The 115,343-nt window shown below is 52.3% G+C and carries 103 protein-coding genes and 1 pseudogene (1 of these 104 running past the window's edge); 42 read left to right on the forward strand and 62 right to left on the reverse strand.

What is annotated here, in order from left to right; genetic code table 11:
* Positions 1-232 precede the first annotated feature (232 nt).
* The 14 genes from BN3911_RS02705 (at position 233) to BN3911_RS02770 (ending at position 14,548) form a co-directional block, all read left to right on the forward strand.
* On the forward strand, positions 233-1,594 hold the full coding sequence (locus BN3911_RS02705; protein WP_066861081.1) for a cation:proton antiporter: 1,362 nt from the start codon (positions 233-235) through the stop codon (positions 1,592-1,594).
* 248 nt (positions 1,595-1,842) lie between these two features.
* The gene (locus tag BN3911_RS02710) at positions 1,843-2,382 is read left to right on the forward strand and encodes a stage V sporulation T C-terminal domain-containing protein (protein WP_066861084.1); all 540 of its coding nucleotides are present in this window, start codon (positions 1,843-1,845) and stop codon (positions 2,380-2,382) included.
* A gap of 246 nt (positions 2,383-2,628) precedes the next feature.
* Positions 2,629-3,123, forward strand: a complete 495-nt coding sequence (locus BN3911_RS02715) for a ribosome maturation factor RimP (protein WP_242871065.1) — start codon at positions 2,629-2,631, stop codon at positions 3,121-3,123.
* A 139-nt stretch (positions 3,124-3,262) separates the two neighbouring features.
* Positions 3,263-4,345, forward strand: a complete 1,083-nt coding sequence (gene nusA / locus BN3911_RS02720; protein WP_066861087.1) for a transcription termination factor NusA — start codon at positions 3,263-3,265, stop codon at positions 4,343-4,345.
* 46 nt (positions 4,346-4,391) lie between these two features.
* Entirely contained in the window at positions 4,392-4,694 is a 303-nt protein-coding gene (gene rnpM, locus BN3911_RS02725) for an RNase P modulator RnpM (protein WP_066861090.1), read from the forward strand.
* Positions 4,684-5,016, forward strand: coding sequence for a L7Ae/L30e/S12e/Gadd45 family ribosomal protein (locus BN3911_RS02730; RefSeq protein ID WP_187127672.1), 333 nt, complete (start codon positions 4,684-4,686; stop codon positions 5,014-5,016). The genes rnpM and BN3911_RS02730 overlap by 11 nt, the downstream gene beginning before the upstream one ends.
* Positions 5,013-7,421 (forward strand): translation initiation factor IF-2, encoded by a 2,409-nt coding sequence (gene infB / locus BN3911_RS02735; protein WP_066861095.1) that lies wholly within the window; start codon positions 5,013-5,015, stop codon positions 7,419-7,421. The genes BN3911_RS02730 and infB overlap by 4 nt, the downstream gene beginning before the upstream one ends.
* A 28-nt stretch (positions 7,422-7,449) precedes the next feature.
* Positions 7,450-7,854: a 30S ribosome-binding factor RbfA gene (rbfA, locus tag BN3911_RS02740; protein ID WP_066861097.1), complete on the forward strand. Its 405-nt coding sequence runs from the start codon at positions 7,450-7,452 to the stop codon at positions 7,852-7,854.
* Entirely contained in the window at positions 7,848-8,810 is a 963-nt protein-coding gene (locus BN3911_RS02745) for a DHH family phosphoesterase (protein ID WP_066861100.1), read from the forward strand. Before rbfA ends, BN3911_RS02745 begins: the two co-directional genes overlap by 7 nt.
* A 96-nt stretch (positions 8,811-8,906) precedes the next feature.
* The gene (locus BN3911_RS02750; protein WP_082942039.1) at positions 8,907-9,746 is read left to right on the forward strand and encodes a SagB/ThcOx family dehydrogenase; all 840 of its coding nucleotides are present in this window, start codon (positions 8,907-8,909) and stop codon (positions 9,744-9,746) included.
* 53 nt (positions 9,747-9,799) lie between these two features.
* Positions 9,800-10,720 (forward strand): tRNA pseudouridine(55) synthase TruB, encoded by a 921-nt coding sequence (gene truB, locus BN3911_RS02755; RefSeq protein WP_066861105.1) that lies wholly within the window; start codon positions 9,800-9,802, stop codon positions 10,718-10,720.
* On the forward strand, positions 10,717-11,670 hold the full coding sequence (ribF, locus tag BN3911_RS02760; protein WP_066861108.1) for a riboflavin biosynthesis protein RibF: 954 nt from the start codon (positions 10,717-10,719) through the stop codon (positions 11,668-11,670). The genes truB and ribF overlap by 4 nt, the downstream gene beginning before the upstream one ends.
* Before the next feature lie 130 nt (positions 11,671-11,800).
* Entirely contained in the window at positions 11,801-12,064 is a 264-nt protein-coding gene (gene rpsO, locus BN3911_RS02765) for a 30S ribosomal protein S15 (RefSeq protein ID WP_074039110.1), read from the forward strand.
* 288 nt (positions 12,065-12,352) lie between these two features.
* The gene (locus tag BN3911_RS02770; protein WP_066861111.1) at positions 12,353-14,548 is read left to right on the forward strand and encodes a polyribonucleotide nucleotidyltransferase; all 2,196 of its coding nucleotides are present in this window, start codon (positions 12,353-12,355) and stop codon (positions 14,546-14,548) included.
* A 176-nt stretch (positions 14,549-14,724) separates the two neighbouring features.
* On the opposite strand, the gene BN3911_RS02775 is transcribed toward BN3911_RS02770, so the two are convergent.
* Positions 14,725-14,934 carry a helix-turn-helix domain-containing protein gene (locus tag BN3911_RS02775; RefSeq protein WP_066861114.1) on the reverse strand — a complete coding sequence of 70 codons (210 nt, stop codon included), beginning with the start codon at positions 14,932-14,934 and terminating at the stop codon, positions 14,725-14,727.
* Between the two features lie 349 nt (positions 14,935-15,283).
* Here BN3911_RS02775 and BN3911_RS02780 point away from each other — a divergent pair, with 349 nt between their 5' ends.
* From BN3911_RS02780 to BN3911_RS02795, 4 genes are all read left to right on the forward strand, one after another.
* Positions 15,284-15,721 (forward strand): GNAT family N-acetyltransferase, encoded by a 438-nt coding sequence (locus BN3911_RS02780; RefSeq protein WP_066861117.1) that lies wholly within the window; start codon positions 15,284-15,286, stop codon positions 15,719-15,721.
* Positions 15,722-16,028: 307 nt separating this feature from the next.
* Entirely contained in the window at positions 16,029-17,102 is a 1,074-nt protein-coding gene (gene mnmA, locus BN3911_RS02785; RefSeq protein WP_066861120.1) for a tRNA 2-thiouridine(34) synthase MnmA, read from the forward strand.
* A gap of 90 nt (positions 17,103-17,192) precedes the next feature.
* Entirely contained in the window at positions 17,193-17,999 is an 807-nt protein-coding gene (proB, locus tag BN3911_RS02790; RefSeq protein ID WP_147578507.1) for a glutamate 5-kinase, read from the forward strand.
* Positions 18,000-18,045: 46 nt separating this feature from the next.
* A complete protein-coding gene (locus BN3911_RS02795; protein ID WP_066861125.1) occupies positions 18,046-19,287 on the forward strand; it encodes a glutamate-5-semialdehyde dehydrogenase in 1,242 nt (413 codons plus the stop codon).
* A 248-nt stretch (positions 19,288-19,535) separates the two neighbouring features.
* Here BN3911_RS02795 and BN3911_RS02800 read toward each other — a convergent pair whose 3' ends face one another.
* The 3 genes from BN3911_RS02800 to BN3911_RS02810 form a co-directional block, all read right to left on the reverse strand.
* Entirely contained in the window at positions 19,536-19,931 is a 396-nt protein-coding gene (locus BN3911_RS02800; RefSeq protein WP_066861128.1) for a hypothetical protein, read from the reverse strand.
* Positions 19,932-20,009: 78 nt separating this feature from the next.
* Entirely contained in the window at positions 20,010-20,591 is a 582-nt protein-coding gene (locus BN3911_RS02805) for a hypothetical protein (protein WP_066861131.1), read from the reverse strand.
* A gap of 36 nt (positions 20,592-20,627) precedes the next feature.
* A complete protein-coding gene (locus BN3911_RS02810; RefSeq protein WP_066861134.1) occupies positions 20,628-20,897 on the reverse strand; it encodes a hypothetical protein in 270 nt (89 codons plus the stop codon).
* A gap of 142 nt (positions 20,898-21,039) precedes the next feature.
* Here BN3911_RS02810 and BN3911_RS02815 point away from each other — a divergent pair, with 142 nt between their 5' ends.
* The 5 genes from BN3911_RS02815 to BN3911_RS02835 all read left to right on the forward strand — a co-directional run bounded on the left by BN3911_RS02815 (position 21,040) and on the right by BN3911_RS02835 (position 28,598).
* Positions 21,040-21,507 (forward strand): YfcE family phosphodiesterase, encoded by a 468-nt coding sequence (locus tag BN3911_RS02815; RefSeq protein ID WP_066861137.1) that lies wholly within the window; start codon positions 21,040-21,042, stop codon positions 21,505-21,507.
* A gap of 114 nt (positions 21,508-21,621) precedes the next feature.
* On the forward strand, positions 21,622-23,316 hold the full coding sequence (locus tag BN3911_RS02820) for a phospho-sugar mutase (RefSeq protein WP_066861144.1): 1,695 nt from the start codon (positions 21,622-21,624) through the stop codon (positions 23,314-23,316).
* Between the two features lie 94 nt (positions 23,317-23,410).
* On the forward strand, positions 23,411-24,073 hold the full coding sequence (locus tag BN3911_RS02825; RefSeq protein WP_147578500.1) for a hypothetical protein: 663 nt from the start codon (positions 23,411-23,413) through the stop codon (positions 24,071-24,073).
* A gap of 142 nt (positions 24,074-24,215) precedes the next feature.
* Positions 24,216-25,277 carry a uroporphyrinogen decarboxylase/cobalamine-independent methonine synthase family protein gene (locus tag BN3911_RS02830; RefSeq protein WP_066861150.1) on the forward strand — a complete coding sequence of 354 codons (1,062 nt, stop codon included), beginning with the start codon at positions 24,216-24,218 and terminating at the stop codon, positions 25,275-25,277.
* A 204-nt stretch (positions 25,278-25,481) separates the two neighbouring features.
* Positions 25,482-28,598, forward strand: a complete 3,117-nt coding sequence (locus BN3911_RS02835; RefSeq protein WP_066861153.1) for an S-layer homology domain-containing protein — start codon at positions 25,482-25,484, stop codon at positions 28,596-28,598.
* A gap of 337 nt (positions 28,599-28,935) precedes the next feature.
* On the opposite strand, the gene BN3911_RS02840 is transcribed toward BN3911_RS02835, so the two are convergent.
* Positions 28,936-32,136 (reverse strand): S-layer homology domain-containing protein, encoded by a 3,201-nt coding sequence (locus BN3911_RS02840; protein ID WP_066861156.1) that lies wholly within the window; start codon positions 32,134-32,136, stop codon positions 28,936-28,938.
* 214 nt (positions 32,137-32,350) lie between these two features.
* Here BN3911_RS02840 and BN3911_RS02845 point away from each other — a divergent pair, with 214 nt between their 5' ends.
* Positions 32,351-32,842, forward strand: a complete 492-nt coding sequence (locus BN3911_RS02845) for a hypothetical protein (RefSeq protein WP_066861159.1) — start codon at positions 32,351-32,353, stop codon at positions 32,840-32,842.
* Positions 32,843-33,004: 162 nt separating this feature from the next.
* Here the strand turns inward: BN3911_RS02845 and BN3911_RS02850 are convergent, their stop codons facing one another.
* The 8 genes from BN3911_RS02850 to BN3911_RS02885 form a co-directional block, all read right to left on the reverse strand.
* Positions 33,005-33,436, reverse strand: a complete 432-nt coding sequence (locus tag BN3911_RS02850; protein WP_066861162.1) for a hypothetical protein — start codon at positions 33,434-33,436, stop codon at positions 33,005-33,007.
* Positions 33,437-33,459: 23 nt separating this feature from the next.
* Positions 33,460-33,894 carry a cell wall hydrolase gene (locus BN3911_RS02855; RefSeq protein ID WP_066861165.1) on the reverse strand — a complete coding sequence of 145 codons (435 nt, stop codon included), beginning with the start codon at positions 33,892-33,894 and terminating at the stop codon, positions 33,460-33,462.
* A 105-nt stretch (positions 33,895-33,999) separates the two neighbouring features.
* Positions 34,000-34,410: an NUDIX hydrolase gene (locus BN3911_RS02860; RefSeq protein ID WP_066861168.1), complete on the reverse strand. Its 411-nt coding sequence runs from the start codon at positions 34,408-34,410 to the stop codon at positions 34,000-34,002.
* 51 nt (positions 34,411-34,461) lie between these two features.
* Positions 34,462-36,594, reverse strand: a complete 2,133-nt coding sequence (locus BN3911_RS02865; protein WP_066861171.1) for a glycoside hydrolase family 3 C-terminal domain-containing protein — start codon at positions 36,592-36,594, stop codon at positions 34,462-34,464.
* A 147-nt stretch (positions 36,595-36,741) separates the two neighbouring features.
* On the reverse strand, positions 36,742-37,221 hold the full coding sequence (locus BN3911_RS02870; RefSeq protein ID WP_066861174.1) for a GNAT family N-acetyltransferase: 480 nt from the start codon (positions 37,219-37,221) through the stop codon (positions 36,742-36,744).
* A gap of 31 nt (positions 37,222-37,252) precedes the next feature.
* On the reverse strand, positions 37,253-38,938 hold the full coding sequence (gene araB, locus BN3911_RS02875; RefSeq protein WP_066861177.1) for a ribulokinase: 1,686 nt from the start codon (positions 38,936-38,938) through the stop codon (positions 37,253-37,255).
* A 249-nt stretch (positions 38,939-39,187) separates the two neighbouring features.
* Positions 39,188-40,258, reverse strand: a complete 1,071-nt coding sequence (locus BN3911_RS02880; protein ID WP_066861180.1) for a GntR family transcriptional regulator — start codon at positions 40,256-40,258, stop codon at positions 39,188-39,190.
* A 200-nt stretch (positions 40,259-40,458) separates the two neighbouring features.
* Positions 40,459-40,878 (reverse strand): acyl-CoA thioesterase, encoded by a 420-nt coding sequence (locus tag BN3911_RS02885; protein ID WP_066861183.1) that lies wholly within the window; start codon positions 40,876-40,878, stop codon positions 40,459-40,461.
* A gap of 741 nt (positions 40,879-41,619) precedes the next feature.
* Here BN3911_RS02885 and BN3911_RS02890 point away from each other — a divergent pair.
* From BN3911_RS02890 to BN3911_RS02900, 3 genes are all read left to right on the forward strand, one after another.
* Entirely contained in the window at positions 41,620-44,541 is a 2,922-nt protein-coding gene (locus BN3911_RS02890) for an acyl-CoA dehydratase activase (RefSeq protein WP_074039111.1), read from the forward strand.
* Between the two features lie 351 nt (positions 44,542-44,892).
* Complete coding sequence (locus BN3911_RS02895) at positions 44,893-46,167, forward strand: 2-hydroxyacyl-CoA dehydratase (protein WP_066861186.1); 1,275 nt, start codon at positions 44,893-44,895, stop codon at positions 46,165-46,167.
* Between the two features lie 139 nt (positions 46,168-46,306).
* Positions 46,307-47,179, forward strand: coding sequence for a DegV family protein (locus BN3911_RS02900; protein ID WP_066861498.1), 873 nt, complete (start codon positions 46,307-46,309; stop codon positions 47,177-47,179).
* 98 nt (positions 47,180-47,277) lie between these two features.
* On the opposite strand, the gene BN3911_RS02905 is transcribed toward BN3911_RS02900, so the two are convergent.
* The 3 genes from BN3911_RS02905 to BN3911_RS02920 all read right to left on the reverse strand — a co-directional run bounded on the left by BN3911_RS02905 (position 47,278) and on the right by BN3911_RS02920 (position 50,229).
* Positions 47,278-48,504, reverse strand: coding sequence for a hypothetical protein (locus BN3911_RS02905; RefSeq protein ID WP_066861189.1), 1,227 nt, complete (start codon positions 48,502-48,504; stop codon positions 47,278-47,280).
* A gap of 142 nt (positions 48,505-48,646) precedes the next feature.
* Positions 48,647-49,363 (reverse strand): hypothetical protein, encoded by a 717-nt coding sequence (locus BN3911_RS02910; protein WP_066861192.1) that lies wholly within the window; start codon positions 49,361-49,363, stop codon positions 48,647-48,649.
* Between the two features lie 449 nt (positions 49,364-49,812).
* Complete coding sequence (locus BN3911_RS02920) at positions 49,813-50,229, reverse strand: hypothetical protein (protein ID WP_066861198.1); 417 nt, start codon at positions 50,227-50,229, stop codon at positions 49,813-49,815.
* Between the two features lie 298 nt (positions 50,230-50,527).
* On the opposite strand from BN3911_RS02920, the gene BN3911_RS02925 reads away from it, so the two are divergent.
* The 8 genes from BN3911_RS02925 to BN3911_RS02960 all read left to right on the forward strand — a co-directional run bounded on the left by BN3911_RS02925 (position 50,528) and on the right by BN3911_RS02960 (position 63,523).
* Positions 50,528-52,483 carry a PfkB family carbohydrate kinase gene (locus tag BN3911_RS02925; protein ID WP_066861201.1) on the forward strand — a complete coding sequence of 652 codons (1,956 nt, stop codon included), beginning with the start codon at positions 50,528-50,530 and terminating at the stop codon, positions 52,481-52,483.
* 1 nt (position 52,484) lies between these two features.
* On the forward strand, positions 52,485-54,617 hold the full coding sequence (locus BN3911_RS02930) for an ADP-ribosylglycohydrolase family protein (protein WP_066861204.1): 2,133 nt from the start codon (positions 52,485-52,487) through the stop codon (positions 54,615-54,617).
* A 5-nt stretch (positions 54,618-54,622) separates the two neighbouring features.
* Positions 54,623-55,525, forward strand: a complete 903-nt coding sequence (rbsK, locus tag BN3911_RS02935; RefSeq protein WP_066861207.1) for a ribokinase — start codon at positions 54,623-54,625, stop codon at positions 55,523-55,525.
* A 170-nt stretch (positions 55,526-55,695) separates the two neighbouring features.
* Positions 55,696-56,190 (forward strand): nitroreductase family protein, encoded by a 495-nt coding sequence (locus BN3911_RS02940; RefSeq protein WP_242871067.1) that lies wholly within the window; start codon positions 55,696-55,698, stop codon positions 56,188-56,190.
* Between the two features lie 257 nt (positions 56,191-56,447).
* Complete coding sequence (locus BN3911_RS02945; protein WP_066861213.1) at positions 56,448-57,785, forward strand: MATE family efflux transporter; 1,338 nt, start codon at positions 56,448-56,450, stop codon at positions 57,783-57,785.
* Positions 57,786-57,876: 91 nt separating this feature from the next.
* Entirely contained in the window at positions 57,877-58,983 is a 1,107-nt protein-coding gene (locus BN3911_RS02950; protein ID WP_066861216.1) for a GDSL-type esterase/lipase family protein, read from the forward strand.
* A 134-nt stretch (positions 58,984-59,117) separates the two neighbouring features.
* Positions 59,118-59,951 carry an MBL fold metallo-hydrolase gene (locus BN3911_RS02955; RefSeq protein ID WP_066861219.1) on the forward strand — a complete coding sequence of 278 codons (834 nt, stop codon included), beginning with the start codon at positions 59,118-59,120 and terminating at the stop codon, positions 59,949-59,951.
* A 308-nt stretch (positions 59,952-60,259) separates the two neighbouring features.
* A complete protein-coding gene (locus tag BN3911_RS02960; RefSeq protein WP_066861222.1) occupies positions 60,260-63,523 on the forward strand; it encodes an S-layer homology domain-containing protein in 3,264 nt (1,087 codons plus the stop codon).
* Positions 63,524-63,860: 337 nt separating this feature from the next.
* On the opposite strand, the gene BN3911_RS02965 is transcribed toward BN3911_RS02960, so the two are convergent.
* Entirely contained in the window at positions 63,861-67,214 is a 3,354-nt protein-coding gene (locus tag BN3911_RS02965; protein ID WP_066861225.1) for an S-layer homology domain-containing protein, read from the reverse strand.
* A 682-nt stretch (positions 67,215-67,896) separates the two neighbouring features.
* Between BN3911_RS02965 and BN3911_RS02970 the strand changes: the two genes are divergently transcribed.
* Positions 67,897-68,349, forward strand: a complete 453-nt coding sequence (locus tag BN3911_RS02970) for a hypothetical protein (protein ID WP_066861228.1) — start codon at positions 67,897-67,899, stop codon at positions 68,347-68,349.
* A gap of 61 nt (positions 68,350-68,410) precedes the next feature.
* Here BN3911_RS02970 and BN3911_RS02975 read toward each other — a convergent pair whose 3' ends face one another.
* From BN3911_RS02975 to BN3911_RS03005, 6 genes are all read right to left on the reverse strand, one after another.
* Positions 68,411-68,725: a hypothetical protein gene (locus BN3911_RS02975; RefSeq protein WP_147578502.1), complete on the reverse strand. Its 315-nt coding sequence runs from the start codon at positions 68,723-68,725 to the stop codon at positions 68,411-68,413.
* A gap of 472 nt (positions 68,726-69,197) precedes the next feature.
* Positions 69,198-69,845, reverse strand: coding sequence for a ribulose-phosphate 3-epimerase (rpe, locus tag BN3911_RS02980; protein ID WP_066861235.1), 648 nt, complete (start codon positions 69,843-69,845; stop codon positions 69,198-69,200).
* Positions 69,846-69,985: 140 nt separating this feature from the next.
* Positions 69,986-70,927, reverse strand: a complete 942-nt coding sequence (locus BN3911_RS02985; RefSeq protein WP_082942042.1) for an AEC family transporter — start codon at positions 70,925-70,927, stop codon at positions 69,986-69,988.
* Positions 70,928-71,008: 81 nt separating this feature from the next.
* Positions 71,009-71,302: a hypothetical protein gene (locus tag BN3911_RS02990; RefSeq protein ID WP_066861238.1), complete on the reverse strand. Its 294-nt coding sequence runs from the start codon at positions 71,300-71,302 to the stop codon at positions 71,009-71,011.
* A 164-nt stretch (positions 71,303-71,466) separates the two neighbouring features.
* Positions 71,467-72,879, reverse strand: coding sequence for a G5 domain-containing protein (locus BN3911_RS02995; protein WP_066861241.1), 1,413 nt, complete (start codon positions 72,877-72,879; stop codon positions 71,467-71,469).
* 1,078 nt (positions 72,880-73,957) lie between these two features.
* Positions 73,958-75,025, reverse strand: a complete 1,068-nt coding sequence (locus BN3911_RS03005; protein WP_066861248.1) for a lipid II:glycine glycyltransferase FemX — start codon at positions 75,023-75,025, stop codon at positions 73,958-73,960.
* Positions 75,026-75,102: 77 nt separating this feature from the next.
* Between BN3911_RS03005 and BN3911_RS17125 the strand changes: the two genes are divergently transcribed.
* Positions 75,103-75,264 carry a hypothetical protein gene (locus BN3911_RS17125; RefSeq protein WP_154669692.1) on the forward strand — a complete coding sequence of 54 codons (162 nt, stop codon included), beginning with the start codon at positions 75,103-75,105 and terminating at the stop codon, positions 75,262-75,264.
* On the opposite strand, the gene BN3911_RS03010 is transcribed toward BN3911_RS17125, so the two are convergent.
* From BN3911_RS03010 to BN3911_RS03035, 7 genes and pseudogenes are all read right to left on the reverse strand, one after another.
* A complete protein-coding gene (locus BN3911_RS03010; protein ID WP_066861251.1) occupies positions 75,259-77,784 on the reverse strand; it encodes an excinuclease ABC subunit UvrA in 2,526 nt (841 codons plus the stop codon). The two genes, BN3911_RS17125 and BN3911_RS03010, sit on opposite strands and share 6 nt — an antisense overlap.
* A 36-nt stretch (positions 77,785-77,820) precedes the next feature.
* A pseudogene (locus BN3911_RS16765) lies at positions 77,821-77,982 on the reverse strand (sugar O-acetyltransferase); the annotation flags it as partial.
* An 8-nt stretch (positions 77,983-77,990) separates the two neighbouring features.
* A complete protein-coding gene (locus tag BN3911_RS03015) occupies positions 77,991-79,475 on the reverse strand; it encodes a type IIL restriction-modification enzyme MmeI (protein ID WP_066861254.1) in 1,485 nt (494 codons plus the stop codon).
* A 190-nt stretch (positions 79,476-79,665) separates the two neighbouring features.
* Positions 79,666-81,432, reverse strand: coding sequence for a hypothetical protein (locus tag BN3911_RS03020; protein WP_066861257.1), 1,767 nt, complete (start codon positions 81,430-81,432; stop codon positions 79,666-79,668).
* Positions 81,433-81,613: 181 nt separating this feature from the next.
* A complete protein-coding gene (locus BN3911_RS03025; RefSeq protein ID WP_066861260.1) occupies positions 81,614-81,946 on the reverse strand; it encodes a hypothetical protein in 333 nt (110 codons plus the stop codon).
* A 15-nt stretch (positions 81,947-81,961) separates the two neighbouring features.
* Positions 81,962-83,047 carry a M56 family metallopeptidase gene (locus BN3911_RS03030; protein WP_066861261.1) on the reverse strand — a complete coding sequence of 362 codons (1,086 nt, stop codon included), beginning with the start codon at positions 83,045-83,047 and terminating at the stop codon, positions 81,962-81,964.
* Positions 83,044-83,673 (reverse strand): hypothetical protein, encoded by a 630-nt coding sequence (locus BN3911_RS03035; RefSeq protein WP_066861262.1) that lies wholly within the window; start codon positions 83,671-83,673, stop codon positions 83,044-83,046. Before BN3911_RS03035 ends, BN3911_RS03030 begins: the two co-directional genes overlap by 4 nt.
* A 128-nt stretch (positions 83,674-83,801) precedes the next feature.
* Here BN3911_RS03035 and BN3911_RS03040 point away from each other — a divergent pair, with 128 nt between their 5' ends.
* The 5 genes from BN3911_RS03040 (at position 83,802) to BN3911_RS03060 (ending at position 86,143) form a co-directional block, all read left to right on the forward strand.
* Positions 83,802-84,140: a helix-turn-helix domain-containing protein gene (locus BN3911_RS03040; protein ID WP_066861265.1), complete on the forward strand. Its 339-nt coding sequence runs from the start codon at positions 83,802-83,804 to the stop codon at positions 84,138-84,140.
* Between the two features lie 118 nt (positions 84,141-84,258).
* Entirely contained in the window at positions 84,259-84,810 is a 552-nt protein-coding gene (locus tag BN3911_RS16935; protein WP_082942044.1) for a helix-turn-helix domain-containing protein, read from the forward strand.
* A 16-nt stretch (positions 84,811-84,826) separates the two neighbouring features.
* Positions 84,827-85,405, forward strand: coding sequence for a helix-turn-helix domain-containing protein (locus BN3911_RS03050; protein ID WP_074039112.1), 579 nt, complete (start codon positions 84,827-84,829; stop codon positions 85,403-85,405).
* 247 nt (positions 85,406-85,652) lie between these two features.
* The gene (locus BN3911_RS17820) at positions 85,653-85,877 is read left to right on the forward strand and encodes a helix-turn-helix domain-containing protein (RefSeq protein ID WP_066861278.1); all 225 of its coding nucleotides are present in this window, start codon (positions 85,653-85,655) and stop codon (positions 85,875-85,877) included.
* A 5-nt stretch (positions 85,878-85,882) separates the two neighbouring features.
* On the forward strand, positions 85,883-86,143 hold the full coding sequence (locus BN3911_RS03060; protein WP_066861282.1) for a hypothetical protein: 261 nt from the start codon (positions 85,883-85,885) through the stop codon (positions 86,141-86,143).
* Between the two features lie 472 nt (positions 86,144-86,615).
* On the opposite strand, the gene BN3911_RS03065 is transcribed toward BN3911_RS03060, so the two are convergent.
* The 32 genes from BN3911_RS03065 to BN3911_RS03215 all read right to left on the reverse strand — a co-directional run.
* The gene (locus BN3911_RS03065; RefSeq protein WP_022298832.1) at positions 86,616-87,827 is read right to left on the reverse strand and encodes a tyrosine-type recombinase/integrase; all 1,212 of its coding nucleotides are present in this window, start codon (positions 87,825-87,827) and stop codon (positions 86,616-86,618) included.
* Between the two features lie 141 nt (positions 87,828-87,968).
* Positions 87,969-89,201 carry a tyrosine-type recombinase/integrase gene (locus BN3911_RS03070; protein ID WP_008818637.1) on the reverse strand — a complete coding sequence of 411 codons (1,233 nt, stop codon included), beginning with the start codon at positions 89,199-89,201 and terminating at the stop codon, positions 87,969-87,971.
* A gap of 79 nt (positions 89,202-89,280) precedes the next feature.
* Positions 89,281-89,502 carry a helix-turn-helix domain-containing protein gene (locus tag BN3911_RS03075; RefSeq protein ID WP_008818636.1) on the reverse strand — a complete coding sequence of 74 codons (222 nt, stop codon included), beginning with the start codon at positions 89,500-89,502 and terminating at the stop codon, positions 89,281-89,283.
* A 9-nt stretch (positions 89,503-89,511) separates the two neighbouring features.
* Positions 89,512-90,042 carry a type II toxin-antitoxin system PemK/MazF family toxin gene (locus BN3911_RS03080; RefSeq protein WP_008818635.1) on the reverse strand — a complete coding sequence of 177 codons (531 nt, stop codon included), beginning with the start codon at positions 90,040-90,042 and terminating at the stop codon, positions 89,512-89,514.
* A gap of 617 nt (positions 90,043-90,659) precedes the next feature.
* Positions 90,660-91,109 (reverse strand): RNA polymerase sigma factor, encoded by a 450-nt coding sequence (locus BN3911_RS03085; RefSeq protein WP_008818634.1) that lies wholly within the window; start codon positions 91,107-91,109, stop codon positions 90,660-90,662.
* A gap of 580 nt (positions 91,110-91,689) precedes the next feature.
* The gene (locus BN3911_RS03090) at positions 91,690-92,097 is read right to left on the reverse strand and encodes a winged helix-turn-helix domain-containing protein (RefSeq protein ID WP_217780398.1); all 408 of its coding nucleotides are present in this window, start codon (positions 92,095-92,097) and stop codon (positions 91,690-91,692) included.
* A 55-nt stretch (positions 92,098-92,152) separates the two neighbouring features.
* A complete protein-coding gene (locus BN3911_RS03095) occupies positions 92,153-92,485 on the reverse strand; it encodes a metal-dependent transcriptional regulator (RefSeq protein ID WP_022298831.1) in 333 nt (110 codons plus the stop codon).
* Positions 92,486-92,522: 37 nt separating this feature from the next.
* Complete coding sequence (locus tag BN3911_RS03100) at positions 92,523-93,110, reverse strand: MptD family putative ECF transporter S component (protein WP_008818631.1); 588 nt, start codon at positions 93,108-93,110, stop codon at positions 92,523-92,525.
* A 14-nt stretch (positions 93,111-93,124) separates the two neighbouring features.
* Entirely contained in the window at positions 93,125-93,826 is a 702-nt protein-coding gene (locus BN3911_RS03105) for an energy-coupling factor transporter transmembrane component T family protein (protein WP_008818630.1), read from the reverse strand.
* Positions 93,827-95,323 (reverse strand): ABC transporter ATP-binding protein, encoded by a 1,497-nt coding sequence (locus tag BN3911_RS03110; RefSeq protein ID WP_008818629.1) that lies wholly within the window; start codon positions 95,321-95,323, stop codon positions 93,827-93,829.
* A gap of 11 nt (positions 95,324-95,334) precedes the next feature.
* Positions 95,335-97,059, reverse strand: coding sequence for an ABC transporter ATP-binding protein (locus tag BN3911_RS03115; RefSeq protein WP_008818628.1), 1,725 nt, complete (start codon positions 97,057-97,059; stop codon positions 95,335-95,337).
* A gap of 1 nt (position 97,060) precedes the next feature.
* A complete protein-coding gene (locus tag BN3911_RS03120) occupies positions 97,061-98,815 on the reverse strand; it encodes an ABC transporter ATP-binding protein (RefSeq protein WP_008818627.1) in 1,755 nt (584 codons plus the stop codon).
* Positions 98,816-98,883: 68 nt separating this feature from the next.
* The gene (locus BN3911_RS03125) at positions 98,884-99,474 is read right to left on the reverse strand and encodes a TetR/AcrR family transcriptional regulator (RefSeq protein WP_085929894.1); all 591 of its coding nucleotides are present in this window, start codon (positions 99,472-99,474) and stop codon (positions 98,884-98,886) included.
* A 214-nt stretch (positions 99,475-99,688) separates the two neighbouring features.
* Positions 99,689-101,473 (reverse strand): CHAP domain-containing protein, encoded by a 1,785-nt coding sequence (locus BN3911_RS03130; RefSeq protein WP_008818625.1) that lies wholly within the window; start codon positions 101,471-101,473, stop codon positions 99,689-99,691.
* 33 nt (positions 101,474-101,506) lie between these two features.
* Positions 101,507-102,289 carry a class B sortase gene (gene srtB, locus BN3911_RS03135; protein ID WP_008818624.1) on the reverse strand — a complete coding sequence of 261 codons (783 nt, stop codon included), beginning with the start codon at positions 102,287-102,289 and terminating at the stop codon, positions 101,507-101,509.
* A 20-nt stretch (positions 102,290-102,309) separates the two neighbouring features.
* Positions 102,310-103,062: a DUF6674 family protein gene (locus BN3911_RS03140; protein ID WP_008818623.1), complete on the reverse strand. Its 753-nt coding sequence runs from the start codon at positions 103,060-103,062 to the stop codon at positions 102,310-102,312.
* Between the two features lie 24 nt (positions 103,063-103,086).
* Positions 103,087-103,497: a DUF6075 family protein gene (locus BN3911_RS03145; protein WP_008818622.1), complete on the reverse strand. Its 411-nt coding sequence runs from the start codon at positions 103,495-103,497 to the stop codon at positions 103,087-103,089.
* Positions 103,494-105,851 carry a VirB4-like conjugal transfer ATPase, CD1110 family gene (locus BN3911_RS03150; RefSeq protein WP_008818621.1) on the reverse strand — a complete coding sequence of 786 codons (2,358 nt, stop codon included), beginning with the start codon at positions 105,849-105,851 and terminating at the stop codon, positions 103,494-103,496. Before BN3911_RS03150 ends, BN3911_RS03145 begins: the two co-directional genes overlap by 4 nt.
* Positions 105,844-106,257, reverse strand: a complete 414-nt coding sequence (locus BN3911_RS03155; protein ID WP_008818620.1) for a PrgI family protein — start codon at positions 106,255-106,257, stop codon at positions 105,844-105,846. Before BN3911_RS03155 ends, BN3911_RS03150 begins: the two co-directional genes overlap by 8 nt.
* Before the next feature lie 14 nt (positions 106,258-106,271).
* Positions 106,272-106,805 carry a hypothetical protein gene (locus BN3911_RS03160; RefSeq protein WP_008818619.1) on the reverse strand — a complete coding sequence of 178 codons (534 nt, stop codon included), beginning with the start codon at positions 106,803-106,805 and terminating at the stop codon, positions 106,272-106,274.
* 51 nt (positions 106,806-106,856) lie between these two features.
* Entirely contained in the window at positions 106,857-107,201 is a 345-nt protein-coding gene (locus tag BN3911_RS03165) for a hypothetical protein (protein WP_008818618.1), read from the reverse strand.
* Between the two features lie 14 nt (positions 107,202-107,215).
* Positions 107,216-108,052, reverse strand: a complete 837-nt coding sequence (locus tag BN3911_RS03170; RefSeq protein WP_008818617.1) for a VirB6/TrbL-like conjugal transfer protein, CD1112 family — start codon at positions 108,050-108,052, stop codon at positions 107,216-107,218.
* A 69-nt stretch (positions 108,053-108,121) separates the two neighbouring features.
* Positions 108,122-108,475 carry a hypothetical protein gene (locus BN3911_RS03175; RefSeq protein ID WP_008818616.1) on the reverse strand — a complete coding sequence of 118 codons (354 nt, stop codon included), beginning with the start codon at positions 108,473-108,475 and terminating at the stop codon, positions 108,122-108,124.
* A complete protein-coding gene (locus tag BN3911_RS03180) occupies positions 108,462-110,282 on the reverse strand; it encodes a VirD4-like conjugal transfer protein, CD1115 family (protein ID WP_022299213.1) in 1,821 nt (606 codons plus the stop codon). The genes BN3911_RS03175 and BN3911_RS03180 overlap by 14 nt, the downstream gene beginning before the upstream one ends.
* Positions 110,269-110,466, reverse strand: coding sequence for a hypothetical protein (locus BN3911_RS03185; protein ID WP_008817033.1), 198 nt, complete (start codon positions 110,464-110,466; stop codon positions 110,269-110,271). Before BN3911_RS03185 ends, BN3911_RS03180 begins: the two co-directional genes overlap by 14 nt.
* 14 nt (positions 110,467-110,480) lie before the next feature.
* The gene (locus BN3911_RS03190) at positions 110,481-111,404 is read right to left on the reverse strand and encodes a hypothetical protein (protein WP_008817034.1); all 924 of its coding nucleotides are present in this window, start codon (positions 111,402-111,404) and stop codon (positions 110,481-110,483) included.
* A gap of 6 nt (positions 111,405-111,410) precedes the next feature.
* Complete coding sequence (locus BN3911_RS03195) at positions 111,411-112,223, reverse strand: PcfB family protein (protein WP_008817035.1); 813 nt, start codon at positions 112,221-112,223, stop codon at positions 111,411-111,413.
* Between the two features lie 6 nt (positions 112,224-112,229).
* A complete protein-coding gene (locus BN3911_RS03200; RefSeq protein WP_008817036.1) occupies positions 112,230-113,666 on the reverse strand; it encodes a relaxase/mobilization nuclease domain-containing protein in 1,437 nt (478 codons plus the stop codon).
* Positions 113,667-113,670: 4 nt separating this feature from the next.
* A complete protein-coding gene (locus tag BN3911_RS03205; RefSeq protein ID WP_008817037.1) occupies positions 113,671-114,000 on the reverse strand; it encodes a plasmid mobilization protein in 330 nt (109 codons plus the stop codon).
* Positions 113,997-114,110, reverse strand: coding sequence for a DUF3789 domain-containing protein (locus BN3911_RS16940; protein ID WP_008817038.1), 114 nt, complete (start codon positions 114,108-114,110; stop codon positions 113,997-113,999). Before BN3911_RS16940 ends, BN3911_RS03205 begins: the two co-directional genes overlap by 4 nt.
* Positions 114,111-114,251: 141 nt before the next feature.
* Positions 114,252-114,443 carry a DpnD/PcfM family protein gene (locus BN3911_RS03210; protein WP_008817039.1) on the reverse strand — a complete coding sequence of 64 codons (192 nt, stop codon included), beginning with the start codon at positions 114,441-114,443 and terminating at the stop codon, positions 114,252-114,254.
* Between the two features lie 86 nt (positions 114,444-114,529).
* Positions 114,530-115,343 carry the 3' portion of a helix-turn-helix domain-containing protein gene (locus BN3911_RS03215; RefSeq protein WP_008817040.1) on the reverse strand. 584 nt of this gene lie beyond the right edge of the window, so 814 of the gene's 1,398 nt are visible here — the last part of the coding sequence; the start codon falls outside the window, past its right edge — the gene reads right to left on this strand; it ends in the stop codon at positions 114,530-114,532.

The following is a 115,343-nucleotide window of genomic DNA, read 5'->3' on the forward strand; positions in this document are numbered from 1 at the left end:
GGCTTCTTTTCCACGCGAGTTGAAGTTATCTATATTCTCCTGCGCGCCTCGGCAGGTGCGCAGTGCTTTTGGGGTTACGTTTGTTCTTAAAAAATCATCCTTTTCTCCACTTTTTTCATCATTTTTTCCATTCGTTCAGCACGGGGAGAAAAAGCTTGCAATGCAGTAATTTTGGACTATAATATACTGTGGTAAAATTTTGAGAGTTTACGCTTGAAAGGGGTAACGTAAAGTGGAATCGTATCGATTTTTGTACGACATTGCGCTGATTTTGCTCAGCACAAAAATTTTTGGGCTGCTTACCCGGAAGCTGCAGATGCCCCAGGTTGTGGGCGCGCTGATTGCCGGTATCATCTTCGGCCCGGCGCTGTTCAACATCCTGCATCTGCCTGGTTTTTTGGAGCCCTTCTTCCTTAAGCCCACAGATTTTTTGAGCCATCTTTCTGAGATTGGCGTCATCGTCATCATGTTCAGCGCGGGTATGACCACAGACATCCATGAACTGAAGAACGCCGGAAAATCCGGCTTCCTGGTGGCACTGATCGGTGTGCTGGTTCCCCTGGGGCTGGGCGCTCTGCTGGGTTTCCTGTTCTCTCCCGACGAGGCCGGACCCAATCTGATTCTGCAGCACATCTTCATCGGCACCATTCTCACCGCCACTTCCGTTTCCATCACGGTGGAAACCCTCAAAGAAATCGGCAAGCTCAACTCCAAGGTGGGCAACACCATCCTGGCCGCCGCGCTGATCGACGATGTGATGGGCCTGGTCGTACTGACGATCGTCACAAGCCTGGCCGGCGCAGATGTGAACATCTGGATGGTCCTTCTGAAAATCGTACTGTTCTTCGTCTTTGTGGCGGTGATGGCTTTTCTCGGCATCAAGGGCTTCACTTGGTATGAAAACCGCTACAACAAGAACCTGCACCGATTCCCCCTGCTGGCCTTTGTGCTCTGCCTGGGCATGGCCTTTGTGGCGGAGCGAATCTTTGGGGTGGCCGACATTATCGGCGCCTTTTCCGCCGGCGTCATCATTGCAAACACACCCAAAGGAGCGTACATAGACTCAAAATTCCAACCTCTGTCCTATCTGCTGCTCACCCCGATTTTCTTTGCCAACATCGGACTCAAGGTAGCTATTCCGGAAATGTCCTGGCAGATCGTGGTATTCGCCATTCTGCTGGTGGTGGTAGCCATTGGTTCCAAGCTGATCGGCTGCGGCTTGGGCGCAAAAGCATGCGGGTTTAACTGGAAGGAAAGCGTCCAGGTGGGTCTGGGTATGGCCTGCCGGGGCGAGGTTGCTCTGATTGTAGCCAACAAGGGCGCCGCAATGGGCCTGATGCCGGACGCCTATTTTGGCCCTGTCATCATCATGGTGGTGTGCTGCGCCGTCTTTACGCCCATCGCCCTGAAAATTGCGTTTCGGGTCAAGCCCAGTCTCCATGCCATTCCGGAAACTGAGCCCTCCAGCCCGCTGGTAGACCGCTATGAGCTGACGGCCAAGCTGGATGATATGATAGACGAGGATGCCCGGAAGCTCTTTTTTAAGGAAGAGCAGGAAACTCCCAAGACGGAAAGTACAAAGAATAAGAAATAATTTAATTATCTATGGAATCCCCTCTGCTTGGCAGGGGGGATTCTTTTCTAGCAAATGATTCCTTGGGAGAAAAACGGTAAAAGAACACAACAAATGATGGAAAGAAAGGATAAAACAAAAAAAGCTGGCAAATAATAACCTCGCGATAACAAGCCGCAAAAGCGGCATGATTTACGGGAAAAAATTGTATGGAAAGGCTTTCAAGGCCATTCCAGCAAGGCCCGGAGAAGAAAGGATGGCCATTAGCTATGAAAGCCACAGGAATTGTGCGCAGGATCGACGACCTCGGAAGAGTGGTGATTCCCAAGGAGATCCGCCGCACGCTGAAAATTCGGGAAGGCATGCCTATGGAAATTTTTACGGATGTTGCCGGCGAAGTGATTCTCAAGAAGTATTCGCCCGTAGGAGAGATGTCGCAGTTGGCGGCAGCCTATGCAGAGACTCTGGTTACACTGACCGGCCACGCCGCCGCGGTATGCGATACGGAGCAGATCATCGCGGTAGCAGGCCCTGCCAAAAAAGAGCTTCTGCACCGCCCGGTTTCCCCCCAGCTGGACGAGCTTGTCCAGTCCAAAAAAAGTTTTCTGACCACATCCGACAATACCGTGCTCATCGCCCAGGGTGTGCCGGCAGCGGCGCTGGCCGTGTATCCGGTCATCTCTGTGGGCGATGTTATGGGCGCGGTGCTTCTGCTTAAGGGAGAAAAGAGCCCAGCCCGTCTGAGTTCGGAGGCGGCAGAGAGCGTGAAAGCTGCGGCGATGTTCCTGTCTCGTCAGCTGGAAGCTTGACAGCCTGTGTCTGAGAAGCCCTGAAAAAGCTTTTTTATGGCCCGGAAGCCATAGGAAATGCGCCTGTACGCCGCCTTGGGGCTTGATTTTCGAAAACCCAGGTGCTATAATAAGTACGGTAATAGAGTGGATGATGAAAGAGTGGGGCGACCCGCTCTTTTGTTTGCTTTCGGGGAGGTTCCATGGGGATGCCCCGGGAACCGGCGCCGACACGCCGGTTTTGTACAGAAAAAAGGAGGGGTTTGAGTGAGTCCCGAGACGAAAAAAAAGGGCGGCGTGGCGGAACGCGTCCGCGAGATGGCAGAGCCTTTGGCCAGGGAGCTGGGACTTTCCATCTGGGATGTTCAGTTTTTGAAGGAGGGCGCGGATTGGTTTCTGCGCATTTTCATCGACAAAGAAGATGGCGTGGGGATCGACGACTGTGTGGATATGACCCACGCCATCGACCCGGTCTTGGACCGGGAGGACCCCATCCCTCAGGAATATACCCTGGAGGTATCTTCTCCCGGCATCAATCGGAAGCTTGTAAAGCCGGAGCATTTCGCCGCTTTCCTTGGCGCACCGGTGCAGGTGAAATTGATTCGGCCCCTGGAGGATGGCAGCCGGCTGCTGCAGGGGGTTCTGCTTCGGGCAGAGGAAAACGGGGAATTTGAAGTGCAGCTGGACGAGGAAACCAGCTGTACCCTGCAAAAGAAGGAATGTTCGTCCGTCAATTTGCTGGAGGACGACTTTTCAGAATAAATCCGCCGGAACACAAAATTCTCCCGGCGTCCCGGAGCCGGCATGGCCGGCTGCTGGGTGAGGGCTGGGCGGCAGGCGCAGTTTTACGGGAGAGAATCAGCCTTTGCAAAGAGAGTAAAAGAAGGAGCGAATCGGAAAAATGGCTAGGAAGAAAGAACCGGAAAAGCAAGGCAACGAAGAACTGTTTATCGCCCTGAATCTTCTGGAAAAGGAAAAGGGAATCCCGGTGGAGTTCATGCTGGATAAGATCAAGAAAGCTATCTCCACGGCCTGTAAAAACAATTACGGCAATGAGGATGTGGACATTGAAATCAACGCGGAAACGGGTAAATTCGATGTCTACCTGAAAAAAGAGGTCAAGACCGAGGTGGAAAATCCCGAGCGGGAAATTCTGCTGGAAAAGGCCAGAGAGATCGACCCCTTGGCCTTGGAAGGAAGCCTTGTGGGCATTAAGCTGGACACCAAGCAGTTCGGCAGGGTGGCGGCGCAAACCGCACGGAACATTATCCGTCAGGGCATCCGCGACAGCGAGCGCGGCCAGATGATGCAGGAATTCCAGTCAAAGCACCAGGAACTGGTCAGCGGATTGGTAGAGCGGATCGACCCCAAAACCGGGGCCATCTCCCTTCGGATCGGCAAGGCCGAGGCCGTGCTTCCCAAAAACGAACAGATCGGCGGCGAGAATGTACGCGAGGGCGACTACATAAAGGTTTATGTAGTGGATGTCCGCGAGACGGAGAAAGGGCCGAAGGCCATCATTTCCCGTACCCACCCCGACCTGGTCAAGCGCATGTTTGAAACCGAAGTACCGGAAATCTATGACGGTACCGTGGAAATTAAAGCAGTATCTCGGGAAGCAGGTTCCCGTACGAAGCTGGCAGTTGTCAGTCACAACCCGGATGTGGACGCGGTGGGCGCCTGCATCGGCGCCAGAGGAGCCAGAGTATCCGAAATTGTGGATGAACTGGGGGGCGAGAAGATCGATATTGTGGAATACAACGAAGACCCCAAGCTGTTCGTGGCGGCCTCCCTTTCCCCGGCCAACGTGGTCTCTGTGGAGCTTTCCGAAGACGGCTCCCGGGCATGCAAGGTGACTGTGCCCGACAATCAGCTTTCCCTGGCGATTGGCAACAAGGGCCAGAACGCCCGCCTTGCCGCCAAGCTGACCGGCTGGAAAATCGACATCAAGCCCCAGAGCGGTTTCTACGGAGAAGAGGAATAAGCAAAAAGCAGCGACAAATCTTAGTTTCCGGAGGTGTACAGAGCGGATGCATCAAAAGAAGATACCCATGCGGATGTGTACCGGATGCGGCGAGATGAAGCCGAAAAAGGAGCTGGTCCGGGTGGTAAAGGCCCCTCAGAAGGAGGATGAAAGCGGCAGCCCGCTGCCGCCTGAAATTTCACTGGACCTGACGGGAAAGAAGCCCGGCAGAGGCGCGTATCTGTGCAGGAATCCGGAATGCCTCAGACTGGCACGCAAGGCCAGAAGGCTGGAGAGAGCCTTTTCCTGCAAGATCCCCGATGAGGTCTACGAGCGTATGGAAGGAGAGATTTCACAGGGTGGTAACTAAACTGCTCTCGATGCTTGGGCTCGCCAGAAGAGCCGGAAAGCTCGAAAGCGGCTTCGATGCGGCGGTCATCGCCGCCCGGGAGGGAAAAGCCGCACTGCTTTTGGCAGCGCGGGATATTTCGGAGAAGACGTTTCAGAATCTCCGCTATGAAGCGGAAAAGGCGGGAATCCCCGTTGTGAGGATACCGGCGGACATAGAGGAAACAAGCCGCGCCTGCGGCAGAAAAGCGGGTGTGCATGCTCTGACAGACAGGGGGTTCGCCAAAGCGGTGCTCTCGATGGTGGAAGACGGTAAGCGTGAGAAGGAGGAATGCGTTTTATGATGATAAAATACAGAGTTCGTGAAGTGGCGAAGGATTTGGATATTCCCAACAAGGATGTGCTTGATACCCTGTCCAAATATTTCCCGGAGCCCAAGAAATATATGACTGCTCTGGAGGAAAATGAGCTGGACGTGGTGTTCGAAACTTTTACCCAACAGCGGAGCGTGGACAATCTGGACGCCTATTTTGCAGAACGCGGCGGTTCCGCCGTGCCGGCAGTACAGCCGGCCCCTGCCCCGGCCGCCGCGGCAAAGCCGGCGCAGCAGCAGAAAACCGCCCAGCCCCGCGGAGAGAAAAGGGGCAACGGCGCCGCTCAGAATCAGAACCGGCCGCAGCAGAGGCAGCAGGCTGCCCCCCAGCAGCAGAAGCCTGCACAGCCGCAGAACGCGCCCCAGGGGAGCCAGCAGCCCGTGGTGGTCACCGAGGTGCGCGAGCCTGTCCGGCGCGTCATCGACACCCGGTCTTCCAACGTGAATATCGACCGGTACAATGAAAAATACGACCGTCTGGCCGACCAGAAGGTGAAGACGGACAATGTGGTGACTAAGCAGAAATTCACCAACCGCAATCAGCAGAGAAGAGGGAACCAGCGCCGCGGCAAGCGGGAAACCGAGGCTGAAAGGCTGAACCGTATCGCCCAGGAGCGCAAGGCCAAGCACATCACCATCGAGATTCCCGAAGAGATCACTGTGGGAGATTTTGCCCTGCGCCTGAAGGTTTCCGCCCCCGAGGTCATCAAAAAGCTGATGGGTCTGGGCGTGTTCGCCTCCATCAACGACATGATTGATTTTGACACCGCGGTGCTGATCGCCGACGAATTCCACGCAAAGGTGGAAAAGGAAGTGGTGGTCACCATCGAGGAACAGATTATCGACGACAGCGAGGACAACGAGGAAAACCTGGTGTCCCGTGCGCCTGTTGTGGTGGTTATGGGCCACGTCGATCATGGCAAGACCTCTGTTCTGGACGCCATCCGTCATTCCAACGTCACGGAGGGAGAGGCCGGCGGCATCACCCAGCATATCGGCGCCTACCGCGTCAAGGTGGGAGACCGGGATGTGACCTTCCTGGATACTCCCGGACACGCCGCGTTTACCACCATGCGCGCCAGAGGCGCCCAGGTGACGGATATCGCGGTGCTGGTGGTGGCTGCGGACGACGGCATCATGCCGCAGACCGTGGAGGCTATCAACCACGCAAAGGCCGCAGGCGTTTCCATCATTGTGGCCATCAACAAAATGGATAAGCCCAGCGCAGACCCTGACCGTGTGAAGCAGCAGCTTACCGAATATTCCCTCGTTCCCGAGGAGTGGGGCGGCGACACGCCCTGTATTCCCGTTTCGGCAGTGACCAAGGCAGGTCTTGACGACCTACTGGAGATGATTATCCTTACCGCAGACATGCTGGAGCTCAAGGCCAACCCCGACCGTGCGGCCAAGGGTACGGTGATCGAGGCCAGGCTGGACAGGGGCATGGGCCCCATCGCCACGGTGCTGGTGCAGAATGGAACCCTGCATTCCGGAGATACTATTGTAGCGGGCACAACCGTGGGCCGCGTGCGTTCCATGATGGACGACAAGGGACGCCGTGTGCAGGAAGCAGGACCCTCCGTACCGGTGGAGATAACAGGCCTGGGCGACGTTCCCGTGGGCGGAGACATCTTCAACGTTGTCTCTGATGAACGCTTGGCCCGGGAGCTGGTGGAACAGCGCCTGAGCGAACAGAAAGAGCAGCAGTTTAACGCCCAGACAAAGGTGACTCTCGACAACCTCTTCGACCAGATGAAGGAAGGGGATATGAAGGAGCTGAAGATCATCGTCAAGGCTGACGTGCAGGGCTCCGTGGAGGCTGTGCGCCAATCTCTGGAAAAGCTTTCCAACGAAGAGGTCCGCGTCAACATTATTCACGGCGCCGTGGGCGCTGTCAGCGAAAGCGACGTCATGCTGGCAAACGCCTCCAACGCCATCATCGTGGGCTTCAATGTGCGTCCCGATCCTGTTGCGGAGGAGAATGCCAAGCGGGACGGCGTGGATATGCGCCTGTACCGGATCATCTACGACTGCATCGAGGAGATCGAATCCGCCATGAAGGGAATGCTGGCGCCCAAGTACCGCGAGGTGGGCCTGGGCAAGGCGGAATGCCGCGAAACCTACAAGATCACCAACGTGGGTATGGTTATCGGCGGACACGTCACCAGCGGCAAAATTACAAGAAACGCGCAAATCCGTGTGGTGCGCGATGGTATTATCGTAGCCGACGACAAGATCGGGTCCCTGCGCCGCTTCAAGGATGATGTGAAGGAGGTTGCCGAAGGGTACGACTGCGGCATCACTCTGGAGAAGTTCTCCGATATCAAGCAGGGAGATATCCTGGAAGCCTACGAGATGGAAGAGTACCGGGACTGATAGGAGCTACAGAAAGGGGGATCTGCAAATGGCTGGACATAAGCTGGGACGGATCACCGAGGACGTTAAGAGAGAGCTGACCGCGATCCTGCGGGAGGTTAAGGACCCGCGGGTAAAGGACTGTTTCCTGAGCGTCGTGCGGGTGGAGGTGACCAACGACCTCTCCTACTGCACGGTCTATGTGAGCACCATGGAGGGCATGGACCGCACAAAGGTAGCGGTGACGGGCCTGAAATCTGCAGCAGGCTATATCCGCCACGAATTGGGGAGAATGCTTTCGCTGCGCCATGTGCCGGAATTGATTTTTAAGGCGACGGATTCCATTGAATACGGCGCCAACATCTCCAGAATGCTTCAGGATCTGGAAAAGAAGGAGCCTGAAGCCGTTCCGGAGGAGGATTCTGAAGAAAACGGGGATGGAAGCCGATGCTGAATTGTGCCGAAACCGCCGCAGTGCTCAGAAATTGGGATAACATTCTGGTGCTGAGCCACGCCTCTCCCGATGGAGATACCCTGGGCTCTGCCTGCGCCCTGATGCGCGGGCTGCTGGCCCTGGGCAAAAGGGCGCGGTTTGCCTGTGCAGATACGATTGCACCCAAGTATGGGTATCTCTTCGACGGCATGCCCCAAGAGGACTTTGCACCGGAGCATGTGATGACTGTGGACGTAGCGGATCTGTCGCTGCTGGGGGGCCTTCGGGAACAGTTTGAAGGCCGGATCGAGCTGGCGGTCGACCACCATGGCACTCATGTCCCCTTTGCGCCGCAGCGCTGGGTGGAACCCCACAGCGCCGCCACCACGGAGCTGGTCTTCCTGCTGCTGCAGGAGCTGGGCGTCGGCCCGGACCGGGCGATTGCAGACTGTATCTATACGGGCCTTACCACGGATACCGGCTGTTTCCGCTACCGCAGCGTCACGCCCCGCACGCACCGTATCGCCGCTGAAGTGATCGAATGGGGAGCCGATGCCGGGGAGATCAACCGCGTCATGTTTGAGAGCAAATCCAAGGCGCAGGTGGAGGCGGAGCGGATCGTGCTGGACGGGATGGAATTTTTCTGCGGCGGGAAATGCGCCATGGTGCGCGTGCCCCGGTCCGTCTATGAGACAACCGGCGCCGCGGACAGCGATTTGGACGGCGTCGCAACCCTGCCCAGACAGATTGAAGGCGTTGTCATCGGTGTGACGCTGAAGGAAAAGGAAAACGGCGAGGTGAAAGCTTCCGTGCGCACCAATCTCCCGGCGGATTCCGCCCGGCTCTGCGCCAGGTTCGGCGGCGGCGGGCACAAAGGGGCAGCGGGCTGTTCCTTTCCGGGCATCACCATGGAGAAGGCCGCGGCACAGATGACCGCAGCCTGTGAAGACTACCTGCGGGAATTGAACCTGTTGTAATGGAACGCAGAGGGCGGAAACGCTCTCTGCGTTTCCGAATATCACTTCAAGCCAGATGGCCGGCTGTCTGAAAAAAAGAAAGGAATGGATACGGGTATGGAGGAAAAGACAATTCAGGAATTGATCGAAAAGGGACGGGCTTTTTTGAAATCCAAGGCGGAAGAAGAGGAAAGCTCCGATTATTTGACCGACCAGGAAAAAAAGCTTCCCCAGCCTCCGCTGGTCAAAGCGAAGATGCGGGAATATCCCCCGATAGACCTGCCCAGGGATTTTCATGAACTGGGGATGAAGGAGGATTTTCTCACCGTCCTCCTTCGGCGGAAAAGCTCCCGGGTGTACACTCAGGAAAGCATGAGCCTGCTGCAGCTCTCCTTCCTGCTTTGGGCCACCCAGGGGGTAAAGGAGATCCGCGGGAAATCCTACGCCACCCTGCGCACCGCGCCCTGCGGCGGAGCCCGCCATCCCTTTGAAACTTACCTTCTGGTAAAAAAGGTAGATGGGCTGACCCCCGGCGCTTATCACTACCTGCCCATGACCCATCAGCTGGAGCTGCTTAAGCCCATGGAAAACGAGGAGGCGCTCACCGGGCTGATGGACCGCAGCCTCTGCGGCCAGACCTGGGCGGCAAAATCAAACGTGGTGTTTTACTGGTCTCTCGTCCCCTACCGCAGCGAATGGCGCTACGGCATTTACGCCCACAGGATGATCATGGCGGATATGGGCCATGTGGGGGAAAACCTCTATCTGGCCTGCGCTGCCCTGGGCCTGGGGACCTGCGGCATCGGCGCTTATGACCAGGCCCTGTGCGACAGCACTTTTGAGCTGGACGGAGAAGAGGAGTTCACCGTCTATACGGAAAGCGTGGGCACCATCCGGGTGGAAAACGAGAAGGCGGAGAAGGACTTTTACCGCTTCGTGGAGGAGGAAGGGCTCTAACCCCGCTGTTTCTCCAGCTTTTCCCAAACAGCTTCAGAGATGGAGAGGATACCATGAACGGCGTCATCATATTGGATAAACCACAGGACTTTACTTCCTTCGACGCAGTCGCGGTGATGCGCGGGCTGGCAAAGGAACGGAAAATAGGACATACCGGGACTTTGGATCCCATGGCCACCGGCGTGCTCCCTCTGCTGCTGGGGCGCGCCGCCAAAGCGGCGGATCTGCTTCCGGATACGGCAAAGGAATACCGGGCCGCTTTCCGCTTCGGAGAACGGACGGATACAGGGGATGTGACCGGAAAAACTGTGGAGACAGATTCCCGTGCCGTGTCCCGGAACTCCCTGGATCTGGCCCTGGACGGCTTTCGGGGACAGATCAGTCAGATTCCGCCCATGTATTCCGCCGTGTCGGTCCATGGGAAACGCCTGTATGAACTGGCCCGCAAAGGCATTGAGGTGGAGCGGGAAGCCAGAAAAATTTATATTGAAAAGCTGGTGCTTGAGGCCTATTCCCCGGAAAACCGGGAAGGGGTCCTCCGGGTGGCCTGTTCCAAGGGAACCTACATCCGCACCCTCATTGAGGATATCGCCAAGTCCGTGGGGACCTGCGGCGTGATGACGGGCCTGCGGCGGGTACGGGCCTGCGGCTTTCAGGAAACGGAGGCACATACTCTGGAGGAGCTTCGGGAACTTGCCGCACAGGGTGCTCTCCGCCAGGTGCTTCTTCCCATCGACCGCGTGTTCGGGGAATATCCTGCGGTGCGGACAAGCCCTGCCCAGGCGCTCCGGTTCTGCAATGGAGGTTCCCTCTCCATGGACCGCCTGTACATGCCAAAAATCACGGTCAGGCAGGGAATGCGGTTCCGGCTTTATGGCCCCGAAAGGGTCTTTCTGGGCCTGGCCCAGGCCGCGCCGGAAAGCGGCGAGCTGAAATTCCTGAAATTATTCCGGGAACAGGAGGATGCCCTTTGAAGCTAATCACAAAATTGGACCAAATTGCAGCGACCGCCCCCTGTTCTCTGGCTTTGGGAACCTTTGACGGACTGCACCGGGGGCATATGGCGGTCATCCATGCCGCGGCGGCTCCGGGGCCGGGGTTGGAATACTGGGAACCTGCAGTGTTTACCTTTGAGAGCAGCCCTTCGGGAGTCTGCTCCGTGGTGACGCCCCGCGACAAGGAGCGGCTGCTGGAAACGGCGGGGATCCGCAGGCTGTACAGCATGCGCTTTTCCGAGGTCAGGGAGATGGAGGCCCGCACGTTTGCGGAGGAGGTTCTCTTCCGCAAATGCCGGGCCAAAAGGCTCTGCTGCGGAGAGGATTTCCGGTTTGGCCGGGGGGCGGCTGGGGACGTTTCCCTGCTGCAGCGTTTCTGCCTGGAAAACGGAGTGGAGCTTTTCGTGGTTCCTCCCGTGCTGGAGGATGGAGAAAAGGTGAGCTCTACCCGCATCCGGGCCGCGGTGGAGGCTGCGGACATTCCTCTGGCAAACCGGCTTCTGGGAAGGCCTTTCGGCTTTTCCCTGGAGGTCATTCACGGCAACCACATCGGCACAGGCCTGGGAACCCCCACCATCAACCAGGCTATCCCGGACAATTTTGTCCTGCCGAAGTTCGGCGTATACGCTTCCTGGGTGCGGGTGGGAGGAAAATATTTTGCCGGCGTCACCAATATCGGCCTGAAGCCCACGGTGGGCTCTGACCGGGTGCTTTCGGAAACCTGGATGCCGGATTTCTCCGGCGACCTGTATGGCAAGCGGGTGCGGTTGTTCCTGCTTCGCTTCCTCCGGCCGGAAAAGAAATTCGGCTCCCTGCAGGAGCTGAAGGAAGAAATTTCGAAAAACGCACGGCAGGCAAAGGAGATTGCCCGGGCCTGCCCGCCCCCCGGTTTTGGGCTTGAAACCTGCAATTTTTCCCGCCAATCCTGAAAAAAGCTTTACAAAACCGGGCCTCTGTGCTAAAATAATCAAGCTGCCCTATCCTCGGATTTGGGAACCACCGACCCAAACCTGTGGACATGGGTGAATTTAGCGGATATCCGCGGAAAAGGTGATTGTTATGACTAAAACAGAAAAGACTGAAATTATCCAGAAGTATGCGCGCCATGAGGGCGACACGGGCTCTCCCGAAGTGCAGATCGCCGTTCTCACCAAGAGAATCAACGACCTCACCGATCACCTGCGCATCAACAAGAAGGACCATCACTCCCGCCGCGGCCTCCTGAAAATGGTCGGCCAGAGGAGAAACCTTCTCAACTACCTGACAAAGATCGACATCGAGCGGTATCGTTCCATTATCGCCGAGCTCGGCATCCGTAAGTAAAAGTTTGAAGCGAATGCTTTTCAAACTTCGCGTTTTGTGATTCTGACGGACGTCTGAAACACAATTCCGCAGCTCGGAGCGCGGGAAAAGCAAGGTAAAAGAAAGATGCAACGGGCTGTGGTTGCGGGCCTTCCGGCCGGCAGGCACAGCCTTTCGCTCTTTTTACGGCGGAACTGTTTTACAAGCAAACAAGCCGAAGCCCCTTCGTGCAGGATTGGACTTGTTTCCTTGTCAAACAGGACCGCCTTTCAGCAAACGGTTCCCTCAGCTGGGAGAAAGGATTGTATTATGTTCGAGAACTTTAAAGTGTATGAAACAGAATTTGCCGGGCGGCCCCTGGTTGTGGAAACCGGCAAGATGGCGCAGCTGGCCAACGGCGAATGCCTGGTCCGCTACGGCGAGACTGTGGTGCATGTGGCCGCCACAGCGTCCGCCAAACCGAGAGACGGCATCGACTTCTTCCCCCTCTCTGTAGATTTCGAGGAGAAGCTCTATTCCGTGGGAAAGATCCCCGGCTCCTTCCTGAAGCGGGAAGGACGCCCCACCGACAAGGCCATTCTGGTCTGCCGGATGATTGACCGCCCGATCCGCCCGCTGTTCCCCAAGGACATGCGCAACGACGTTTCCATCGTCTGCACCGTCATGTCCGTGGATCAGGACTGCTCTCCCGAAATTGCGGCCATGGTGGGCACTTCCATCGCCCTGTCCATCTCCGACATTCCGTGGAACGGCCCGATTTCCGGTGTGTCCGTGGGTCTGGTCGACGGCGAGTTCGTTATCAACCCCAACGCCGAGCAGCGCAAGGTTTCCGAAATGGCTGTGACGGTGGCTTCCACCTCAGAGCGGATCGCCATGATCGAAGCCGGCGCCTTTGAAATCTCCGATGAAGTTATGTACAACGGCATCATGGCCGGGCACGAGGCAAACCAGAAGATCATTGCGTTCATCAAGGGCATTCAGGCCGAAATCGGTAAGGCCAAGTTTGAGTATCCCAGCAATGAGCCGGAGCCGGAGATGTTCGAGGCCATCAAGGCTTTTGCAGAAGACGACGTGCGCGCCGCCCTGGATACAGACGACAAGACCGTGCGCGACGAGCGCTTGAAGCCTGTTTACGAAAAGGTGCATGAGAAGTTCGACGAGGTTTATCCCGAGCAGGGAGCGAAAATCGACGAGTGCATGTATAAAACTCAGAAATATGTGGTGCGGCGCTGGCTGCTGGATGAACAGAAGCGTGTGGACGGCCGCGGCATGAACGATATGCGCCCGCTGGCTGCTGAAGTTGCGCTGCTGCCCCGGGTACACGGCTCCGGTATGTTTACCCGCGGACAGACGCAAGTGCTGACCGTGGCCACTCTCGGTTCCATCCGTGACAACCAGCTGCTGGACGGCATTGACGAGGAAGAGTCGAAACGCTATATCCACCACTATAATTTCCCTTCCTATTCTGTGGGTGAGACCCGGCCCAGCCGCGGCCCCGGCCGTCGGGAAGTGGGCCACGGCGCTCTGGCGGAGCGTGCGCTGGTGCCAGTCATTCCGGATGTGGATGAATTCCCCTACACCATCCGTCTGGTTTCCGAGGTGCTCTCCTCCAACGGCTCCACCTCCCAGGCCTCTATCTGCGGTTCCACGCTGGCCCTGATGGATGCCGGCGTGCCCATCAAGGCCCCTGTGGCAGGCATTTCCTGCGGACTGATCACCGAGGGCGACCGCTGGATGACCATGGTGGATATCCAGGGGATTGAAGACTTCTTCGGGGATATGGACTTTAAGGTGGGCGGCACCAAAAAGGGGATCACCGCCATCCAGATGGACCTGAAGATTTCCGGCCTGCTGCCTGAAATGGTAAAGGAAGCCCTGGAGAAAACCCACAAGGCCCGCAACTATATCATCGACGAAATCATGCTGAAGGCGATTCCCGAGGTTCGTCCCGAGCTTTCCAAATATGCGCCCAAGATGCTTTCCATGCAGATTCCCGTGGACAAAATCCGCGAGGTCATCGGTTCCGGCGGCAAGGTCATCCAGAAGATCTGCGCTGAGTGCGACATCAAGATGGATATCGAAGAGGACGGCCATGTGTTCATTTCCGGTATCGACATCGAAAAGTGCCACCGCGCCATGGATATTGTGGATACAATTGTCAACGACCCGGAGCCGGGTTCCTATTACAACGGCAAGGTGACCCGCATCATGGACTTCGGCGCTTTTGTGGAGATTGCCCCCGGCAAGGAAGGCCTGGTGCACATTTCCCGTCTGGATATCAAGCGCACGGAGAAGGTCACCGACGTGGTGAATGTCGGCGACGTAGTCAAGGTGAAGGTGCTTGAAATTGACGATAAGGGCAGGCTGAACCTCAGCCGTCGCGACGCCCTGATCGACCTGGACGGCGCTGTGCCGGAAAACACGGTCTCCGAGGACAGAGGCCCCCGCCGCGACCACGGCGACTGGGACCGCCGTCCCCGCAGGGATCACGACAGAAGGTCCTGAGAAGTCAGAAGAAACCCCGGAGAGGGACGCTCTCCGGGGTTTTGTTTTTCTCAGATTGAAATACAAACGCCTCTCTTCCTGGAAAGAAAGGCAAGATATTCCTGACAAAAAATCTTCTTGACTTTAGCGATGGGGCATGTTATATTTTTATACAATGTATCAATAATTTCACATTATTATGACTCGTCGTCTGGACGATACCGCAGGATGTCACCTGGTTGGCACTCCAAAATCTTACATAGCTTGCCAATGGTGCCTGTAGTAATATTTAGGTTGTGACGCAGCTGGTGCACTGTTCGATTGTCTATTCCCAACTTTTCTAAACGGTACCAACTGATTTTTTTCTTTCCCATTATATCTAGCAGAGGCTGATAATCTATTGCCATACACTCACACCTTTTAGTGCAAGTATAGGATATTTTTTTTGAAATATTATAGTGAATAAATTCACTATGTGCTACAATTTCTCTTGTCTATCGGGGACATAACGTAAAATACTGCCTGGTTGGCAATTGAGCATTCTGCATCATTTTTCTAATGTAATACCTGAAATGCTGAAAAATTTGCTCAAGCAGAAATCAGAGCACAAAAAAGCAGGTGATTCGGACACGATTGGTGAGCCCCTTCCCCCTTAAGAGAATAAAAAAAGAAGGACGGCATGACACGGATGCCTCTCGTGTGGTATGATTACTACAGCTCACAACATGGAAAGAATTTTATGCCGGAGGTTATGAAATGACAGTCAGGGAAATCGCAGTAGGGGATTTGGAGGGGCTGCTGAGACTGTACACAGAGCTGCACGAGAACCCCATGCCGGCACAGGGAGAAACGCTTTCCGCACTCTGGCACGGCATTTTGGAGGATAAAAACCATCACATCGTTGTGGCGGAGAAAAAGGGGGAAATTGTATCCTCCTGCGTGGTCCTTGTCGTGCCCAACCTCACCCACGGCCAGCGGCCCTATGCCCTGATCGAAAATGTGGTTACGGCAAAGGCATTCCGGGGCCGGGGGCTGGCTTCCGCCTGCCTGGATTACGCGAAGCAGCTGGCGCTGCAGCACAATTGCTACAAGATGATGCTGCTGACCGGAAGCAGGCAGGAAAGCACGCTGGCTTTTTACCGGAAAGCCGGTTATAATTCCCGGGATAAGACAGCCTTTGTACAGTGGCTGTAGTCTGTCCCCCAGCAGGCAGGAATCAGACAGGAAAATAACGCCTGTCCGCCTCAGGCGGCGGAAGAAACGGGCAGGAGACGCCCACCGTTTTTTGACGTCTCCTGCCCGCCGCTTTTTAGCAAAGAACAGGTAAAAGCTCTTTACGCAGGACTTCTTAATGCCAGAGGATGTTGCAAAGCAGCATCCTCCTTTTTAGGTATCCCGGTCCGGAAAAAAGTTCTCTGAAAGCCCGTCCTGGAACGGAAAAGAATTGTATTCGGCAGGGGGATATGATAACATAAAGCATATAAAAAAAGGAGGCGGCAGAATGGAAAAAAAAGCCGTCATAGCCATGAGCGGCGGAGTGGATTCCAGTGTAGCCGCGCTTCTGGTGCAGCAGTGCGGTTACGAAGCGATCGGCGTCACCCTGAAGCTGCATACCAATGAGGACGCGGGGATTTCCAGAGAGAAAACCTGCTGCTCCCTGGACGATGTGAACGACGCCCGCAGCGTAGCCGCCCGGCTGGGCATGCCCTTTTATGTGTTCAATTTTACGGACAGCTTCCGGCAGGAGGTCATGGACCGGTTTGTGCGGGCCTATGAACGGGGTGAAACGCCCAATCCCTGTATCGATTGCAACCGGTACATCAAATTTCGGAAGCTGATGCAGCGTGCCAGGGAGATCGGCTATGATTACGTGGCCACCGGCCATTACGCCCGGGTGGAACAGGATGTGGAAACAGGCAGATGGCTGCTGAAAAAAGGTCTGGATCACACCAAAGACCAAAGCTATGTGCTCTATTCCCTGACGCAGGGAGAGCTTTCCCGCCTGCTTCTTCCCCTGGGCGGCCTGACCAAGGAGCGGGTGCGGCAGATTGCGGAGGAAAACGGATTTGTCAACGCGAAAAAGCACGACAGCCAAGATATCTGTTTTGTGCCAGACGGAGATTACGCCGCCTTTATCGAACGGTATGCCGGAACAAAATTTCAGCCCGGCCCGTTTGTGGGAACCCACGGCGAGGTTTACGGAAAACACAGGGGAATTATCCATTATACGGTGGGACAGCGAAAAGGGCTGGGCCTGTCGTTTCCCCAGCCCATGTATGTCTGCGGCATCGATACAGCGCGCAACGAAGTGGTATTGGGAAAGCACGAGGAGCTGTTTTCCAGGGAACTGACGGCCCGGGACATCAACCTGATTTCCAGGGAAATGATCTCCGGCCCCCTACGGGTCAAGGCAAAGGTGCGCTACCGTCATGCGGAACAGCCCGCCACAGTGCTGCAGACAGGACCCGACGAGCTGAGAGTGACCTTTGACGAGCCCCAGCGGGCCGTCACCAAGGGGCAGGCCCTGGTTCTTTACGAGGGCGACACCGTGGTGGGCGGGGGAACCATTCAGTGATACGGGCATGCTTTCAAGGTGTTTTCCACAGTGCGTGGGGAGCGGCGTTTCCAACGCAGCGGGGATTTGAATCAGGAGGGAATGAATTTGATGGAGTTCAAAGACGCGGAAATTCTGGTGGTGAAGGTGGGCACTTCCACCCTCACTTATGACAACGGCAAGGTAAACCTGCACAGGCTGGAGGAGCTTTGCAGAACCCTGTCGGATCTGCAGAACTCGGGAAAGAAGTTGGTGCTGGTCTCCTCCGGGGCCATCGGCGTCGGCGTGGGAAAGCTGGGGCTTTTTAAGCGGCCCGAAGAGACGGAAAAGAAACAGGCGCTTGCCGCCGTGGGACAATGCGAGCTGATGTTCCTGTACGACAAATTTTTTGGAGAATACAACCACATGGTGGCTCAGGTTCTTCTGACTGCGGACGTGGTGCACCGGGAACGCAGCAGAATAAATGTACAGAACACCTTTGCAGAGCTGCTGAAGCTGGGCGTGATTCCGGTAGTCAACGAAAACGACACTGTGGAAACCAGCGAGCTGGAGGGAAAGAATTTTGGAGACAATGACACGCTTTCCGCCGTTGTGGCACAGCTGGTAGGTGCCCAGGGGCTTGTCATCCTGACGGATATCGACGGCCTGTACGACGCAGATCCCAGGATGAAACCGGACGCTAAGCTGATTCACCATGTCACAGAGATCACACCGGAAATCGAGGCTCTGGCGGGCGGAGCAGGTTCCAGCCGCGGTACAGGCGGTATGGCTACAAAGCTTAAGGCAGCGAAGCTGGCGGGCGAAAGCGGAATCCCCTGTGCGGTGATTTCCGGCGGCGAAATGCAGAACCTTTACCGCCTGATGAGCGGGGAGACGGTGGGAACCGTGTTCTCCGCGGCAGGCGGGAGAGGGGCGTAACACGGCCAGCCGCAGTTTAGGACAGAGTGAGAAAGGGGGCGGTCTTATGACCGTATTGGAAGAAATGGGTGCGAGGGCAAAGGCGGCGGCAAGGGTACTCGCCTCGGCAGGGCGGCAAAAAGAGGTTGCTTTGAAAGCGGCCGCGCAGGCCTTGCTGGAGCACAGAGCGGAACTGCTTTCCGCCAACGAGGAGGACTGCAGGGCCGGAGCAGAAAACGGGATGGGCAAAAGCCTTCTGGACCGTCTGCGCCTGACGGAGACGCGGATTCAGGACATGGCAAAGGCAGTTATTGAGGTGGCGGAGGCGCCCGACCCGATTGGCAGGGTACTTTCCGGGGAGAGCCGCCCCAACGGCCTGCGGATCGAGAAGGTCACCGTACCGCTGGGCGTCATCGGCATCATCTATGAGGCCCGTCCCAATGTGACCAGCGACGCGGCGGCGCTGTGTGTGAAAGCCGGCAACGCCGTGATCCTGCGGGGAGGAAAAGAGGCTTTCCGCTCAAACCGTGCGGTGGTCAAGGTGTTGCGGGAAGCAGTGGCGGCAAGCGGTCTTCCCGCCGACTGCGTACAGCTGGTGGAGGATACCAGCCGCGCCTCTTCGGCGGAGCTGATGGGCCTGACAGAATATCTGGACGTACTGATTCCCAGGGGCGGCGCGGGACTGATCCGCTCTGTCAAGGAAAATTCCAGGGTGCCGGTGATCGAAACAGGAGTCGGGAACTGCCATGTATATGTGGACGCCGCAGCGGATTTGGATATGGCGGCTGACATCATCTTCAATGCCAAGACCTCCCGGCCCTCGGTCTGCAATGCCATTGAAACCGTGCTTGTCCACCGGGACGCTGCAGAAAAAGCCCTGCCCAAGATACAGGCAAGGCTTCAGGAAAAGCAGGTAGAACTGCGGGGCTGCGAACGCGCCCTGCAGATTCTGCCGGACGTAAAGGCTGCCTGCGAGGAGGACTGGGCCACGGAATATCTCGATTACATCCTGGCGGTCAAGGTGGTGGATTCTCTGGATCAGGCGCTGGAGCACATTGCCCGTTATTCCAGCGGGCACAGCGAATGTATTGTAACAGAGAGTTATTCCGCTGCGGAGCGCTTTTTACAGGAGGTGGACAGCGCCGCCGTCTATGTAAACGCATCCACCCGCTTTACGGACGGAGGGGAATTCGGCCTGGGTGCAGAGATCGGCATTTCCACACAAAAGCTGCACGCCAGAGGGCCCATGGGCCTGCAGCAGCTTACCACCAACAAGTTTTTGATCCGCGGCAGCGGCCAGGTGCGTTAAGCCGCCAAAATTCGGACTCACCCCGATCCGGATTTCGCCGGGCTGCCGCAATGAAGTTGCCCTTATGGGCAACTTCCAAAGGAAAATCGGACCCCGATCCGGATTTCGCCGGGCTGCCGCAATGAAGTTGCCCTTATGGGCAACTTCCAAAGGAAAATCGGACCCCGATCCGGATTTCGTCGGGCTGCCGCAATGAAGTTGCCCTCACGGGCAACTTCCAAAGGAAAATCGGACCCCGATTTTCCGTTTTACATCAGCAGAAACAGGAGCGCGAACATGAGCTCGTGATTCTGGCCGCCCTCCTCGCTCCCCAGCAGGATGAGAAGCGCCAGGATGATGGTTTTTTCCTTATCCCGAAACAGGTTTTCCAAAAGGCCTCCGGAGGAAGGCTCCGCTTCCTTATCGAGGGAGCCAGAGTGCGCTTCCGGCGGCTTTTCAGGCTGTGGCGGCGGTTCTGGTGCTGAAACTGACGGAGGCTGTTCCGCGGGAATCTGGCTGCTTGCCGCCTGCTCTTCTTGATCCGGCGGCTGCGCAGGGTTCTGACGGCCTCTGCCCTGCTGGGGAAAGCGGGCCCTCGTCTGCATCTCCCTTGCCCGGCGGACAGCCTCTTCCTGCATCCGCCTCATATCAAACTCCCCGGCCATCCTGTCACCTCCGTCTTCCTTTAACCATCAGATCAGAATCCCGGCCTGCCGGACTGCAGCGGTCTCTTTTGCTCCCTGTCAAATCAGGCCGGAAAGCAGGCCGGAGAAGATGCCGCTCTCCTTGAGCAAGGGCAGAAGACGCATCATCTGCAGTATTTTCATGGCTTCATCCACTTTCTTCCTCCTGGTCTCGCTGAGCAGGGGGCGCAGTGCCTGGAGAAGCCGGGTGGAATCATCCTCCTGGTTCACCTTGCTCAGCAGCGGGGCGATACGGGTGACCATATTCAGCATTTCCGGCGTGACCCCGCCCAACGGGTTTCCCCCGTTTCCGCCGCCAAGGCTCCCCAAACCGCTCAAAGCGCCCAAAGCGCCCAAGGGATTTCCTGCGCCGGCGCCCGCGCTGCTGTTTCCCGTCCCGTTTCCCCCCATGCCCAGGGCGCTCAGCGCCCCGGCCAGCATGGAGGGGTCCAGTCCTCCGCCGTTGTTTTGCGGCTGAGGGGAAGGAGATGTCTGGGCCGGGGGAACACTGTTGCTTCCAGCCTGGCCGCCTGGGTTTTCTCCGTTTCCTCCCAGCCCTAGGGAACTCATGATTCCCTGAATCTGCTGCATACTTTGAGGATCGGATAGAATTTGATTTAGCTGCTGGCTCAAATCATCCACAAGCGTTTCCCCTCCTTTCCGGCGGCGGTCAATCGGTTATTTTTTATCGTTTGGATTCTGCTGGCCGAACAGCTGCATCAGTTTTTGCGCCTGAGGTGTAGAGAGCAGCTTCTTGGCCGCATCCGGATCGCTGAGCACCTTTTGCATGGCGGAAGATTCATTTTGCGTGGCGTTTCCCAATACGTTGGAGAGATCCCCGTTCTGCGCTGCGTTTTTCAGCGCCTCCGGCGTGGTCCCCAGCCGCTGAGCCGTCAGCTTCAGAAGGGCTTCCAGCTGGTTATTATTTAAATTGGAATTTTGATTCATGAGCGGTTTCATCCTTTCACGCGGAAGCCGGTTGGTCCTGTTCTTGTCATCCGAACAGCCGGGCCGCCTTTCCATAGTATGCTGCATCCTGTAGAAAGATGCTTGAGGACAGACCGCGGTTCGAGAAAGAGGAGGAGTTTTCATGCGGATCTTGGTGGTTTCCGATACCCACGGGAACGAGATGAATTTAAGGAGGGCAATCCTGAGCCAGCCAAAGGCGGAAATTGTCATCCATTTGGGAGATGGTGAAACGGAAGCTGACCGGACGAAGCTGCAGTTTCCGGAAAAGATGTTCCTGCAGGTGCGCGGCAATTGCGATTGGGGATCCAGCACTCCTGTTACAGGGGAGTATACTGCCCTGGGGGTAAAAATCTTTTTTACCCACGGCCATCTTTATGGGGTAAAATCGGGAGAGTACAATATTGTCTGCGCCGCCAGGGAAAGAAAAGCGCAAGTGCTGCTGTACGGCCACACGCATAACGCCTTTACCGATTATGAGGACGGGCTGTATCTGATGAATCCGGGCTCTTTAAGCGGATGGCAGGCAACCTATGGCACCCTTGATTTGACAGAGCAGGGAATTGTGACAAATGTGGTGACGCTGCCCTGAAACGACGTCTTTCGAGTTGACAGAGCCGCCGAAAAATGGTAATCTAAGGGTAAGAAATTTAAGCAGATTGCCCGGGAAGGCCAACTATCTATTTATAGAAAGGGACGATTCAGTATGACGGAATATGAAAGATGGCTCAAGGAGCCGCTGGACGACCAGGATCTCACAGAGGAGCTGCTTGCTGTCAAGGATCAGCCGGAAGAGATCAACGACAGGTTTTACCGTGATCTCGAATTTGGCACCGGAGGCCTTCGCGGCGTGATCGGCGCGGGCACCAATCGCATGAATGTTTATACCGTGCGTAAGGCCACGCAGGGCCTTGCCAATTATCTGCTGAAGCACGCGGAAGGAAAACCCCAGTCCGTGGCGATCGCACACGACAGCCGCAATAAGGGCGTGGCGTTTGCCCGGCAGTCCGCCGCAGTTTTGGCCGCCAACGGCATCAAGGCTTACCTTTATCCCCAGCTGATGCCCACTCCCGCTCTCTCCTACGCGGTCCGGCATTTAAAATGCGATGCGGGTATCTGCGTGACCGCCAGCCATAATCCCGCCAAATATAACGGCTACAAGGCTTACGGCAGCGACGGCTGCCAGGTTACTGCGGAGATGGCGGACGGCGTGATGGCCGAAATCAATTCCCTGGATATTTTTGCAGATGTCAGGAAGCTGGACTTTCAGGAGGGAATCGACCGGGGACTGATCGAATACATTGGGGAAGAAACGGTTAGCGCATTCCTGGAGGATGTCTACAAGGAGAGCCTGACCGGCAACGCAGGAAACCTGAAACTGGTCTATACCCCCTTAAACGGCAGCGGAAAGATGTGCGTCACAAGAATCCTGGACCGCATCGGGGTCAAGGACATCACAGTAGTTCCCGAACAGAGTGAGCCGGACGGCAATTTCCCCACCTGCCCTTATCCCAATCCGGAAATCCGCGAGGCGCTGCAGAAGGGCCTGGAGCTGTGTGAGAAGGTACAGCCGGACCTGCTGCTGGCCACCGACCCGGACTGCGACCGTGTGGGGATCGCAGTCAACCAGAACGGGGAGTTCATTCTGATGACGGGCAACGAAGTGGGCATTCTGCTTCTGGACTTCATCGCCCGTGTGAAAAAGGAGCAGGGCAAGCTGCCCGCCAATCCTGTGGCTGTCACCACTATTGTCAGCACGGACATGGTTGACCCCATTGCCGCAGAATACGGCGTGGAACTGCGGCGCTGCCTGACCGGGTTCAAATACATCGGCGATATCATCGCAGAATTGGAAGCGCAGGGCTGCGAGGAGCGTTACCTCCTGGGCTTTGAGGAGAGTTATGGCTACCTCTCCGGCGGTTATGTCCGCGATAAGGACGCTGTGGACGGCAGCATGCTCATCTGCGAAATGGCATCCTATTACAAGGAAAAGGGTATGACCCTGGTGGACGCCATGAACGCCCTCTATGAGAAATACGGCTATTATAAGAACGATCTGTGCAACTTCGGCTTTGAAGGGGAAGACGGCATGAAAACCATGAATACCATCATGGACACCCTGCGGAAAAATCCGCCTGCCGAAATCGCAGGCGCCAAGGTCGTGGGACGCAGCGATTACCAGGAGTCTGTCTCTTATGGAGACAGGGAAGGGACCATCGACCTGCCGAAATCAAACGTCCTGGAATACCGGCTGGAAAATGGCTGTAAGCTCATTGTGCGGCCCTCCGGTACGGAGCCGAAAATTAAAATTTATCTCTCCGGCAAGGGTTCTACCCGTGCTGAGAGCGAAGCTGTCATTGAAAAAATGAAGGCGGCGGTGCCCGGCCTTCTGGGAATCTAAATAAGTAAAAGGTGTGCCTTTTTCAGGCACACCTTTTTCGTCTGATCAGATTTTTTAAATGGAACAGGTGTGGAAAGACAAGGGGGTTACCATCATGAAACGAATGGCTGTGATGCTTTTATCGGCAGTGCTGCTGTGTTTTTCTGCCTGCAGCACTGGGAAGAGCCTTCCTGTGCTCGTGCAGTCGCCTCTCTCCCTTTGCGGAACCCAGGATGGGGTGGAAGCTTTTCTGGCAGAAAACAGCGGTTATAAGGGCAGCGGGCGGCCGCATAGCTGCCGGAACATCACTCCGGATTTTGTGAGGGACCATTCGTCTTTTCAGGTCTTCAAATATGAGGACACCTGTGACTCCTTCCTGTTATGGCAGGATAAGCTCCTCCCCCTTGGAACAGGTTTCGGCGGCTTGGGCGTCACCAGTATGGCCTTGGCCGATTTGAATGAGGATGGAGAGTATGAACTCTATTTCACCTATTCCTTCGGTTCCGGTATTCACCGCTCTATGTTGGGTGGATTTGACCCGTCGGAGGAAAGGGTGCTTCAACCGGAGGAGGTCTGTTGGAACGATGACACCGTCCTCACTGTTGGGGAGCATGGCGAGCTGCTGATGAGCAAAGCGGAAATCACCGAATATACAGATTCCACTTCACTGACAGCGACCCCATTGGAGCCGTTGTACCGGGTGGATTGGCAGGATGGAGACGCGGCGCTGAGCCCTCTTACAGGCAGCCAGTCGGAACTGGAGGAAAATCTCCGATAAGTGGAGCATATCCGGCATGGAACTGGGCAGCTTTTTTCCAAAGAACATAAAAAAATGCAAGACAGCACATCGGGCATTTCGTATGATATTTTCAATATAAAAACGGCGTATTGGCTGTTGGGGAAGAAAGGAAAACGAATTGATGATCACAGAGGAAGTTAAAAGACAGCATGAAGCCTTTTGGCATCAGGAAGCGTACGGCAGGTGCTGCCTGTATCTTACCGCGCCGAAAGCAGAAGCTCCGCCCCGGGAAAAGCCTCGGGATTTAAAACAGATGTGGGAGGATATTCCCTGGAGAGTCCGTTGGGAACAGCAGGGCCTGGAAGACACCTTGCTGCTGGGTGACGCCATCCCCTCGGTATTTACCAATTTTGGTCCGGGCTGTCTTGCCGCCTGCGTCGGTGGTACCCACAAGTGGTCGGAATTTACCGTGTGGTTTGAAAACGAACCGTTTTTTATTCAGGATTGGGAAAATCCGCCGGAGCCCGTACTGAATCAGCAGTCTGCTATGTACCGCTTAGTGGAGGAGTATTCCAACGCCCTTCTGCAGGCGGGAAAGGGAAAGTTTTATACCTCCATCACAGATATCGGCGGGACCTATGACGTGGTTGCCGCTCTGCGGGGGACTCAGAATCTTTTGATCGACCTGTATGAATATCCGGAGGAGATCAAAGCGTTTGTAGAGAAACTGCTGCCCCTTTGGAAAACGTTTTTCCTGCATCAATCCCAAAGACTGTTTCAGGAACAGGGGGCAATGACCTCCTGGATGCCCATTTATTCGGAGAAGCCTTATTATCCGCTGCAGTGCGACTTTTCGGCCATGATCTCCCCTGACATGTTTGAGGAATTCGTGCTGCCGGAACTGCGTTATCATCTTTCCTATCTGGAACGCTCCATCTATCATTGGGACGGTCCGGGGGAACTGGTGCATCTGGATCATCTGCTTTCTCTGGAAACACTGGACGCCATTCAGTGGGTTCCCGGAGACGGAGCCCCCAATACTACGGATCCCTGCTGGTACGAGTATTTTGAAAAGATTCAGCGGGCTGGGAAAAGCCTGATCCTGCTGGAATCCGATCCCAATGGCGTGGAAAATCTGCTGAAACATATCTCTACAAAAGGTCTGTTCCTCCGCTGTGATACCAAGGATGAAAAACAGGCCAAGGAAATTCTGCAGATCGCGGATTCCATCGGCGTTAAATGACAGATAAAATTTAGCAAAACATATGGAACAGAGGAGAGAGCGCAGCCGAGTAGGCGCGTTCTCTCCTGTTTTTATGGAAAAGCACCTTCTCTGGAACAAAGGAAGGAAGCGAAGAAGGAGATAGCGCGCAGGAGAATATAGATAACTTCAACTCGCGTGGAAAAGAAGCCAAGCGAGAATCTAAAATTTAAGAGGGTTGAAATTATGAAGAAAAGCAAGTTTCTGAAGAAATCACTTGCGACGCTCCTTGCACTCATGCTCGTCGTCGCAATGATTCCGATGAGCGCTTCTGCTGTTGCTGCTGGCGATGGGGTCATCAGTATCGAGGCGGAAACCGGAACTTTGACAGGGTCCGGAACCACCTTTACAGATACGGTGCCGTGGGCTGCAGCTGACCAGAAGGAAGCCAAGCTCACAATAGTGCCGGATGCCTCAAAGGGCTTTGATCAGATTGTGTGGAACACAACGGCTGATCCTGACACTATCACGACGGAGGACGCTACAAACGATGTCGTAGAGCTTAAAAATTTGACGGAAGACATTGAGTTCTATGCTACAAAAAAAGCTGATGCTACCGTCAAAAGTCCTGTTTATGAAGTAAAGGTCGTCCTGACGCCCGCCAGCAACGACACCTCCATTAAAGAGGTGAAGATCGGTGAAGTGAAGGGTGTTGTGGACAATACAAAAAAAACCATTACCTTTGATTCACTTCCCTGGAACGTGACTGGAACTCCAACTGTCACTGTTACAATGAACAACCCCGGCACTATTGATGCTGCTGTTTCTCTGACAATGACAGATGGAGAGGGATCCGGCACCGTAAAGGTTACCGCGCAGACAGGCTCCACCGATACTTACACCGTTAAGGCCAAGCATTCCGAGGGCCTGACCGCCCTGGCCATCGGCGGCGTGGCTGCTGTTAAGGGAGAAGACGGCAAGTATACGGTTTCTTTGCCAGTCGGTACGGATACTGCAGAGCCTCTGGCCGTTGAGTTTTCCTGCGGCACAAAGCTTACTAAAGCAGTTCTTAACAGCGTAGAAGTCGAAAGCGGAAAGTCTTATGACCTTTCAGCGATGATCGACCAAGAGAAAGATTTTGTCCTGACCGATGAATCAACAGGCACAAAAACTTACAAAGTAAAAGTCGAAGTTACAAAGAGCGACGACACCACGATTTCCGCATTTACGGCAACTGCAAACGGCTTTACCGAGAGCGGTGTCATTGACGGAAAAAACCTGACGGTAGAACTTCCCTATGGCAAAAATATTGCCGATTCTGTTGCGCTTGCTTTTACCGTGCCGACAGGCGCTGTGGCTTCTGTTATCGGTGAATCAAACCTTAACACTGTAAATCTTACAAAACCCGTTACGGTGAAGGTTGTGGCTGCGGACGGTAAGACCATTGCTTACTACACGCTGACCGCGACCGTAGCGAAGGATCCCAACAAAGATCCCAAAATCAACTCCGCAAAAGTGACCGTCAATGAAGTGGAGTATACGGCCGTACCGAATGACAAGAACGAGATCATCTTTACTGTGCCCTATTCCACGAAGGACGCGGACGTTACCGGCATAGCAAAGTATGTCTTCTCCAAGACCGCCCGCACCAAGCTGGACGCTAGCGCTCTTGACAGTATCACAGTCCCCACTTCCAAGGAGATCACTGTCGAATCAGAAGCCGGCGATAAAGTTACCTATACGGTTTCCTTCGTAAAGGCGAAAGCTGAGACAGGAAAAGAGCTGAGTAAGTTCACCTTTACTTCCGCTGCAAAGGAAGAGGACGTCACTTCCAGCAATACCTATCCTGTTGCGCTGGATGCCACAAAGAAGACCGCCACTGTTACGTTACCTTATTCCTATAAGACTGCCGATGGCTCAATTTCCCTCGTTCCCCAGTTTACCCTTTCCAAGGGTGCTAAGCTGTATCAGAACGATACAACAAATGTTGGCACAGCTCTTGTAAGCGGATTTGACAGTGCTACACCCATCACACTTGCTGTGCTGAAAGGTAGTGTAAAGCTGATTGTCGCGGATGAGACCGCCGCATTTGCCATTGATAATGCAGCGTCCACTGCAATTACAGGCCTTGATGAAAACAATACCGTGGTTTACGACGTGAAGGTCGACTATGCTGCGCCCGCCGAAGGCCACACACTCAACAGCTTCTCTGTGAAAAATGGTATCACCAGCAAGATCAGCGGTAATGCCATTACCATAACCATTCCGTATACAGAATCAATTGCTCCTCAGATTGGTCATGCATTTTATGCAGACTACAGTGTTTCTGATCGTGCCGTTGTAACCGCTGAGGGTAAAAAGCTTCCCGCCACATACGATAATACGCCCAATGAAGGCCGTCTATGGTACTGGAATTCAACTACCAGCGGAGCAAGTGATTTAAGGCTTGAAGTTAGTGATAGTGCTGGTGCATGGACCGAAGTAGAGTCCATTGTCGTAACAAACGAAGCTGGAACAGCATCCACCAACTACAAAGTGACTGTTGAGGTCGCCCCGGCGGAAACCGGCGCTGCTATTACAGCTGCAAAGGTGGGGGTTGTTAACGGCACCATCAGCGGCAAGAACATCAGCGCGACGTTGCCCTTCGGCACAGACCTCACTGAGGTTGCACTGAACATCACGGCGTCCAAGATGGCCAAGGTAGAAATCGGTGCTGACGTATATGATCCCGCTGATACCGAAGCTGTTTATGACCTGACCGACCCTGTGACCATCACAGTCACCTCGGAGGATAAAAACACCGTCAACGTCTACACGCTGACCGCCAAGGTTGCTGCACAGTTCAGCGACGTGAAGGAAGGCGCCTGGTACTATGACTATGTGACCGAGGCCGCAGCAGCCGGAATCATCAACGGCAAGGGCAACGGGATCTTTGATCCGGAAGGCAACATCACCCGCGGTGACTTCGCACTGATGACCGTACGGATGCTGGGCGTCGATGTAAGCGGCTATACCACCGCTCCGTTCTCCGATGTGAAGGCCAGCGATTATTACATGAAGGCTATTGCCTACTGTGCTGAGAAGGGAATCATCGGCGGCACGGGAGACGGCAAATTTGAGCCTGAAAAGAACATCCTCCGCGAGGAGGCCGCTAAGATCATCGCCATTGCCCTGAACCTCGATGGCACCACAACCGAGAAGTTCAAGGACGACGCGAAGATCAGCAACTGGGCGAAGGGATATGTAGATGCCTGCAAGGCTGCCGGAATCTTTGGCGGCGACGAGAAGGGCAACTTCAACCCGAAGAGCCCCATCACCAGAGCCGAGACCGCTAAGATCATGGTCGTGGCAATGGGCAAATAAGGTTTCAACTCACCTAAATTTTATGATTACCCCATGGGCGGGAGGGACGGAGCAATCCGTCCCTTTCGTCTTTGGGGTAATTTTATATTATTTAAGAGGAATGAAATACCTTGTTCTATGCCCTTTTCCGTTTATTCGGGCAGCCCTTCCATAGAATAAGATGTAGTTTTCTAGCAGTCTCATTGCGCATTGTTTCCCATCCCGGTTCTCACAGCAACCGTGAAACCTGCACTCAACCGAAGTTTTTCCATAACGGAAAGCAAAATAGAACAAGGGGGCGGATTTCTCCGCCCCCTCGCTCTATGGGGTAATCATAAAATTTAGGTGAGTTGAAACCTTATTTATTCATGGAGATAACCATGACTTTCGCTGTCTCAGCTCTCGTAATCGGATTGCCGGGCAGGAAGTTCCCGTTGTCTCCACCGAAGATACCAGCTTCTTTGCAGGCGTAGACATATCCCTTCGCCCAGTTCTGGATCTTCGCATCGTCCTTGAAGGTCTCGGTCGGATTCTTTACTTCGCTCAGACCAAGCGCAACACAGACGATCTTAGCAGCTTCTTCTCTGCTGATGTTGGCGTCAGGACGGAAGGTTCCATCCTCATAGCCGCCGATGATCTTCTTGTCATAGCAGTAGGCGATCGCACCCAGCGCATAATCGTTATCGTTCACATCCTTAAACGGGGATGTGGTATAGCTGGAGGTATCGGCATTCAGCATACGGGCTGTCATCAGAGCAAAGTCACGACGGGTTACATTTCCTTCTGGATCAAAGATCCCGTTGCCCTTGCCGTTGACAATTCCTGCTGCTGCTGCCTGCATCACGTAGTCGTAATACCAGGCGCCTTCCTTCACGTCTGTGAACTGGGCGGAAACAGTAGCCTTCAATGTATATACATTGGTGGTCTTGGTATCTTCGGAAGTAACCTTGATGGTCAGGTTGTTATTCAGGTCGTAGTTCGCATCGGCATCATACTCATCGGTGCCAACGATAACAGTCGCCATCTTGGATGCGGTGATGTCCAGCTTTAAGGGGTTGAGCTTAGTCCCATAAGGCAGGGTCACATTGATGGTCTTGCCGCTGATTGTGGCATTATATTTGCCCACTTTCAGCGCAGTGATGGAAGCGCCAGCTTCGGGATCGGCGACAACCAGTTTCACCGTGTAAGGGGTGGAAGCCTTGCCGTCTTCCGCGTATACTGTGATCTTGCCTTCCTTATCAGCGCCGCTAGTAATTGCAACATCACCGGTTGCAACAGCCAGCTGACCATCCTTGGCAGTAAACTTGGTAGCGTCTGTGGTCTCTTCGCTGCCCATATCGGACTTCAGCTCAGTTGTCTTCGCAGTCCCAACATAAACCTCCGCCATTTTGGACTTGGAGAAGTTGAGGGTAAAGGTCTGTATAGCGTCCGCTTTTGCATAGCTGTTAGGAACAGTCACGGTAATGGTCTTGCCGGAAATAGAAGCTGTGACGTTCTTATCCACATCAGACTTAATGCCTGTGATGGCAGCGCCAGATTCAGGCTTTGCATTCACGCCGTACAGATAATACTGAGTGGCAACAGCCTGAAGAGCTGATTCATCTGCAAAGGTTGCACCCACTGCGTTCTTTTCGCTGACCACATAGATGCTCAGTGCGTTGGTTGTCGTCAGCTTATTCGTGGTGGAATTGAAGGCGTCTGTGGGAACCGCGATCGGTGTCGCTGCCTGGTCACCAGCCGCATCCATATCCAGCTTTACGATCTTTGTCGGAGTTGCGAGATATGCAACCGCTCCGTCGCTCAAGGTCAGGTTGGAGAAATAGGTTGCGGTGTCGTTCGCAAAGGTATAGGGCACATCGACCTTCAGGGTCTTAACGGTTTTGTCAGCAGTATCTTTGGCGGTGCCAACGGTTACCTTATAGGTGTTGTCGGCGGTAATGGAGCTGACCTTTTTGGTGCCTACCAGAGTGGCAGAAGAAACGGTCTTTCCGGTCTTTGCTGTTTCAGCTTTCAGGACTACGGTATAGGTAACCACCGTGCCATCCTGAGCTGTTACCTTGTATTCTGCGGCTGTACCGAACGCCGGCTTCGAAGACAAATCGGAATATTTTGTGGAACCATTTGTGATCGTTTCACTCAAGGAAGCGCCTGTGCTCACAGTGGCATAAACCAGGAAATTGTCGAGAACAGCTGTATCTGTCAGCGCATAGGGAAGGGTGATGACGCCCTTGGTCCCGGTCCAATCAGCGCTGTAGGATACGTTTTCGCCGTTGAGCTTGCCCTTCAGGGCGAAGTCCTTCAGCTGTGCCTCGTCGGCAGCTGCGGCGGTCAGGTTAATGGTATAATCTGTGGTAGTCTTTTCGTCCTCAGACACAACGCGAATCACGAAGGTCTTGCCGACGACAGATACATTTTTCAGTACTCCGTCCGCAACGTTAATGCCCTGTGCAGGAATAGTTACAGTCGCATTCTTAGAAGCCTCGAACGTAACAGTTTCCTTGCCATCGAACTTGTATCCCTTGGGCATTTCGACGGTAACAGTCGTTCCAGTAACTTCTACGGTGTTGCTTTTACCGACCTGGATGCTCTTCAGGGCGGCTTCCGTATTAGCGCTCTCTTCCGTCAGAGTAACTTTCACTGTAACTCCTGTTGTCTTATTTGTCTTGGTAAAGACCTTGAAATCGACAGCTTCGTCCTTTTTAAAGGAAAGCGCAGTCACGCCGCTCTTCACTTCGATCTCTTCCGTGTTTACTACGGTAGTAACCTTGGTAACAGTTTCACCCACAGTAAAGGTGGGGATGATCTTCTGAGGCCAATCTGTTCCAAAGGGCATCTTAATTGCAACAGTGTTTGTTGCCTCGGCTTCGGAAATTGTGGTATCCCCTACCTGATTCGGGACAGTAAAGGAAGCAAAACCGGTTTCGTTCTTCAGTTCTACGTCGTACTTCTTGACAGAGCCGTCCTGCGCTGTGACTGTCAGAACATTGGCAGCGAAGTCAACAGACGCATCGTCAGAGGTGGGAATGAACTTTTCCTTTGTGGTAGTTCCCAGATCGGTGGGAAACGTTTCGCCGAAAGGCATGTAAACGGTAATCTTCGTATCGGAGATATCGTAGGAAGCCATGCCGTCGATGCTGACGCTCTTGATGGTGGCGTCACTGCTCTGAGCTGCGGTTTCCACCGTAATGTTCAAGGTGTAATCCTTGTCTGTGGTAGCGTCGTCGCCATCCTGTGTCACTTTAGCACGCAGGCCCAGCGTATAGACGTCGCCGTTTTTCTTGGCTTTTTCGGTCAGCTTAATGCTGTCTGCCAATGCGACCTCATTCTGATCCTTGTCCACGGCAACCAGCGTTACGCCATCCTGGGGTACTGTTGTCACGGTAACTTCAGTGCTCTTGGCAGTTACCGTATACACGGTGCCGCTGAGTGTCGCCAGCTGATTGTCTACATATACTGTAGGATCATCCGCCGCCGCAGCACCGACAGGAATCATTGCGACGACGAGCATGAGTGCAAGGAGCGTCGCAAGTGATTTCTTCAGAAACTTGCTTTTCTTCATAATTTCAACCCTCTTAAATTTTAGATTCTCGCTTGGCTTCTTTTCCACGCGAGTTGAAGTTATCTATATTCTCCTGCGCGCTATCTCCTTCTTCGCTTCCTTCCTTTGTTCCAGAGAAACAATGCCGAATTTACCTTTCTTTTTCCTATTCACGTGTTGTGCTCTGTCCGCATAACATAGTACGTAAGCAAAACCAGGAGAAAGGGGACAAGGCATGCCACACGAAGAATTGGAGCCGATGAGTGATAACCTGTGGGAACAACTGTCCCTGTTGGAAAACTCCCAGGGACTGATCCGAACCATTTTTCTGGGGATTGCCCTGCAGTACAAGGCTCTGGACCAGCAGAAATGCCTGCTCTTAGAGAATTTCAGAAATCCGGAAAACAAGAGGCAGGATACGTGTCCGGATCCAAAATCCATGCAGATTGCCGCTTCCCTCATCGTGCTCTCAGCGCTGTTTGGCTTTCAAAAGCAGGCGGAAACCATCGCCTGTCAAACGGCGCAGGAAGGAGTTTGTCCGGATTGGATGGAACCAAAGCTCAATGCCACGGTTATTTTGGTGGCGATTCTGCGGCTTTGCCGTCTGGCCGCCCCGGCGCTGGACGCTTCGGCCGGCAGATCGCTCCCCGAAACTGCAGAGACCCAGGAAGTAAGGCAGGCGGAAGAGCTGGAGGAACTGGATCTATTAGCAGAACCGGCAATCTGATGCTGTACCTTCGATCCGGCGATGGTCTGGAACCTCATCTTGTTTCCATTTCCCAGCGGTTGCTCACAACGTTGGGCTTACCGCACAGACGGTATAGAAAAACGGGTCCTTCCTGCGAGCTTGCAGGAAAGACCCGTTTTTTTTTGGGGGATGTGGAGCCTTTTATCTCGTTCGTCTCCCCATATTTTCCCCATTAAATCCCGGCAGCAGATTATAATTGGCCCGTGGCCGGTCTCCAGGCATATAAAAGTAGACAAATTTAACGGAAAAGACATCGCAGACAATAAAGTTGTTCGCCGCTTCATCGTATAGGGTGACATAGCTTCTTCCTACATGGTAAAGCATACCCTGCTTTCTTACGATCTGCTCTGTTCCGATCAAAAACTCTATGACTACAAATTGACCGATGTTTTCTGCCAGAATGTACTGCATAGAGCCAATCATTTCCTCGGTGTCGAAGCTCCTTTGCGGAGGTGAATTAAAATTATCCAACACACAGCTTCCATCAGGGGCCTCCTGAAAATCACTGCGGCCGCGCAGACGCTTCATACAGGGAGTAAAATCCTCGGGCCTGCTTTTTCTATACTCTTCCATAGATGATGACCTCCATTGTCAATTTAGGTTCCCGCATAGGCGGCGGTGGGATTATAAAAGCAATGGTCCCCAATACGAATGACAAATTCTCCCACATTAGAGGGAAAGTTATTCCGGCACGTAGGCCTGAACGGATTGAAATACCACAGGGAATACCCCAAATTGGTAAGTCGGTTGCCCGCGATGGCCCAATTGGCAATATCGTACTGTACCTGTGTAGGACGCATGTTATAGATATTCTGGGGATTATAAACGCCCCCCACCGTCTCCATGACGCAGGTAAACTGACGCGGCTGATATACCACCTCCCGGATGGTCTGAAGCCTGCCGTATTCGCCGTAATCCACTTGTACACGGTTCATAACAACACAGGCAACCGCCTTCATACCTGTATCCCCTTCTCCGCCCGCCTCGCATTCCAATATTCTGGCCAGGATTTCCAGGTCGGAAAACGCCATTGATTCCCCTCCCCTCCATTCTTTCCTCTTCATCATGCCTATGCTCACCGCCCCCCTTTTATGCAAAGAAGAAGACCCTGGAAAATCCGGGGTCTTCTTCAGAACTTATGCAAAACGGGTCTTAACCCGTTCGAAAAGATGAGGTGTGATGTCGGGGTAGGTCAGATTCTCCGGCAGTCCGTCGAAGGTGCTGGTTCTTGCCATCTCACTTTCCGGTATTGGGCCTAGGGAGCCGATCTCCGCATAGAATACCGCACCGTTGGCGCCGCTCTCTGAATCGCCGGCCCAATAACCGCAGACCGGCTCCAGAGAAAACAGTTCTGCACCGGATTCCTCCCAAAGCTCCCTGCGCGCCGCCTCCTCCGGAGTCTCGCCGGGTTCGATGTGGCCGCCCTGCGTTTCCCAGGTGTTTCTGTCCCTGTGCTGGCTCAGCAGCAGCTTCCCCTGGTAACGGGAGAGCACCACTACATATTTGTAATCGCTTGTCTCCTCCATCTCAAATACTCTGCAATCCATTCCTATGTCCCCTTCCCATGGCAAGCCGCCGGATATTACAAAGCCCTGTTCTCACTTCACCCGGAAACCGGCGGAGAGAGGACGTTTCCCGAGAAGCAGAACACTTCTCTCGTCTGGCTGCGATCCGCCCACAAACAGGGTAAATGCGCCGGGCTCCACATAACGTTCTCCCTGCTCATCCACGATGCGCATGCTTTCCGCCTTGATTTCCAGTTGGATTCTGCGGGATTCCCCTGCTTTCAGATGGAAACGTTGAAATCCACAAAGGCTCCACTTCGGCGTGGAAACGCTTGCCTCCTCATCCCGGAGATAGCATTCCAGGACCTCGTCGCCGTCCCGGGCGCCCGTATTGGTGACGGTAACCTCCGCAAAGAGGGATTCCCCAGCGGAAAGCTCTTCTTTATTCAGCTTCAGATCGGAATATGCAAAGCTGGTATAGGAAAGGCCGTAGCCGAAGGGATACAGAGCTTCGCCCTGGAAATAGCGGTAGGTGCGGTTTTCCATGGAATAATCCAGAAAATCAGGCAGGTCTGCGGTATCCCGGTAGAAGGTGACGGGCAGTCTGCCCGCCGGGCTGTACGCGCCAAACAGCAGCTCCGCCAGGGCCAGCCCACCCTGCGAACCCGGATACCATGCGTCAATGATGGCGTCCACATGGTCCTGTGCCCAGCAGAGTTCTACCGCGCTGCCTGCGCAGAGCACGGCCACAGTGGGGGTACCGGTGGCCTGCACCGCCTGCAGAAGCTGAAGCTGACGCCCGGGAAGGCCGATATTTTCCCGGTCTCCCGACCCGTAGGCATTGCCCTGGTCGAATTCCTCGCCTTCCATGGTTTCATCCAGTCCCAGCACAACCACAGCCACATCGCTCTCTTTTGCGGCAGTCACCGCTTCGGAAATGCGGTCGTCCGGGAAGGCAAGGCCCTCCGTGCGGTCCTTAAATTTATGGCAGCCCTCGGAATAGTAGATGCGGACAGAATCCCCCACAACCCTGCGGATTCCGTCCAGAGGGGTGATGTATTCAGACGCCGTGCCGTGATAGTTGCCCGGAAGCATAGACCGGTCGTCTGCATTGGGGCCGATAACCGCGATACTCCTAAGTTTTTCCGCGGAAAGGGGCAGAATCCCGTCGTTTTTCAGCAGTGTCATGGATTTTCTGGCTGTTTCCCGGTTGATTTGCCGGTGTTCCTCACAATCGTTGGCACTGTAAGGGATGGAGTCAAAGGATTCCACCTGGTCAAACATGCCCAGCCTCATGCGCGTGGTCATCAGGCGGATGACGGCGCGGTCGATCAGTTCCTCGGAAACCTTGCCCTGTTCCACTGCTGCCAGCGCCTGCATATATACCACGCCGCAGTTGACGTCGCAGCCCCGTTCCAATGCCAGAGCAGCAGATTCCTCCGCCGTCTTAGTCACCTTATGATGCTCGTGAAAATCCAGCAGAGCCCAGCAGTCGGAGACATAGTGGCCCTGAAATCCCCATTTCCCACGAAGGATATCCTCCATCAGCAGCTTACTGGCACAGCAGGGTTCGCCGTTGGTGCGGTTGTAAGCACCCATCACTGCCTCTACTTTAGCTTCGGTGACGCAGGCTTCAAAGGCTGGCAGATAGGTTTCCCACAGGTCCTTTGGACTCACCTCGGCGTTGAATTCATGGCGCAGCCGCTCCGGACCGCTGTGCACCGCGAAATGCTTGGCACAGGCAGCTGCTTTCAGGTACTTGGGATCATCTCCCTGAATGCCCTCGATAAATTCCACGCCCAGCCTGCCGGTGAGATAGGGATCCTCTCCATAGGTTTCCTGGCCGCGCCCCCAACGGGGATCCCGGAAGATATTGACGTTGGGACTCCAAAAAGTGAGCCCCTTATAGATATCCCGATCTTCCTCCGAAGTATAGGCGTTGTATTTTGCGCGTCCCTCTGTAGAGATCACTTCTCCTACTTTATGCATCTGCTCCCGGTCAAACATGGCGGCCAAACCGATGGCCTGGGGGAAGACCGTAGCGGTGCCGGCGCGGGCCACCCCGTGAAGCGCCTCGTTCCACCAGTTGTAGGCGGGAATCCCCAAGCGCTCTACAGCTGCGCTGTGGTAGGTCAGCTGGCTGGCCTTTTCATCCAGTGTCATCCGGGAAACCAGATCCTTTGCCCTCTCCTCAAAAGAGAGAGTTTTGTCTAAATATTGTTCCATTTTTATTCGCTCCTTCCCCAGGAATGCAGCCATTCCGGTTTATCCTTATTTTACCATCGGAAGGATGGAAAGTAAATCAGATTCCCCAGGATACCGGAAACAGAAAGCGCGCTGCAGGAAGGAAGCCCTCTGCAGCGCACGATTTTTCTAAGAAAGCCGGAGTTCAAACTCAAATTCATGCCGGATGGGGATGCCGTCCTCCCCTGTCATGGGAATTCCCGGTTTCAGCAGGTTTCTGGCTTTGTCCACCGCGCCGATATGCACCGCCCTCAGTTCCATACCGTATTTTTGGTAAAATCGGATGGCATGGGCATTGTCGTTTGTGGTGATCAGCCACAGACGGTTGCAGCCTGCCTCTTTAGCCCGGATACCGGCCAGATCCAGAAGAGCTGTGCCCACACCCCGGTTCTGCTCCAAGGCCTCCAGCACCACAACTTCACAGTCCTTCCCGCTGACCCGGTACAGGAGATAGCCCAAAAGCCGGCCGTCCTCTTCCGCTGCAAGTCCGGGAAGGCCCCTGGTGTCGGTGAGTTTTCCGCGGGAAACAATCATCGGCCCGCCCCAGTTCTCCCGGATCAGGGCGTCCGTTTCTTTCCTGCATTTCCCTTCCAACGCTCCCAGTCTCATCCTGGCTGCTCCCTTCTGTCCAACCCATTGGTCACGGCTGAAAATTTTGTTCCTTCTGTTTCTGTTCCCTGCTCAGCGCCTTCAAACGCTTCATCACATTGCTGCCGCCCCTGCCGAAATAATCGTGGAGCTGCTTGTATTCCCCGTAGAGCCTGTCATAAACGGCAGTGTGTTCCGGAATCGGATCGTACACTGTGTTTCCGCGCTTTCCCAACCTTTCGGCAGCCTCCAGAATGTGGGAAAAACCGCCGTTTTCCCTGCCCGCGGCCACCGCGCCGAACAGGGCGCTGCCGAAAGCCGAGCCTTGATGCGTACCCACAATCAGCACCGGCATGTTCAGCACGTCGGCATAGATCTGCATGGTCATGGGATCCTTCCGGGAAATCCCGCCCGCGGCGACAAATTCTTCCACGGGCACGCCGTGCTCCCGGTAGTTTTCCACCAATATCCGGGTGCCATAGGCGGTAGCTTCGATCAGAGCCCTGTAAAGTTCCTCCGGACGGGTCTGCAGGGTCATTCCCAGAAGCAGTCCGGTGAGATCCCCGTCCGTCAGGATAGAGCGGTTGCCGTTCCACCAGTCCAGCGCCAGCAGCCCGCTCTCGCCGGGCTTCAGCTTTTGCGCTTTTTCCCGCAGATATTCATGTAAGCTCTTTCCCCTTGCGAAAGCCTCCTCCCTGCAGGATGCGGGGAGGCAGGCGTTTAAAAACCAGGAAAAAAGATCGCCCACACAGCTTTGCCCGGCTTCAAATCCAAAATATCCGGGCAAAATGCCATCTTTCACCATGCCGCAGACGCCGGGCACCCGCTTTCCTTCCGTCCCCAAAACCATATGGCAGGTCGAGGTACCGAGAATTGCCAGCAGTTTCCCCGGCCCGGAGATCCCCGCAGCCGGCACGCACACATGGGCGTCCACATTGCCTACGGATACCGCTGTCCCTTCCCGCAGGCCGGTACGGTGAGCCATTTCTGCGGTGACGCCCCCCGCCCTTTCTCCAAGAGGGGAGATCACCTTTCCCAGCTTCTCCGCCGCATGCTCCATTTTTGGGCCGAGGGCCTTGAAAAAATCCGGAGCCGGATAGCCGGAACACTGGTTCCAGAACGCTTTGTAGCCCGCGCTGCAGGCGCTGCAGGTCTCGTTTCCCGTGAGCTGCCATACAATCCAGTCGGCGGCTTCCACAAAGCGGTACATAGCGCCGTAGAGCTCAGGCGCCTCTTCGGCCAGCTGCCACAGCTTGGGGAACATCCATTCCGAGGAAACCCTGCCGCCGTAGTCCTGCAGCCAAGCTTCCCCCCGCAGCCTGGCAAGCGCCGTGATACGGTCGGCTTTGTCCTGTGCCGCGTGATGCTTCCAAAGTTTCACATAAGCGTGGGGATTCTGTGCAAATTCCGGCAGAAAACACAGGGGAACGCCGTCTTTCCGGACGGGAAGCGCCGTACAGGCCGTGAAATCTGTTCCCACTCCCACAATGTCCTCCGGCGGCACGCCGGATTCCTTCAAAACAGCGGGAATCGTCCTGTAAAGCACCTCCAGATAATCCTCCGGATGCTGCAGCGCCCAGTCCGGCGGCAGCTTCTCCCCCCAGGGCATCTCCCGGTCCATCACGCCGTGAGGATAGTCGCAGACCGCGCTGGCCAACTCCTCCCCGGTTTCCAGATTGAGGAGCAGGGCCCGTCCCGACAGAGTGCCGAAATCCAAACCGATACTGTATTTTGCCATGGGATATCCCGCCTTTCTGAGAATCGCCGGAAGGATAGGAAAACTGCCGCGCTTCCGGAAAACCGCCCCAAATGAAAACAGGCAGCCGTCAGGCCGCGGCGCAGGTTCAAACCCGCCGAAGCCTAACCGCTGCCCAAAAGCGATGCGGCTGCCGCCTTAAGCAATCACCGATTCACGCCCACCTGGCAGCGCGGTTTTGTGGGGCAAATTCCTGCGCCAATCCATCTGCCGGAATGAATCGGAATTTTTTCAAACAGAGTCCTTTTCCGAAAAGCCCCAGGTGAGCACCGTGCTTTTTTCCTCGTGCCCGTTCATCATGCGGATGAGCTTCCTTGCGGCACAGGCCCCTAAATTTTCCTTTGGGTGATCCAGTGAGGTGATCTTCACAGGTCCAATTTCGCTGAGAAGACTGTTATCAAAACTGATGACTGCCTTATCCCCAGGGATTTCCACCCCAAATTTCCGCAGGGCCCCTACAAATTTCACGGCGATCTCATCGTTATAACAGACGATGGCGGAACAGTCTTCAAACAGGTTGACGCAGCGCGCAGCCTCGCGTTCGTCGGAGAAAAGCACGCCGCGGCTTTCCGAATTAAACCAGAGCACCCATTCATCCTGCAGCGGCAGGCCGTTTTCCAGCAGGCCCTTCATATAGCCCGCATAGCGTTCCAGCCCCTGCATGTCGTCGCCTTTAAAAATACCGCCGATTTTCCTGTGACCCTTCTGAACCAAATAGGAAACCGCGTCAAACCCACCCTGCCGGTCATCCGTGGTGACGGAAACCGTGTTGGTCAGCGCGGGATAATAGCCGTTGAAAAACACCACGGGAATCCCCATATCCTGAAGCTTTTCATACAGCGGCAGGTTGGGGTTCGGCAGGGCGCTCTTGGTGCCTTCCACAATCAGACCGTCAATCTGCTTCTCGATGTAGTCCTCCAGGATTTTCCTCTCGCTGTCCACCCGGTTTTTGGTGGCGCTCAGGAGAGGAAAAAAGCCCTCTTCAGAAAGTTCGCTTTCAATCCCTCTCAAAATAGAGGGGAAGATGTATTCGCTGATATAAGTGGCCATAACGCCCACGTTCCAGGAACGTTTCCGTCTCGGCGCGTTCTCCCGCACATAGGTGCCGCTGCCCTGACGCCGCTCGATCAGACTCTCCTGTTCCAGCAGGGAGAGGGCCTGGCGCACAGTCTGCCGGCTCATTCCGTATTTCTCGGCCAACTCATTTTCTCCGGGAATCTTCTGGCCGCTCTGGTAGATCCCCCGGTTGATCTCATTTTTCAACAGCCCGAAAAGCTGGAAATATTTTGCTCCATCCTTCAAATGCTCCGCCTCCGCACACGCAGGACACTGGTCTTCCCCAGTATCGCTAATTGTATTTACATTTTAGCATTTATGGGAGAGGGTGTCAATGAAACCCTCCAGAAAAAAGGAGCAAATTCCCAATGTTTTCGTAGATTCCCCATCCTGACGGCAGATAGCTGTTCTATATTATTCCAAAATGTCTTGCTTTTCTGATACATTTATTCCGCGAGTACGGCGCGGATTCTTTCCTCGTATTCCGGACAGGCTTTCCGAAGAGCTACAGGCCGGCCCGCGCTGTTGAGAAAGCAGTGCTCCGTTCTGCCTGTACAGCGGAGAGCGCCGTCAGCCTTATTCCTCACAGTGTAGAGAAAGGAGATTCTCACTCCCGTGTAGCTTTCCACCACAGTTTCAATTTCCACAGTTTCCCCAAACCTAGTCATGCTTCGGTAATCCGCCTCCGCACGCAGCACAGGGCTGATGATCCCCATACTCTCCAGCCGGTCATAACCGAAATCCTTGACCTCCATCAGCCAGATACGCGCCTCCTCAAACCAGCGGATATAGTTGGAATGGTGGACGCAGTCCATCCGGTCCGTTTCATAATAACAAACCTTGTGTTCACAAACGACAGGCTTCATATTCTTTTTTCCTTTCTCTGTCCCATTTATCCTTCCCCGCTGCAGCAGCCGAGAGGAAAGCGACTGTCCGCTTAGTACGCTGCGCAGGCTTCGGCGTTTCATGATACCACACCTGCGGTGGGCAAGCCGCGCCTCCTGACCTCTGCGGTTTTTGGGCCGACCCCACGCGCTGCAGGCTTCGGCGTTTCATGATACCAGGCCTGCGGTGGGCAAGCCGCGCCTCCTGACCTCTGCGGTTTTTGGGCCGACCCCACGCGCTGCAGGCTTCGGCGTTTCATGATACCAGGCCTGCGGTGGGCAAGCCGTGCCTCCTGACCTCTGCAGTTTTTAGGCCGACCCCACGCGCTGCGGGCTTTTACGTTTTATTATATCACATCTGCGGCGGGCAAGTCACGCCTCCCAGGCCTCTGCGGGTATCATAACCCGGTTTTAGGCTTTCAGAAAGCGGCGTCCTCTTCCTGTCTTCGTTGCGGGTTCGTCAGAGGCCGGAGGCCTTTTTTTGGAAGGGCTTCTGCGCGAGGCCGTCCCACACATCTTATTGACATAAGCGGCAGCGGGACGCATAAATTTGAAACGGAGGGCTTTTTCTTTGGTTTTCCTTTGGCGGCAATTATTGTTACGCGGCGAAATGTTGATTTTCGCGTCGAAAAATGATATTATACTGTTTTAGATAGCGATATTTGCAAGTGGTTCCTAACTATTTTAGTTTTTCTCAAAATTTCTTATATTTCAGGTGTATTTATGAAAATTGGATTGGATGTTGGCTCCACCACTTTAAAGTGCGTGGTGTTTGATGAAACTGGCAGGCCGGCATTTCAGGCCTACGAACGGCACTACTCCCAGATAGCGGAGAAAGCTGCGGACATGCTTCGAACCGCCATGGAACAGCTGCCGGGCATGAACCGGGCAGAGCTGTGCATTTCCGGTTCGGCGGGCATGGGGCTTGCCGAGGACCTGGGGATCCCCTTCGTACAGGAGGTCTATGCAACCAGGACCGCAACGAAAAAGTATCTTCCAGATGCTGACGTGGTGATCGAGCTGGGCGGGGAGGACGCAAAAATCCTGTTCCTGTCCGGCGCTATGGAGGTTCGCATGAACGGCTCCTGTGCCGGAGGCACCGGAGCTTTTGTCGACCAGATGGCCACTCTGCTGAATATCACGCCGGACGAGCTTAACCGTATCGCCGGGGAAAGCGAGCGCACTTACAGCATCGCCTCGCGCTGCGGCGTGTTCGCCAAATCAGACATCCAGGCGCTTCTGAACCAAGGGGCCCAGAAAAACGACATCGCGTCCTCCATTTTGACAGCTGTGGTCAACCAGACGGTGGCGGGATTGGCGCAGGGGCGGGAAATCAAAGGCAATGTGGTGTATCTGGGCGGCCCTCTGACGTTTCTCTCCGAGCTGCGCAAGGCGTTTGACCGCATTTTGGGGGTGTCGGGCGTCTGTCCGGAAAATTCGCTTTACTTTGTGGCAGCGGGCGCGGCGCTTTCGGAAACGGCGGAAGAATTTTCCCTGCCGGAAATTACTGAGCTGATTCGCCATTACAGCTCAAAAAACCACTATCAGAGCAGCGAGGCCCTTTTTGCCGACGATGGGGAATACCGAGAGTTTGTGCAAAGGCATGAGAGGGACAGCGTCTCCACCGACGCGGCGCTTCTTCCCGGCGGGAAAGCCTATGTGGGCATCGACGCGGGGTCCACGACGGTGAAGGCTGTGGCGATCAATGAAAAGGAAGAAATCATCTTCTCCCGCTATATGCCCAACAGCGGCAATCCTGTGCCTCTGGTGCGGGACTTTCTCACGGACCTTTACGAGAAGTTTCCTCAGATTCAAATCCTTTCCTCCGCCTCAACAGGCTACGGCGAGGAGATCATCAAGAACGCCTTCTCCCTGGATCTGGGCGTAGTGGAGACCATCGCCCACTTTACTGCGGCGAAAAAATTTGAGCCCCAGGTGGATTTCATCATCGATATCGGCGGCCAGGATATCAAATGCTTTAAAATCAAGAACGGCGCCATTGACAACATTTTCCTCAACGAAGCCTGCTCCTCAGGCTGCGGTTCTTTCCTGCAGACCTTTGCAGGCGCTTTGGGCTATGAAATGAGCGAATTTGCCAAATGCGGCCTGTTTGCAGACAATCCTGTGGATCTGGGTTCCCGCTGCACGGTGTTCATGAATTCTTCTGTCAAGCAGGCGCAGAAGGACGGCGCCTCCATTGAAAACATCTCTGCGGGCCTTTCCATGAGCGTGGTCAAGAACGCCCTGTACAAGGTGATCCGTGTGACGGACGCGAAAAGCCTGGGGAAGCACATCGTGGTGCAGGGCGGCACCTTCCTCAACGACGCGGTGCTGCGGGCCTTTGAAAAGGAAATCGGCCACACAGTGACGCGCCCCTCCGTGGCAGGCCTGATGGGCGCATACGGAGCGGCCCTGTACGCAAAGGAGAAGGCCAGGGGAGAAAAAAGCGGGATTCTGGACGCCAGGGGCCTTGCCTTTTTCACCCATACTGTCAAGGCCGTCACCTGCAACGGCTGCGAAAACCACTGCAGGCTCACAGTGAATACCTTTGGGAACGGAGCCCGGTATATTGCCGGAAACCGCTGCGACAAACCGCTGGCCGTAAAGGGCGCCGCCTCTGCATACAATCTGTACGACTACAAGAGGGAGCTGCTGGCCTCCTACGCGCCCTGCAAGGGGCGCAGGGGAACAATTGGGATTCCCATGGGTCTCAATATGTTTGAACTGTATCCCTTCTGGTATACCTTTTTCAAGACGCTGGGGTTCGGCGTGGTGCATTCGCCGGAGTCGGACCGGAAGCTCTATTTTGAGGGCCAGCACACAATCCCCTCCGATACGGTATGCTATCCCGCAAAATTGATGCACGGGCATATCGAAGCCCTGCTGAGGGAGAAGCCGGACGCTATTTTCTATCCCTGCATGAGCTATAACCTGGATGAGCATTTGGGAGACAATCACTATAACTGTCCGGTGGTGGCCTATTACCCCGAGGTTCTGGACGCCAATATTGCAGCGCTGGCGGAGACAAAATTTATCTACGACTATGTGGGCTTGCACCGCAGAAAGGATTTCCCCCGGAAAATCCGGGAAATTCTGGCCCGGTTCTTTGATGAGATTCCGGAAAAGGAGATCAAGGCTGCCTCAGACGCAGCCTACGGGGAATATTTCGCGTACATGAAGCGGATCCGGGAAAAGGGAAAGGAATACCTGGCCCTTGCACAGCGGGAAAATCTGCCGGTGATCATTCTGTCCGGCAGGCCTTACCATCTGGATTCCGAGATCAACCACGGCATTGACAAGCTGATCTGTGAATGCGGGGCTGTGGTGGTCAGCGAGGACGCAGTCAGCGATCAGATTACAAAATTCCCCACCACCGTGCTGAACCAGTGGACCTATCACGCCAGGCTGTACGCCGCGGCCAAATTTGTGGTGGACAGCGGCGATAAACGGATCAACCTGGTGCAGCTGGTCTCCTTCGGCTGCGGCGTGGACGCCATCACCGGAGACGAGGTGCGCAGCATTCTGGAAGACGGAAACCGTATCTATACACAGATCAAAATTGACGAAATTACTAACCTGGGGGCTGTGCGCATCCGTCTGAGAAGCCTGTTCGCCGCCCTGGGCCTGGGTACTGAAGCCCCCTAAAGCCCGCGTCCGTTTCCATGCGGCGGGAGCAAGCGGAGCGAGCGACGACGCGACGGAAAAGTCTTTAGCGGGCTTTCTTTCAGAAAGCCGGGCCCTTTCCCCGGCAGCCGTGGGCAGCCGCGGGAGCAAAGTCAAAAACCAGCAGCACGAGCAAACAGAGCGGGCGATGACGCAGCGGAAAAGTCTTTAGCCGGCTTTCTTTCAGAAAGCCGGGCCCCTTCCCCGGCAGCCGTGGGCAGCCGCGGGAGCAAAGTCAAAAACCAGCAGCACGAGCAAGCGGAGCGAGCGACGACGCGGCTGAAAAGTCTTTAGCCGGCTTTCTTCAGAAAACCGGAGGAGAAAGGAATTACTATGGCAGACGAAAAGAACAGAATTGAATTCACCAAGGAGATGAAGAAGGAATATACCATCCTCACTCCCAATATGGCCCCCATTCACTTTGAGCTGATCAAGAACGTGCTGAGAAGCTTTGGTTACAAAGTGGAGCTTCTGCGCACCTCCGGACGGGAAATTGTGGATGAAGGCCTGAAATATGTACATAACGACACCTGCTATCCGGCGCTGCTGTCCATCGGGCAGCTGATGCATGCGCTGCACAGCGGGAAGTATGATTTGCATAAGGTGGCGCTGGTGATGACGCAGACCGGCGGCGGCTGCCGTGCCTCCAACTATATCCACCTGCTGCGCAAGGCGCTGAAAAAGGACGGGCTGGACTTCATCCCGGTCATCTCCATCAACCTCTCCGGCCTGGAGAGCAACAGCGGTTTCAAAATCACCCTGCCCCTGATCCGCCGGGCCCTTGCCGCCCTGAGCTATGGGGACCTGCTGATGCTCCTGAAAAACCAGACCAAGCCCTATGAGGTGGAGAAAGGGCAGAGCGACAAGCTGGTGGAACAATGGGTGCTCACCCTGACAGGGCTCTTCGAGCAGGGAAAGGCTTTCACTCAAAGGGAAGTCAAGGTGTATTTTGATCAGATCGCCCAATCCTTTGCGGAGATCCCGGTGAAAAAGACCGAAAAAATCAAGGTCGGCGTGGTAGGGGAAATCTACGTCAAATATTCCCCCCTGGCCAATAACGACCTGGAAAACTTCTTGTTCGAACAGGGCTGTGAAGTCATGGTACCCGGTATTTTGGGCTTCATGATTTTCAAGGTGGACAACCGCCTGGAGGATATCCGGCTTTACGGCGGAAACGCCGCTAAAAAGCAGCTGTGTACCGTGCTGAAATGGTATTTCACCAAATATGAGTCCGATCTGATCGAATCGGTGAAGAAGTATCCACAGTTCACGGCGCCGGCCCCCTATACCCACCTCAAAAAGCTGGCCGGCGAGGTGATCGGCTACGGCTGCAAGATGGGGGAGGGTTGGCTGCTGACCGCCGAAATGATGGAACTCATCGAAAGCGGCTACCAGAACGTGGTGTGCACCCAGCCCTTCGGCTGCCTGCCCAACCATATTGTGGGAAAGGGTATGATCCGCAAGGTGCGCGAAGTACAGCCCCAGGCCAATATCGTACCGATCGACTACGACCCCAGCGCCACCAAGGTCAACCAGGAAAACCGCATCAAGCTTATGCTGGCCGTGGCGCAGGACCAGCGGCAGACAGAGGAAAAGCGGGCCGTTTAGGAAGGCCCGGAGGAGTTGTTTGACGGCTTGCCCTTATCGGCGTTTTGCCTTTCCGAGGCACAGAAGCCCGTGCTTTGGATGAAAAGGCCGGATGGGGGATAACCGTTTCCCGGATTTCCAGAAAGGGATGAGTGTGAAAATGCAGGAACGTAAAGTGATTCTCAGCGCAGACAGTACCTGTGACCTGGGAGATGAGCTCAAGGCCCGGTATGATGTGAACTTCTATCCCTTCCACATCCTCCTGGAGGAGCAGGATTACCAGGACAATGTGGATATCACCACTAAGGAGATTTTTGCCGCCTATTATGACAGGAAGGTGCTGCCCAGAACCTCCGCCATCAATATGGGGGAGTATGTGGAATACTTCAGCCCCTGGGTGGAGGCGGGCTTTGATGTGATTCACCTGAATTTGGGCGGGGCGATTTCCAGCGCCCACAAGAACTGCCTGCTGGCCGCAAAGGAGCTGGGCGGCCATGTATACCCCATAGACAGCCGTTCCCTCTCCACCGGCATCGCCCTGCAGGTCATCGAGGCGGGAGAGCTGATCCGTGCCGGGAAAAGCGCGCCGGAAATCGCGGAATGCCTTCGGGAGATCATCCCCTGCTGCCACGCCAGCTTTATTTTGGATACGCTGGATTTCATGCGGGCCGGGGGCCGCTGCTCGTCGGTGGTAGCCTTTGGGGCAAACCTGCTGAACCTGAAACCCTGTATCGAGGTAGACAATTCCGACGGCAGCATGCATGTGGGGAAGAAATACCGGGGAAGCCTGGAAAAGGTGCTCCCCCTCTATGTGAGGGATAAGCTGGCCCAGTATCCCGATATCAAGCGGGATCATCTCTTCATTACCTATTCCACCATCGACCCGGGCCTGGAAAAGCTGGTTCGGAAGACGATCCGGGAGACTATGGAGTTCAAGGAAATCCACGCCACCCATGCCAGCTGTACCATTGCCTCTCACTGCGGGCCCAATACGCTGGGAATCCTGTTCGAAACGGAAACGCCCGCAAAATAAAACAGGCCGGAATAAGAACAGAATACAATAAAAAGGGGAACCGCGCAGGCCATTCTGCGCGGTTCCCTTTTTTTCTATGTCATCTTTCTCCGGCGCTTTTACGCCTTTTCCACAATAAAGTTCAGCACGGTCAAATCCTGTTCGGAAACACCAAGCCGGTATTTCCGCCCGTCAGCCAGGGCGATGTCCACTGACCGGGAGGCGCCAAAGCCTTCGCTGTAAAAAGCGTTTTCCTGAATCTTGACTTCAGAAATATTCCAGTCCCCGGGAACCGCCTGTTCCAAATAACCCTTTGCGGCGGCCTCCAGTTCTTCCTCTGTCCGCGGGGAAGCCTCCGGGGACTCTGCGCTCTCAGGCACAACCTCATCAGTGAAGGTTCCGGCGGGCCATCGGATCCAGCTTTTCAGCGCCCCTGTTTGGGCGTCCAGGGTCACCACATATTGATCTTCCTCCGGAAAGCACAGGGTAACCGCCCAGGATTCCTGATCCGGCGTTCTGCTTCCGTCCGGCGAAGTGGACAGCACCGCGTTGTATTCCGGCAGAGTTCCATCCCCCAACCCATAGGCGGCGATCTCCCGCTGGAGATGTTGGGGAAGCTCCCCGTAGGCGATTTCTCCGCTCAGCGGCAGATAGGTTTGAGGGTCAACTCCGTACAGCTGGGCGTCAATGTATTGCAGCAGCTGTTCGTCGTCCATCTGCTCCGTGGGCAAAATACTGAACACCGGAGCGCCGCTGTTTTCCGGAAGTTTCACGAAACAGGGGGCGTTACCATTCCGGGCGTTCTCCCAGAGGTCCGCGGAGGGCCTTCGTTCCGCATACAGATACTCCGGCTGCAGCGTGTCAAACCGCAGCTTTTCCCCGCGGAACAGGGCCCGGTTCTGCCGCAGGCAGGCCGCGTCCTCCTCCAGGCCTGTCCGGGAATACTTCGGCGTCAGCAATTCCTTCGGGGAAATCCCGTCCATGCCCTCCGCCAGCTGAAGGAATTCCTCCTCTGTGAGGGCCCGTTCTGAAAGCGGCAGGATGGCGTAGCACGCTGTGCCATACAGGTTTTCCTGCAGGGGGATGAGGGCAAAGCCGCTTTCTTCCGGCTCCTCCGGAGCGGCAGCCGCGGGCCTTTCCCCCTGCTCCACACGCTTTTGGGCTTCCCGGTATTGCCTGAGGAACGTATCCCCGTCATAGGAATAGGCGGTTTGTTCCGGTTCCCCGCCGCCGGAGGAAGGGGACACTGCCCGGGAACTGCTCTCGCTCTCCTCCGGCGCTGTACGGCAGGCTGCAAAAAGAAGAAGTACCGGCAGCAGGGTCAAAATTACTTTCTTGAATTTCATATCGTGTCCCCCTTTCTGAAGTCCAGAATCCGCCGGCCTGCATTGACCGGCGGATCCATTCCGAAGCGTTTTTCAGCTGATTTACTTAGCTCTTTCGAGTTACGGTTCCGTACGGATTTTCCTCACTCTAGGACGATTTTCTTTACGAAAACGGGTTCTCTGCTTCCACGTCCAGGTTCTGCACACAGGTCAGAGCCTGTTCATAGCTGTCGAAAACTCCCATGACGGGATCATAGCTGTCCGGGATGAATTCCAGGAAATCATCGTGGTAGCCCACTGTTTTCCAGACACCGTCCTCCAGCTCTGTCACAGTCGTGAGAGTATCCCGGCTAAAGATCAGTGTGACCATGTACTTCCCGTCATTACAGTCGTAGATCCTGGCGTCCCACTTCACGAATTTCGCTTTCACATTTTTCTGTGTGTCCGACACGTTTTCCGTGCTGATCAGATGGGACTCTACCATGCCGGAACCCACTGTAGCATCAGTCATATTCAGCGACTGAAATTTCGCATTCCTGACGCTCTGATATTTTGCCGCCAGGTTTTCGCTGAAATAATCGGAGAGGTCTACCGTAACGCTTTCCGCCGCATTTTTGGCCGCCTGGGTCAGCTCAGTCTTGGAGAGCTTGGCGTCCGGTCCGGCGTTCCTGCCGCGTTTCTGCAGCTGAATTTGCTGCTGCAGCGCCTCCGCGGGTATTTCAACCGCCTTAAATCTTAGCTCATTCGCCTGAATCACATCCGCAAAGGCCTCGTTGTCTTCCTGTTTTTGCGCCGCAAAGCCGGAAACCCCTATCATGGTGAGAAGCAGCAGGCAAGCCAGCACCGAAATCGACAGAACGCGCAGCTTTTTGTTCTTCATAAAAATCCCCCTAAACTTCAAACGCATAGGGTTTTGAAAAAATTCTAAATACGATTGCCAGCGTACTGCAAAAAATACTCCTTTTTAGTTCCGTTTTCCTCTCAATTCCAATCGCTCTTTGTTTGTAAAACCGTCAAAGAGAGGATATGTTTTTGTGGCTTTTTTTGTGGTCGAACTGCTGCTAAATACATTGGAGTCACATCCTTTTATCTAAATTTATAATACCATTGTGGTATATATTTGTCAACTATAATTATAATTTGTATTATTTATATAAAAATTTATTAAAATAGAAAGTATAAATCCATCCTCCCTTTCGAGCTTTCCCCCAAAAAGCGCGCCCTGCAGAAGCCCGATATGCTCCCTTGCGACCGACAGTCTTTCAGCTGTCTCTCTCTTGGGGGACATATCCTTCTGCAGGGCGCGCTTTCTTTTTTTGACGTTGTGATTCACCAGTTCTCTCCGCCGTTGACCAGCTCCTTCATAAAGGAAAAGCAGTAGGTTCCCCAGTAGCTGTAAAACCGGGATTCCCTCACGGCGTGCCGCTCTGAATTGATTGTAAAATGGCAGGTCTCATCGCGGCCCTTCACGGCGATATCCACCAACAGGTTGAACCCGTTCCTGGAACCGAAATCAAAGGTCCTCCGCAGGTAGACGCTCTTGAAGTTCTCCACCAGTTTTTCAATGGTCTCCCGGTCTGTAACGGTAACAAGGTTCCCTGTGTTCCCGTCAAAGATCTTGATAGACTCCACCTCGCCTGCGTCCCCGCTGAAAATTCGTACCGGCCAAAACCAAAGCAGGACAAGAATCAGCAGGATGGCAAGGGGAAGAAAACGCAGGGACCGGCGGATTTTCTTTTGTTTCACAGCGGATTCCCCCTGTTGTTTCTTTTATAAAAGGATATCCCTTCTTTTCCCGCAAGTCAAGTATCTGCCGTGGCCGTCAATTGCCGCTTACACGCCGGGTTCCTCCAAACTGCTTCCGGGAAACACAGTTTCCTTTTCTATTTTCTCGGGAATCGCCCCAATGACCAAAGGAAAACAGCCGGACGCCTCTTTTGGGGCGGGAATTCCTGAAAAAACCATTGACTTTTCTGCCGGCGCGGATATAATACAACGGGAAAACGAATTTAGGAAAATTTTTTCCTAAAAAGGAGGGCTGTCTGTGACAATTCGGGAAATCGCCGCTTTGGCGGGCGTTTCGGTTTCCACCGTATCAAAAATCCTCAATAAGAAGGACGAGCACCTCAGCGCGGAAACCCGGGAACGAGTCTTGAAGCTGGTCAGGGAATACCACTACAGCCCCTATTCCGGCGTTCGCGCCGCAGTGCAGGCCCAGACAATGCTCCTGGGGGTGGCAGTCAACGGGAACCGGCCCCACGGCAGGCTGCTGGATTCCATCACGAAATATGCCGCAGAACGGGGATACTCCTGTGTGGTGACGGTTTCCGGCACGCCGGAGGAGGAGCTGCGGAATCTGAACGTCCTCAGGTCTCATCACGTGGACGGGATCCTTTGGGACAAGCTGGCCCAGTCCCTTCCTGCCTGCAGCGCGGCGCTGGAGGGGATCCCCGTGCGGAAAATGGCCTGCTGCGAGCCCCCTTCCCCGGAAAACAGCTGTATCGATTATGCAGGGCTTGCCTATCAGGCGGCGGCATATCTGATTGCGCAAAAGCACAGGAATATCCTCTGCGTGATCCCACAGGTATCGGGATATTCGGAACAGGCCTTTGTGCAGGGATACCGGCAGTGCCTGTTTGAGCATCAGGTTCCCTTTTCCCCGGACAGGGTCTGTGTCTGCGGAAAGGCGGGCCTTCCGGAGGGAAGGCTGTTGGAAAATACCGCCGCACTCTGTTTTGATACAGAGCTGGCCGGCAGGGTTTATGAAGCCTGTTCCCGGAAAAATCGGAGGATTCCAAAATACCTGTCGGTACTCAGCCTGAGCGATGGGGAAAAGAGCCCCTTTTTTCCAGAGCTGTCCGTAATTCCCCTGCCCTATGACGCTCTGGCGCGCCATGTCTGTGACAGGCTCACCGCGGATGTGGAGGGGCGGCGGGTTCCGGAAACCGTTTTTGCCGCAGAGGCGCATTTGAGTGGGAATACCAGTGTGGATATCCCGCTCACCATGCGGAACAAAAAAATTGTGGTGGTGGGCCCCGTCAATATGGACACCGTCATCCCCCTGAAAAAGTTCCCGCAGATGGGGGAGACCACCCTGACGGAATCCAGGCTGATCGTGCCGGGAGGAAAGGGGCTCAACCAGGCGGTGGGGGTTGCAAAGCTGGATGCCGAGGCCTATCTCATCGGCAAAGTGGGCAAGGACTATGAGGGCGGCAACCTATACGACTATCTCCAGACAAACGGTGTGAACACAGGCGGGGTTTCCCACACCTCCCAAGCGGCCACGGGTCACGCCTATGTCTACGTGCAGAAGGACGGGGAGAGCGGCATCGTGGTGTACAAGGGCGCCAACGGCCTGCTCACCGCCCAGGATATCCTGCAGAACGCGGCAGCCTTTGACAACGCCTCCTTCTGCCTGCTGCAGACAGAGGTGGGGCTGGACGCCGTGGAGGCAGCCGCAGGGCTGGCCTGTGAGCGGGGCGTGAAGCTTCTGCTCAAGCCTTCGGCCGTCTATGAGCTGAGGGATGAGCTGCTTCAAAAAACTTTTATCTTCCTGCCCAACGAAAAGGAAATCTCCTATTTTTGCCCTCCGGAGATGAGCTGCAAGGAAAAGGCCCGCTATTTTCTGGACCGGGGCGTCAAAAACGTCATTCTGACCATGGGCCGCAGCGGCTGCTATTGGGACGACGGCATCCATCAAGTCCATTTCCCGGCCGCTCCCTTTGAGGCGGTGGACACCACCGGAGCGGCGGACGCCTTTGCGGCAGCCCTTGCCGTCATGCTCTCCCAGAAAATGGATATGGAGACGGCGATCCGCAGCGCTACCTTTGCCGCCGGATTTTCCACCGCCAAGCAGGGGGTTCCCAATTCCCTTATCGACCGTTCCACCCTGGAATTTTATATGGGGAGGGAGTGCGGAGAAGGAGAAACTTCCCCGGCGCATCCCGGACAATTCAAGAAATCAGCACACAGTGCGAATCAAGGAGTAAGGAGTTTATAACATGAGTATTCCGAAGGATTATTTCGAACGGGTCTATTCCGGCTGGCTGGGGAAGATCATCGGCATCCGGCTGGGCGCGCCCATTGAAGGCTGGAGCTACGAGCGCATCCGGAACATCTACGGGGAGGTAACCGGTTATCCCGTAAGCTACAAGAATTTTGCGGCGGACGACGACAGCAACGGCCCCCTGTTTTTTATCCGGGCGCTGGAAGACTGCAAAGACCTTTCTGCGTTTTCCGCTTCCGACGTGGCAGACGCCCTGCTGAATTATGCGCCTTATGAGCATGGCTTTTTCTGGTGGGGAGGCTACGGCACCTCCACGGAGCACACCGCCTACCTGAATCTGAGAAACGGTATTCCCGCTCCCAGAAGCGGCAGCGTGGAACAGAACGGGGCCACCATGGCCGAGCAGATCGGCGGCCAGATTTTCATCGATCCCTGGGGCCTGGTAGCCCCGGGAAATCCGGAGCTGGCGGCAAAGCTGGCGGAGAAGGCAGCAAGCGTCACTCATGGCGGAAACGGGGTGTACGGCGGCGTCTTTATCGCCTGCTGCATCAGCCTGGCCTTTGTGGAGCAGGATATTCCCACCATCCTTCAGAAGGCGCTCACTTATATCCCGGAGGACTGCGAATACGCACGGGTAGTAAAAGCGGTGCAGGCCTTCCATAAGGAACATCCGGAGGATTGGCGCGCCTGCTTCCAGTATCTGCACGATACTTTCGGTTACGACAAATATCCGGGCAACTGCCACATTATCCCCAACGCGGGTGTCATCATCCTGGCGCTGCTTTACGGAAACCACGATTTTTCCCGTACGCTCAACATCTGCAACATGTGCGGCTGGGATACGGATTGCAACGTAGGAAACACCGGCTGCATCATGGGCGTGCTCTGCGGCCTGGAAGGAATCGACTTCGATAAGTGGCGTGCGCCCATCAATGATTTTCTGGCCTGTTCCAGCGTCATTCCCTCCCTCAACGCGGTGGATGTTCCCTTCGGCGCCAGCTATTTTGCCAAAATGGCTTACCGGCTCGCCGGGGAGGAGCTTCCGGTGGAATGGAAGGAAATCCTCACGGAAAAAATAGATTCCTGCCATTTCGAATATCCCGGCAGCACCCATGCCATCCGCTGCCGCGGGGAAAGCGGCATGTACCGCATTCAGAACACGGAAGAGGAAGCGCGCAGCGGCAGGCGTTCCCTGAAGGTCACCGCCTGCAACAGCGAGGCGGGACAGGAAAATTTCTTTTACAAACAGACCTATTACCGTCCTGAGGATTTCGACGATTCCCGGTATGATCCTTTCTTCTCACCCCTTGTCTATCCCGGCCAGACCGTGCATCTCAGCGTCATGCCCTGCCCTGCGGGAAACGGCATGACCTGCGACGTGCAGATCTATGCGAAGAATGGGGCGACCGGCGAGCTGATCCGCGGGGAAAAGATTGTCTCCGGAGAGAAAAAATGGTATGACCTCTCCCTGCAGCTGCCGGACAATCTGGACGGTTATATCAGCGAGACCGGCGTTATCGTCAGCGGAGTGGCGGGCGGCTTCGCCTCTTCCGACCTGACAGTCTACCTGGATGAGCTTTACTACGACGGCGCGCCCTGCTACCGCATCGATTTCTCCAAAACCGCAGTGGAGGATTGGGGACACCTGCATCTGGAAATCGCCCAGTTTGGAAAGCTCAAGGGGCACAGCTACCTGGACGGCAGCTATCTCAGCCTCTCCTGCGGTGATTTTGCCGAGATGTACACGGGCGGTTATCACTGGAAGGATTACAGCCTCTCCTGCGTGCTGAAGCCGTTGACCGGAGAGGAGCACTTCCTCAACGTGCGGGTACAGGGCGCCATGCGTTCCTATGCGGGAGGCTTTACCGCCGAAGGCAGGCTCTGCCTGAAGAAGAACTGCAGCGGGTACCAGACGCTGTGTGAGACGGCGTTTCCATGGGAAGCCGGCAAGGAATATGCCCTTACCCTTACGGCGGAAGGAAACCGCATCGCCCTGGCGGTGGACGGGAAAGAACTGCTCGCCTGCACCGATGAAGAGTCACCGTATCTCACCGGCAGCGTGGGCATGTCCGTGACAGACGGCAGCCACTGCCTGTACCGGGATCTCGCAGTCTGCGGGAAGGAGTGAGAAGGATGAAGAGAATTCTGATTATCGGCAGCATGAATATGGATTTTGTCTTTCAGGTGCACCACATGCCCGCCGTGGGAGAAACCGTGCTCACCGGCGACCTTACCTTTATTCCCGGGGGCAAGGGAGCAAACCAGGCCTATGCAGCCGGAAAGCTGGGCGGAAATGTGGCGATGCTTGGAGCCGTGGGAGATGACGAACACGGACGCAGCCTGTGTGATAACCTTGCCTCTGTAGGGGTGGATGTCTCCCAAATCCGCAGGGTACAGGGCGTCAGCACAGGGGTGGCCTTTATCGGCGTCAACGCGGAAGGAAACAACAGCATCATTGTAGTCCAGGGAGCGAACCGCTGCGTGGACCAGGCATATCTGGAGGAAAACCACAGTTTGCTGGAGGCCTGCGACATTGTGGTCATGCAGCTGGAAATCCCTCTGGATTCCGTGATGTATGCGGCCAAGGAGGCAAAGCGTCTCGGGAAGACCGTAATCCTGGACCCGGCCCCCGCTGTGCGCCTTCCCGAAGAGCTGTATCAAAATGTGGACATCGTAAAACCCAATGAGGTGGAGCTGGGCGAGCTGCTAGGCGACCCGGAGGCCCACCGGCGCCTGGAGGAATCCTGCAAAAGGCTGCTGGATTTGGGCGCCAAAAACGTCATCGTCACCCTGGGCGGGGAGGGCTGCTGCCTTTGCAGAGAAGACGGGCAGTGCAAAAGATTCTATGCGGACAAAACCGTAAAGGTGGTGGACACTACCGCCGCGGGCGACAGCTTCACAGCGGCCATAGCCTTGGCGCTGGCCGAGGACCGGTCCCTGGAGGAGGCTGTGGAATTCGCCACCAAGGTTTCCAATATTGTAGTGACCCGGAAAGGGGCGCAGACCTCCATCCCTTCCCGGGATGAGGTGAAGTGAAATACTTGTCTGCACTGGTTCTTACAGAATAAATCAAACTATCAATAAAAATTTAAAATATTTTCCAAAAAAGTATTGCCTCATTCCGCTGTTTGGGTTATGATAGGAAAAGAATGTATACTGATTAAGTATACTTTAATTTAAAAATGAGGTGATCCTTCGTGAATGTCATGGAAGCCCTTGCGGGCAGAACAAGTGTAAGGCACTATAAGTCTCAGCCGGTTGAAGCGGAAAAGAGAGAACAGGTGGCCAATGCTTTCCGTCTGGCCCCATCGGCCAGAAACCTGCAGAACTGGAAGCTGCTCTGGGTGGAGAGCCCCGAACGCAAGGCAAAGCTGCGGCAGGCTTCCGCCGGAAAATCCGCCATGCTGGAGGAGGCGCCTGCAGTCCTGGTGGCAGTGGGGTACAGCCAGGATGTAATGACCAACAGCCACCGGGTGGATACTACCGACATATCCATCGCCATGAGCTACGCCATCCTGGAAGCCTACGAGCTGGGCCTGGGGACCTGCTGGATGGCAAGCTACAGTGAAGAGGAAGTAAAAAAAGCGCTTGGCCTGCCGGAGGGGATCAGCGTTGTGGCGATCTCCCCTATCGGCTATCCGGCGGAAGAAAAGACCGTGAGGCCCAGAAAGCCGCTGAAGGAAGTATTCCAGGTACTTTAAGCGGAAGAATCAAGGTTCGCGGATGAGTGCGGAAGGACAGGCCGCCCCTTTCTACAGGGGCGGCCTGTCCCATGTTTTGCCTGGAAATCCACAGATACCGGCGCAACAGCAGCCCAGAAAGGCAATCCGAATTTTTACACAAAAAACAGCGCGTTATCAGGAAAAATTCCCCTTATCTGAAGCCTTGCGCTTTCCTTTGCTTTTGTGTAATATGGTGGTGTTTCTCGATTCGCAATCTCGCCTGGAAAGGGGCTTTTATGACAAAGGATATGACCTCCGGCTCTCCCATGAAGCATGTGCTGAGCTTTACCATCCCGCTGATCTTTGGAAACCTGTTTCAGCAGTTTTACTCTATGGTGGATACGATCATCGTAGGCCGCCTGCTGGGTACAGGCCCACTGGCTGCGGTGGGTTCCACCGGATCCATTAATTTTTTTATCATCGGTTTCTGCCTGGGCATCTGTTCCGGCTTTTCCATTCCGGTGGCACAGCGCTTCGGCTCGAAGGATTTTTCCGACCTGAAGCGTTTTGTGGGGAATATTATCTGGCTTTCCGCCGCCTTTTCCGTGCTCATGACCCTGCTCACGGTTGCGCTGTGCCGCCCCATTCTGGAATGGATGTCCACCCCGGCGGATATCATCAACGATGCCTACAGCTACATTGTGGTCATCTTCTGGGGGATTCCTTTTATTGTTTTCTATAATGTCCTGGCCGGGCTGCTGCGGGCAGTGGGGGACAGCCGTACGCCGGTGTTTTTTCTGGTGGCCGCTTCGCTGCTCAACATCGGCTTGGATTTTCTGCTGGTGCTGGTAATCCCAATGGGCGTGGCGGGTACCGCTTGGGCCACGGTGATCTCCCAGGCGGTTTCAGGGCTGGGCTGTTTCCTCTTCATCCTGAAAAAAATGCCCCTGCTGCACGTGGGACGGGAGGACTTGAAGCCCAGGCCCCGGTACATGAAGCGGCTGTGCGGTATGGGGCTTCCCATGGGGCTGCAGACCTCCATTACTGCGGTGGGAAACGTGATTCTGCAGACCTCTGTCAACGGCCTGGGCTCTGTGGCGGTGGCTTCAGTGACGGCTGCCAGTAAACTTTCCTCCTTCTTTTCCACCGCAACGGATTCCTTGGGGGTCACTATGTCCACCTACGCCGGGCAGAATATCGGCGCCGGCAAGCCGGAACGTATTGGGAAGGGCCTAAAAGCCGGTATGTTCATCGGCAGCATCTATTCCGTTCTGGCGCTGGGCATTACCTTCTTTTTCGGAAAATCACTGGTGCATCTGTTTGTGGAAGGGAGCCAAGAAGTCATTATCAATCAGGCCTACCAGTACATGCTGGTAAACGCCTTGTTTTTTATCCCCCTGACCGGCGTCAATGCAATCCGGCTTTTGATTCAGGGTATGGGCTACAGCAAACTGGCCATGTTCGCCGGTGTGTTTGAAATGGTGGCCAGAGGTGTTACCGGTTTGGTTCTGGTACCGGCATTTGGTTTTATCGCTGCCTGCTTTGCCAGCCCGATTGCCTGGATCATGGCGGATTCATTCCTGATCCTCGCCTACCGCAGGGTGATGAAACAAGTGCGCCGTTGGGGAAAGTGACGGCACTGCAGGCAGTCACGGAACAATTCAAGCCGGATGGCTTGGCTTTTACCTGGAAATAAATAATTGGTTGGGAAAGGATGGGCGCGATATGCTGCGAGAGTATGCTTTCAATGAAGTGGGGAGCCTGAAGGTACACGGCCGTACAAACGGCTGTCTGAACCCTCTGACGCTGTTCTGGACTGCATCAGGCTTTGAAGTCAATGTCACAGGCTCTGAGCTGTGGATGGAAGTGGAGGGAGACTACAGCGTTCAGGAGCCTTGGATCAGCACAAGGATCAACGGCGCCTGGGTCAGCCGTCAGATGGTGAACCGGGGAAGGCAATGGATTTGCCTGTTCCGGGGAAGAAATCCCAAAACAGTGAAAAATGTCCGGATTCTCAAGGATATGCAGGCCATGTCCGAGGACCCGGACCATCTGCTCCAGGTACTTGCGCTTCGCACGAACGGTGCGTTCCTGCCGGTACCGGAAAAGGCGCTGCGGCTGGAATTTATCGGGGACAGCATCACCTCCGGCGAAGGGGCTATCGGAGCCCGGGAAGAAGAGGATTGGGTTGCCATGCTGTTCTCTGCGGAGAACGACTACGCCGTGATGACGGGCGACAGGATGGATGCAGATGTCCGCCTTCTCTCTCAAAGCGGCTGGGGCGTCTTGACCGCCTGGGACAATAACCCCCACGGAGCGTTCCCTTCCTGCTATGAGGAGGTGTGCGGTCTGTTGTCCGGCCAGCGGAATGCAGACCTGGGAGCACACCAAGTCAATGACTTTGGAGCCTGGCAGCCCCATGCGGTCATCATAAATCTGGGTACAAACGACTGCGGCGCCTTTTCCTCCCCCGAGTGGAGGGACGAGGCTTCAGGAGAGACCTTCCAGCAGCGCCGCCTGGAAGACGGCAGCTTTTGCCCAGAGGACCTGCGGCGTTTTCAGCTGGCGGTCATCGCCTTTTTGCGGAAGCTGCGCCTAAAAAATCCGGACTCTTACTTGCTGTGGGTCTGCGGGATGCTTGGCAACGAGCTCTGTCCGGCTATTTCCGAAGCAGTGGAGGAATACTGCCAAGAGTCGGGAGACCGCAGGGCCTCCTTCTTTGAGCTGACAGATGCTGTGGATCTCCGCGGAGCACGCAATCATCCCGGACGGGGCGCCCACGAGCTGGCTGCCCGGGAACTGGCAGAAAAGCTGACCCAGCTTTTGTCCTGAGGCGTCTTTCCTCCGGGAATTCCGGAAAGAAAGCCTTAAACTCTCTCGGATAACTGACAAAACACATCCAGTTTATGACAGAAATACCGCCTGATTTTCGTTATAATGAAGAAAAACGAAAGCTGGGAAGGACTATGACCGTACGGGAAAAGACCGAGAAATTAATTTCTTTTGAAGATTGCTACACGGCGCACCGCATCACCCCCGACACCTGGATGGTAAAGACCAAAACCGACGATATGCCGTTCAGCTGCGACTGCTATTTGCTGGAAGGAAGTCATTGGGCCCTGGCCATCGACTCCGGCATGCAGCTGCCGGATATTGCAGAATATATGTCTCTTCTGACAGACAAGCCCATTCTCGGAGTGCTCAATACCCACAGCCACTTCGATCACACCGGAGGAAACGGCTATTTTGATAAGGTATTCCTGCATCCGTTGGCGGAACAGGGGGCAAAAACACCTTTTGGAAACGCCCAGGGCTATAAAACGGATTATGAGGTGACGCCGGTGGAGGAAGGCTCCTTGCTGGAGCTTGGAGACCGCACTCTGGAAATTTATGAGATCGGCGCTCATGACCTGTCCAGCATCGCAATTTTGGACAGAAGCAGGGGGATTCTTTTCACCGGGGATGAGGTGGAAAGCGGCTGGTGTAATGTGGGCTCTATGGCCGGCCGGAAGCCGGGACAAACCATTGAGCGCCACTATCAGAACCTTTTGAAGCTGAAAAAGCTGTATGACGAGGACGCCTTCCAGATGATCTGTCCGGCACACCACGGCGCTCCTCTGAGCAAGGAATCGCTGCTGGATTTCCTGAAATGCGACGAGCTCATCCTGGCAGGCGAAGAGGGCTGCCCCAATGTGCCTAAGAAATGCGCTCCCCCTCCCATGCCGCCGGAGGCAAGAGTGATGATCTACCGTACTGCCCACATCTGCTACCGAGTGGATGGGATTCGGGACGACGGCTAAGAGAGACAATTGAATACCTAAACAGAGAAGTGCACGCTGCAAAAAACAGCGTGCACTTCTCTGTTTCAGCGCTGTAGTTTTTATGCGGCCAATAACGCGGCATCAGCCGCTTGACTTGCCTGCAGGCTGAACCTGACCTGAGGATCCCGGCAGAAGTTTTTGGGCTGTGAGAAAACGGGATTTTTTCTCGAACTCCGGTTCACGTGAGGAAAGGGAGAGGCAGTCTGGCGCGCAGGAGAATATAGATAACTTCAACTCGCGTGGAAAAGAAGCCAAGCGAGAATCTAAAATTTAAGAGGGTTGAAATTATGAAGAAAAGCAAGTTTCTGAAGAAATCACTTGCGACGCTCCTTGCACTCATGCTCGTCGTCGCAATGATTCCTGTCGGTGCTGCGGCTGTCACGGTTGGGGATGGTACCATCGTCAGCCTGGAGGCAGATGCCGGGGAAGTGACAGGATCCGGTAAAGCGTATACCGACACGCTGCCTTATACAGCGGAGCCAGACGGGGATGGGTATTCGGACGTTATCGTAGTCGCTTTGGATGCCCGCAGTGGTTATGACGCCGTTGTCTCCACCGTGGACGGCGAGGAGTTTGTCCTCGCGGAAGATGGCCCGTCAGGCAGTGATCTCTATGGGATTTACGTTGCCGCAGACACCACGGTCACCTTCTACGCCGTGAAGGCTGATACCTTCAATGGGGCGGATCTGGAAGGCGCGACAAAGAGCGCGGCCTATACCGTAAAGGTCGTTTCCACCCCCGCCAGCAACGACACTTCCGTGAAGGAAGCGAAAATCGGTGAAATCGAAGGTGTTGTGGACAACACAGCAAAGACCATCACTTTTGTGCTGCCCTGGAGTGCTACTAGTGAGCAGACTGCTAACGTGGTCATGAACGCGGTTGTCCTGAACCCGGAGACTGGCGAAGAAATTCCTGTTACAGTTAACAATATCACCGTTGGCGAAGACAAAACCTTCTCGGCTGTCGCCCAGAGCGGCGCGAGCCAGGTGTACACCATCATCACCTCCTATACCGAGGGCCTGAAGACGCTGTCCATCGGCGGCGTGGCCGCGGTGCTGGGTACAGATGAGGATGATCCAGATACCTACGAAAAATATGTAGTTACCCTGCCCGCAGGCACCGACCTGGACGAAGAGCTTCCCCTGGTGTTCACCACCGGAACAGCGATTTCCAAAGCAGTGTTGGGTGACCTCGGCGAAGTGAAGAGCAGCGACTCCTATACCTTTACTAAGGACAAAGAGTATAAGATGGCCCTGACCAACAAGGCTGGAGTAGATCAGCCCGACAGTGAGCAGGCTGAGATCGTGGTAAAGGTTGCCGACAGCAGCGACACCAAGATCACCGCAGCTGAAGGCGCTGCCGATGGCTACACCGAGACCGGCGTGATCGACGGCAAAAACATTTCCATTGTCATGCCCAAGGGCACCGATCTGAAGGATGTAGATGTCACCCTGACTGCCGCTGCCGACTCCACCATCACTGTGGTAGGCATCGATGGTGGAAGCTTTGAGCCTCAGGCAGACCCGACCAAGTACATCGGCGACGAAAACTGCGATTTCAGCAAGCCCCTGCAGCTGAAGGTAACCGCTGCCGACGAAACGACGGTGGATTATTACACTCTGAACGTAACGGTTGCGGGCGTGGTCAATCAAGACCCTGCCATCACCTCCGCAAAGGTCACCTTTGATGACGACCAGGAAAGTACTGCTTCCATCAAGGATAAGACCATTACCTTTACGGTTCCCTATTCCACTCCTGCTGACATTAGTGCAGCAAACCCCGAGTTTACCTGTGCAAAGACTCCTGCAACCAAGGTGGAATCGACTATCGCTTGGGACAGCTTGTTCGAAGGAACCCACAGCGTCACGGCAACCTCCGATGCCGGAGACAAGGTGACCTATACGGTCGTCTTTAAGAAGGCCAAGGCCGAAACAGGCAAGACCCTGAGCAGCCTGTCTGTCACCACAGCGGAGACCGTCAAGGATGTTACAGCTGAGAACACCTATAAGGCTACCATCAGCGGGACTAAAATTACAGGCACGCTTCCCTACGCGGTATACAGCAATGACGATCAGGAGCTAGTTGCACAGTTCGAGCTTCCCAAGGGTGCAAAGTTCTACAACACCGATGAAGCTGGCGATGCAGGCAATATCTTCAACGAGCTAGAAAGCGGTTTTAATGAAGAAACAGAAACCCCCAAAGATAACGCAATCATCGTAGTAGGAGCTCTGAAGGATGACGCGGATGAAAAAAATCCCTACTATTATGTGGTAGCTGACGAGACTGCCGCAGTTCTAATCGACGAAGCATTAAAAAAAGGCGATGTTGGGGTTGATGACCTGAAGGCAGCACCCTACAAAGGCCATGTGACCCTGTACACTCTCACCGTGAAGTCTGAAGAAGCCAGCAAAGAGGCTCTTCTGAAGACCTTTACCGATGAGAAAAAGAACATCACCTCTTCTGTTTCCGCCACAGCTCTCAAGCTGACTGTACCGGCTTCCTATGATGATGGAAATGCTTTCAAGGTAATCTACACCGCTTCTACTGGAGCAACGGTCAAGGCTCTGTATACCGACGGCGAAGTAGAACTTACCGAAGACACCGAGTTTAAGATTATCGACGGTGCACTTAATGTTGTTTCGGAAGGTAACAAGCCGGTTACCAAAATTAAGGTAGAGAGCGAAGCTCGGGTTGATAGCGCTCCTTATGCTACTACCCAATACACCGTTTCCGTAACCGTAAGCGATCCGGAGACAGGCGCACTGATCACCGCCCTGAAGGCAAACAAGACCGCTGCCACAATCAGCGGCAAGAATATCAATGTGACCATGCCCTTCGGCACTGATCTCAGCAAGGTTACCATGGATTACACTGCTTCCAAGATGGCAACTGTGGAAATCGATCCGGAAGCCACCGAGGAAGACGAAGTTGAGTACTACGACCTGACAGATGGCGCAAAGATCACAGTTACTTCTGAAGATGAAGACACCGTCAACGTCTACACGCTGACCGCCAAGGTTGCTGACCAGTTCAGCGACGTGAAGGAAGGCGCCTGGTACTATGACTATGTGACCGAGGCCGCAGCAGCCGGAATCATCAACGGCAAGGGCAACGGGATCTTTGATCCGGAAGGCAACATCACCCGCGGTGACTTCGCACTGATGACTGTACGGATGCTGGGCGTCGATGTAAGCGGCTATACCACCGCTCCGTTCTCCGATGTGAAGGCCAGCGATTATTACATGAAGGCTATTGCCTACTGTGCTGAGAAGGGAATCATCGGCGGCACGGGAGACGGCAAATTTGAGCCTGAAAAGAACATCCTCCGCGAGGAGGCCGCTAAGATCATCGCCGTTGCCCTGAACCTCGATGGCACCACAACCGAGAAGTTCAAGGACGACGCGAAGATCAGCAACTGGGCGAAGGGATATGTAGATGCCTGCAAGGCTGCCGGAATCTTTGGCGGCGACGAGAAGGGCAACTTCAACCCGAAGAGTCCCATCACCAGAGCCGAGACCGCTAAGATCATGGTCGTGGCAATGGGCAAATAAGGTTTCAACTCACCTAAATTTTATGATTACCCCATGGGCGGGAGGGACGGAGCAATCCGTCCCTTTCGTCTTTGGGGTAATTTTATATTATTTAAGAGGAATGGAATACCTGTTCTATGCCCTTTTCCGTTTATTCGGGCAGCCCTTCCATAGAATAAGATGTAGTTTTCTAGCAGTCTCACTGCGCATTGTTTCCCATCCCGGTTCTCACAGCAAACCGTGAAACCTGCACTCAACCGAAGTTTTTCCATAACGGAAAGCAAAATAGAACAAGGGGGCGGATTTCTCCGCCCCCTCGCTCTATGGGGTAATCATAAAATTTAGGTGAGTTGAAACCTTATTTATTCATGGAGATAACCATGACTTTCGCTGTCTCAGCTCTCGTAATCGGATTGCCGGGCAGGAAGTTCCCGTTGTCTCCACCGAAGATACCAGCTTCTTTGCAGGCGTAGACATATCCCTTCGCCCAGTTGCTGATCTTCGCGTCGTCCTTGAACTTCTCGGTTGTGGTGCCGGTAAGCTCCTTGGCAACGGCGATCATCTTAGCAGCCTCTTCACGGGTGATGGAGCTGTCCGGCAGGAAGTTGCCCTTGCCGTCGCCGCCAACGATTCCGTTCTCAGCACAGTAAGCGATAGCTCCCAGACCATAATCTCCTGCCTTCACATCATTGAAGGGGGTGTTGGTATAGCCGCTCACATCGACGCCCAGCATTCTGGTGAGCATCAGTGCGAAATCACGGCGGGACACAGCGCCTTCGGGATCGAATCTGCTGTTTTCTTTACCGTTGACAATACCAGCCTTCGCCGCTGCCATGACATAGTCATAGTACCATGCATCCTCAGGCACGTCCACAAACTTAGAGGCCACTGTCGCCTTCAGGGTGTATACGTTGGTGGTGTTCTCGTCTTCGGAAACTACTTTGATAGACAAGGGAGAGGTTAAGGGAATCTCAACTGGATTGGTGTAAGGAGTACTACTTCCGCCGTAGGTGATTTTTGCCAACTTGGAAGCTTCTAGGGTGAGTTTCTGACTGCCCAGGTTGGTTCCATAAGGCAAGGCTACACTGACGGTCTTACCGCTGATGATACCGTTAACATTTCCAACCTTAACGCTAGTCAAAACTGCGCCGGACTCCGCAGGCAGTACATTGATTTTTACTGTATACGGAGTATTGTTCTTCTGGTTTTCAGAAGTAACTTTGAATCCGGTGACGGCAGTATAAGCAGGCGTATCAGCCGTCATAACTTCCAGCTTATAATTTTCGCCTTCCTTGGTGACCTTAAAGTTGGGATTTTTATCTGCAACAGGCGCAGCAATAGCGACTGCGTTGTTTTCCCACTTCTTTAAGCCGCCGGAAACAAACGAAATATTGTCATTTGCAGCCAGAGCCGCGCCGGGAGCAACCGTGTAATCCAGGAAGAAAGCGTCGCCATCTACATAAGAATAAGGTACATTCAAAGTGATTTCTGTTCCCTTAATGGTACTGGAGACCAAGCCGTTATTTGCACCGAGAGTGGTCAAATCGCTACCTGTACGCTCTGTGCCAGTAACATCAAAGGTATACACGGTATAATGACCATTATACTTTACCGTTTTCTGAACATCAGTCAATAGCGTGTTGCCGTCTTCAACTTCATAAGCCAGATACTCATCTGCAATAACATACTTCTGGCCATCCGAAAGGACATCCTTCAAATCGATCTTCGAGGAGATAACGCCTGTATCTTCATCGACTGCAGCTGTGACAGCATTCATTTTATCATCGCTCTTAGCTACTGCATACAGGACAGCACCCGTGTCTAGCTTGAAGTTGGTATTAAGATTTACGCTTGTGCTCCCTGCCGTATCTTTCACAGACTTAGGCACACTTACCTTCAATGTGTTTCCAGTAGCGGTCACCTTATAAGTGGGATAGTAATCCACCAGGTTAACATTTTCGGCCTCAGTCAGAATAAAGTCGCTGATAGACTTACCTGTGTTATAAGGAGACTTAACAAACTTGATGGTGTAAGTAACTTTATCACCGCCGTCGGAAGTGACTGCAACCGTGTTGGTTTTGTTGAAAGGATCAGCAGCATCAAAGTTCCATGGTCCCACAGTTGTCAAAGCGGTTTTACCCAAGGTATAAAACGTGTTGTTATTCACCTGAGTTGTCAGGGTGCCATAGGGAACAGTAAAAGTGATCACTGTACCGGAAACATTTCCAATATAATCAGTGGTAGTGCTATCTGCATTGGTAATTGTCAGCTTAGCGGAGGTAATTTCCGGCTTTTTGTTGACTTCCTCAGCCTGACTGACCTTCAGGGTGTAATACTTCTGAGTTGTTCCGTCAGAAGAAACCACCTTAATCACGACTGGATTCGTACAATCCAGATTAGCCACAGTGAAAGTACCAGGATCACTGTTAACTTCACTGATTGGAGTTGTCGCATTCGCAACTGAGGCGCCATAGGTAACGGTTGCACCGACAGGAGCAAAAACCTTCAAAGATCCTAAAGTCATTGTCGCTTGGGAAGAAATTTCCGCAGTCAAATCTGTACCGTTTACTTTTCCTTCAGATTCATAGCCCTTGCTATCAGTCACGGTAATTCCGGAAACAGTCGTACTGTTGTTCTTCAGATTCAACTTCAGGGTATAATCTCTGCTTCCCGTCGCATTTGTCACGGTAATTTTAGCAGAGTTACCCGCGTTATTACCATCCAGCAGCCATTTGAAATCATATTCTGTACCGGATTTGATTTCTTTCATTGTAGGTGTGCTGTCAGCGGCAATTTCCACCTTCTGGTAATGAGAGCCAACACTAAAGGCGGGGGTAAGAAGCAGCTTGCCATCCACTAGCTTCGTGTCGGAAGGCATTGTCACAACGATATCACCAGTCTCATAACCGGCATTAGGGTCTGTTGAGGGTTTCTTTGTAAATACCCCAGCATAATCATCCAGTTTAAAAGAAGTCAAACCATCTTCTTCCTTTACAGTAACCGCGTAATCCAGAGTGGTGACACCGTCCTGGGCGCGAACTGTGATCAAGCCAGGAATAGCCTTTACTTTATTGGTTCCTACCGTAATACCTGCATTGGTAAGTGTAAGAGCCGTAGTAGCAGCCGTTGGTGTAGTCGTTGCATTAGAATCTGTCAGTGTAAGAACGATTCCAGCACCTGCCACATAGCCAACCGGAACGGTAAACTCGATGGTGTGAGCAGTGTTGTCCACTACACCGGTGTACTTGCCGCCATCCATTTTAGCTGTCTGCACGGTAGCATCAGTGGCAAAGGCCTTCATGGTCCAGTTGATGGTGTACAATATGCTGGATGCAGCATATGTATTATCCTCATACACATAAAACTGGAAGGGAGCCGGGTTACCATCTGAATCTTTCCAAAGCGTCACATCACTAGTGAGGTTTGTCAGCTGTCCGTTTTCGTCGATATAGCGAACAGCCTCATTTGCACCTCCCAGCGTGAGGTTGATCTTGGGCAGACTGGCCGCTTGATACCCAAATTCCACACTCCAAGTAGGAGCTGCTCCAGTGGTAGAACTGATTGTAGAACCAGTCCCCGCTACGGGTGTTACACTGCCTATCGGAGTGTATTCTCCTGCAGCCGCCGCAGCACCGACAGGAATCATTGCGACGACGAGCATGAGTGCAAGGAGCGTCGCAAGTGATTTCTTCAGAAACTTGCTTTTCTTCATAATTTCAACCCTCTTAAATTTTAGATTCTCACGCGGCTTCTTTTCCACGCGAGTTGAAGTTATCTATATAATACCCTCAGCCCCAGGAAAAAGCAAGTCTTTTTTTCAACTTTTTTACCGAATTTACATAATATTAAAATTATGGGAAACACTATTCAAAAATGGCTTANCGAGCATGAGTGCAAGGAGCGTCGCAAGTGATTTCTTCAGAAACTTGCTTTTCTTCATAATTTCAACCCTCTTAAATTTTAGATTCTCACGCGGCTTCTTTTCCACGCGAGTTGAAGTTATCTATATAATACCCTCAGCCCCAGGAAAAAGCAAGTCTTTTTTTCAACTTTTTTACCGAATTTACATAATATTAAAATTATGGGAAACACTATTCAAAAATGGCTTAACACCGCCGTTTTGAGGCATTTATCAAAAACCGTTTAATTCTTTATCAGAATATTTTTCCATGTTTTTACTTTACATAATACGGCATTTTTGTCAGTATTGACCATCCAAAATGTATATTTTCGTAAGACTTACCCAACAGCTTGGACAGTGCGCCGTCTAAGTGCGGCCGAAGGCTACGGTTTTCCGGCAAAATGCCGATTTATAGCCGTTTTCCCGGGCTTTCCTTTTTCAGAAGGACGTTGTATAATCTTTACTATTCTTAATAAATAGGGAGGAACCGCAATTGCATTTCTTAAAAAGAGCCGCTCTGTTCAGCGTGTTTTTGATGCTAGTCCTCAGTCTTTCGGCCTGCAGTTCACGCACCGCTGTAACAGAAGATGCCTTTACAGCAGCCATGGACAAGCTTGGCTTTACAGACCAGACCCCTGAGGACGGCAGCGCCTCATCCGCCGGTGTGGTCACCATGCGGCTGTATTCGTCCCCTACTGACGGCGGCGCGGTATACTATGTGTATGAGGATTCCGTCACAGCCCATCAGAGCTATGCCGACATTGTAAGCTCCATAAGTCAGCAGGGCAAAAAAGTGAAGCAGGTAGATTCCGCTACTTATAACTTTGCCCAATTTGAGTCATCTTCCGGCGGAACCTACTGCGCCATCCGCACGGACTCCACATTGCTTTATCTCGCAGACAGCACTGAAACCGTCAAAGAACTTCTGACTGAACTTGGATACTGAGAACCATTTTTCTGAAAGCAGCCGCCGGCAGGGAGAACTCTCTGCCGGCGGCTGCTTTTTCTTACTTGCCACCCCGATGCAGGGCAGCGCCCAGATCTTCTACAGCATTTCTGCTGATGCTTTGGCCATGTTCTTCGAAAAAGGAATACAGCACCCTGCCGGGACCGAGATACGCGCCATATTCACCGGCGGTACGGAACACCCGGCCTCTCATGGACAGGCCGGCATAAACCGCCAAAAAATACCGATCCCGGTACAGACACAGAGAGGCGTCCACATCGGGATAGATTTCATAAATTTTTGACACCGCACCGCAGAGCGGCGTAACTCCCGAAAAGGAAAACACAAGGGGCTGCGCGGGGTACTTCAATCTCAACGGCAGCACCTCTTCTTCGGTTTTACCCTATCTTATGTATCCCCTCCCAGGAATGTGCCCAAAAGATCTCCTCACATTCGTTCGGAGATCTTCTTGAAGAAGTTCTGAAGCGTGAAACGCTTCTCTTTTCCTTCAGAAAAGCACCGAACTTCTTCCGGCTGAGTGGATAAAAGACAGCCTCACATTCGTTCGGAGATCTTCTTGAAGAAGTTCTGAAGCGTGAAACGCTTCTCTTTTCCTTCGGAAAAGCACCGAACTTCTTCCGGCTGGGCGGATAAAAGACGGCCTCACATTCGTTCGGAAATCTTGTTGAAAAAGTTCTCCGACGCAAAGCGTTCGCTTTTTCTCCGAAACGTATCGGGCTTCTTCTGGGCTGTATTCTGCCGCTGCGGGGGAAAGAGCAGGACTTTCCACCTCATCAGTCGCCTTTGGCGACAGCTTCCCCTCAAGGGGAAGCCTTGGGCTGTCTCTTTCAGAAAGACGGGGAGCCCCGCAGAAAAGCGATCTCTTCCGACGGATTTTCCGCACGGAAAATAGCGGTTCCTGCAACCAGAACATCCACACCGGCATCCCTGCAGAGAGCCAGTGTTTCCCGGTTGACGCCGCCGTCCACCTCCACAAGCAGCCCTGGAGACTGCTCTTTTAACTTCTTTACCTTCTCCAGCGGGCCAGGCATAAGCTTCTGGCCGCCAAAGCCCGGCTCCACGGTCATAACGGTCACCATATACAGTTCCCCCAGATAGGGCAGAAGCCTCTCCACCGGGGTTGCAGGCTTGACGGCAATACCCGCTTTGGCTCCGCTCTGTTTGATGGCGGCAATCAGCGCCCCGGGATCATCCGCACATTCCATATGGAAACTGATGACATCCGCCCCTGCATGCCGAAATACCTCCACATAGGGAAGAGGGTGCTCTAACATGAGGTGCACGTCGAACAGCAGCTCACTCCTGCCCCGCAGAGCACTGATTACCTGGGGCCCCATGCTGAGATTCGGAACAAAACGGCCGTCCATAATATCAATATGCAAAAAATCCGCTTGGGCGATCCTGTCGACCTCCCGGCCTAAATTTGAAAAATCCGCCGCCAGCAGCGAGGGCGCAACATACATCCGCTTCATCATCTTCCTTTCACCGACCGATACGCCCTTCCCGCAAACGGCAGGGGACGACAGTCAAATACACTGAAAATTTCTTTCCGAGGAAATGGAGTTCAGACTTCCATCCAGCCGGCTCCCTTTCCGCCGCTATTTCCCTGTCGGCATCACACGGCAAGCCCCAGCATGGCACAGGCCACCTGGGCCAATACCGTAAACACCGGTATAGTAAGTATGGAAAGCACGGTAGAGACCGCAACGGTTTTAGAAGCCAATTCCGAATCGCAGTGGTATTGGACGGCAAACAGCACCGTATTCGCCGCAACAGGACAGCTGGCCTGAATTGCGCTGCTGATAAACAGATCCGGCTCCGGCCGGATCAGCAGCAGAAACAGGAAAAACACGGCGGGCGCCGCCAGCAGCCGCAGCGCAGCCATTTTGTAGACGCTCACATCTGAAACAAACGATCGGATATCCACCCTGGCGATATAGCTCCCTATCACAATCATCGCCAGCGGCGTGTTGAGGCCGGAAAAAAAGTTGATTGGCTCGGCCACCACAGCCGGCACCGGTATCTTCAGGAAGTAAATAGGAAGGCCGAAAATCAAGCCGATCATTCCGGGATTGAGCAGGGCCGTCTTCAAGCTGAGCTTTCCCTGCCCGCTCATCATGCGGTACCCGTAGGTCCAGCAAATCAGGTTAAACACCGCGATAAAGAAGGAACCGTAGATAACGCCCTTGTCGCCCACAATCCCCTGCACCAGGGGAATTCCCATAAAGCCCACATTGCTGAAAATAACGGCAAAACGCAGCACCTTTTTCCGCCCCTCCGGTTCCTTTCGGAAGGTGAGAAGGCTCATGCCGATACTGATGACAATGGACAGAGTTGAAATAGCCACGGAAAGTAGCATTTCCATGGGCTTCAGATCGTCCCCCGCGCTGAGAAATGAGGAGACAATCAAACAGGGGGTGACAATTTTAATCAGCAGCGAAGTGACCTCGGAGGCGCCCCGTTCGGTGAACATTCCCCGCTTGGTAACCAAATACCCCACCGCGATCATGATAAGCATAACCGCCACCTTTGTGACGATCGTAAGCAAGGCTTGCATCAGCACATTCTTCCCATTCTATCCGGCACAGCCGGTTTCTCTGTCTGCCCCACGGCGCTGTCTCCAGCCGCGGTGACCCGGCTATTCCTTTTTCTGCGAGGCCTCATCCTCTGCGGCCTGTTTTCTGCCCTTTTTATAGTTCTGCACAAAACAGACCGCCAACACCACCAGGGCGACACCGGTCACGCATTTGAGGGCGATCCCCCAGCCCCCTTCGAACAGCTTCACTGCAGGCAGCAGCGCGTCGGCCAGCCACCAGCCCCCCAACAGCAGAAAGAATCCGCCGGCAAAATAGAAAATCTTATTCTCTTTGGAAATTGAGAAGATGAGGATCAGCCCGATGGCAAACCACAGGATGGCGTAAAAATACTGCATGGATATATCTCCAGTCCTTCCAGGGCGGATACGCCCATTTTTCCATTGTTCTTATTATATCCGCACTGTCCGAAAATTACAATACCGCGATGAAACAAGGCGGGGGAAAGTGCAAAGAAGGGCCGGGAAACCCCGGCCCTTCTATATTCCAATATTTAATTTGATCAGGAGAGAATGTACACATTCATCACGCGTCTGCCGATGATACTGCACTCTTCAATGGTATTATAGCAGAGGTCAGCGATAATGTCTCCCGCCATACAGGCTCCGCCGGTATCTCCCGCCACTCCGTAGCCGTATACGACGCTGCCGTCCGGCGAGGTGACATAGAGCCTGGTGCCGTAAGGGATGATATTGGGGTCCACGGCAATTACGCCGTAAACGGCATCCCAACCCAATGAAGTGGTTCCGCCAGGCACGGAATAGGCTGTGCAGTCTCCAGTGAGCAGACCGGAATAGGAAACCACGTTTCCATTATAATCCACAAAGGTTCCAACTCCGCCGGAGCTGCTTCCGCCGCTGTAATCCGGCGCCGGCGTTTCCTGCACCAGAGTGCCCCTCAGGACAACTTCCTTAACAGGCTCCTTGATTACCTTTTCCTCCAAGACCTCTTTGCCGTCCAGCTTACCGTCCACATAGACGAGCTTGTATTTGACTTCCTTCTCTCCCTTTTCGCCTGCGGACTTGACGCTGGTTTCGCCTTCATAAAGCGAATCCGTATCCTCATAAGCAGTTTCGTAGGGGATTTCTTCCTTCTCAACAGCCTCTTCCGTGGTGACACGCTGCACTACAATCTGCATGCCGTCCTTAATCTTGTCCTTGGGCTTACAGTTGAGCCTGTCTTCTTCTGAAAGCTCCACGCCGCATTTCTGCAACGCTTCCTGTACCGATTGTGCGGATACGCTGTACTGCTTTGTCTCGCCGTCCACGGTGATTTCAATTTTCATCGTCCGGACAACCCGGATATTCATCTTATCGAAGAGAGGCTCGTCCAGCTCGAAATTGACGGAATCCTCGCTTCCCAGCTTTACCCCGGCAGCCTGAATGGCATCGGCAACCGTCGCTCCGGTCAGGGAAAGCTTTTTTGACTTCCCGTCCGCCAAGACATTCACGCTGCAGGAACGCTTTATTTCTACCGACAGGGGAGATTCCACTTCCGTTTCCCTCGCCGGAACCACCTCATCCGCCTCTTTGAGAAGGATGTTGTGATCCAGAAGGGTCTTTTCAACGGTGTCGCCCTTATAGGCCACCAGTTCCGTCTCCCTGCCGGCTTCGCTCACCGTCATGGGAATCCCGCGCCTTATGTACACTGTAGTGGTATTTTTTACTCGTTCCGCCGTATCCAACTCCCCGAGAGGGGCGAGTCCCTGCGCTTCTGCCTGGGCCAGGATGGCTTCGAGATCAGCACTGCTCATGCTGAAGGAATATGAGTTGTCTCCGTCAATCACATTGGCGGAAACGGTGTTTGCCATTACGGTCACAAATGAGGATACGCAAAGCGCGAGGACAAGTACAAGCACTGCCGCTCCCCGGATCAGGAAAAGCTTGGGCGCTTTTTTTTGATGTCTACCGTGCATACGAATGCTCCTTCCATCACCCTGCTTGGGCGATTACAAGGGACAGTATAGTCAAAAATAAACGACGTGTCAAAATTAAATCCCGATTAACTTTGTGCAATTCTCACAAATATGAATGTCTGATTCCTTAACATAATCCGGAAAACCCCCTTAATTTCTGCAGAATTTTCGTTTTCTTTCAAAATTATGGAAACCGCCGCCTGTGCAAATTGTATCAAAATGGGAAATTACAAAGTGGTTACAGGTCTTACAAATGAAATATTTTTGAATTTTTATGCATTTTTATTGGAAACCTACCGCCATTATTCACACCAAAGCACTGTTACTATGTATAAATTTTAACATGTTATGCAAAACTAAGAAGCGAAAAACCCGCATGAATCCGGGGTGAAACTGCATTTCTGACCTTGCGAGTGGGAGCTTCCTTCCCAGGGAATAGCCGGAGCAGAACATGCGTTCGCTCTTTTTGCATGTTCATGCACCCGCGTAGCAAAAGCGACAAATTATTTTTTTGTTATGGATGGTGATTTATTCCCTATTCAGCATTTAAAACAGCGGCAATGTGGGGATTGACCTTTCATTTTCGGACAAATTACACCTAAATCTGCAGGGAACCTATTCCAGCGGCTCTTTGTACGCCTTCCTGCTTCCGGGTTGGCCGGCCATACTGGGAACCTCTCCAAGCCAGATTCCTATCCCTCATCTTGAGCCCAAAACGACGCCTTCCAGCCGCTTCATTTCCTATTCTTGATAAAAGTGCGGAACAGACCGTTTTTTCGTCCAGAAAAACTGTTGTCTCTCCCCGCTGAAAACGGATACTTCCACTTATGGGAAAGCAGGTCCGTCCGAATTCTTTCTTTCAAGTCTTTCCCATTGTCGGCAGCGGATCAAAAAACCGCTTTCTAATATATATGGTAAAATCAGCCTGAACAAAACAGCGGGTCGAGTCCCCTAAATCGGATTCTCCAGCCCTGCTCTTTCCATTCGGTTCGCAACGCAATTGCCGCGTCCTGCTGGAACACCGTCCGCGCCGCGAAAGTGGATTCACTTTCCCGAAAGCAGGGCCAAGGGTGCGGGTTTACATCAGCTTTTGATACCCAAGGCTGCCCAGCACCTTGTCGAACGCCGACTTATAGCGCTTAGAAAATACCATGCGGAACTCTCCCGCATAGACAGCAAGCCGTCCGTTAAACCCGGTCTTGAAACGGTATACGCCGTAGTTGGGATTATCCCTGTCGTACCAGCAGGGCACGCCCTGAAAATCATAGATTTCACAGCCGGACTGAAGCGCCCAGCGGATCATTTCCCACTGCATCAGATAGTTGGGCATCACTTCCCGGTGCACGGCAGTAGAGGCTCCATACACATAACAGGTCCGGCCCCCATACTGGACGCAGACAGCCCCGGAAAGCGCCTGTCCCTGGTAATCGCAGAGATACAGGCGGCAGTGCTCCCCCAGACCGTCCAGCATACGCGCAAAATACTCCTGAGTCCGGACGTGGAAGCCGTCGCGCTTTCCGGTCTCCAGCATCAGGCGTTCAAATTCCGGCAGTCTTTCTTTTCCATAACTTCCGCAGGTTACGCCCTTTCGCTGGGCCAGCTTTATATTGTAACGGCATTTGCTCTTAAAGGAGGCCATAAGCTCTTCTTCGTTCCTGCCGCGAAGCTCCAGAAGATAATTGTTCCTGCTCTGAATAACCTGCGCGTCCTCCTGGAAGGGCCTGTACGTGAATCCTGCGCTGCGCAGGGCGAATATCCTGTCGCTGTCCGTCTCCTCTATCAGTGGATCCGCCTTCAGGGCGTAGGCATGATAGTTCCGGGAAAGCTGCCATACGCCCCTCAGCAAATCCCACAGCACGTCCATGTTCCGATAATCCCATACCGGGCCGCGGGGCGAGTATAAAAACGATTTCATGGGCGGCGGAAACCTCTTGATCAGCACCAGCATGGAACCTGCTATTTTCCCCGCGCTGTCCCGGGAGATCACAGCCTCATGCAGCCAATCCGGCTTCACTGCGCACCATAAAACCGACTGCATAAAACTGCCTTTGCTGTCCTGTATAAAACGTTCGTATTCCGCCACAGCCCCAGCGTCTGTAAAATCCAAAAACTCCATGGTATCCATTCCCTCCCGCCCGAATTCCATTACCGGGCTCCCTTTAGTCTATCTATTAGACTGCAAATCGGGAGAAAAGGTGACGGCCCGGAGAGAGACCGTCCAGAATGGTTTTTGAAATTTCCTTTTCTCACGGCGCTGGGGGCGCCCCCGGCTCGGGACAGGGGAGGGAGAAAGGCAAAAGAAAAAACCGGAAAGCAGAACACTTGATTTCTTTTGAAAAAGAAACTTTTGCTTTCCCTGCAATTTATTTTATCTTTCTATTATAAATATTTACCGGTAATGCTTTGGGGATTGGCGGCGACTTCAGCAGGCGTTCCGGCCGCGACAATACGGCCTCCGTCCATGCCTCCTCCAGGCCCCATATCAATGAGATAATCGGCGTTTGAAATGACATCTAAATCATGCTCAATCACAAGAACGGTGGCGCCGTACTCCACCAGCCGGTCAAAAACCGACAGCAGGGTGCGGACATCCAGCGGATGCAGGCCGATGGTCGGTTCATCAAACACAAAAACCGTCCCTGCCTGCTGCCTGCCCATTTCAGACGCCAGCTTCAGCCGCTGAGCCTCACCGCCGGACAGGCTGGGCGTTTCTTCTCCAAGGGTAAGATAGCCAAGGCCCAAATCCTGCAAAACCTGCAGCCGCTGGCGAACCGCTTTTAAATCCTCGCACGCTGTTAGTGCGTGCTTTACATCCATAGCCATGATTTCAGGCAGTGAATATTCTTTTTCAGCCTTGTTTTTGCGCTTAATCTGCTCCGCTTTCCTGGCATATCTTGATCCCCGGCATTCCGGGCAGGGGATTTCCACATCCGGCAGGAACTGAACATCCAAACTGATGCTTCCCGTTCCATCGCAGATTGGACAGCGCAGCGTTCCGGTATTGTAGGAAAAATCACCCGCCTTATATTGCAGGGCCTTGGCGTCCGGCGTTCTGGCGTAGACTTTCCGCAGTTCATCGTGCACGTTCGCATAGGTGGCCACTGTGGAACGCACATTGATGCCAATATGCGTTGCGTCGATCAACTTGACCTGCCGTATCTGCTCCGCTGAAATCTCCTTTACATGGCCGGGAAGTTTTTTCCCGGCTATTTCAGCTTCCAAACCGGGAATCAGGCTTTCCAGAATCAGTGTGGTTTTACCGGAGCCGGACACGCCGGTTATAACCGTCAGCCTGCCTTGCGGAATATCGACCTCTAACGGCTTTACCGTATGAATTTCACCAGTTGACAAATGGATTTTTCCCAAGTCAAACAGTTCCTCCGATACAGCCTGTTTCCTTATCCGGCTTCTATATTCGCCGGAAAGAAACGGACCGATCTGGGAAACAGGATTTCTTTTCAGCGCAGGAATATCCCCCTGCGCAATCACCTGCCCTCCGTCCGCACCCGCTTCCGGTCCCATTTCAACAATCCAGTCTGCTTCCGACAAAATCTGTGTATCATGATCTACCAGCACTACGGAATTTCCGTCTGCAATCAAATCGTGCATCACACCGGTGAGGCCAATGATATTCGATGGATGCAGGCCAATGGACGGTTCGTCCAAAACATATAAAACGCCGGTCGTGCGGTTCCGAACCGCCCGCGCCAGCTGCATCCGCTGCCGCTCTCCGGTGGAAAGCGTGGCGGCGGCGCGGTCCAGGCTCAGGTAGCCCAGCCCCAAATCCATCAGCCGTTTTGCTGCCGACTGAAACGATTCGCAGATTGCCTCTGCCATAGGCCGCATTTCAAAGGGCAGGGAACCCGGAACTTCGGCTACCCACGATACCAGCTGGCCGAGCGTCATCTTACAGGCTTCGTCCAACGCAATTCCCCGCAGCTTCGGCAGCCTTGCAGCGGCAGAGAGCCGGGAGCCGCCGCAGTCCGGGCATATCCCCTGCTTTAAAAATTTCTCTACCCGCTTCATGCCCTTTTCGTCTTTTACCTTGGAAAGGGCATTCTCTACCGTGTAATTTGCATTGAAATAAGTAAAATCCAACTCCCCAGCCTGGTTGCTGCCATTCTTGGGCTTATAGAAAATATGTTTCTTTTCTGCCGGACCCTGAAAGACAATTTCGCGTTCCTTTGCAGTCAGTTGGGAAAACGGTACGTCGGTGCGTACTCCCATCGCACGGCACACATCCGTCATCAGCGACCACATCAGGGTATTCCAGGGCGCGACCGCACCCTCGTCAATGGTCAAGGATTCGTCCGGTACCAGAGTATCCTGATCAACGGTGCGAACCACCCCGGTGCCCCCACAGGTGCGGCAGGCCCCCTGGCTGTTAAAGGCCAGTTCCTCCGCTGAAAGACCGAAAAACCGCTCCCCACATTCAGGACAAACCAGTTCATGACCCGCGGCCACTGCCAGAGACGGTTTCAAATAGTGCCCATTGGGACAACAATGGCTGGAAAGACGGGAATACATCAAACGCAGGCTGTTCAGAAGCTCCGTACCCGTTCCAAAAGTACTGCGGATGCCGGGCACGCCGGGACGCTGATGCAGCGCCAGCGCCGCCGGAATATACAGCACCTCGTCCACCTGTGCCTTGGCCGCCTGTGTCATCCGGCGGCGGGTATAAGTGGAAAGCGCATCGAGATAACGCCTTGACCCCTCTGCGTACAAAACCCCCAACGCCAGCGATGATTTCCCGGAGCCCGAAACGCCGGCAATGCCGACGATTTGATGCAATGGGATATCCACATCTATATTTTTCAGATTATGTACTCTTGCATTCCGCACCTGAATGCTGTCAGGCACTCTGTTTTTCTGTACTGTTAGATCGCTTTCCTTTTGTCTGTCCATCTTCCGTTCACCAGCCCTGTCATTTTACGTTTTATCCTATTCTTCTATTATATCATCTTCTATCTCCCGAATCACCTTAGCTGGAACGCCTCCGGCAACACAATTGTCCGGGATATCCTTTGTGACGACGGCGCCAGCGGCAATTACAACATTATTCCCGATGGTGACACCGGGCAGTATGGTAACAATCTCTCCAATTCATCACTTTAGTGGTTCTCCATCAAAATTAGACTTGCTATTTCGGAAATCACCATGTCCTTTTCATCCACTGTTATTTTTGAAAGTATCTCCCGAACGGCAGCGGTGTCAAAATCCACTTCGGATATTGTGGGAATATATTTCCCAGGATAAGCAACCGATTCCTCGACAAGTCCTTTCGTCAGCAGTTTCTCAATCGTTTCAGGGCTTCCGCCGTGTGACTTTATATGTGCTTTATTAAGCGGTTTATCTATATCCCATAGAACCTTTAATGTTTTAAACTCGTTCAATGTTGGGAACAGTGGGTTTCTTTCTTCCGATCCAAAAGACTGTGCTTTTTGCCATACTTCCCTTCTCTTCTCACTGTCCCTGGGAAGATAAAAATTCACCCATGAAACAAAGAAATCCATATAATCAACGGTTGCCTCATAGCTCGTGTTTTGTATTCTACCGTTCTTATCAACAAAGGTCCGGGGCGTATCCACTCGACGCAGCATACCCTTACTCGTCAGTCTAGTAATAGCGCTATAGGGTTCCAAATATTTACTTGAAACAACATATTCTCCCATATCACTGGGACGAACTGGTTTCTTGTTATTTAATACGGCTAGAAACACAGGCAAAGATTTACGGTGCACAGCAGGGCAAGCAAGGATATTTTGACGGTTATAGTCTGCCTTTTCTTTCTCCGACTTTGCCAAAGCTCCACGTTTATCGCATAACGCCAACAGGTAGTTGAGACGGTCGGACGCAGGATCGACTTTGGGGTTTAATTCACCGCTGCACCGTTCCAGGTACAAAAAATCCACATAATCATTCAGCTTTTTCAATGCAACAGGATCCTCTCCTGTTTTTCCGTTCCTCCACATCTCACACAAAGGTTCTATATAGGGTTTCATCAGCTCGTCGTCTCCCGCCTGCTTGGGAGGATAGGGAAAATACCCAGCACCGTTGTAAATATCAGTACTTCCGATCACTTTAGTCCACTCGGCAAACATCTTAGAGGACAGAATCCCAATATCCCATGGATCCGGATCGGCAATGGCGTATAGCCCTTCACCGATTACTGAGTTTGGCGGAACAAAGGCCATTGGAACATTCGATTCCACGGAATGCGCAAAAATCAGATATTCTGTTCTGGCGGAGTAATGTTTCATATGATCGTATGAGAAATTAAAATACTCACCACCAAAATACATCTCACCGATTTTACGTCTCATCTCAGCCTCTATTGATTTATCTGCTATATAAATGCACATTTTCCAAACCTTATCCTGAAAAAAAGAAGCGTCGAAATAAGGGCGAATGTGCTTCCTTACCCCCTTTGTAGCGGAGGCAACCTGTGCTGTTGAGAGGATCGCAAGCTCCAGGCGCCGCCAGCGTTCTTCCTCGTTGTATCCACAGAAAATTGGGGAATGGTTTGTATCATAGATCCAAAGCTGCTCTGACTGAGCTTTCTCAATTCTGGCAATCAGTTCCTTATCCAAATCCATTGCTGTCGTCCCTTTCACAAATAAATTAAGGGCAGTGTAACAACAATTACACTGCCCTTTTTTGCATTTCGTGCTACGAATTTTCCTGGGCGAGCAGTGCACCAAGATTTATAAGAAAAGATGACGAGATTTGCGGACATGAGCGATGAACGCTTTTCAAACGCGGCTTGCTTTCACTTTATAATTCCAGTTATCCGTACTGTATACCAAGCTCCGATTCAGCCATGAGCTGCTCTGGCGTAGGGTAACTCCTCCAGCTCTCAAGGCACCGCTTGTCCCAAGGCTTCATTAAGCCGATTTCTGGCCTCGGCTTGTACTCTGCGATTTCTTTTATTGTTTTGTTTTCTTCGGCTTGATCTGCATCCCATATAGGTATCACAATATCCGCGAAGCGTCCTAAGGTTTCCTTATTATTAGAGGCGACTAAATCGCAGTATGGGATAATCACAAGTGCGGGCAGCTCTTTATGTGAATACGCGGCCATGACTGCCATATCATGGCCGTAGAGCAAAGCTGTCATATAACCTTGCAGATAATAGCAGATGGCACGACCCGAACTGCTATCATCCAGCATCTTAGCGCAGTGGATGGAATCCTTTAAGTCCGAATCATAGCAGCCAGGATGCAAAGTGGGATAAATGTAGGCAGGATAGGGAAATCCCATTTCAGGCTCTTCAAGGGCTTTATTTAAGATTGGGTAATTCGTTACATTCCAAAAAAATCCGGTTCCGTTGCTTGGATACAGCATGGTATCTACAAGAACATACTCCCCGTCCGGTAACAGCTCAAGTAACGGTGATATGGATTCTGCATAATCCCGAATATTCTGACCTTCCATATTATTGATATTCCGAACGGCCTGCCGGATTTCCTCGCTATCCTCCGCCATGCCAAAAGCCGGGGCGATGTGTGAGCGGTCATCCTCCCAAAAGTCGTAGACCTGCATTAAAGGTTCACCCTTGAAATCCAGCTTGTAAAAAGTATTCAAATCCCCTTTTTTCACAAGTCGGCTCTTACCATTCTCTACCTGGACTGCCAAAGCCCCCTTATAATGAAGCTTATCCTCTACGTTCTTAAAAACAAGCCTTGTGGTTTTTATGTCCTTAGAGGCACCTAAACTGGGTTCCTGCCTCTGCTTTATGAGCGGATATTGTTTCCAGAGACTTCGGTAGCTGAGTCGGCAGTGATTCTTTGAAGAATGCTTTCTTCTCCGCAAACTTGCAGGGCGAATATGATAGGCTTCCGGCTTAGTCGGAAACTCCTTGTCCGGTATGAATATATCCGCGAAGTATGCGCCATCGTCTGCAAGCTCCGTGCATGGGACGATAACCAGAGATGACAGAAACTTACCTTTTATTGCTGCATCCACTGCAAGATCGTGGCCAACCAATAACAAGGATAAATAGCCCTGGAGGTAATAAGAAATTGCCTTACCTATTTGTGCTGCTGAATACAAATGTGGAGGCTCCGGAGCCGAAGGATAGATATACATTGGAAAAGGCCGGTCTCCATCAGGTATGAGAAGGGAATCCATCTGCTCAGTACCGTATACCTCAAGAAAAAAATCTTGGTTGCCGGTGGCTGGATACAGGAGGGCGTCGAGAATCACATAATATCCGTCCTCCAAACAAGCTAAAAGCGGGTACGAATTTTCAAGGTATGCAAAAAAGTCATCAGACTGCCGTCTCTCAAAAGATTGCCTGATCTTTAGCAGTACGCCATCTTCCGGCTTTAACCACGGGGAAATGCTTGGATTTTTAAAATTTTGTACCTCGCACACAGGAAAGCCTTCCAGCGAAACCCGGTAGCGTCCTGCATCTCCCTTGCGACATAAATCTCCACGCCCCCCTGTAACTTGAATCAGGGCAGCATGTTTGTAACGCTGATACGCCATCACGTCGATTTCTTTCATGTATTCTATCCGGCTGCGCGGGTTCATTGGTCCATAGTTCTTCATGCGATATCCTCTTTGTATTAAATTTTTTCGCCTCTTAACTGGGTGGTTTTAGAACAGGAGAATCCGGTATCAGTCCGATTCCTTTACGGAAGATCCTGTTTTTTATCAATTTACATATCGAACCTTCACAGTTGTTTCAGTAAATAACTTTCACATCTATAGACAAAAAAACTAAGATGGCTTATGAAATTAAAATCCAATATGGGTCTACCCAATAGCCCCGTGTGGCGTTCCAGCGCCTTGCGTAGCGTTTGCCGGTCGCCGGATCGGTTGCAATGTAAATTTCAATCTCATCCGCATAAGTCGCAATTTCGGGATCGACTCGTGTTAAGGATACAGTAGTTGAGTCCATGATCTCCTGAGGCGTCAGTGCATTGAATTCACTCGTTTCAATAAGGCTTTCTGAGGATACTTCCATCTGTGTGCTTTTCTCTGGGGATTCTGCCGCCAGTGCGAACGGCGTTATGGAAGCGCACAGCAAGATAGTCAGGAACAGCGCGATCAGTTTCTTCATTTCTAAATTCCTCCGTTAATCAAATAAATTCTGTAATTTTATTGCCTCTTTTTCAGAAAACGGGATATCCCCATCCTTTGTAGAAATTATATAGCTGCCAATTCCATCTTGTAGGAACTCTAGCGGAGCTGCGCATTTTCCATCCAGCGTTAAACTGCCAATATCAGCGGTATAATATGGTTGAGGCACCACGCAAAACGATAACGCCAGCATAACCATGGCAAACAGGAACAAAAGGATTGTACATATTCTCTTTATCCTGTTTGGAAAGGGTTGGCCCACAATCCGTACCACGCGCCTTTCCAGTTTGGAGGAAGCAAAGCAGGACGCAGAGATACGGTTCACGCCCGCAAACTTTATCAGAGTCATGCAGTAATACCGTGCGTCGCTCGGCTTCATACCTGCGGTAACGACTTCATCTGCTCTGAACTCTAGAATTTCATTTTGGCAGCGTTTCAGCAGGTAACAGCATGGGTTCCACCAGAAAAAACCACAAAACAGCTCCGTCAATAGATACAGGAGCATGTCGTGGTGCCGGAAATGCGCATACTCGTGTTTCAATATCACCTCCAATTCTTTTAATTTCCAATCGCTGGTCGGTAAGCAGATCATTCCCCTGCGGATGCCGAAAACACAGGGTGAATCAATCGACTCCGAAACAACGGCACAAATCTTCCCAGCGTCCCGTTTCTCTACGACTTTGGCAAGGCAATGCTCCACTTCTAAACCTGCCGGGGACATACCTCTGCGTTTTATCCAATCACGGCGGTAATTCGCCAAGGTGTAGGCAATTTTGGCCGCGCTGACAGTAAACCACAAGGTTACAAGCAGGGCTGTGACGGATATTTTATAGGTACCTAACGGCAAAGTGGATTTAAGTAGATTTCCCACAAAATTCATCTGTGGAACACGGATTTCAACCGTTGCCTCAAATTCAAAACCTGCACATAATCGAAGGATGCAGCCGCCGTACAGAAACAGCAGAGCTTTCAGTCCAAAGGCACGGGCGAACCAAAAACGGCGCCGCAAGAAGTAGGCAAGCAAAATCACAGCGTCACTCCATAGTACAGCCATGAGTACCGAATACTCTGAAATGCTCATTTTTTCTTGCCCATTCTTGAATCCTTTACCCTTTTCTCAGCACGCTCCATATCTTCAGAAGATTCCGGAGTTGTTAATTCCCGAGCTAAAGTAGTGGTCGTGGAAGAACGAAAGGTCTCAACACAGATTTTCCGAACCTTGTTCTTGCACCTACATATCCAGTTTGTGCGAGTTTTGAACTGTTCTTCCATGTCCATAATTGGTTCGACAACACTCCTGCTTTCTGCACTATCAGGATTGCTTATTAAATATCGTAGCCATGCGCTGATGCGCTCTATATCTTCAAAGGGAAAATCTTTACTCATACTTTTAGTCATACCGTAGATATCGTTTTTATTTCTGTTTTCCCTCAGATTCTGGTATTCATCAGTTAGACTTTTTGTAAAACGCAAAAATACAGGGTCGTCTACAGGTGGCTTCCGCAGCATTTCATACGGTCTACTAATACAGTCACATAGAGACTCCATAGTCTTTCGTTTAACTGGTTCTCCCCGAATTGCTTTTTCCACTTCGACGATTGGTAGGCCAGTATCCTTTGCTATATCTTGTGAGGATTTTCCAGTGCTCTTAATGTATTTAACCAACCAATAAGACAATTCCACCTTTATTACCGCGTCAAAATCCATAAATATTTCCTCTTTCCTCCTGTATATCAGACACTAGTTATTTAAATACTGTATTCCGGGTTGCATGGGCAAAAAAATAAATGTAAAATTTATTCTACTAAATGATAAGACGACGAAGGAGGAAGACGGTGAAAAATTTACACAAATTGCGTGTTGACAAACAGTTAAAACAAGAAGAACTAGCAGAGGAATTGGGCTTTTCAAAAACAACAATACAGGAATATGAAGCCGAAACCAGAGGTAAAAATATTATTAGAGCCATAAAGAAAACCGCCAGCTATTTTGGTGTTTCATCCGACTATCTACTAGGTATTACTTCAGTTCCAGATTCGATGTCGGAAGAGGAGAAACAGCTTGCTTACCGTATCAAGCATGCAAATAGTCCTGAATTAGTCCAGCACCTCTTGGGGATTCTAGATGAGTTCGATAGGGTCATTGAAATTGAAAAAAAGCGGGTTGCAAAATAATTTTATCTCTCTTTTTAAGGTATGTCAACCATATTATTTATACCTCTAAACGCGATTCTCTTTTTTATTCGTATAGTGTATACTTAAGTCCTCAAAAACACGCAGAGGAACGATTACTTTGAAAAATTTAAGAGCTTTACGAGAATCCCGACATTTGAGTCAGGAAACGTTGGCAGAGCATCTGGATATAGCACCTCGTCGTATTTCAGCTTATGAAAGAGAAGTTTCAGAAGCCAATATATCATTACAGATTAAAATTGCCGACTATTTTGGGGTTACTCTTGATTACCTAAATGGTAGAGAGATAGATACTTTTAATAGAGTGGATAATACGGATTTGTGTGTTAAAGAATTCGGCAATAGAATCCGGCAAATTAGAACGGATAAAAAGCTTAGCGCAAAAGAAGTTGCTGAAAAAGCCGGGGTCTCAGCAAATTATTTATTGCTAATTGAGTCAGGTGCTAAAATACCCAAACTTGAAACTGCTATCAATATTCTAAATACACTAAATGCTTCAGCTGACGCCGCTCTAATGGATTCGTTGCAAGCAGGATATTCCGTGCGGGCACATTTTCTGGATTTAAAAATTGCAGCTTTAGCACCTAAAGAGCAAAAACTAATTTTGGACTTAATAGAAGTCATGGTCGATAATATTAGGAAGAATCAGTAATTGAGGAATTGAAAACATGGCCATTAGCAGAGTACCCCGATTAAGAGAATTACGCGAAGCTTCCAATATGACTCAAGAAGAAGTTGGTAAGTTAATTGGAGGAAATGGTCGGACTATATATACGTATGAAAGCGGAATCGCTACTCCAAGTCTTGATAATCTCTCGATTTTGGCTGATTATTTCGGCGTCACCATTGACTACATGATGGGTCGGGAATCCGGTTCTATTGATTCAGTCAGGACTTATGAAGCTGAAAGTTTTGGCAGACGTATTGGCGAGCTCCGTGAGGAACGGCATCTTACTAAAAAAGAATTAGCGGAGAAAGCCTGTATTTCTCAAGCGTATTTATCTATGATTGAGAGTGGTAAAAAAAATCCAACTATGCCAGTTGTTGTTCAACTGCTGAACGCTTTAAAGGTTTCGGCTGATGCTGCTTTCTCGGATTGCGTTATAGGTGCTTGCGAAACAAAATCTTTTTTAGTTCAGCAGAAATTATCATCGTTGACAAAAGAGGAACAGTTCGTTATTCTACGTCTAATTGACAGCTCGATTGAGTCTATAAGAAAAGCACCGTCAATATTTTCAGGTAAGTAATAGTTAGAAAAGCTCCCTGGAAGAAGACGCCAATTTGATTGAACGAGAATGGGCATAAAGGCCGATGCTAAAAAATTACAAGTTTCGCTGAATATGATACCCTTGGATATTTCTCCAGGGGTATTTTTATCAACCTAGATAATTACCATATTTAGGAAATCTATTTCCTTCCCCGGAACTTTAGTTCCCTCTATGCTGAAAGCGTGGGAAGGGGGGGATGTAAACGGCCTACGCTAGAGCGGAAACCATGGTGCTGCTTAGCGCAGTGAAGGTCTGTTCCCGGATCTGCGTAAGTGGAAAAACCCAAAAAGAAGTCGCGGAATGGTGTTTGTGTTCAGACCGTCAGGTCCGTAACTGGTGCCATGAGGATACGAACATATCTGTTTCCAATCTGTATTCTTTGGCGGACTGTCTGGAGTGCAAACCAGAGGATCTGCTGGTCTCCGTGCCAATGCCTGAAAGGAAGGAGTGATTTCCATGACAAAATCCGATGTCTTGCAGAGCTATGCTTCCTGGGTCGGGAGTCCTGTTCCGAGGGAAATACCAGGGATTCCCTTTGCGAATTTGGATGTTTGCGAAACTGATACGCAACTTGTAAACCGCCTCTTCTATCTTGTGCCGGAAACGTCCTCCGGCGAACTGCGCTGTTTTTTCTATTATGAGGAAAACCTTTTCACAAAGGATTCCAAAGGTAATTTGAATTTGGTGGAGTCTTCTCTTCACCTGTTCAATCCGTAGCCTACCTACTTACCAAAGCATGGGCCAGCCCATTTGGGTTGGCCCATGCTTTTCCACTGTTCTCCTGGAATTCACGCTTATACTTAATAAAATCTTTTTCTTTAGGTCAAAAATCGTCAGGCTGTATCAGAAAAGATTCAGCAGGCAATGGCATCTAAATGACACCTTCGGACCACTTCAAAAAAAGCAGAAAATCACCTTTGAATTAACCCATAAAAACGAGGTCAAAATGGGCCTCATTTTAAGAAATCCTTTCAAACCGTATCCAAAAGAAAAACCCCGGGAACCTTGATTTCCCGGGGTTTTTGACATGTTTTGATAAAATTTATCTCTTGGAGAACTGGGGAGCACGACGTGCGGCTTTGAGGCCGTACTCAAATCCTCTGAATGGCGATTTCCCTTGATTTTTCAAGGTTTTTCAGGGTATTCCACTAAAATTGCCCCACCCTTTAATCATAAAAATGGGGGCACTCTAAGCACCCACGGGCGCGGAAAATGCGGCATTTACAACGCTCAAAAGGTGTTCGGGCTTATTATACTTCACCTGCGCATAGATGTCCATAGTTGTCTTGCTGTTTTCATGCCCCGCAAGATACTGAACTGTCTTTGGATCAACGCCAGCATACAAAAGATTGGTAATGTAGGTATGCCGTAGCTGATGTGGTGTAACGTCAAAATCCAGACTATACACAAGTTTAGGATTGTTCTTCTGATGACCGCCAGGAATCGGCGTAACCTTGCATTTAATGCTTTGCCCATTTACATATTTGTAATAGGTGCGCTCCTTTGTAGACCGAACAACTACATACTGCCATAGCCTCTTAAACTGCGAATCGGCCAGCGGTTGCCCTTTGCTGTCTGCAATCACATATTCGGATATGGATGTTGCTTTTACTTGCCTCAGACAATCTGCCAGACACTTTGGAATAGGAATGTCCCTCTGTGCCGCCTTCGTTTTCAATGTTGTCGAAATCACCGGCCTGTTGTGTTCCGTGCGCCATGCTCTCCTTACAGAAATATATGGCGTAGGTACATCCAGAAACACGCAATCCCACTGCAACGCAAGAATTTCTTCCCGCCGCAGGCCAGAATAAAGACCGATCATAATAAATACATACGGTGGCAGCTCTCGGACGGTTTCCAGAAGCAGCTTCACCTGTTCATCTGTCAAAGCATTTTTCTTTTTCCCCGGTTTACCTCCCTTTGCCGATATTCCCACACAAGGGTTATAGTCAAGGAGTTGGTTACGCTCCGCCGAATAAAACACACACTTCAAAAGCATATTGACCGTGCTGTATAACCCTGCTGATTTTTGGGATAATGGTATGAGTGCCAACCGAATATCGTCTGCTGTCACTTCTGACAAATACATATCTCCCAGAGGTTTCACAATATAGTTGTTCATATTCTGGGTATAGCCTTTCAAAGTGCTTGAAGATACCTTGGCTGACTGCATGAGCAGCCACTTCTCACAATACTCAGCAACTGTCGGATGTTTTCTGCGGAAAACTGCCTCCTCTACTTGGCGTCGAGCTTCCAACTCTTTTTCATAAAGCTCCTCGCTCGTTTCAGCGTATAAGTCTACTCTCTTACCGTCTGCGTCTGTAATCCGCGTCCTATAATACTGGATTCCTCTCCTCATAACAGTTCCATACTGAGGAATACTCACTTTTTTCTTAGCCATGCTTTCAGTTCCTTTCCTATTATTATGTAGTTCAGCGCTGATACTATCTTTATACTGAAAATCCATGGCTCTTTCAAAGGTGCGATTTATGTAATAGCAAAAGGCGAGGGTTCCCCCTCGCCTTCGCAATGTTTTCATTTTTTACTGTGCTGTTCCATATTCGGCTTCGTCCCATTGAGCAAATGCGTCCGTTAAAACTCCTGCCAGTTCATCCGGCTTGTTATATTTAACTTTTGCATATATGTCCATGGTAATCTTGCTGCTCTCATGCCCTGCCAAATATTGAACTGTTTTAGGGTCTACTGATGAATGAATCAAATTGGTGATATAAGTGTGACGTAGTTGGTGCGGTGTAACATCAAAATCGAGGCTGTAAATCACTTTCCCGTTATGTGCTGCTTTTTCTCCGAGAACCGGATTGACGGTATGCTTCACACGTTTTCCGTTCTCATACCTATAATATACTCGAGGCTTTGCTGTTCTGGTAACGATATACTGCCACAATCTCTTAAACTGCGTATAGGAAAGCGGCTCCCCATCCCGATTGGCGATCACATATTCTGATGTCGATTTTTTCTTTGCCTCTCTCAAACAATCCGCCAAACGATCTGGAAGGGGGATATTCCTTTCCGCAGCTTTTGTCTTTAACTCTGTGAGAATAATTGGCCGGTTATGCTCTGTATGCCACGCTCTCCGAACCGTCAAATAGGGAGCCTCTGTGTCTAAATATACCGAATCCCATTGCAGCGCAAGAATTTCTTCACGCCTCAAACCGGCATACAAACCAATCATAACAAACACATAGGGCGGTAATCCCTGAATAGCGTCTAAAAGCCGTTCTGCTTGTTCATCTGTCAACGCCTGTTTGTCCTCTTGAGGAATCCCGCCGCCTTTGGCATTGAGATATATTGTTGGGTTCGTATCAATGACATGACTTTCCTGTGCTGCGCGAAAAATGGACTTATACAGGATGATAACCGACTTATACACAGATACGGATTTCTTTGAAACCGGAACAAGCGCAACCTGGATGTCGTCCAATGTTACTTCTGCCATCCTCTTTTGGCCCAGCTCCTTAATAATATGTCGCCGTACCTTGGATGTGTAATCTGTCAATGTCGTATTACGAATATGGACAGACTGCATAAGCAACCACTTTTCACAATACTCTGCGACAGTAGGGGATTTTTGACGGAATGTGATGTTGTCAACCTTCTCCAATGCCGCCATTTCCTTATCGTATAGTTCTTCACGAGTTTTGCCGTAAAGGATTACACGCTTACCCTCTGCGTCCTCAACATCGGTTCTATAATACTTATGACCGTTCACTTGAACTGTACCATATCTGGGGATTCGCTTTTTTCTTAAAGCCATTCCACCACCTCCAAAAATAATTTTCAGCGCCGTACTCTTGTTTTATCAGAACGCGCCTATTTCATCAAAGGTGCGATTTTTATCTTCGCACATTGCGATATGTTGCTCTTTTCTCTATTGGCTTCGCTCTGTGCGTACTTTTTGCGATATACTCCTGAAGGCTGGTATGGGTAAAATAGACGCAGCCATTAGGCACATACTGAATATAGGAAATCAAACCGCTATTTCTGGCTTCATCCAGAGTGGTCAAACTGATTCCTAATATTTTTGCCGCCTCTTTACGGGTAATCAGTTTTTCCATATTCAATACTCACCTTCTCTCTGCTCTTTTGACAACTTCATAGTCAAAGCCGGGGCGCTGGCTGCAATAGGTGCAGATGTCCCGTTTCTGCTGCGCGGGGTTTACTCTCCTCAAATAATAAGAGCCTGTGCCATAAAAGTTATTGGCACAGGCCGGGCAAAGGCACATGATTAAGTTTTCGGGAACCTCCTCGATCAGCCCCACACTGACGGCCAGGGCATGGTCGATCCTGCGGATGTGTTTTTCCTCCAGCCTGCCGATGTACGTCTCCAGCCGCTTTTTATCAATGGTGCGAAGCTGCTCTAAAAGAACAAGAGAGGGCAGCTCCAGGCCGCTTTCTGCTTTTAACAGGTAGTGGGTGGGGAGCTTGGCCTTTGCGTCCACCTTGCTGGAGATAGCAGCTACAATGACGGTGGGGCTGTATTTATTCCCCGTGTTGTTTTGAATGATGACAACAGGGCGATAGCCTTCCTGTTCAGAACCGATACCCCGGCCCAGATCGGCATAGTACATATCGCCGCGCAAGTATGTTTTGTTCATGGTATTTGACCTCCCTTTTAAAAATTAGGCGGCAAAGGCCGCCTATGTAGAGGCCGTGCAGCAAAACAGAATGAAGGCCGGGGAGAGATAAAACAATTCTCCTGTTTTCATTGGCCTGTCCTGCTGTACGGCCCATATTTCAAAGCAAACCAATTTGTCCTCGACACCCCGGTTTGCTGCGGGAAGTCATCAAACGGCTGGCGGCTTGCCAGCTCCACGGGGAATCTCACCCCTCGCGTGGTTCTCACGCAACCGCCCCCATTGCCTGCGACGGATCACGGCAAGAGCCGCTTCAACGCTCGGACGTTAGGCTGGACGGGAGTATCATTGTCCCCGCTGCTGGTCGTGGCCGTACCGGGAGCCATCCGGTACTGGCAGCCTGCTGTTTCTCGCTCCCTGCCAGGAAGTACAAACCAAAGACCTACTTCTCTTTTTCGGTGGAGTCTCGTTGTTTTCTTCCGGCAGATCACCGCGCAGCCGCCGCCTGGGCTTTGGCTTTCGCCAAAGCAGCGGGAATGTGCTTGATGATTGGGTATTCGGTTTTCAAGGTTCCTGGAGAGGCCAAAAAAGAACCTCTCACTCTATTTGCCGCTGAGTGAGAGGTTTGACAACCCTGTTTACTCAAAAAATTTTTTTAATTTTTTGAGTATCCTGTTTTTCCGCTTCTGTATGGCCTGCCGGGAAACGCCCAGGTGCTTTGCCACTTCGCTTTCCGTTTTCCCGTCAAAGAACAGGGCATAGATCAACGCCCGTTCCTCTTTAGGGAGTTGCAAAAGCGCGGTATGTAGCTTGTCCAACGTAAGTTTTCGGAACACCACATCCTCCACGCTTTCTGCATTAGCTGCAAACTGACGGGCGTTTTCTTCCATGAGCCTGTCCAGGGAATCTTCCCGGCTGGGAATAACCTGTTTGATTTCACCGTTGCTGCCATAAATAAGACGTTCACACTTCAAATCTTTCTCAAAGTAACGCATTTTCCGGTCGCCCTTCATATAGGCGGCATACACTTCATCCGTGACCTCGATAAGTTGGCCGCGAACCCATATTCTTTTTTTGCCAGCGTCCACGCTGTGTACCTCCGTTTCGTCTGAATTTCGAGAAGAAGTCCAGACGGACGGCGGCCCTCTGCAACATGGAAGGCTTGTCCCACCGGGAAATACCAGAAAACCGCATTTACCGACAAAGTAAAAGCGCACACACCAAAAGGCGCGTGCGCTCGGCTGTTGGTTTTTGCCTGATGATGGGTAAGACCCGGAGAAAAGAAAAAAGTCTGTCGAACAAAAAAATACCGCAATCCCCGTAAGGACTGCGGTATGTACGAAATATGGTTTTTGTTCGGTTGTGGGCGGGAAGCCGCCCGGCTTTTCTCTTTCTGGCTCCATGCTATCCCCTTATGGGGATAAGCTGACAAGCACCACCACCTTTCCCCAAATTGAAATGTTGATAGGGGTAGTATAATGTATAAAAAAGAGGAAACAGCGAGGCTTCAAAGAGGATTTGCATAGTTTCATCGCAAGTTTAGACACGTCCCGTGTGTGATTTGTCAAACACAAGCGACAAGATATGAGATTTGAAAAACCGTCCCGAATGACCTCGCTTTATGGAAAGGAAAAGCGCAGCCTCTATCAAGACTGCGCTTTGTGGATATTATGAAGTTGTTTGAAAGCGATACCCGATTTCACGAATACTCTCGATGATAAAGGGATGGTGCGGATCGGCGGAATAGAGTTTTCTGCGTAGGTTTCGGACATGGTAGCCTACGGTGCCTCGTTCATTGACAGTTAGAGCTTCGCCCCACACCTTTTCATAGATTTGGGAATAGCTTAATACCCGCCCATTATTAACTGCCAGCAGACAAAGGAGATTATATTCTTTTGTTGTTAAGGCCACTTCTTTCTGATTACAGCGCACCAGCCTTTGGCTGGGATCAATCTCAAGATCGGAGAGAGATAGCACCGGTTCCGAGGTAAGCTCCCACTTTTTCAGCTCTGGATGAAGCTGCAAAAATGAAAGGAAATCTTCAAAAATCTTTTTTTCGTCCTCGTTCAGCTTCATAATGATTATTTCTCCGATGGTATCACCTCCTGGGCATTTGTCCAGGCAGCTTCTTTTAACTTGTTTCACTAATAACGTGTTCCAGCCTGCAAGCGTCCTGTGCTGCAATATCATGGGGAACACCGGCCTCAATAAGCTGTCTGGTAAAAAACTGGTGCTTTTCATAGATTTGCTGGGCGATCTGCCAGCCTTGCTCTGTGAGGGAGAGTGTGCCATCGTCCTTTTTTAGTAGGCATTTCTTTTTAGACAGTTCCTTGACCGCTCGGCTCACGGAAGGCTTTTTTACATTCAAAAACTCCGCTACATCTACACAGCGGGCATAGCCCTTTTGCTGCTGAAGCACCAGCACAGCCTCCAAATAGTCCTCCATAGAAGATGTTAAGGGCATATAGCACACCTCCTTTTTTCTGAACAAATAAAGTTATTTACACCATGCCAGCTTTCTGGAAATGTTTTTTGAGTAATTTCTTAGCAATAATCGCACCGATAAAAGCGCAAAGGCCAACAACAATAAGCATTATAATAGCCGTTATAGGCGATACCAACGTCTGCAAAATCCCCAAATAGCTTTCGCCAAACATTCCTGCGTACTGTTCAAGCGTTTGTTTTGAGAAAAACAGGAAAGGAATATATGTTCCACTGAATGCTGCTAAAACCATGTAAATAATATAACTGATTGTAAGTGTCTTTCCATTCGTACAACCTGTTTTCCAGGCAATCAGCGCAGAAATAATCCCGGCAATAATACAGCAAATTATCATAGGTGGATAAAAACCATAAATCCCTGTTACTGCACAAAAAATGAATAATGCCCACGGTTTTTTCGTCTTAGCTGCCACAAGGAAGTATGTAATAGCTGCCAGTAATGCCCACAATGGGCTTACTACTAACATAGTATAGGGAGAAAAGGACAAAAACGCACAAAGAATATAAATGACAAGCGCACATACAGATAAAAGAGCTGTGACGATCAAGTCTCTTACTTGAAAGCCTTTTTTGTTTTCATTTTGCATGGAATAAATCCTCCTTAAAATAATGATATTGGCTGGAACGATGTCCATATGACAACCGCAAAAAGAGCAAGCATACCTATCAATAAAAGGCCGTCTCTCAAGCGGAAATCAACTAATATATAGTGAGTTTTTTTACAGGGATAGCTGATCCCTCGCGTTTCTGCCGATGCAGATAATTCAGTTGCTGTCATCAAAAGTCGCATAAGTATAGGAATTAAAAAGCCTTCGTATGTCTGCGCTGGATGACTTAACACTCGCCAGAAAGATAATCCCACACCCCTCGTTTTCATTCCCTGCTTTATATAAATCGCATCCTGTTTTAGAGATGGGAGAAACCGCAAAATAATAGCTATTGGAATCACAATGGCCTGGGGGATATGGCTCACTTGAAGCGAGGCTATCAATTCCGCTATTTCCGTAGTCTGAAATAAGATGTTCAAAGCGAGTGCAATGGTTAAAATCCTTAATAAGAAGAAAGTTATCACAGAAGATAAATGGATTGGAAGGATTTGTGCCAGCATAAGTAAGGCTATATAAGCCGTTAAAAATTTAATACTTGTTTTCCAAAGCCCACTCAGGAAGGAAAATAGGCAAACAACACCAAAAAGCAATAGTCCTGTCAGACCACCACCTAAAGCAAATGCCAGCGCCGACGTCAACAAAATCAAAAGTAGTTTTATACGCGAATCGTAATATAAGCCATGATGTGTTCTCATTTATTCACCACCTTTCATCATGAAATCCTTTACAATTTTGAATGTACTTTTCCCTGTCATTTGTAAATCATCTTTGATAATCCCTTCCTTCAAAAGCAAAGTGCGCGAGGCGGTCAGACTGATAAACTCCAGATCATGTGTAATAATAAAAACCACTTTCCCAGACTTGCGCAGAAAGTTAACAGCATTGGCAACGGCATACATATTGTTCCAATCTAATCCACTTGTAGGCTCATCCAAAACGATGATTGGTTTTTCTGAAAGCATTGCGGCCCCTATTGTCAACCTCTGCTTTTGACCACCTGACAGAGCATACGGATGACAGTCTTTGAAATTTTCCAAATGAAGCATTTTCAAAATTCGAGACACTTTTTCATCTATGCCCGGAATCTTTTTGTTTCCTAACCTCAACTCCTCTGTCACACTGTCTGTATAAAGCTGGTGATCTGCTTCCTGCATAACAAAGTACACATAATCGGACAATTTTCGCTGCTTCACATTCTTTCCATCAATAAAGAACCCCCCTTGTCGACAACGAATCAAGCCGGACAGGATTTTTCCAAATGTTGTTTTTCCGCAGCCGTTTTCTCCAACCAGAGCAATCGTTTCTCCCTTATGAGCTTCTATTGAAATGCTGTGAAGAAGCTCCGGCATAGCCTTATGTGAAAAACTCATGTTTTTAATTTGGAGAAATACTTCTGAATGCCCAATCGGCTCTATCTTTTCTATTTGTATCGTATTGAGATTTAACGGACGAAGCCTCCTGCTGCGCATTTGAGAAGCAGATAGCTTTGCCATCTCCTCACCTGTTAATTCTTCGCAGATTCGTCCCTCTTTCATAATTAAAAATCGATCTGCAAGCCCGTATAGATAGAATAGCCTGTGTTCGGAGACAATGATTGTGTGTCCTGCGGCTTTCAAGGCAGAAAGGATTTTCCTCATCTGTAAAATTGCATGAATGTCTAAATTAGCCGATGGTTCGTCCAGTACATAAATTTGAGGATTAAGCGTAGTCGCTGCAAGAAATGCGATTTTTTGCCTTTCTCCACTGGACAGAGTAAAAATATCTCTGTCTTTTAGATTTTCCATATCCAATGATTGAAAGGCTCTGTCAACACGTTTGACGATTTCTTCATGAGGGATTCCATAATTTTCACAGGCGAACGCAACCTCGCTGGAGCTGTTAGTAGTAAAAAACTGACTGCGTGGGTCTTGAAAGATTGAGGCAATCTCCTTTCCAGCCTCACCAGCGTCTGATTCCTTAATGGATCGCCCTGACACAATAACTTCACCGGATAATACACCTTCAAAAAAGCGTGGAATCAAATTATTGATACACCTGGTTAACGTGGTCTTTCCACATCCACTTTGCCCGGTAATAACAAGAAATTCTCCCGATTTTATAGTAAGGTTTACATCCCTTAGATTTTCCTGTATCTGTCCTTCATATTGAAAAGAGGTATGCTCAAAGGATATAATTGGAATTTGTTTTTTCATGGCGGCACACCTCATAACTTCCAACTGATGGATTTTTCCCGGCATTCCAGAAAAGTACGATAAACCCCTTCTTTTTTTGCCAATTCCTCATGAGTTCCGTGCTGAACAATATGCCCCTGGTCAATGACAACAATTTGATCTGCTGTCCGAACGGTGGATAGCCTGTGAGCAATGGAAATCAATGTTTTGTTTTTGGTTAGTTCAAAAATTGCGTCCAAAAGGGCTTTCTCATTTTCCGGGTCTACGCTGGATGTCGCTTCATCCAAAATAATGATGGGTGCGTCTTTCAATATTGCCCTTGCTATTGAGATTCTCTGTTTTTCACCTCCGGACAGGGTTGAACCTGCTTCTCCTATCATCGTTTCGTATCCTTGAGGGAGTGCCTCAATAAAATCATGGCAACAAGCTCTTTTGGCTGCCGCCACTACTTCTGCATGAGACGCATTAGGTTTGCCAAATTTGATGTTGTTTTCAATCGTATCATTGAACAGGTACACTTTTTGAAATACCATGCTTACATATGACAAAAGACTGTCGCAGGTAAATTCTCTTACGTCATGCCCTCCAATTTTAACACTGCCGGACTTTACATCCCAAAACCTTGCAATGATATTACACAAAGTTGTTTTTCCAGAACCTGACGGCCCAACGATAGCACAGGTAGAGTTTTGGGGAATTTTTAAGTTAATTCCATCCAAAATGGAACGGCTGTCATAAGCAAAAGTAACATCTTTTAGTTCAATCTCATATGATTTCAGAGCAATGTCCTTTCCGCCAACATCTAAAACTGGTATATCTGAGATAAGATCCAGCCGATCTAACTGCGTAGCAAGCATTTTACTCAAAAAAGCTCCATCATTCATCAGTTCCAGTTCCATAAACATTAAAAATGCACAGATGATAAACAAAAGGCAATAGGGTAAGGTAATAACTCCCCATAAATAGAGTAGGGCTGAAAACAAAAATAATAGACAGCTTGTAATCTTAAATACGGCTTCATATATCTTCATAATTCCAGCAGTAGAGACTGTAACCGCTATATCGCTGCGACACTTGTTTTCAAAGGCTTGATCCACCTTTCCTTTCCCTTCTTTGCCTTTCCCAAATATGCGCAGAACAGAAATACCTTTTATATATTCTAACGCGCTCCCCACCAGCAATTCCTGGGCATTTTGCATATCTTCTGTATGTGCTCCGGCTCGTTTTTTTATCTGGCCCAACACAAGAATTCCTGCTAAAATTCCCGTTAAGGCTAAAAGGCCAATCTGCCAGCAAAATATACCCAACATTAACGTCATGGCAAGTGCCTGAACAAAGCCCCCCACCAAAAAAGTCAATGCAAGCATACAATTTCCTTCCAGATCGGAAATTGTTGTTGTCAATACCGTTTGTACGGTGCCGAGATTGTTTTCTGTAAAATACCCCATCGGTGCCCGTTTTAGCTGATTTCCAATCTCAAGACGCTTTTCCCGAAAAATCTCATATCCAGACGCACTCATAAACACATCGCTTAGATACTGAAATAAAAAACGGCCTAAAACACTAAGTACAATAATTCCAAATGCCTGTAAAATGACAGTTCCTGTCAAGTGTTCGATATTCAACATTACCAATAGCACCGCAAAAAATACAAAGGCAGCGCAGCAGGATTTTAGAGCATTGAAGATCAACCCGACAATTACACGGGAACGATATTTTCCGGATAACCGTAAAATCCTTTTTATAATTGAAAACATATTAAAATCCTCCTTCCACTTGATCTGCTGAACTCACATAATCTCTCCATAACCTTTGATAAAGCGGGCATTTTGACAGAAGCTCTTTCTGTCTGCCGCAGCCGACAATCTTTCCATTTTCCACCACGAGGATTTGATCTGCATTCTGGATCGTTGCAAGACGATGAGCCACTACAATAAGCGTTTTTCCTTTTACAAGCTTGCTGATAGCACTTTGAATGAGATATTCATTCTCTGGGTCAGCATAGGCTGTAGCTTCATCAAGAATAATCACTCTTGCATTTTTAAGAATCGCTCTTGCAATAGTAATTCTCTGACGCTCTCCGCCAGAAAGTTTTTCTCCAGCGTCTCCGGCATTTGTATCATATCCGTTTTCCAGATTTACGATAAAGTCATGACAGCAGGCAGCTTTCGCAGCAGCTACCACCTCATCGTCTGTCGCATCTGGCTTTCCGAGACGAATGTTTTCACGGATACTTTCATCAAACAAAAAATTGTCCTGAGCCACATAACTGACCTCACCCATCAACTGGGCAAAAGGAATCTCTTTGATATTTTTTCCACCGAAAATGACCTCTCCCTTTGTAGCATCCCAAAAACCAGCCATGAGTTTTGCAATCGTTGATTTGCCGGAACCAGAAGGGCCGACAATCGCTGAAACCGTGCAGGGTTTGATTTCAAAGGACACATTTTTCAGAACTTCTGTTTCATTATAAGCAAAAGAAACATTTTCAAAGCGATAGGCTGTTTCATCCAGTACAGCATTTTTTTCTGGACGGCTCAATTCCGGTTTCTCAATAAACTCTCGTATTTGGTCGAGGCAAGCTTTCACCATATTAAATTGTTCAGAATACTTCCCAACTCGCATAAGCGGAGCAATAAATCCAATGGGAAGGATAATGCAAGTGATAAAATCTGACAGAGGTAATGTTCCAGTCATATAAAGCCATGCTCCAATCGGCAGCGTTCCCAGCAATGTTGTAGGCATTACAGCTTGAATCACGGCTGACCAAAGCCAACTTTGCTTCCACCAGGCCAGAGTGCTGTCGTGAAAGAAGTTGATTGCACCTGTAAATTTACTATAAGAGGCGCTTCCTTGATTAAAAGCCTTAATAACCTCTATCCCGTTTACATACTCAACCAGCGTACTGTTCATCGCGTTTTGCGATTTCATGTAAGTAGTACTTTTGTTCACATAGTCTTTCATCATTCCAATGTATCCCAAAAGTCCGAGAGGAATTGTTATCAATGCCGCTAATCCCATGCGCCAGTCAAGAATAAATACCAGTAGTATACAGCACAGGGGAGCCACTATATTAGAGGTTATCTCAGGCATGAAATGAGCCATCGAATCCTCTAACTTTGAAACCGTATCCGCCATCAAATTTTTGAAATTGCCGGTCGGTGTATCCAGCATAACGCCCATGGGCACCCGAAGCATCTTATCTGCAATCATACTACGGATATTTTTCAATATTTTATATGTCGCCTTATGCGACATGAAAGAGGACTGGTATGTAAGCCATAGCTTTAATATCTGTCCACCCAAAGCAACCGCAAACAAGATACATACATTTTGAATGGTCGCTGTTTTGTTAAATAATTCTGCAACTAATAATGACACTGCAATAAAGGGAGCCATCCCAAACAATTCTCCCAGCGTTGCAAGAAAGGTTGAAAGATATAGTTGCTTTTTATTATTTCCGGCATAATCCAGCAGTTGATGAATTGCTCCGGATTTCTTTTTCTTCTCCATGAAAGAATCCTCCTTAAATAAGTTAGCAAAAACTAACCATTTGGTAAAAAATAAATGGCCAAAGCCACTTATTTGAACGGAAGTCCTAATACACCATACCATCCATAATGCTGGAATTTTATGATGTTTTTTACGTAATCCTCCGCTTTTTCATAAGGAACATCGTGCAAAATACACTCGCATAGTGCAGTAATATAGCCATGTGTCAAAATATGTATTTCTATATCGCTTGGCAGGTATTTTGTATATCCCGCTTCATATGCCGCTTTTACAAATTCGGAATTCTGCTTCGCATATTGGTTTGTAATTTCTTCTATAAAATTTTCGACGCGAGAGCCTTTGCTGCATTTCAACAAGAGCTGAAATTCCTCTAAATGATCGTACATATAGTTAATGTATGTCATGGCCTGCATATATGACGCTTCAACAGAATCCCTCTCAATGGCTTCTCTAATTCCAACTTTATCGTAAGGCTCTGCATTATCCATAAAATCTAATGTATAATGGTAGACATCTTCAATCAAAGCCAAAAATAGCGCTTCTTTATCCTTGAAATGACGATATACTGCACCTGTTGTAACCTTTGCAGCGGTAACAATATCTTTAAGTTGCGCTGCCTGAAAGCCTTTTTTAAGGAATTCTGCTTTCGCACATTCCATAATCCGCTCTTTTGTCAAGTCGGAGCAATAACTCAAAATATTTCCTCCTTTCTTAGATAAACATTTTATTTAAGATAATCGGATTATCAAACAAAAGTTAGAATAGCATATTTTTGTTTTACTGTCAAGTGGAGCCTACTCTTATTTTGTTATTTCGCCTGATTTCTATGTACCCAGCCGCGCAGGCGGCTGGGCTTCTTCTTTTTTGAGGCTGTTAATAAGCAGGGGTGCCGTACCCATAAATCTCATAGTATCCCACGGGGTAGCTGTTCTGGCGCACGGAATCACCGGAGTTGCCCTCCACGGTGTAGACGCGGCCATTCTCCACCTTCTCCACAATCCCTACATGGTCGGATGAGCCGTCCTGGCCTCCATCATCCCAATCGAAAAAGATGATGTCACCGGGGCGCGGCTCGTAGCTGTTGTCCTGCCACAGCCCGCGCTCCTTAAACCAGGGTACACCCTGGGACGCACAGGCCGCAAACTTCGGAATAACACCAGCGTCGATATAGCCGCACTCATTGGCACACCAGCTCACAAAGCAGGCGCACCATTCCACACGGCTGTCAAAGCCGTACCAGCTCCAATAGGGCGCACCGCCCGTATTCCCCACCTGGGAGAGCGCCACGGTGACGATCTCGCCGTCGCCTCCGGTAATGCCATAAAGCACCTGGCTCCAGAGGGAACTGTTCTCATCGGCCAGAAGCTCTGCCATCTGTTCCCGTTGATCTTCGTGAAAACTGAACTGATTGGCCATTTCCTCCGCCGTCTTGTGGCTGACCGTGATATACAGATAGGTGCGGGTGACGGTGACTTCTGTTTCCACGATATTCCCATGCCCGTCATCGGATGTTTCAATGATGGTTTCCGTCTTGGTAGAGGTGCTGGATGAGATCTCATTCATCTGCCAGAAAATATCCTTTAAGAGCTGCTTTTTGGAGTCATCCATGGTGGCGACTTCCTGGGCAGCGTCCGGGTCGGTGGTGGTTTTCACCGCATAAACCGCAAGCACCTCTTTCCAAACCGCCCGGCTGCCGGACATCTCCAACACATCGTAGGTGTGGGAAGTTTTGATTTCCTCCAGCTTTTCCTCGTACTCGGCGTTGATCTCCTGCACAGCGGTCTGCATGGTCTGCCCGGTGCCGGAGTCCTCCCCGGAGAAGAAAATCCCAAAGCAGGAGCCGATAATCATGCCAATGAGGCAGATCACAATAATCACCAGCACCGCAACCCAGCCGCCCGCAGCGATGGCAGCAATCAGCGCCTTTGTTGCTGCTATGATGGCTTTCACCGCTGCGATGGTGGCCTTGACCGCCACCTTTGCCGCAGTCACAGCCGCTTTCGCCGCAACGCGGGCAGCATGGGCGGCAGCTCTGGCGGCCCTGGCTGTGGCCTGGGCTGTTTTTTGAGCCGTTTTTGCTGCTTGCTGGGTAGTCTTGATACTGGCTTTGGCTGTCTTTTCCGCCGTCTTGATGGATTTGCTGGCGGTTTTCACCGTCCCTTTGGCAGTAGAGGACGCCTGCTTGATGGTCTTGCGGCTCCTGTCCACTGTTTTAATGCTTTTCTGGCCCCGATCCAGTGTCTTGACAGCCCCGCGCTCCTGCCGGATGGTTTTCACCGGCTCCGAAAGACGGTCTGCGGCCTGTCTGGTCTGTCTTGCCGCCTGCTTCTCCGCTTGTTTTTTAGGCTGTTCGGCTGCGGCCTTGTGCTTCTGGATTTTTTCTTTGACCTTGGAAATGTTCTCTTTGGTGGTCTTAACCCCTTTGCGGCCCTGCTTGTCAAATTGGTGGACAGCTTCACGGGCCGTGTTTTCAACCCCGGAAGAAATGCGGTCGGACGCATACTCGCCGGGAGAGCCTTCCTCTGCATACAGGCCATGCTCGCCCTTGTCTTTGGTGCGGATATATGCTTCTTTCATCCGTTCTGAAGCAACCGCCGCTTTATCAATCGCCTTGATCGTCTTATCCGCAACACTCCTTGTCTTAATACCCTTGCCCATAGGCTTCACCTCCTTCCCAGGGCGGGCGCGTCCTTATGCGTCAAGCAGCTTTGCCACCACAACCATCCTGCCGTTTGTCCGGGAATATTCACAGGTGGAGAGGGTAATGAGCTTGTCGCCATATTCCGCAGTCACGCCCGTATCATAAAGGGCCAGCGCCTTGCACTCTGCAATATACTCGTCAAAAGCCTCGGCGCTCTCCGCATTGACAAAGTGGTAATACTTGAAACCCTCCCCGGAATAGGCCACCGTCTTAAAGGCGGCGATCACCTCATACTCGCCAAAGCTGTCCAGGGTATCAAAACAGATGGTCTTATGCTCCCGGTAAAAATCCTCGCTTGCATACTTGCACAGGTCTGAGAACATTGTGCCGTTGTTCATGTGGTGGCCGTACAACACCAGATTGTCGGAAATGCCAACGTCGCAGTTTTCGGCCAGATAAGGCACGCCGTAACTGCTGTACGATTTGTCAAAGGCGTGTTTGAGGTAAAAATCCGGGCTGTCTTTGGTCTGCATGACAGGGTAATCAATCCGGGTGCCGGGGATGGAAACCCAGCCCACCAGGTCGCTGTTTTTGGCGTACACATCAGCGTATTTCTCAAACGCAGTTACTTCTTCCGTGGCCGGGGCGTTTTCCAGCTCCAGCGCGGGCAGCTCCACATCCTCCTTTATCAGCTCCGCCACTTCTTCAAAGGCTTCGGCGCTCTGCTTCTGGTCGAGATATTCACGGGCCAGCATAGCCCCGGAGAAAAGGAAAAGGGCGGCACAAAAGGCCGCCCCTGCGATCATCCGTCTGGTTTTCACTTTATCACTCATTTTCTTTACCCTCCTTGTCCTTATCGCGCTTGCTCTTTGCTGGCTGCCTGCCGGTGCGGTGCGTCCGGGGCCGCTTTCAGTTCCCGCAGCTCCAATTTTACGGATGATTTCTCACTGCCTGCTTTTTCAGCCAGCCGGGCCGCGCCGCGCTCCATCCCGGAAAAGGTCTTGCCGCAGGACAGAAACAGGCCCCGCAGCTTGGCAAGCACGCCTTTGTCGGCCTCCAGCTCCTGGGCCTGCTGTACTTCTTTGCCTGCAAGGGCGCGCCCGGCGCTTTTCATGTGGATTCCCGCCTGATGCAGCTCCTCCCGGAATACATCCAGCTTCCCGGCGCATTGCTCCATCGCCTTGCCGGCATGAGAGAAGCCGTGTTCCATGCGCGAGAGAACGGCGGGAATACGCAAAGCCTGCACCGCATGACGCAGGGCGGAGCGCCCCTTTTCCTGAAAGGTCTGCACCATGCGCCCGGCAGAGGAAATGAGGTTTGCCTTGGCGGTGGAAACCATCGCTTTTACCTGCTGGATTTTGCCTTCCGCCGCTGTCACAAGCTGCGCGCATTTGGCCCGGATTCCCTTGTCGTGGAGCTTGCCAACCTCCAAACGGATTTCTTTCATCTCCTCCATCATCTGGGCCAGCTTATCCTCCATGCCGTCGATATACCCCACCAGGGCCTGCACTTCTTCCTTCTGCCTTTGAAGGTTGTTTTTCTCCAGCACAGAGAGAAGCTCGATGATCTGGGGATGTTCCCCCAGCGTATAGGTCAATTCAGCCATCTTATTTTCCTCCTATCAAAGCCATTATCGGGCTGGTTCCGCCTGCTTTCTGGCAGGCGGCAGCTCCCGGCAGTATTCCGGGTAACGGATTTTCATGCCCTCCATGAAATAGGGGGCAAACTCGCAGCAGAACAGATCTTCCGGGGAATAGGCGTTGCTGTGTTCCGGCTCGGTATAGCCGTTCCAAAGGTTAAAGGCCAAACGGCACACCCGGACGGTGCCGCTGGTCTGCCAACCGCCGTGCATACCCTCCGGTTTGATACAGTCCTGCTTGAAATCAAACATCTGGCGGATGTTGGCCCGTGTTTCCGGGGCAATCCCCATGACATAAAAGAAAGACTGATGATAGCAGTCATTTTTCCGGGCCTCACTCATCATCCGCAAAAAGAAATCGCGGTGTTCTGCGGACGCAAACCGGATATTGAGCCTGTTCATACCAAAACCTCCTCGCCGCCGAACACGCCCTCACCGGGCTTGGTGGTCATCAGGGCATACAGCTTTGTATTGCGCGGGAAACGGTTGACAAAAGGCACCAGTGCGCTGCCGTAGCGGATGAGGCCGCAGCCCGCGTCCGCGTTGGTGACATAGCTCATCTGCTCCTTAGAGATATTGAGGAGCTTGGAGAGCTTTTCCCGGTCGGAAGCCGCCTGGTTGAGCATGACGATAAATTCCGAGTTACTGAGCATGGTGCTGGCCTGGACGGAATCCAAAAGGTACTCCACGTTCTGGGTAATGGCCGTAGGATAAGCGCCGCGCTTTCTGAACTGCCGCCATGCGCTGTTAAAGAAAATACCGCTTTGCTCATTTTCAAACATCACATGGAACTCGTCGATAAAGACGTGGGTGCGCTTGCCTCGTTTCCAGTTGAGAGTCACGCGGTTCAAGATGGTGTCGGTGATGACGAGGGAACCGGCTGGCTTTAGCTGCTCGCCCAGGCCGTGGATGTCGAACACCACATAGGGCTTATTCAAATCCACCGTGCTGTCGCGGCCAAAGATGTCCAGGGAGCCGGTGGTGTAAAGCTCCAGGGAAAGGGCGATCTCCTTTGCCTTTTCCTCCGGCTGCTCCAGCAGCTTGTTCCGCAGGTCGCAGAGAGTGGCGGCCCGGCCCTCTTTTTCCGCCTCCGGGTAAACAAGGGCGGTGCAGCGGTCGATGATGGATTTATGCTGCGGCCCCACGCCGCGCTTGTCGATCTGCTCGATGAGGGACATAACAAACTGCGACTTCTCCACAATGGGATTCTGCTCGCCGTAACCCTCCACCATATACATGGAATTGAGCTTGTCTTTTCCGCCTGCCACCAGGTGGGCCACCGTAGCCTTTTCGCGGCCCAGGGCTTTCACCAGTGCGCCAAACTCGCCCTCCGGGTCACAAATGAGGATTTCATCATTGGCGTAATTGGGATGGAGCATAAGGAAGGCGATCAGCTCTTTCACCGCAAAAGATTTTCCCGCGCCGGGAACGCCCAGGTAAAAAGCCGACTGGTTTAACAGGTTCGCCTTGTTGCACATGATGAGGTTGTGGGAAATAGCGTTCTCCCCAAAGTAAATGCCGCCCTTGTCCTGGATCTCCTGCACCTTAAAGGGGATGAACACCGCCAAACTCTCGGTGGTGAGGGTACGGAAGGCGTTGATTTTGCGCACCCCAATGGGCAGGGCCGTGTTCAGCCCGTCAAGCTGCTGGAACTTGAGAACCGCAAGCTGGCACATATGCTTTCTTGCCACGGAAAGCACCGCCTCGGTGTCACTGTCAAGCTGCTCCTTGGTGTCGGCGGTGATCGCCAGGGTAATCACCGCAAACATCATGCGCTGGTCACGGGTGGTGAGATCGTCCAGGAACTCCTTGCTCTCTTTGCGCTGAAGCTCCATGTCATAGGGCACCACGGCGGAAAAGTTGTTATTGGCATTTTGGCGTCTTTGCCAGTTGGTGATGTTCGTTTCCACGCCCAATAAGCGGTTTTCTACCTCCCGCACAGCCTCATCCGTAGGCACCGGAACCACGTCAATGGAGAACATCAGATTGCGGTTGAAATCCGTAAGCTCCGTCACCATGTTGTCCTTGATATAGCTGGCAAAATCCTTGAGGAACAACACCCGGCAAAACTTGTCACCCAGCTTCACATAGTCGCTGTTCTTCTCCATGCTGTCGGGGCAGATATAGTCCTTGAAATCGTGGCCGCGCTTTGCCATAGCCGCCAAATCAAAGGAGAACTCTGCCTCCTCGCCCTGGCGGTAGAAATCGTGCAGGATACGTAGCCTTTCGGAAGCGTCCAGCTCCACGCACTTGGAACCCAGGGCGGCAAAGTGAGAAATGAGGTCGGCCCCCACGCGGGAAAAGTAGGCGCGGGCCTCCTCAATATCTTTCTTCACCACAGAGATGGTGATATATTTCTCCTGGGTGATTCCATTGGCCCCGGTGGCCTTATCGAGCAGCATTTGATTGTATTCCCTGCGGTACTCGTCCCGGAAGTCCTCCTGCATAGGCATGAGGATGGAGTTTTCAAAGTTTGCCTTATTCGTCCTCCGGTTGTTGATGGTGATTTTCGTCACCGCTCCAGAATCCAGGGAGTTGAGAAGCTCCGAGTAGATGAGGAACATACTCTCTTTATCCTCGCGGCTTGCCACCAGATAATTGATGTCGCTGAACTGATAGGTTTTGGAGAACTTGTTTCCGGTCAAAAAAATGCCGTCCTGCCAGATACGGCGGACGGGGATCACATCCTGCACCTTCCGGGGTACGGTATATCGCTCCTTGTCCTGCTTGGACATGGTTTTCAACGTTTTAATCATGGGTTGCCTCCTTCCGCTTGTAAAACTGTTTCGGCTCTTTGGGCTGCTTTCTGACGGGCCGCCCGGTCTGCCGCCCCTCGATCACATCTTTCAAAGCAGCATAGTAATAGTTGCCGTCCTCAAACTTTATCTCCTTTGGCTCCAGCATTTCCGAGCGCAGCCACGCCCAGATGAATTGTTCCGCCGTCATGCCGTGGTAGGTGATAAACCCCAGCATGGCAAAGGGGGACGCGCCCAAAATGCAAACCCAGGAAAGGGTTTCCACGCCAAAGTAGGGGCGCAGGAGAAAGTAAAGGCCCACGGCCACGCCGCAGGCCAGAATGGAAAAAATGAATTGCCGCATACTCAAACCGAAAAACATGGATTCGGTGTAGTTGCGGATTTCGCGGTTGATCTTGACTTCCAAAATGCCACCTCCCGTTATCGCTCAAACTCTTTTTTCTGCTTGCCCTGCGCCCCTCTGACAGCCTGCCGGTCATAGAGCTTCATCACATCCATGCCGTCATAGTCCGCCAGACGGGCCAGTTGCACCCTGGTAACGCCGTGCTGCTTGCAGTAGTGCAAATAGCTCTGCATACCTGCCTGGTGTTCGATCCCGCCCTGTAAATCTTCGATTTCATACCAGGCGCAGGCATGGGCCTCCGGCGACATACAAGCCAGGGAATATCCTTGCTCCAAAGGCTCAAACAGGTCGGAATCGTAAGTGAAGCACTCGCCGTAATGCGCAAAAGGCTGGTCGTTTTCCCGCAGCGGATGGAACCGCACCATATCGTCCTCAAAGGACGCATAGGCTATCACGTCCTCCGGGGAAGCCTTGCTGCCCTTGACCAGCAGATAGTCGATTTTGTAGTTTTCCTCATCCGGCACATCCAGCCCCCGGTTCCATTGATAGGATTCGGTACGCTTTAGGGCGCGCCCGGCAAGCCTCATCAGCTTTTCTTTGCTCATGTTCAAAACATATCCCTCCGTTTCTTAACGCTCCCGGCCCTTTTGCCGGGAAGATTTCTAAAACAGCCGAGAGGCAGCTTCTTTCTGTTCCTCCAGCCGCGCCATTTTCCATTCCTCCCTCAACGTCTTTGTGCTTTCGGGCTGTTTTTCGCCGGGGAGAAGATAGGTTTTCCCGTTCCGCTCGGCAGCGTGGGTGGGATAGCCCATGACTTTCAGCGCCTTCTGCACCTCCAGGACGTGTTCCGGCTTGGGCTGGCAAACGCCCAGATTGCGGTAGATCTGAAACTCGCCGTACCACGGCTCATTCTGAAAGTTGTCGGCGCGGAAGAACACATCCTCCCGGATGTCCTCAAGAGGCGTTTCCAGCACCTTGCGGCAAACCTCGTTTCTTGTATCGTCCATTGACTTTTCCTCCTTTACAGGCCCATCATCTCGCGCACCACGCGGTCGGCCATCTTCACAGCGCCTACAAGCACCAGCATATTGAACAGCAGCTCGCCCACATAGCTCCACACCTGGGTAACTGCCGCCGCGTTGGGGTCAACCGCAGGGGGTGAAGCCGCGAACAGGGAGAAGATAATGCAGGCCAGCACGATGATTGCCCCCTCCAGGCACACGGCGGCATAGCTTTTGATGAAGCTCTTGCCCACGTTCTGGCTGGGTTCCCCGCCAAAGGTGGACAGAGGCACCGGCGCGATGGCCGTGTATAAATAGAGCTTAAAAAACCGCCCGTAGACGGTCATAATCATAATGAAGCTGAGAACGGTGATGAACAGCCCGCCGATGAGCGTCACCGCCCACAAAGGGATACTCTCAAAGAAGCCGCAGCTTTCCACCGCGTCAATGATCTCCTGTGGGAGAACGGTCTGCTGTGCGGTTCCAAAGCCCGCCGCGTTCATAATGGTGGAAACAAGGCCCTGGACAATGTTAAAGAGGGCCATCATCAGCTCCAGCCCATAGGTCACGACACCCTTGGCAATGGCAAACCGGATGAACAGCTTTAAGGCGTGTTCCGGCTTTTTCACCTCGGCAAAGCTGCCGCAGGTTTTCACAATCCCGATGACAAAGAACAGCACCAGAAGCGCAAGGCCGATAGCCCGCACCGCGTCGTGGATGTTGACGATCACACTCCAGATGGAGCCGCCCTTAAACTGCTCCGGGCTTTGGGTGATAAGCTGCCAGATTTCAGACAGATACTTGTTCCAGGTGTCAAGGGCATTTTGCAGGTTTTGCACAACCCAGTTATCGGACATTCAAAGACCTCCTTTCCGGCAGAAACAGGGGCGGGCCGCTGTGGCCCGCCCCTATGCCGCCGTTTTTCATCAGCCGGTAATCAGGGTTAAGATTTCTTTAGCAAAGGTAATCACAACGCCGCCTGCCAAAGTGAGGAAGCCGTTGGCTCTCTGGCTGGGGTCATGGGATTTGAGAGAGAGGCCGATCTGCACCACGCCGAAGCCCAGCAGGATCATACCAATAGCCCGGATGAGGCCGAAAATGAAGTCGCTGAGGTTGTTGATAACCGTCAAGGGGTCGCTGGCAGCAAAGGCCGTGGTGGTGCAGCAGCACAGCATAAGCACCAGGGCCGAGTAGACGGTAAGGGCGCTTTTGCCCTTTTTGCTCATAGGCAGGCTGCGGGTTTCCTTGTTCTTCTTGCTTTCCTTGTTAAACAGTTTCATTTTGCTTTTCCTCCTTGAATTGAAAGATTTTCTCCATGTCCTCGTCGGACAGAAGCTCACAGGTCACATCCGGCTCCTTGAGATTTGCAAGGTCGCCGGGGGTAAGGCGGCTGATGGTCAAGCCCGCCACAGCGTTTTCCGTGCCGCCGTGGGCATAGGCTGGCGCGCCGCCATCGGTGGTGTATTTCACATTGGGGTGCTTTAGCAATTCGTACTTTTCATCCATCAGCGGCGGCTCGCCCCGGATAAAGAGCAGGGCCAGGCGGTTGTCCAGCATACGCACCTCGTCCGGGGTCATCAGCTCCCGGCCCGTGATCTGGTTGTTGGTAGAGTAGCTGCCCGAATGGCCGGTACTCTTGCCGTAGGTGTCCAGCCAGAGGGTGCTTTTGCCCAGATAGCTTTCCGAGATGAGCTTGTGGGTGGACGATTCGTTGCCGCCCAGGTAGAGAAATTCATCGCAGTTGCCCATGATGGATTCCCATTGTTTCTCGTACAGCGCCTTGAGCTGGGCGATGTTCTGGATGATGATGGACACAGAAATATTCCGTGAGCGCATGGTAGCCAGCAGCTTGTCGAAATCATCGGGCAGGCTGACATTGGCAAACTCGTCCATCAAAAAATGCACCGGCACAGGCAGGCTCCCGCCGTGTACCCGGTCGGCGCTGTAAAACAATTCCTGAAAGGTGCTGGCATACAAAAGGCTCACTAAAAAATTGAAGCTGGCGTCGTTGTCCGGGATGAGGGCAAAGAGCGCCACTTTCTTTTCCCCCAGGCTGGCAAGCTCCAGCTCGTCGGTGGCCGTGAGGGCCGCCACGGATGAAAGGTTGAACTTCTCCAGACGTGAAGCAAGCGTGATCTGGATGGATTTTAAGGTCTTGGCGCTGCCGGAGCGGTAGTCCTTGTAATACTTCACCGCGATGTGGTCGGGGGAGCGCATTTCCAGCCGTTCAAACAGCTCATCCAGCGGGGATTGATAGCTGTCGTCGTCCTCCCGCACCTCACCGGCCCGCAGCATTTCCATGACCATGGGGAAGTTTTTCTCGTCCTCCGGGGCCTCGTAGTGGAGATAGAACACCAGCGCCATAAGAAGCATACTGGCCGCCGTATCCCAGAAGGGGTCGTTTGACTGGCTCCCTTTGGGGGTGGTGGCTTTGAACAGGTTCGTCACCATCTTCTGCACATCGTTGTCGTTTTTCAGATAGGCAAAGGGGTTATAACAGTGGCTTTTGTTCATGTTCAAAAGGTCAACCACCTTAATCTCATAGCCCTGCCGTTCCAGCAGGCCGCCGCAGTCCCGCAGCAGCTCTCCTTTGCAGTCCAGGATGAAAAAAGAGGTGTTGGCCTGGCAGATATTGACCTTTGCATAAAAGCGGCTTTTTCCCGCGCCGCTGCCGCCGCAGACCAGGGTGTTTAACGTCCTGCGGTGCTTTTTCCCGTCCAGCCCCATGCGGACGTGCTGGGTAAAAATGCGGTTTTGAAACGGGTTTTTATCCCGGTATTTCCGGTTCACGGCCCGCGGATCGCCCCATTTGGCGGAGCCGTGTTCCTCGCCCCTGCGGTAGTTGCGCCTGGATGAGAGGTAAATGCCAATGCCCAGCCCGTAGGCGGCAATAAAAATGAGGACAGTTTTTACACTGTCCTCACACCATGCAATCTGAAAGGGATGGTTCATTGCCGCAGGCAGGGCCTCCAGGATTTCGGAAAGCCCCCCGGAAAGAGAGGGCGCAATGAGCAGGGCAAGCCAGACTGCCGGGATCAGCCCCAGGGCATAGAGCCAGGGGCCTCCCGTTTTGTTATCGGGCTTCATCACGCCGCTTCGCTTTCCTGTCTTTTTGGGATGGGGCGTCAATGGTTTTGAGAAGCACGTCCTCCACCGGGCCGGGGTCGCGCTGTTCCTCCAGCAGATCGTTTCGCAGTTCGTTGAGGGCGCGGATCATAATGCCATGCTCGTATCTGTCCAGCGTGAGGACAACCTTTTCCTGTCGTTCCATTCATTCAGCCTCCTTTACCGTTCCTGTTCTTTCTGCCTGCCCGCGCGTGAGAGGCCCATGGCCCTTGCCATGCGCCCGTTGATCTCCTTAAACGTGTCGCGCATATCGGTGAGGGCTGCCGGGATTTCCTCCTTGGGGTCTTGCCCCTGAAGCACGCCGTCCAGCCGGGAGATGTTGTAGCCTCCCGCTTCCACGCCGTACCTCTGGCAGAGCATATAGCTGACGGCATAGGCTTTGTAGCCTTCGGTTTCGCGGGAATACTCTGCGTTGCTGCGGGCAAGCTGGGCATTGGCAAGCTCCAGAGAGACGCAGCGGAAGATGTCCGGCGCGTCCATGCCCTTTTTCACCAGGATGGCGTTCTGTTCCGGGTCGAACATGGCCCCGCGCCCCTGGCCGGGCAGCTCCTCCACCGCGCGGATGGGCACGGGGGAATTGCTGATGAGGGCCTTTAAGAGCAGGCGGTCGTCGTAGCTCACCTGGGGCTGGGCCTCGTCCCGCGCCGTGGTCTGGGAAATGTCAAAGACCTCCTTGGCATAGAAGTTCTGGCCCACGCTGCCGTCCTCGCGGCGGTATGCCTTGCCCGGCTCTAAAATGATGATGGGCAGGCGCTTTTCCTCTTCCAGAATCTCAACGCCCTGGGAAGCCCACTCCTTGTAGCCGCCCACACGTTTAGCGTTGGGGCATTGCTCCCCGATGAGGATGGCGTTGCGGGCGGAGTGGAAGGGGAAGCGGCTCTGGGTGTCCAGATATGCCTTCATGTCGCCGTGCCCTTCGGAAAACGCGCCGAACACCCTGTCCAGGGTGGCGTAGGCTTCCTTGCGCTGCTTTTCCTCGCGGATCTGCCACCACTGTTTTTTCGGCTTCTCCTTTTGCGGCTCCGGCTTCTCGGTGGCCTCCGGCTGGGGCTGCTGTTCAAACAGATCGTCAAAGTTATTCATGGCCGATTACCTCTCTTTCGATTTTGGTTTCTTTTTGGGCTTGGGCGGCTGGTGCCGCGTGGTTTTCTGGGCCGCCCTCTTTTGGGGTGCAGCCGGTTCCTCCCTCTTTGCAGCCTCCGCCTCTTTCTTCCGCTGGGCCTGGATGTCACGAAGCTCCTGACGGACAGACGGCTTCTGCGGCTCATCAGAAGTACCCCTTGCGGACTTGCTGCTGTTCTCTGAGATAGGCGCGGACGGATGGGATTTTTCCTCCGCTGGGGTAAAAGGGACGCTTTTCTCCGCAGAGGGGTTTTCCGGCTGGCTTTTCTCTTTTTGGGCTGGTTTTTCCATCAGCTCGTCTAAGAGCCTGTCGTCCTCGCTCTTTTCCGGGGCGGCTTTTTCCGGGGCCTGCGGCTCGCCGCCGCGCTCCTCGCGGGATTTTTCGATGTCCTCCTTGATGGACGCCGTATCCACCACCGTGAGGTTGAACTTATCCACGATCCGGTTGGCCCTCGCCGCGTCGTCCTCGAACACCAGGATGTCGATGGTATCGTCCCCCTTCCTCACCGGGATGGGGGCATACAAAATGCCGTAGCCCTTGGCCTGCCTGGCAAACTCCGGGCAGTCCTCTTTTTTGAGGGTGTAAACCTTTAAGGGCCGCTTTTCCCGCAGCATGGCCTCAATGCGGGCCTTGCCTTTTGTTTTCTTCTGGTCTTTCAAAATGGTATAAAGGGCTGCGGCCAGATTTTTAGCGGCAACGCCGGTGATCTTAAGGGCAACCTCCGCGCCCTCAAGGCTCATGCGCACCACCTGCTCCGCCGCGTCGCCTGCGTGATTCATAACCGATCATCTCCTTTCCAGCCGTTTCCTCCGGCCTTGTTCCTCGCGGGTTTTCTCTGTTTTTCCAGCCTGCTGTTCCTCGCGGGCAGCCCGTATCTTTTCTTTGAGGGAGAGGGAGCGCGCCGCAATGTCCTCACACAGCTTCACCTCCCGGCGCAGGGCTTTGATCTGCGCAGAAAGGGCGGAAACCTCCGCCCGGATTTGTTCCTGCCGGGCAGGGTCGGCAAGCGCCTCCTTGGTGCGCAGCTTCCGGTACAGGTTTTTCCGCTGTTCGGTCAGGCTGACAAGCCGGGCTTCCACATCCGATTGGTAGGCGCTGAGTTGCTCCAGGGTGTCAACGCGCTGGCGGGAAAGCAGCCTTGCCTCGTCCGTCAATTCCTCTGCCCGGATCAAGTCATTCCGCAGCGCGTGGGGCACATGGCCCCGCTGCCGGTTCTGCTTTTGGGGGAATACCCCTAAAAGGTAGCAGTAGTGGAAGTAGAGGGCGCGAAAGCCCGTGACCTTCCTGGCCTGCTTCAAGTCCCCCAAAAGCCTGCACCGCCTCGGCTCCGGCGTTTCCACCCTCTGAGGGCGGCGCTGGGCCAGAATCCGTTTGCGGATGTTCTCCAGAGAGTAGTCCTCGCCTAAATTGCGCACCAATTTCCTGCCATGGGGCCGGTCGTAAGGGCGCACCGTGATGTCTTTCCCCACCTTGATGTCGTAGCCCATCTGCCGCAGGCGGTAAAAAAACTGCCTCTCCGTCATCGACTGGCGGATGGCAGCGTCTACATCGGCTTTGATGAGGGAGAGATAAGTGGGGCGGCCCTCCTGCTCGGCCCGCCATTCCCCGTAGTGTTTGGATTTTCCACGCTTTGGATTTTCAATGACAGAAAGCCCATACTCCCGGCACAGCCGGTCAGATTCCCTCTGCATGTCGAAGTAATCCTTTTCCGTGCGGTGGTATTTGATCCCGTCGAGAAACGAAACCGTGTTCACCACAAAATGGTTGTGCAGGTGGTGGGCCTTGTCTAAATGGGTGGCAACCAGCACCTGGTATTTCTCGCCCCACAATGCCTTTGCCAGCTTCAGCCCGATCTCGTGGGCCATTTCCGGGGTGGCCTCGCCGGGGGCAAAGCTCTGGTAGCCGTGGTAGGCTACGGTGCCTTCCTCCTTGCCGAACCGCTTTTTGACGGCGATCATCTCATCGCGGGCGGTGGTGGGGCTGCAATTCACCCCGGACACAAACCGCTGCATGACGGGCACATCCTCATCGTCCACCGCAATCTTTCCCGTTTTCTTCTGCTGGACGGCGTACTCAATCACATCGGAGAGGCCCTGGGCCTCCTTGCCGTCCATGCCCTGTTTCTCGTAGGCGGCAGGGTTTTCGGTCTTATCCGGGTTTTCGATATAGATGAGAACCTTGCCCAGCCAGCCGTTCACCCGCCAGATAGACGTGGTAGCCATTGCTTTACTCCATAGGCTTTGGCAAAATCACCGCCCTGGTGATGTCCCGGATGAGCTGGTCAAACTTCCGTGTTTCTTCCTCGTAGCGGCGCTCGTCTATGACGCCCAGCACATGGGCTTTCTGGGCGATCTGGTTTAAGTTGTTTCCAATGCCGTGCAACTCCCGTATAAAGTCAAAGTATGCCGGGGGCGGCGCGTCCTGGGGAACCAGGCCGTTTATCAGGTGGCGCAGGTACACCTCGCGGGAAAGCCCGCTGCGCTTCACCTTTTTGTTGAAGGCTTCCGCCTCTTTTTTGTCCAGCCAAAACTGGACGTGTACGTTGCGTTTTCTCATTCCTCCGAATCCTCCTTCCTGCCTAAGCGGTTGATTTGAAGCAGGCACATAATCAGCACGCCGAACACGCCGCCCAGCAGAAACCCAATGGCAAAAAACAATCCTTCCATAGAAAACCTCCGTTCTGATAAAGGGGTATTAGGGGGCGTTCCCCCTAACAAGCTGCCTTTGTGGTATCACAAAGGCGATGCTTGCTGGTACATATACATTCCATTCCCCGCAGGGGAATACCGAACGCCCGAAAAAACAATTCATCGTTCGCCCCGGTCGCGGCTGCGGCCTCTGGGGTAGAACTCCACATCCCTGAAGCTGTCTGCGTCCAGGATATATTCGCCGTTTTTCCATCGCTCTTCCACCATCCGGCGGTCCTCCTCGCGGCTCGCTGCCTCCACCGTGACCGTCATTTCCATCGTCTCTCGAATTGCAATGTCATACTCGTTCATTGGCCTGCACTCCTTTCTGATTCTAAACTTGGGCAACAAAAAAGAGCGCCCTTTTTCAGAACGCTCTCCAATCGGATGTTTTAATTTCATCTTGCCTTTTCCTGTTTTTGACGGCGGCGGGTGGGGATGGCAAGGAGCTTCCGCACTCGGCCCTCCAGGTGCTTCTCAATGGCCTGCAAGTGTTCCTCCGGCAGATTGAGGCTTTCATGCCGTTTGAACCGGAAGCCGATCATCCGCCGAAGCTGCTCTTTCTGTCTGGCCCCCATGACCTCCGCGCACACCTCCTCATAGGAGATGTTGTAGGGGTTGGAACGGGTTTTCGCATACTCGTCCAGATGGGCATAGTCCTCTTTTCCCGCATAGCAGAACAAGGAAAGCCCGTTGTCAAAGACAGGGGCCGGGGCGATAATCTTCCCACTGTGGTTGTCACGCAGAACGCCGAAGTTGCCAAAGTGCCGATCCTCGTTGTAGATCAGCGCGTCGAACACCAGCATACTGCAAAGCTGCTCGGAAAACTCCGTCCCCAGCTTCTCGTACCAGGCAAGGCAGGCAGCTATTCCTCCGGTGCGCACAATCCGCCCAATGGGGATATATGCCGTGTCGATGTTCGTAAACAGCTCACACTTCGAGGCCGTAATGCCTTTCCAGTTCTCCAGATCGTAGTGGACGGCGTTTAACCCCATGGTTTCCGCAACCTGCGACGCATAGTATTCGCAGTAGGGTTCCCGGCCTGCGTTGGACGCGCCGGTGGTGCCGCCTTTATAAAGATAAATCCCGTCCTGCTCCACATAGCGCCACGCTTTGGGCAGCATACCGCCTGTGGTAAGCTCCGGGGAAGTGGTAAATGCCTGACGGCTTCCGCCCGCGCCGGTGTAGGCCACCAGGGCCAGAATCTCGGAA

The sequence above is a fragment of the Neglectibacter timonensis genome (assembly GCF_900048895.1).
Classification (GTDB): Bacteria; Bacillota; Clostridia; order Oscillospirales; family Acutalibacteraceae; genus Acutalibacter; species Acutalibacter timonensis.

Bases quoted from the DNA above. Each gene is read 5' to 3' on its own strand.
- BN3911_RS02885 (WP_066861183.1), bottom strand. From the start codon at position 40,878: ATGAAGCCTGTCGTTTGTGAACACAAGGTTTGTTATTATGAAACGGAC.
- BN3911_RS02745 (WP_066861100.1), top strand. From the start codon at position 7,848: ATGCTGAATTGTGCCGAAACCGCCGCAGTGCTCAGAAATTGGGATAAC.
- BN3911_RS03095 (WP_022298831.1), bottom strand. From the start codon at position 92,485: ATGCCCTTAACATCTTCTATGGAGGACTATTTGGAGGCTGTGCTGGTG.
- BN3911_RS03175 (WP_008818616.1), bottom strand. From the start codon at position 108,475: ATGAAACTGTTTAACAAGGAAAGCAAGAAGAACAAGGAAACCCGCAGC.
- BN3911_RS03015 (WP_066861254.1), bottom strand. From the start codon at position 79,475: ATGGATTTGGATAAGGAACTGATTGCCAGAATTGAGAAAGCTCAGTCA.
- truB (WP_066861105.1), top strand. From the start codon at position 9,800: ATGAACGGCGTCATCATATTGGATAAACCACAGGACTTTACTTCCTTC.
- BN3911_RS02900 (WP_066861498.1), top strand. From the start codon at position 46,307: ATGCAGGAACGTAAAGTGATTCTCAGCGCAGACAGTACCTGTGACCTG.
- BN3911_RS03130 (WP_008818625.1), bottom strand. From the start codon at position 101,473: ATGGGCAAGGGTATTAAGACAAGGAGTGTTGCGGATAAGACGATCAAG.
- BN3911_RS03100 (WP_008818631.1), bottom strand. From the start codon at position 93,110: ATGCAAAATGAAAACAAAAAAGGCTTTCAAGTAAGAGACTTGATCGTC.
- BN3911_RS03010 (WP_066861251.1), bottom strand. From the start codon at position 77,784: ATGGACAGACAAAAGGAAAGCGATCTAACAGTACAGAAAAACAGAGTG.
- BN3911_RS03060 (WP_066861282.1), top strand. From the start codon at position 85,883: ATGACAAAATCCGATGTCTTGCAGAGCTATGCTTCCTGGGTCGGGAGT.
- BN3911_RS02820 (WP_066861144.1), top strand. From the start codon at position 21,622: ATGACGGAATATGAAAGATGGCTCAAGGAGCCGCTGGACGACCAGGAT.
- BN3911_RS02780 (WP_066861117.1), top strand. From the start codon at position 15,284: ATGACAGTCAGGGAAATCGCAGTAGGGGATTTGGAGGGGCTGCTGAGA.
- rbsK (WP_066861207.1), top strand. From the start codon at position 54,623: ATGAAGAGAATTCTGATTATCGGCAGCATGAATATGGATTTTGTCTTT.
- BN3911_RS02710 (WP_066861084.1), top strand. From the start codon at position 1,843: ATGAAAGCCACAGGAATTGTGCGCAGGATCGACGACCTCGGAAGAGTG.
- BN3911_RS03120 (WP_008818627.1), bottom strand. From the start codon at position 98,815: ATGGAGAAGAAAAAGAAATCCGGAGCAATTCATCAACTGCTGGATTAT.
- BN3911_RS02890 (WP_074039111.1), top strand. From the start codon at position 41,620: ATGAAAATTGGATTGGATGTTGGCTCCACCACTTTAAAGTGCGTGGTG.
- BN3911_RS03170 (WP_008818617.1), bottom strand. From the start codon at position 108,052: ATGTCCGATAACTGGGTTGTGCAAAACCTGCAAAATGCCCTTGACACC.
- BN3911_RS03140 (WP_008818623.1), bottom strand. From the start codon at position 103,062: ATGGCTGAATTGACCTATACGCTGGGGGAACATCCCCAGATCATCGAG.
- BN3911_RS02940 (WP_242871067.1), top strand. From the start codon at position 55,696: ATGGAAGCCCTTGCGGGCAGAACAAGTGTAAGGCACTATAAGTCTCAG.
- BN3911_RS02910 (WP_066861192.1), bottom strand. From the start codon at position 49,363: ATGAAGAACAAAAAGCTGCGCGTTCTGTCGATTTCGGTGCTGGCTTGC.
- infB (WP_066861095.1), top strand. From the start codon at position 5,013: ATGATGATAAAATACAGAGTTCGTGAAGTGGCGAAGGATTTGGATATT.
- BN3911_RS03200 (WP_008817036.1), bottom strand. From the start codon at position 113,666: ATGGCTACCACGTCTATCTGGCGGGTGAACGGCTGGCTGGGCAAGGTT.
- BN3911_RS03025 (WP_066861260.1), bottom strand. From the start codon at position 81,946: ATGAAGAAACTGATCGCGCTGTTCCTGACTATCTTGCTGTGCGCTTCC.
- BN3911_RS02845 (WP_066861159.1), top strand. From the start codon at position 32,351: ATGCCACACGAAGAATTGGAGCCGATGAGTGATAACCTGTGGGAACAA.
- BN3911_RS03195 (WP_008817035.1), bottom strand. From the start codon at position 112,223: ATGAATCACGCAGGCGACGCGGCGGAGCAGGTGGTGCGCATGAGCCTT.
- BN3911_RS02800 (WP_066861128.1), bottom strand. From the start codon at position 19,931: ATGGCCGGGGAGTTTGATATGAGGCGGATGCAGGAAGAGGCTGTCCGC.
- BN3911_RS03070 (WP_008818637.1), bottom strand. From the start codon at position 89,201: ATGGCTTTAAGAAAAAAGCGAATCCCCAGATATGGTACAGTTCAAGTG.
- BN3911_RS02870 (WP_066861174.1), bottom strand. From the start codon at position 37,221: ATGAGACTGGGAGCGTTGGAAGGGAAATGCAGGAAAGAAACGGACGCC.
- BN3911_RS02930 (WP_066861204.1), top strand. From the start codon at position 52,485: ATGAGTATTCCGAAGGATTATTTCGAACGGGTCTATTCCGGCTGGCTG.
- BN3911_RS02810 (WP_066861134.1), bottom strand. From the start codon at position 20,897: ATGAATCAAAATTCCAATTTAAATAATAACCAGCTGGAAGCCCTTCTG.
- BN3911_RS03180 (WP_022299213.1), bottom strand. From the start codon at position 110,282: ATGAAGCCCGATAACAAAACGGGAGGCCCCTGGCTCTATGCCCTGGGG.
- BN3911_RS03110 (WP_008818629.1), bottom strand. From the start codon at position 95,323: ATGAAAAAACAAATTCCAATTATATCCTTTGAGCATACCTCTTTTCAA.
- BN3911_RS03020 (WP_066861257.1), bottom strand. From the start codon at position 81,432: ATGAAGAACTATGGACCAATGAACCCGCGCAGCCGGATAGAATACATG.
- BN3911_RS02895 (WP_066861186.1), top strand. From the start codon at position 44,893: ATGGCAGACGAAAAGAACAGAATTGAATTCACCAAGGAGATGAAGAAG.
- BN3911_RS02770 (WP_066861111.1), top strand. From the start codon at position 12,353: ATGTTCGAGAACTTTAAAGTGTATGAAACAGAATTTGCCGGGCGGCCC.
- BN3911_RS17820 (WP_066861278.1), top strand. From the start codon at position 85,653: ATGGTGCTGCTTAGCGCAGTGAAGGTCTGTTCCCGGATCTGCGTAAGT.
- BN3911_RS02855 (WP_066861165.1), bottom strand. From the start codon at position 33,894: ATGGCGTTTTCCGACCTGGAAATCCTGGCCAGAATATTGGAATGCGAG.
- proB (WP_147578507.1), top strand. From the start codon at position 17,193: ATGGAGTTCAAAGACGCGGAAATTCTGGTGGTGAAGGTGGGCACTTCC.
- BN3911_RS02990 (WP_066861238.1), bottom strand. From the start codon at position 71,302: ATGCAGTATTTTTACGCCATCCTGTGGTTTGCCATCGGGCTGATCCTC.
- BN3911_RS02830 (WP_066861150.1), top strand. From the start codon at position 24,216: ATGATCACAGAGGAAGTTAAAAGACAGCATGAAGCCTTTTGGCATCAG.
- BN3911_RS03125 (WP_085929894.1), bottom strand. From the start codon at position 99,474: ATGGAATGTGCGAAAGCAGAATTCCTTAAAAAAGGCTTTCAGGCAGCG.
- BN3911_RS03005 (WP_066861248.1), bottom strand. From the start codon at position 75,025: ATGGAATTCGGGCGGGAGGGAATGGATACCATGGAGTTTTTGGATTTT.
- rpsO (WP_074039110.1), top strand. From the start codon at position 11,801: ATGACTAAAACAGAAAAGACTGAAATTATCCAGAAGTATGCGCGCCAT.
- BN3911_RS02865 (WP_066861171.1), bottom strand. From the start codon at position 36,594: ATGGAACAATATTTAGACAAAACTCTCTCTTTTGAGGAGAGGGCAAAG.
- nusA (WP_066861087.1), top strand. From the start codon at position 3,263: ATGGCTAGGAAGAAAGAACCGGAAAAGCAAGGCAACGAAGAACTGTTT.
- BN3911_RS03075 (WP_008818636.1), bottom strand. From the start codon at position 89,502: ATGGAAAAACTGATTACCCGTAAAGAGGCGGCAAAAATATTAGGAATC.
- BN3911_RS02985 (WP_082942042.1), bottom strand. From the start codon at position 70,927: ATGCAAGCCTTGCTTACGATCGTCACAAAGGTGGCGGTTATGCTTATC.
- BN3911_RS02750 (WP_082942039.1), top strand. From the start codon at position 8,907: ATGGAGGAAAAGACAATTCAGGAATTGATCGAAAAGGGACGGGCTTTT.
- BN3911_RS03035 (WP_066861262.1), bottom strand. From the start codon at position 83,673: ATGGATTTTGACGCGGTAATAAAGGTGGAATTGTCTTATTGGTTGGTT.
- BN3911_RS02825 (WP_147578500.1), top strand. From the start codon at position 23,411: ATGAAACGAATGGCTGTGATGCTTTTATCGGCAGTGCTGCTGTGTTTT.
- BN3911_RS02860 (WP_066861168.1), bottom strand. From the start codon at position 34,410: ATGGATTGCAGAGTATTTGAGATGGAGGAGACAAGCGATTACAAATAT.
- BN3911_RS03165 (WP_008818618.1), bottom strand. From the start codon at position 107,201: ATGGACGATACAAGAAACGAGGTTTGCCGCAAGGTGCTGGAAACGCCT.
- rbfA (WP_066861097.1), top strand. From the start codon at position 7,450: ATGGCTGGACATAAGCTGGGACGGATCACCGAGGACGTTAAGAGAGAG.
- BN3911_RS03115 (WP_008818628.1), bottom strand. From the start codon at position 97,059: ATGTTTTCAATTATAAAAAGGATTTTACGGTTATCCGGAAAATATCGT.
- BN3911_RS03090 (WP_217780398.1), bottom strand. From the start codon at position 92,097: ATGAAGCTGAACGAGGACGAAAAAAAGATTTTTGAAGATTTCCTTTCA.
- mnmA (WP_066861120.1), top strand. From the start codon at position 16,029: ATGGAAAAAAAAGCCGTCATAGCCATGAGCGGCGGAGTGGATTCCAGT.
- BN3911_RS03105 (WP_008818630.1), bottom strand. From the start codon at position 93,826: ATGAGAACACATCATGGCTTATATTACGATTCGCGTATAAAACTACTT.
- BN3911_RS03145 (WP_008818622.1), bottom strand. From the start codon at position 103,497: ATGAACAGGCTCAATATCCGGTTTGCGTCCGCAGAACACCGCGATTTC.
- araB (WP_066861177.1), bottom strand. From the start codon at position 38,938: ATGGCAAAATACAGTATCGGTTTGGATTTCGGCACTCTGTCGGGACGG.
- BN3911_RS02840 (WP_066861156.1), bottom strand. From the start codon at position 32,136: ATGAAGAAAAGCAAGTTTCTGAAGAAATCACTTGCGACGCTCCTTGCA.
- BN3911_RS03065 (WP_022298832.1), bottom strand. From the start codon at position 87,827: ATGGCTAAGAAAAAAGTGAGTATTCCTCAGTATGGAACTGTTATGAGG.
- BN3911_RS02835 (WP_066861153.1), top strand. From the start codon at position 25,482: ATGAAGAAAAGCAAGTTTCTGAAGAAATCACTTGCGACGCTCCTTGCA.
- rnpM (WP_066861090.1), top strand. From the start codon at position 4,392: ATGCATCAAAAGAAGATACCCATGCGGATGTGTACCGGATGCGGCGAG.
- BN3911_RS03050 (WP_074039112.1), top strand. From the start codon at position 84,827: ATGGCCATTAGCAGAGTACCCCGATTAAGAGAATTACGCGAAGCTTCC.
- rpe (WP_066861235.1), bottom strand. From the start codon at position 69,845: ATGATGAAGCGGATGTATGTTGCGCCCTCGCTGCTGGCGGCGGATTTT.
- BN3911_RS16940 (WP_008817038.1), bottom strand. From the start codon at position 114,110: ATGGAAGGATTGTTTTTTGCCATTGGGTTTCTGCTGGGCGGCGTGTTC.
- BN3911_RS02775 (WP_066861114.1), bottom strand. From the start codon at position 14,934: ATGGCAATAGATTATCAGCCTCTGCTAGATATAATGGGAAAGAAAAAA.
- BN3911_RS02795 (WP_066861125.1), top strand. From the start codon at position 18,046: ATGACCGTATTGGAAGAAATGGGTGCGAGGGCAAAGGCGGCGGCAAGG.
- BN3911_RS03185 (WP_008817033.1), bottom strand. From the start codon at position 110,466: ATGGAACGACAGGAAAAGGTTGTCCTCACGCTGGACAGATACGAGCAT.
- BN3911_RS02945 (WP_066861213.1), top strand. From the start codon at position 56,448: ATGACAAAGGATATGACCTCCGGCTCTCCCATGAAGCATGTGCTGAGC.
- BN3911_RS02960 (WP_066861222.1), top strand. From the start codon at position 60,260: ATGAAGAAAAGCAAGTTTCTGAAGAAATCACTTGCGACGCTCCTTGCA.
- BN3911_RS02965 (WP_066861225.1), bottom strand. From the start codon at position 67,214: ATGAAGAAAAGCAAGTTTCTGAAGAAATCACTTGCGACGCTCCTTGCA.
- BN3911_RS02815 (WP_066861137.1), top strand. From the start codon at position 21,040: ATGCGGATCTTGGTGGTTTCCGATACCCACGGGAACGAGATGAATTTA.
- BN3911_RS03080 (WP_008818635.1), bottom strand. From the start codon at position 90,042: ATGAACAAAACATACTTGCGCGGCGATATGTACTATGCCGATCTGGGC.
- srtB (WP_008818624.1), bottom strand. From the start codon at position 102,289: ATGAGTGATAAAGTGAAAACCAGACGGATGATCGCAGGGGCGGCCTTT.
- BN3911_RS02950 (WP_066861216.1), top strand. From the start codon at position 57,877: ATGCTGCGAGAGTATGCTTTCAATGAAGTGGGGAGCCTGAAGGTACAC.
- BN3911_RS17125 (WP_154669692.1), top strand. From the start codon at position 75,103: ATGGTTTTTGAAATTTCCTTTTCTCACGGCGCTGGGGGCGCCCCCGGC.
- BN3911_RS03190 (WP_008817034.1), bottom strand. From the start codon at position 111,404: ATGAATAACTTTGACGATCTGTTTGAACAGCAGCCCCAGCCGGAGGCC.
- BN3911_RS02850 (WP_066861162.1), bottom strand. From the start codon at position 33,436: ATGGAAGAGTATAGAAAAAGCAGGCCCGAGGATTTTACTCCCTGTATG.
- BN3911_RS03205 (WP_008817037.1), bottom strand. From the start codon at position 114,000: ATGAGAAAACGCAACGTACACGTCCAGTTTTGGCTGGACAAAAAAGAG.
- BN3911_RS02905 (WP_066861189.1), bottom strand. From the start codon at position 48,504: ATGAAATTCAAGAAAGTAATTTTGACCCTGCTGCCGGTACTTCTTCTT.
- BN3911_RS02955 (WP_066861219.1), top strand. From the start codon at position 59,118: ATGACCGTACGGGAAAAGACCGAGAAATTAATTTCTTTTGAAGATTGC.
- BN3911_RS02995 (WP_066861241.1), bottom strand. From the start codon at position 72,879: ATGCACGGTAGACATCAAAAAAAAGCGCCCAAGCTTTTCCTGATCCGG.
- BN3911_RS03150 (WP_008818621.1), bottom strand. From the start codon at position 105,851: ATGATTAAAACGTTGAAAACCATGTCCAAGCAGGACAAGGAGCGATAT.
- BN3911_RS03210 (WP_008817039.1), bottom strand. From the start codon at position 114,443: ATGAACGAGTATGACATTGCAATTCGAGAGACGATGGAAATGACGGTC.
- BN3911_RS03030 (WP_066861261.1), bottom strand. From the start codon at position 83,047: ATGAGCATTTCAGAGTATTCGGTACTCATGGCTGTACTATGGAGTGAC.